Here is a 115,343-nt window from a genome sequence, read left to right on the forward strand (position 1 = left end):
CCTGTTAATCCCTTACGAATTAGAACTTTCTCAATTTCTTTTTCGTTTTTAATCGCTTCCATTGTTGCTCTAATACCGAACAACATTTCTTGTTTCTGTTTAGCCATTGATCAATTACTTACTGATATTTACATTTAATGATAGTTGTGGTTTTTCTTTATAGGTAAGATATCTCCACAACCATTCCAAAGGTCCCATTCTGTAATACTTCAACCACATATATGATGAAGTCATTTGGAAAATCCAGATGCCAAGCATCCAATAGAGCAATTCAAACCTTGTGAACTCTCCGAACAATCCAAAACCGTAACTGTAGAAAATGAGGGAACAAATTACGGACTGGCAAAGGTAGTTTGTAAAAGCCAATCGACCAACTGCTTCGAGCCCTTTCATTAAAAATTGAAGAATATTTAATTGATAAACTAATATAATTAGACCAATATAACCCAGCGAAGTAAATATACTTGAGAAGTAATTGTACTGATATCCAAATTTGAAATAATGAATAACCTCCCATCTATTCTGTGTCATTTCTTGCACACCATAATTTGAAATGAACGCTCCAATTCCAATTCCTACAAGAGCCATAACTCCATAAAATATTTTCGATTTAGTAGCTGATAAAATACCTTTATTTAGCAAAACCATTCCTAATAACATCAATCCCGTAGTTCGCCATAAGGAAAGCATAAAGAAAGATCCAATTTGGTAATTCATATTTAATTGCGCTCTTTTTACAAAAATATCCAACCAGGAACCATTCTGATATAGGTCGGTTTCTGCTTTTAATGTCTCCGCTGATGGTAAAAACTCTGCCATCGATTCTTCGAGCATTTTTTCAGGCATACTTTCAAACAAACTACCCACACCGTAAAAAAACAGCATTGGAAGCATATAGAGAATCACAACTAATACTATCTTCCAGCTATCTTTCATCTTGCGAAACAAGACAGCAATTAAACCTATTAAGGAGTAAGCCACTAAAATATCTCCAAACCATATAAAATAGGCGTGAATCATTCCAAAAAGAAGAAGCCACAACATTCTACGAATGTGAATGCTTGCTCCATCAATTCCTTTTTCCGTCAAGCGATTTATGAATAACAACATACCTGCTCCAAATAGAATAGAGAAAATGCTCATGAATTTTAATTCTGCAAAAACATGAACCAACCAGTAGGCAAAATCATCCAATCCACTCATCTCACCCATAACCAAAGGGTTAGCAAATGAGGCATTGGGTAAGGCAAACATTTGTATGTTGATAAACAAGATGCCGAGCAAGGCAAATCCTCGTAGAATATCTAATGATCTAATTCTCTCTTTTGGGGTAGTTGGGCTAGCGTGTAGGTTTGACATTTTTTCCTTTCAAGATAAGAAGTTTCAAGCAAAGGGCGCAAAATGTTTTCAAGTAAAAAAATATCTAATCTCCTTAAAGTAAAAATGGAGAGCGCAATAAATCACACATCTCCATTCTATTCATACATTATAGTATTCTTCTATTGCTGTTAAAATGACAAGCATCTCGAAAATGCTAGACAGATTATCAATACATTAATACCTACTCTCCTCTCTCAATAATCAATTCCTCTAATTGCTCATTAAACTCTTCCCAAGCCAACATTTCGTTTTCTAAATCCTTTTTAGCTTCCTCGTATTTGGTAAAAAGAGACTGGTCTTGCATCTTTTCAGGATTTGCTAACAAGTCCTCCATTTCTGCAATTTGTTCTTCGAATTTGGCGATATTTTCCTCTGCAGATGTAACATTTCTCTCCATTTTTGAGATCTTCTTACTCATCTCTTTACGCTCTAAATAGTTGAGCTTATTTTCAGAAGGAGCCTCCACAATCTTATCCTGAACTATAGCTTTTTTCACTTCCAGTTCTTTCAAAGATTCCATCTTTTTGGCTCTTAAGAATTCATAAATTCCACCTAGATGCTCTTTGATTTTTTTGTTGGCAAACTCATATACTTTCGATGCCAATCCGTCCAAAAATTCACGATCGTGAGAAACAACAATTACGGTTCCATCGAATTGAGACAATGCCTCTTTCAATACATCTTTAGATTTCATGTCCAGGTGATTGGTAGGCTCATCGAGAACCAACAAATTCACAGGTTCAAGAAGTAAGCGAATCATTGCCAATCGAGATTTTTCTCCTCCCGACAATACCTTAACTTTTTTATCAACATCCTCGCCTCTAAACATGAAAGCACCTAAAATATCACGAATTTTAGTTCTTACATCACCAACAGCAACATCATCAATAGTATCAAATACAGTTTTGTTATCATCTAGAAGTTGAGCCTGATTCTGGGCAAAGTATCCAATTTTTACATTGTGACCAATCTTACAAACACCTGTGTGTTCCAGCTCTCCCATCAAAACTTTTACAAGCGTAGATTTTCCTTCTCCATTCTTTCCTACAAAGGCAAGTTTTTCGCCTCTTTCAATTACAAAATCAAGTTCACTTAGCACCAAATGATCGCCATAAGCTTTACTCAATTCTTTTGCTTCACAAACCAAATCTCCCGAACGAGGTGCAGGTGGAAATTTTAAATTCAGCTTTCCTAAATCCTCCTCATCAATCTCAATTCTATCAATCTTCTCCAATTGCTTAACGCGTGATTGAACCTGAACCGATTTGGTTGCTTTATATCTAAATCGTTCGATAAACTCTTCCGTATCCTTAATCTGCTTTTGCTGATTAATGTACGCTTTCATTTGTTGCTCACGACGCTCGGCATGCAAAACAACATATTCAGAATAAGGAACTTTATAATCGTATATTTTCCCAACAGATATTTCAACAGTTCTATTAGTAATCGTATCTAAAAATGCACGATCGTGAGAAACCAGAACTACAGCTCCCGGATATACTTTCAGAAAATCCTCTAACCACTGAATTGATTCGATATCCAAATGGTTGGTAGGCTCATCCAAAAGAAACACATCCGGACGACGCAAAAGAATTTTCGCCAGTTCAATTCGCATTCTCCAACCACCACTAAATTCATTGGTTTGTCGAGTAAAATCGGAACGTAAAAATCCTAAGCCCATAAGAGTTCGTTCCGCCTCAGCATCGATATTCTCACCGCCCATCATATGGTAGCGATCATTCTTATCCGTCAATCGATCAATAAGCTTCATATATTCTTCCGATTCGTAATCGGTACGCTCAGCAATCTCCGTATTAATTTTAGCAATCTCTCTTTCTAATGCAATTACCTCCTCAAATGCTGTTAGTGTTTCTTCCATTACAGTCTTACCATCAACATGGTTCATTTGCTGTGGAAGATAACCGATTTTCACCTCACTAGGTATCGAAACCGTACCTTTTGTAGATCCTTGAATTCCTGCAAAGATTTTCAGTAATGTTGATTTTCCTGCTCCATTCTTTCCCACCAAACCAATTCGGTCGCGAGTATTTACGATGAAACTAACATCTTTAAAAAGAGTAAAACCACCAAATTCAACTGTGAGATTATTTATAGAGATCATGCTGTGTCAATTTTCATTAGAGCGACAAAAATAGTGAACTATTACCAATTATGAACCATTGCCTAAAGCCAAATAGCGATTGAAAAACTACTAACTGTTTGTTACCTGCTCTTTGTTTATCTTATCTTGTTCACTGATTACGGCTTTTTTCAATAGTTCTGAGTTAATAATATTCTCTTTAACCTCAGTCATCACAATGTTTTCTGCTTCTGCAAAAGAGATATCGTATACTCTATTCACCTTCCCATATTCTTCAGGAAATCGAGCAATCAGCTTGTCATACAATCTATCCAAATCTACTTTATTAGGATTTTGGAATTCCATTTTCAATTCAAATCGACGAACCAATGCCTCATCAATCAAATCAATTTGGTTGGTTGCAGCAATAATAATAGAGTTCTTTGGCAAATGATCCATCATCTGAATCATTCCGTTCACAACCCTTTTCATTTCACTACTATCTGTATTGTCGTAATTTCTCTCTTTTCCTAAAGAATCAAATTCATCGAAAAACAGAACAGCTTCTTGCGTTTCCACCATTTTAAAAGCCGAAGCAATATTTCTGGATGTTTCACCTAATTTAGAAGATATGATATTTCCCAAATTAATAGTCTTTAGCTTTTTATTTAGTTTATGAGCAATAGCCTTAGCAGTCATGGTTTTACCACATCCTGATTTTCCAAAAAGTAACAGCTTATTAATAACAGGTAAACCATACTTCGATAAAATTTCCACATGTTCATATTCTCTAAGGAATTGATTTATCTGTGAAAAAAGTCGTTCGTCAAAAACTATGTCATCAAAATTGACTCTGCCCTGATTAGGGATAAATAAATGATTCATGCGTATTTATTGTGTTTGCTGTATTGTTATGTGGTACTAAAATATTCTGCAAACTTAGCATTTTATCCTAAAAACAGTATCATCTCGTTTTGCCAATTTGTAAAAAGAATTACATTTGCAGACCAATTTAAAAACACACTATCTCTGTAAAAAACAATAAATTAAAGAGAATTAATAAAGAATGAAATTTATAAAGTACTCCTACTTGAAGGATCACAAACTGTTAATAAAAGTTTGTAAAGGGGAAGTTGTGCGTCGTGAGTTAATTAGTGAGTTTCAACAAGCATTTGCAAATATAAACTCAGATCAACCTATTTGTATCTTATTAGATGCTAGAAAAGTAAAAATTAAAGCGTCAGTAGATGAAAGTAAACTATACACCAATTTCTTTCTAAACAAAAATATTTATAAAACAGTCGATCAGGTTGCTGTAGTTACTGATACTCCAGATCAGGTGGTGCAAACCATGATGTTCATTGAAGGAGTCAAACATCTTAACAAATCAATAAAGATATTCAGTTCTACTGATTCTGCGATTAATTGGCTAAACACAAAAGCGAGTAAAGAAACTATTAAAAAGACTCTCGACAGTTTAAATCAAATAAATCAACACAAAAAAGCTTCATAAAAAATGAGAACTCCAAAAAGGAATTCTCATTTAATTGGTCCATCTCACTAGAGGTGGATTATTTTTTCAAATATTCTTTATGAATGGCTTTTTCAAATTCAACCCAGTGCTCATCTGTCATTCTTCCTGGAGTAAACAAGCAAATACCTGTAGCACCATTTTCCATTGATTCACGAATAGCATCTCCCAACTCTTCAGGTAATAAACCATGATTTTCAGGATCAGCTTCTTTCGCTTTCGAATCTGGCTTAGGACAAATGAACAAACCACTGTAAACAGGTTTTTCTCCGTTCAAACTATGTGTTGATTCCTTACACATTTTACCAACCCATTCAGTTCCTTCCAGATAGAAATCATTATAGTTCATTGGTAAAAAAGCATCTAAATTCCACTTATCCCATTCCTGACGAACCATTTTAACTGCATGAGAATGAGGTCCAGGAAATACAGCAGCAGTAATATCTTTTCCTTGACGGTGCACATCCTCTACCAATCTGTTTACCATTTTAGTAATTAAATCCTGACGAAATTGCTTCCATTCTTGTGATTCACGAGCTTCTGCCTGATCTGTAATTTCGATTCCCGTTTTTACCTTGAAATCAGCCTTACACTTATCGCAATAGCAATAATCAAATTCAGGATATTCTTTATCCATCACCAAATCGTACTTTTCCCACAAACCTTTAGCTAAAATTACATCCGGGAAACGAATGTAATCCAAATGTACGCCGTCAACTTCAGGCAATTTAGCTATGCTCACATATAAATTTGATAAGTATTGATATACTTCATCTTTGTTTGGACACAAAAATGTATAATGATCGACAAATGCAGGTTTATCGTAGGCCGATTCACCATTACCATTTACAGCATACAATTCGGCAGGAATATTTTTATCTCTACCTTGTACCATTGTAGGTATCCAGGTATGAAATTCGAGACCTGCTGCTTTAGCAATTTTTCCTACTCTTTGATAAACAGCGGGATCATGTCCTCCATTGTACATTAATCCATCAATTCCCTTTTCTTTTAAATCCTTAAAATTCTCCGATAATTCAGTATCGGTAGCTTCTCCGGGTCCACCAATCCAGGCAAAACATGGAACTTTTGTTGACTGTTTGGTACTGCAAGACATCAACAAGAACAAACTGCAAACAGCAAGTAACTTATACATAGTACGTTTATAAAAAATTGAAATGTGGCTTTTGGAATACCCGATAAAGATATAAAATATAATGAATGTAGAATCATAAATTCATTCGTGCGCTACAATCGCAATTTCATTTTTTTTATCGAACTGTTTGACTTTTCAACTCTTGGACTTTTAGACTGATGGACTTTTTATATCTTTGTGCCCAAATTAAAAATTACGACAAGTGGGCAGAAAAAGAAACAGGAAACCGCTTCTGGAAAGCGTTAAAATTGAGAAGTTAGCCGCCGAAGGTAAGGCCATTGCTAAAATTGAGGATAAAGTATTGTTTGTTACAAACGCTATTCCTGGCGATGTTGTTGATGTACAGGTTACAAAAAAACGCAAAAATTATATGGAAGGACATCCGGTTTTCTTTCATGAGCATTCTCCACTTAAAAAAGATGCTTTTTGCGAACATTTTGGTGTTTGTGGAGGCTGTAAGTGGCAAAATCTACCTTACGAGGAACAACTTAAATTCAAGCAACAGGAAGTTGTTGATAACTTAGAAAGAATCGGAAAAGTTGAATTATCAAATGTTTGTGATATTTTCCCTTCCGAAAAAACTGAATTTTATCGTAATAAACTTGAATATACTTTTTCGAATAAGAGATATTTAACCAACGAAGAAATAGCTAGTGCTGAAGAAATAGAAAGAACACCTGCTGTAGGATTTCATGTTCCAAAATTATTCGATAAGGTTGTTGATATCAATAAATGTCATCTTCAACCAGAACCATCGAATGCTGTTCGTTTAGCAATTAAAGAATTTGCCTTTGCAAATGATTTAAGCTTTTTTGATATCAGAAATCAAAATGGATTTCTTAGAACTTTGGTAATCAGAACTTCATCTACTGGTGAGAATATGATAATCGTTGTTTTTTATCACGAAGATGTTGAAAAGCGCGAAGCTCTACTTAATCACCTTGCTGATAAATTCCCTGAGATTACTTCATTAATGTATATCATTAATGAGAAAGCAAATGATTCGATAACCGATCAGGATGTAATTCTATTCAAAGGTAAAGATCATATTTTTGAACAAATGGAAGATTTAAAGTTCAAGATTGGACCTAAATCTTTCTACCAAACCAACTCGGAACAAGCTTATAATTTGTATTGCAAAACTCGTGATTTTGCAGAATTAACAGGTAATGAGGTTGTTTACGACTTATATACAGGAACTGGTACTATCGCTAATTTTGTTGCAAAACAAGCCAAGAAAGTAATTGGTATTGAATATGTTCCTGAAGCTATTGAAGATGCTAAGGAGAATTCTAAAATCAATGGCATTGACAATACAGAATTCTTTGCTGGTGATATGAAAAATGTGCTAACTCGTGAATTTATCGAATTACACGGAGAACCAGATACAATAATTGTTGATCCTCCTCGTGCAGGAATGCATGCTGATGTTGTAGAAACCATTTTGCACGCAGCTCCAAAACGAATTGTTTACGTTAGTTGTAATTCTGCAACTCAGGCTCGCGATTTGGCTTTAATGGACGAAGCCTACAAAGTAACCAAAGTACAAGCTGTTGACATGTTTCCACATACACATCATGTGGAAAATATTGTGCAGTTAGAGAAGAGATAAAGTAAAATACTATAGAAAGAAGCTTCATACCAACAGGTCTGGAGCTTTTCTTTTTTACAATAGTTTATTATTATAGTTCAAAAACAAACTTGTTTTTCTCTAGCCTATTGGTTATCTTAGTTTTAACCAACACATAATAAAACCACGTACCCAAAACTCTAGATAATCTGTATCGACTTAAATTTACTAAAGCCCTATTTAATTATGAAGAGATTTAAATTCCAAACCAGATTAATTATTGGATTTTCGATTATCCTAATATTTAGTTTTATTATTGGGGCTATCTCTTTTATCGAATTAAGAAATATTAGAAGTCATACCGAAGCCATTTATCAACACCCATTAGCTGTAAGCAACTCTGTTCGTGATATAAACATCAGTATAAATGCCATTCATCGATCGATGAAAGATATTGTTTTGGCAAAAAATGACGAACAACTATACGAATCTATTTTAATTATAGATAAGTATGATCATCAGATTTATGAATCCTTTAAAATTGTCGAAAATCGTTTTTTAGGAGATCAGGAAATTGTTAACGATACTTATCAAGCATATAAAGATTGGGAAAAAATACGAAATGAGGTTATTCTATTAAAAAAAGGTGGACACGACGATCGTGCTGCAGATATTACAACAGGTCGTGGAGCATTTCATGTAAATCAACTCTTCGAAAAAACTAAACTACTTACCGATTTTGCTCAGAACAAAGCCGATGAGTTTTATCAAAATACTCTTTCGGCAGAGCACAAAGGCATCATCATGCTGACCATTAGTATTTCTCTATTACTGCTACTGAGTGCAATTACAGCCTTTTTTATCTCTCGAAGCATATCTAAACCTATTCATAAATTTATTAAAGAAATTGCGTCCATTCTAAGAAAGAATAATGATATCGATGAAAATATTTTAGGTAAAAGCGAACAAGAAATACTTGCTGCGAGTTCAAAAAAATTACAATTAGCGTATCAAAATCTCGATGAATTTAATAAAGAACTAGATCGTAAAATTGAATTGAGAACTGCTGAATTAAAGGAAGCAAAGGAAAAAGCCGAGGAAAGTGAACAACTAAAAACTGCCTTTCTCGCAAACATGTCACACGAAATTAGAACTCCCTTAAATTCGGTTTTAGGGTTTTCTGAATTCCTAAGATCTGATAGTTTACCCAAGAAAAAAAAGGAAATATATCTGGACATGATTAATGCAGGAGGACAACGGTTATTGACTATTATATCTGACATAGTTGACATTTCAAAGATTGAAGCAGGTCAATTCTCCTTAAACTATGAAATTTGTAATTTAAATAAGCTAATCGAAGATTTAAAAAATCAGTTTTCTATAGCGAACTCAAATAAAGAAATTGAAATTATTTCAGATAATGCCCTGGAAAACACCTCAAGTTACATTTCTACAGATACAACAAGATTAACTCAAGTCATTTCCAACCTAATCGAAAATGCATTAAAATTCACCGATTTTGGAAAAATTACAATTGGTTACAAAATCAAAAATAACCAGATTGAGTTTTTTGTTAGCGATACAGGTATAGGTATTCCTAAAAAATATCATCAGATTATTTTTGAGCGTTTCAGACAAACCGATCTTCAAAATTCAAATCTTCCAACGGGTACTGGATTAGGTCTTGCCATTGCAAAGGGAATCATAGATCTTTTTGGTGGAAATATTAGGGTCGAATCCGAAGAAGAAAAAGGTTCAAAATTTTATTTCACTATACCCTATCTTCCGGCATTATCAAATGAGAAATTTAGCCCTAAGAATGATAATGAACTCATTCTAATAGCCAGTGGTAAAACCATTCTTATTGTAGAAGATGAGTTGTCGAATTACATCTATTTAAGAGATTTACTCAACATGCATCACTTTAAAGTATTGCATTCTAAAAATGGAAAAGATGCTGTAGAGTTGATTCAAAGAGGAGTTCTAATTGATTTAATTTTAATGGACATAAGAATGCCAGTTATGAATGGATTTCAGGCAACCAAAGAAATTCGTAAAACCAATAAAACGGTTCCAGTTATAGCGCAAACAGCTTATGCCATGAGCGAGGATAAAAGGAAAGCTATTGAAGCAGGATGTAATGATTATATTGCCAAACCAATAACAACACGAGTATTCACTCAAATTGTTCAAAAACATCTGAATTAAAACCAATAGTAAATAAACAGTTGTATTTTTATGATTCTTTTAAGCAACCTTTACAATAAGTTTGCATCTACTCCTTGAACCTAAAAGTTAAATCCCATGAAAACAACAAACCTTATCCTTTGTCTATTAGTATTTTTATATGCTTGTGATAAGAATGACTGTGATGGTATTTTATGCAATACGCCTCCTAATCCAACAATTCTGAAACTTATTGATACGGAAACAAATGAAAACTTATTTACCAATGGAACTTTTCAACCTGAAGATATCAATATTAAAAATGAAAACAATCAATCGGTTAATTTTACATTTATAACAGAAAATGCTGTCAATCTCATTGATTTATCTGAAATTGGTTGGAATACTGGATTACATACTTATCGCATTCTAGTTGGTGACGATCTTGAAATTGACTTAAAATTACACAACGAAGAACAATATGAAGATTGTTGCAGCTTTTACTTGACTTTAGAGTTTGATATAAGCAGTCATGAATATGGGATTTCAAATACCTCTGGATTTTATACCGTCAAAATAGATACTAGTATTTTATAATCAGCTTGAACTCTTCAATTAGGAATATTATTTTCGCATAAACCCAATTCTACTATCATGCGAAGAAAAGAAAGAGAAATAACGGATCAAAAACTTCTTGAAGAAATTCTAATTAAATCAACCGTTTGCCGAATTGCCATTAATGACAATGAATACCCTTATATTGTTGCGTTAAACTACGGCTATTCGAACAATGCATTATATATACATTGTGCCAAAGCAGGTAAAAAAATTGACTTGCTCAAAGCCAATAACAAGGTAAGTTTTCAAATTGAATATGGTAGTGAAATTATCAAACATGAAGAATCCTGCAAATGGACTACCAAATATCGTTCGGTTGTTGGTGTAGGCGAAATTGAAATTCTCACCGAATTCTCTGACAAAATTCACGGGTTAAATATATTAATGGAACATTCAGGGAAATTAAACAATGAATACAATTCTAAAGCTGTTGATCATATTTTAATCCTGAAACTAAATATCAAACAACTAACTGGCAAACAAGCTGGCGATTGGGAATAATGAAATCTCAAGGATCAAATTCCAAACTTCAATGTCCATACTTTTTAAGATTTTCATAAAAAGCTCCATCAGAAGCCAAAACTTACTGATGAAGCCTATATTATAATTCCTAATTTGAGATTTTGGAATTTGTTTTTTGGATTTTGTAATTTATTACACCTTCTTCAACTTCCATTTACCCTGTTTAAACCATGCAAAGGCTATTAAGGTTAAGCACATTTCTGCTATAATTATGGAATAGAATACTCCTTTTTGATCCCATCCAAACTGAATAGCTAAAAGATAAGCTACAGGTATTTCAATAAGCCAAAAACTAATAAAATTCAGTAAGGTAGGAGTTTTAGTATCTCCGGCTCCATTTATCGAGTTGAGCAATACCATGCCCAATCCGTAAAAAATAAAACCAAGGCTGATAATTTTTAAAGCTTGAATTCCATTGCTAACAATTGCTTGTTCTTTGGTAAACAATTCGATAAAGAATCCTGGAAACAGGAAAAATACGACTCCAATTAGTCCTAAAAAAATCACATTTATTTTTCCAGCTTTCCAAACTGATTGTTCCGCACGATCTGGTTGTTCTGCCCCTAAATTCTGACCGACTAAAGTTGCAGCTGCATTACTCAATCCCCATGAAGGTAGAAGGATAAAAATCAGAATTCGAATTGCAATGGTGTAACCTGCAATAGCGGCACTCCCAAATTCAGCCATTATCCTCATCAATCCTATCCAACTTGAAGTAGCAATAATATTTTGCCCTATTCCTCCAATTGACAAATTAATTAATTGCTTAATCGTATCAAGCTTAATGCGAATATGTTCTCTTCTTAAATGAATCTTTCCGCTACCTTTTGCCAACATCACAAACTGATATACAACAGCAAGACCTCGTCCAATTGATGTAGCAATGGCGGCACCTTCCACTCCCATAGCTGGAATTGGTCCCAAACCAAAAATCAACATTGGATCTAAAATTATATTTAAACAGTTGGCTACAATCAAAACCCTCATCGAAAGAGCAGCATCTCCTGCCGATCGGAATATTGCATTGTTGATGAACAGCAACATGATAATGATATTACTACCCAAAATAATAGTAGTATACCCCGACATCCCGTTAATGATATTTTCATTAGCTCCCATTAAAGCCAATAAATCACGAGAATAAAATATTCCAATTATTGCAATGAATATGGATGCGAAAGCTCCTGTTGCAATTGCCTGAAAAGATATTTTTGCAGCTTCCTCAGGTTTCTTTTCACCAATTCTTCTAGCAACTAAAGCAGTTGTTGCCATCGATAATCCAAAACCAATTGCGTACACTATTGTTGTAATCGATTCAGTGATACCAACTGTTGCAACAGCATCATCGCCTAATTTGGAAACGAAAAATATATCGGCAACTGCAAACACCGATTCAAAAATCATTTCCAGCACCATTGGAATAGCCAGCATAAACAATGCTTTTCCTATTTTTCCATTGGTGTAATCCTTCTCTTCTCCCGATAAAGCTTCTTGTATTAATCTCCAAAGCCATACTAAGCGGTTAAAACCTTTATTATTTTCTCTTTCTTCTATATTGATATTATGGCGCATTACGTTTTCGCTTAAAATGTTGTACTAACTCGTTTAATCTCTCTCTTTTTCTTAAATTATTTTCTGTTGCTACCGGCACATATACCGATGTTTGCACATAACAATCAAATGATCTGTTCATAATTTTCCCTCCAAAAATTTAGGTGTATAGAAATAGTGTATCGGGTGGCTTACGCCTCCGTTACAAATAAAAAATAAGTAAATGTGAATACGGAAAGCTTAAGCTGGATTAGCTTTTATAAGTATAAGGTGAACATGTGACAATTGTATTCATAGCTTTCCTCCGTTTTTGAGTACAACAAATATAAGCTAATTTATTCAAATGTCAACAATTAGGTAATTTCTTCGTGAAAATTAATATGATTATCGAAAAGGTATCTACTTGCTAACAAATATCCTTTTTTATGCTTGGAAAAATCCGTAGTATTGAATTCTATCAACAAACCTGAAAATTTTAACAGATGAATAAGCTTATAGTATCTGCACTAACATTATTAATTAGTGTAAACCTTTGCTTTGCTTCTTCAAAGGAAGAGAATCAGCAAAAGACAATCAAAAACTGGCTTCAGACCGAAGCTATAGAAATACACTTACCTGCGTTTAATACGATCGAAGATTTTAATGGCAGTACTTTCGAATTGAAAAACCTTCTTCAGGAAAATCAATTGGATCTGTGCAAAATTACCCCGAAAGCAAATGATCAGTTCAGCTGGAATGGCAAGATTTTAACATGGAAAGAAAAACGTGCAAATTCTAAAGGCTTTGTCTCTCTTCCAAACAAAGCCAATCAGTTGTATTATTTTGTTTCCTACTTCAACACCAATCAATGGAGCAAATTTGATTTAAAACTGAATAGCTTTCCAATGGTTGAAATATATGTTGATGGTGTAAAAAAGCTATCGCATTACAAACATGAAGATGAAGAAGCAAAAGAATTAAGCGAAAGCTTACAGCTAGAACAAGGACATCATAAAATTGTAGTTAAAATCCTATCAGGAGCGAAAAATAATAAATTCAAACTAAATCTAATAGCCAAAAAAGACTGGAATTCAGAATTGTTTGATCTATCCTTATCTCCAAAACAATTCATAGATATCAATAAAGTGTTAGATGGTACTAAAGTAAAAAGCACTGCTCTTTCCTTTGATGGAAAATATGCTTTAATTTCCTACTCTCGCACCTTGCCTCCTTCTGATAAAACTGAAAACTGGAAAGAAATTCAAGAAATAGCAACAGGAAATATCATTCGCAGCTTTAGAGGTAGTCAATTGTCAAGTATTAAATGGTTGCCAATCGGTTCTAAAATCTCTTACACAAAATCATACAATGGTAAAACATCCATTTTTGCATTTGATTTTCAGAAACAGGAAGAGCAGCAAATAAGCGCTAACATCTCAGATTTTTCTGGATACAACTGGGCTCCAAATGGACAATTCATCATTTACAGCACCAATAAAGATCATTCGAAAGAATGGAAACTAAGAAAATTCCAGGGCATGGAAGATCGTTTGCCTTGGTATCGAAACAGAAGTTTTTTGTATAAACTTGATGTGGAAAGCGGTGTAAAGCAACGATTAACCTATGGTACGCTAAGTACCAATTTAGCGGATATCAGTTCTGATGGGAAGCACATTTTATTTACAACTTCTCGTCCTGATTACAGTGATTACCCTTATTTCAAACAGAATCTTTATCAGATGAATGTGCAAACATTTGCTGTTGATACCCTTTGGAAAGATAAATTGGTTGCTGGATACGCTCAATATTCTCCTGATGGAAAGCAATTATTAGTTCAAGGTGGTCCTTCTTGTTTCGGGAAAATTGGTGAAAATATTGGCAATCATCCTATAGCGAACAACTACGACGGACAGTTGTACATTTATGATTTAGCAAGTAAAAATGTTGAGCCCTTGACTTATAACTTCGATCCGGCAATATCGAATGCTGTTTGGAACAAAAAAGACCAAAAAATATACATTAAAGCTCAGGATAAAGATTACGAATGCCTGTTCGCATACAATCTTGCTTCAAAAGAATTCAGTAAACTGAATACAAAATCTGATGTGGTTCGTAATTTCGATTTATCGGATAATGGTGAAACAATTAGCTATGTAGCTTGCAGTATTTCATCTCCAAACAAAGCTTTTGTTTATGAGTTGAATTCGAAAAAAGTAAACATTATTTCCAATCCTGAAAAAGAACATTTGGTAAATGTACAGTTTGGCAAAACTGAAGATTGGAACTTCACAAAAGAGGATGGCACAACAATTATTGGTAGAGCCTATTATCCACCTAATTTCGATGCAAACAAAAAATACCCGATGATTGTGAACTACTATGGCGGAACTTCACCTGTTGAGAGAAGTTTTGGCGGAAGATACCCATTAAATATGTATGCTGCCATGGGCTATGTGGTGTACCTATTGCAACCAAGTGGAGCAACAGGGTTCGGTCAGGAATTCTCTGCTCGTCATCAAAACAACTGGGGAATCACTACTGCCGATGAAATTATCGAAGGAACCAAGAAATTTATGAAAGCTCATCCATTTGTAGATGCAGATAAAGTAGGATGTATTGGTGCTTCGTATGGCGGATTTACGACTCAATTGCTTCAAACCAGAACAGATATTTTTGCTGCTGCTATTTCTCATGCAGGTATTAGTGATATTACCAGTTATTGGGGAGAAGGTTACTGGGGATATTCATACAGTATGAATGCCACTGGGAAATCATTCCCTTGGAACAGAAAAGATATTTATGTGGATCAAAGTCCGCTGTTTAATGCCGATAAAATTACAACACCAATGCTTTTGTTACACGGAAGTGTAGATACCAATGTTCCTCTTGGCGAGAGTATTCAAATGTACCAGGCCTTAAAACTATTGGGTAAAGATGTTGATTTTGTTCAGGTAAACGGACAGAACCACTTGATTCAAAACTACACCAAACGAATTCTTTGGAACAACACCATATTTGCCTATTTCGCAAAATACTTAAAAGATCAACCACAATGGTGGAACAATCTGTATCCTGATAAAAATTTATAATTACTGATTTTAAAAGAGGTTGTCCAATAGTCAGCCTCTTTTTTTTGAAATTACTATTAGTGGTTTTTCTGTTTTGGGGAAGCCATTTTTTTTCAGAATTGCCTTCCCCAAACTGGGGAGACCCTCTTTTTTAAAAATAAAGCTTCCCCAAGTTGGGAAACAGTCCTTTTATTTCAATTCACCTTTCCCCAAGCTGGGAATGCCTCTCTAAATTCAATTTTGCATTTTCCCAAGCTGGGGAAGCCCTCTTTTTTCATGAAACACGCTTTCCCAAGTTGGGGAAGGTATTTCTATTTTCATTTCAGCTTTCCCCAAGCTGGGGAAGCCATTTTTTCAGTCTCTTGTTATAGATAAAAACTAAGCTATCATCAATAATGATAAACTCTATTGATGGTTTTCTGAATAATAAGTAATTTTAAATTCCAATCAAAAACACAAAATATGCTAATAGTTATATCTCCTGCTAAAACATTGGATTTTGATACTCCAACAACAAGTAATATACACTCCGATGCAGAGTTCACAAAAGATTCCGCTCAATTAATTAAAGTACTTCGTAAACTTAAAGTGGATGACATTGCCGACTTAATGGGAATTAGTCCCAAACTTGCTCAGCTCAATTTTGAACGCTTTCACGAGTGGCATCTACCATTTAACGAGGACAATGCTAAACAAGCCTTGCTTGCCTTTAAAGGGGATGTTTATACCGGAATTGATGCAGCTACTTTTAGTGATAAAGATTTGGAACGTTCACAAACCAATCTTCGAATTTTATCTGGTTTATATGGTGTATTAAAACCTATGGATTTAATTCAGGCCTACCGATTGGAAATGGGTAAGAAATTAGAGAACAGACGAGGAGATAATTTGTATCAGTTCTGGGGTGAGAAAATCACAAAGTCAATTAATCAAACTTTAAAAGAGAATGATCACAAACATTTGATCAATTTAGCCTCAAATGAATATTTCAAATCCATAAAAAATAAGAAAGTAAAAGCCGAGATTATTACTCCTGGATTTAAAGATTTAAAAAATGGAGAGTATAAAATGATCAGCTTCTTTGCAAAAAAAGCAAGAGGATTAATGACTCGATTCATTATTCAGAATGAAATTACTGATCCGGAAGATTTAAAAGCATTTGATTTAGACGGATACATCTACAATCCAAATTTATCGAAAATAAACGCACCTATCTTTACCCGAGATCATTAAAGAAAATTTACATTATTAAAAAGAGTTTTAAGTCTTGTTTTTACATGCAAAATTTACTATGTTTAAGTATAAGACAATCGGAGTATTAACCCCTCAATCCTTCTACTATGGCTGCTGAAAACTATGTTGTAAAATTTGGAAGTCTTCTAAAAGAAGAAACACTTGAAGTAATCGATAATAAAATATTACCTAATACCATTGTACTGGAAGCTACAAATCCGTTTCCTGGCTACTATGAGTATTATGACGGTTTTCAGAAAGATGTTAAACCTCATTACATTTATTTGGTAATGGATAAGAAATACGATTTGGAAGTATTCACTCGTGCTACACAGAAAATCATGTCGTATTTTGAAGCTAACTTTCATGCTGCTGTAGGTAGTATAACTATCTTCAATGATGTTTATCATGTTATTCGTATCAGAAGATTAAGTACCTATGATCAGGTGAAGGAACTGCAGGCATCTTATAAAAAAGAAGGCATTCAGCTTAAGTCGAGTGGATCTATTCCACACAATTCAAAAGCGATGATTCAATTGGATAAGTTTTTTGCTTTGGATGTAATTGAAGATGGATTTTACAAAGATCATATTGAGCCCAATCATGGTTATTTTACCATACCTCAAAAACTATCGTGGGAGCAATTTGAGCTACTAACAAAACAAGTTAAATACAATATGGAGATGATGCATTTTGACGTCTCGTTGGGCTTTATTTACGACCATTTTAAGGCTGTAGATATGATTCGTGTATATGCTGAAGATTTAAGCCTGGATTTGATGAAAAAGATCAAAGCAAAGTATCTGGAAAGAATTAAATAACTATTGCCATAACTCATAAAAAGGAGACAATCTGTGAAGATTGTCTCCTTTTTTTATTTTCATAATTTCTTAAATATTTTAGAAAACCGGTGAACGTACGGCTTTAATTCTTTTTCTTCTTTTATTCATATCAGCCACCAAAGGAAAGGAAAATGAAATTTCGTGTGCTCCAGTATTGGTATGAATTAGCTTAGAAATGGCATAATCGTAACTGTAAGCCACTTTAAATCGTTCGGTAACGAAACCTACCATGGCAATAAACGAGTCGTAATTTGGCTCGAAATTCTGATTGAACCATAAACCAAACACCATAGAACTTTTACTTGCATACAATCCATAATTCATTTGAGAAAAATCGCCTTGCTTTTGATAAAGTAAGGCTGGAGCTAAAATCCAATTATCGGCATACCTTCTGCTTCTTCCTCCTAAAACAAACTCGGCTCCTGCATGAACTGTTATTTTTGTTTGTAATTTATCTTCTTGTTCATCATCAAAACTTAAATCTGGTTTTGCTAAATGATGAGCTGCAATACCGAAATAATAATCCTTGTAGTAAGCAATCGAGCCCAACGAAAAATCCCAGCCTCCTTTTTTTCTATTTGCTGGATCACCAGATGTATTGTGAGGAAAAATGCTACCATAAATTGGAGATACCTGATCGGGGAAAACCAAATTCGCCCAATCGACTTTCTTTTGCATATAGGCAGCCTGTATGGCCGGACGAACTATCAGATCGTCGTTAATTCTTAAATAAAAAGAATACATACCCGCAAAAGTCGTTGTTTTAAGAGCTCCATCTCCTTGATCATCCTGAATAACAGTTATTCCTATACCACCATTTAAGGCTTCGTAAAAATTATCAAATGAAACGCTATAAGTAACATATGGCAAATCAAGATTTGGCCATTGGTTCCTATAGTTTAAACTTACATTTGAATAATTAGTCGATCCTGCAAGAGCAGGATTTAAATACAATTTATTTGCATAAAATTGTGAGAATCGGATATCCTGTGCAAAAAGACAGGTTACCGAAGTAAAAAACAACATGCAAAAAGCAAGTAGAGCCCTCTTCATCAGTTTGTGGTTTAAAATCCTACAGTATGATTTTGAATATATGCGATCCGGGAATCACTACGATTCCCGAAATCACATGTAAATTAAATTTATTTTATTGATTAAATAAAAGTTTTATCGAATTATCTGATCAACATAAAGGTTCCTTTATTTGTCAGATCACCATTTATGAACAACATCCAAACATAAGCTCCTGTAGGACAAAGCTTTCCTTTATATTGTCCATCCCAACCACCATTATAACCTGGTTCGCTGCCGATAAATAATAATTCACCCCATCTGTCGTAAACGTACATTTCATATTTTTGAATATCGTAATTAATATCCTTCAAATAGAACCTGTCATTCTCATTATTCGAATTTGGAGTAAATGCACTTGGCTGTTCAATTCCAACAGGTTTTACTTCAACATCAACTGAATCTTTTGCCACACAACCCAAATTATCTACGACAGTCAATTTATACAATCCTGTTTCAGTAACATCATATCGCTGAAGAATACTACCTTCTTTACCATCTTCCCATGTAAAATTATATGGTGAATATTCCAATGGAAGATTTGAACCTAAAGTCAATGTTTGTCCTTCAAAAATAATTACAGGTTTGCCTTCAACAATTTCAACCTCATCTGGTCCATCTATAATCAAGTAATCCATTAATTTAGGATTTGGTGTAGGATTAATTACAAAGTTTTGTTTATCTCCACAACCATATTCATTTTCAACAGTTAATGTGTATTTACCTGGCGTTTCAACAGTTCTGGTGTCTCCAGCATATCCATCATCCCAAATTGGCTTGTCCATTCCTGTTAGATTCACTTCAAATTGATCGCCTTCACAACCAAATTTATCTTCATCTAACTCCGGATCTGCAACAATACTTACAGTTACCTCATCTCCAGCATCACAACCATAAAGGTCCACAACATTAATCTTATAAGTATATGTTCCTTCTGGAGCATTTACAATTCGTGGACTTCTTGTTGTCGGATCATCCAAATGATCTGGATTTGTCCAGGTAATTTCACCCGCATCACCAACAATATCAGTCAACAATTGCAATTCATTACACTGTCCTGCTGTTATATCTTCGATAGTTGTAACCTCTGGTAATGGTGCAACATTTAAATTGACCAAGTCGATGCCAACACAACCATGTTCATCCATAACACTGGCAACATACACCTGTGATTCTCCTGGAGTAAATATTGGTGTCATTGAATTTACATCATTCAAATTATCAGCTGGTGACCATTTAATGTTGTCCTCTTTGGTATCAGCTACTAATGTAAATGGTGAACAACTACCTATTGTAGTATCGTCTGTAATATCAACTGTTGGCAACTCATCAACTTTTAATGAAGTTGTTTCTGTTACATTAGAGCATCCAAATTTATCCGTGTAAGAATAGTGAATTGTATACTCACCTGGTCCCTTATCTGCTGGATCAAATGTTTCTTCAGAGATTCCATTCACCCAATAAATACCACCTGCTGGATATCCTCCTGAAAGTTCAAAACTTTCTTCACATACACCTTTTGAATCAAAGACTTCAAGATTAACCTCAGGTAATGCATTCAAGGTTACCAATGAATCAACCTTCGAAGAACATCCTGTCTCGTTATTGGTTATCATTATCGATAATTCGCCATTAGCAACTTCCTCCCAGGTAATTCTAGTTCGCAAACCTTCATCTGGTCCGGCAAAGATACCTCCATCAACACCCCATCCGTATACAATATTTTTTTGATCAATTGTTGTATATGTAACTCTATCCTCTTTAGCACAAAGTACCATTCTACCAATAATCTCAGAGTTTGGTAATTTATTCACCACCAATTCTGTTGGCTTGGTAGATCTGGAATCTGTACAAAAATCCGAAACAATACATGTATAATAACCATTATCAGCATCTTCCGTTTCTAAAATATCATAAACAGAATTTGTTGCTCCAGTAATATCTGTACCGTTTAATTTCCATTGATAATTTACATCATTACCCACAACTTCAGCAGTAAATGTTACTGGCTCACCTGCACAAACTTCCAAATCAACAGGTTCCGATAGAATTGATAATTGAGGTATCACACTTAGTTCCATACTAGCACTAATATCTTCTCCACAAGAATTATAAACTCTACAATCATAAGTTGCCTCATCATCCAACTGAATAGATGTTAAACTAAGAGTTGGAGAAGTTTTACCGGCAATATCAATAGTGTTTTTTCTCCACTGATATCTTAAGTTTTCACCCGTTGCTAGAACGCTAAACTCCACTAAAGAAGTGTTTTCACATACTTCATTGTTATCGCTAACGCCAATAACTTTTGGTAATTCAGTTACTTCAAGTGTACCTGAACTGGAAACATCACCACAAAATCCTTTTACTTGAACCTCGTATTCACCTTCTTGTGCTAATGTCAAATTATCGTAATGCAAATCTTTCTTCGTTGAAACTTCAGTTCCTCCAAAGAACCATTTATAAGTAAGATCAGCAGCACCAGAAATATTAGGACTCCAATTCAATTCATCATTTTCACAAATTGTTTGATTTCCAATAGGTGCATTCAAAGTCGTATTTGAATATACTCTCACTATTGTTGATTCTTCAATTCCTGATACAGGTAATCCTTCACCTTTTATTACACAAGTATATGTACCAGCATCTGCTATGCTCAATTCCGGAATAAAATGAGTAAACTCAGTGTTGCCTAATGGATTCCCATCTTTGAACCACTCTTTTGAGGTTATTTGACCACTCGCACTAAGCGTTAAATTTAAAGATTCACCTTCACATTTTTCTATAAAATTGGTTAGTCCATCAATTATCTTAACAGGTTCTTTAACTGTTAATTTACCCGATGCCAATCTGGTTCCACAAATACCAGTAATTACACAATTGTAATAACCCGCATCACTCATTTGAATGTTTGTAAAATCGATAAACGATCCTGTAATTCCTGTCAAATCAGTTTTTACACCATCCACAACATGTGACCAGGTATAAACCAAATCATCACCTGTAACATCCAAAGCCATTGTATAATCATCTCCAACGTATTTTACAACATTTTTAAGAGTTGTATTTAAAATTGTACTCGGATTAACAATTAACTGAGCTGTTTCATTTAAAATTTCACCACAGCCATTATCATTTGTGACAGTACATTCAATATTGTATGTTCTTGCATTGAATGGATCATCTGGTAACACCTCTGTTCCATCAATAATTAACTCTGCTGCATCAGTTGCCTGATCAACTCCATCAATTTTCCATTGATAATGTAAATCACGACCAGTTGTTTCAGCTCTGAAAACTACGCCTTCATTCTGACAAACAGTTTGATCATCAATTGAAGCAAGTGTTGGTGTTGGATTTACAATTTGTGTTCCAACAGAAACATCTTCACCACATACATTTGAAACTGCTACTTTATAGTTTCCTTCCATTTCAGTTATGGCAGCTCCCAGAATTAAATTAAGACCAGAAACATTATCTTCAGAATCATCACTTAATGTCCATTTAATAGCATCATAAGTTCCAACTATTTCAATAGGACCAAGCTCTAATACTTCGCCTTCACATATTTCTGGTAATATTTCTAGTCCCTTAGTAATTTCAGGTATAGATAAAATACTAATATCTATTATATAAGTTATTTCTATGCCACATTCGTCTTTAATTACGCATTTGTAAATTCCTGCATCTCCAATACCTACTTCTGCGATTAAATGTGTTGTATTCGCAACAAATGGAATATCATTCTTAGTCCATGTATAAGAAGTTGCATCACCAGAAACAATAGCTTCCAGATTCAACTCTTCACCAAGACAAAGTGTCTTTTCTGCAGGCCAAATACTTACAGGAGCAATAGATTGATATACATCCACATATCCTGACACAAATTCAGTAGAACAACCATCAAATACTTCAACTTTATATTGTCCGGCTTTACTCTTATCTGCTGCAGTTAAAATATAATCGACACTTGTTTCTCCAACTATTTCAGCTCCATCTTTATACCATTTGTATGATAATGTGAGTGCTGGATCAACATTATCAATACTTACTGATAATGTTTCAGGAGTACCAATACAAACATGATCTGCATTTTCCCAGGCATCTAAGCTTAATTTAGAATGATGAATTACTGTAAATTCGCTTGATTTATCAGGGCAAACTCCACCATTACTAGCAATTACTTTGTAGTTTCCATTATCAGCTCCACCAATATTTACAATTGCTGTTGCTGAAACTTCTGTTGCATCCTTAGTCCAAGAGTAAGTGTATGGCTCGGTTCCTGAAGTAACATCCAAAGTAATTTGTTTACTTTCATCGAAACACAATTCCTGATTATCAATTGGAGTAATTTCAATTGGTTCAAAAACTTCCATACTAACAACATTCGAAATATCATCGGTGCTAGAACCATCACTTACAATACATCTGAAAGTCCAAGATGCCATAGTTAAGCTAGCATTATCTATTTTTAGTTTAGATCCATTTACAGTTAGCACTTCAGACATGCCAGGAACAACTTCAGCATTTACAAAAATTCCGCTTCCATTTTCATATTCCCAAGCATAATCAAGTCCTGGTGTAGTTCCTACAATTTCGAAATAAACTTCATCATTCAAACAAGCTTGAATATTAGATGGAGGAGTTAAAATTTTATATAAAGCGTTAACGCTTAATATTACTGTAGCGCTTTCTACATCCGTTGAACAAGTATTACTAACCAGACAACGATATTGTTTTCCGTTAAATGAAAGATTTGCTTTCGTAATTTCTAAACTTGCTGTTTTACAGCCAGAATAGGTTACATCATCCGCTAAATTATCCCAAGATGCACCATTTAGAATTTGCCATTGATAAGTTATTGGTGTTCCAGGTATTTCATCACCTATAGCAGTTAATTCAAATGTAGCATTTTCACCATCTGAAATGGTAATATCACTTGGTTCAGAAGTAATAGTTACTCCCTGGTTTACGATCAGTTCTGCAACATCACTAGTTAAGCTTTTTCCACATCCATCAGTAATAACACAATAATAGGTGTTACCATCAACAGCTGTTGCTGGCGTAAATTTGTCACTATTCGAAGCAGGAACTTCCACTCCATTTTCGAACCAATGATAACTCAATGGTGCATAACCTGTAGCTGCAACATTAAATTCAGGTATAAGTTCTCCTTCACAAATAGTGTTTGTTGTTAGAGGAGTTGTAATAACCAATTCATCCCGAACTGTAAAAGTAAATGTTCTACTTTCAGTTACACAATCATTTGAAACTTCACACACATAAACAATGTCTGCATTAATTTCATCAACAAAATATGAATCAGTTGTAGACAGAACTGTAGCAGGAGTAGCTTGTTCATACCATTTATACTCCCTCTCATCTCCTGTTGCTATGACAGAAAGGTTTCTAGATTCTCCTTTACAAACTTCAATTGGTGTATCAAGATTAACTGGTGAAGTAATTGCCACTTCTTCCCATACTGTTAATTTCGCTTTATTTGTTGGATCAGGTGAACCTGTACCAATTGCGACTTCACAATAAAATTCCCAACCATCCATCTCTGGAGTTACTGGATCAATCGTTAACTCACCAGAAACAGAAACATCCCAAGTAGCTTTTGCAGCATAATCATTTGTTCCATCATTGTAAAACCAATTGTATGTATCAACTGTTGGCATTACTTCTACTATAAATGTAACTGGTAAATTTTCACAGAGTTTTTGATCTGATGGGTGTGATTTAATCAAAGATAAAGCATCAATTGATAATTCAGCAAAATTACTTTCTACAGAACGAATACATCCTTTCACTCCATCAGTTGTTACTACACAACGGTATTGCTTACCATCAAAACCATCAATAATGGTTGCATTTGAAACTGTCAATTCATTGGTTTTAACATCAGAATAGTTAACATCGTTCGCTAAATCACTCCAATCGTCAGCCGTTGGTCCAACCCAAACTTGCCATTGATAAGAATAATTTGGTTCTCCAGAAGCTGTTACATTAAAATGCGCTGTTCCATTATCCGCAATTAACTGATCTATAGGATCTATTACAACAAGCGGCTCTACAACTGTTAATAAAGCACTCTTGGAAATAATTGTGTTGCAATTGTTAAAAACTTCACAATAATACGATTGTCCATCTACTGGAGTATCAACAATCAATATTGCATCGTTAGTACCGACAGAATTATGATCTTTATCAAACCACTGATAAGTAAATGGTCCATCTCCATTTGCTTTCACCATAAATGTTGGGTCAGCATCACCTGTACACATTACAACATCTTCAGGATCATCAAGTGTTAATAATTCCAATACATCCACTCCAAATGTTCTTGTCTCATTGTTACAATTTTGGTCGTTATACACATCAACCTTATAAGTACCTTGATGGGAAAGATCCACTTTAGAAATACTAAAAGTTGCTTTATCAGATAGGGAAATTGACTCATCTCCTACCTTATACCATTTGTATTTTAAGATATCACCTGTAGCTTCAACTGTGATTGAAAAAGGAGCATCAACACAAGCAGTAAGACCAGAATCATCTGATGTAGACACTACTATGTTTTCCCACACATCAACCATAACCTCATTTGATAGTTGAGGAGTACTTAGCCCGTCACTTACCAAACATCTGAACCTCCAATTTTCCATATCTTGGGTTGCTCCGGAAATTGTATAAGTTGAAATATCACCTACGGTATTCACATCAGAAACATCAGCATTCTTGTATACATTATCACCTTCATGATACTGCCACTGGTAAGTCAAACCTGTTGTCTTTGTTCCTGTAATTGAGAATGTAATATTTTCTCCCTCACATACTACTTGATTTTCAGGCTGTCCGGCACTTACAATTTTATTTATAGAATTAATCGTAAGCGTTGCCTCACTACTTATTGCAGTGGCATTCAATGTACAAATTGCTCCATCACTTGTTACCACACATCTGTATTGATTTCCATCAAAATCAGCTTTTAATGCGTTTGTAATTTTAAGTTCTGCTGTATTTATTCCAGAATATTTTGCACCTGTAACTGGATTATAGTCATCAACACCCGGTCCAACCCAAATTTCCCATTGGTAAGAATACTCCTTCTCTCCCGAAGCTGTTACACTAAAGCTTGCATCGGCACCATCATTAATGGTTACCGGATTAGGATTAGTAACTGCAACTTTTGGTATAATGGTAAGTGTTGCTGTTTGGGTGGTTGCTTCTCCACAAGCATCTCCCCATATCTTACAATGATATGATTGTCCATCAACAGGCACTACAGTTAAGGTTGGATGATCAGTACCTACAGCTACATCATCTTTATCGTACCACTGATAATGTATGTCACCTTGAACATCACCTGCAACTGTGAAATCGACAGATACTTCCGTTTCACAAATTATTTGATCATCTGGATCTTTAGTAATCTTAGGATTTTTATTTACAACTACATTAAATGTTAAAGTTACATTTCCACAACCAAGATCGTTACTTAATTCGCAAGTATACTCACCAGCATCTTCATCAATCATTACATCTTTCAATTCTATACTTGGTGTATTGGGAAATATTTTTGTTGGCTTAGCTGTCTGAGTCCATTTGTAATGAATCTCATCTCCTCCAGCATCTGCAGTTACAGATAAAGAAATTGTTTTATTTTCACAAACTGTAGTTATCGCATCTGATTGATCTGTCACAACAATATTATTTGTAATATCAACACTAATAGAAACCTGATCGTCTCCACAAAAATTAGAATTTACTTTTGCAATATAGTTACCATCACTAGTAGGGCTAGTTGCCGGATCTATCACATAATTAGTTGGTTCAGTGTTTCCATCTGTAATTGGCAATTCATTTTTCCACCATGAAATACCATTGTGCTCTCCAGATTCAGTAATATTTAAGCTTACTACACCAGCACATTCCTCCACATTATTATCAAGGGTAGATAATATTGGCTTCTCATGAACTTTAACGATATAAGTTTTTGATAAATTATCACAGAATGAAGTAACTTTAGCCTTGTATGTATATGTACCTGGAGTATTGTGTGCATTCAACTGAACTTGATTCACATCTCCAAATCCAACCAATGGATTATCTGAATCATCCGTCCAGATAATTGTATAATCATCCGAATTAGCAACTGTTGCATCAGAAGTATACTTAACTTCAACATTAAGAAGAGGTTTTTCTCCTTGGCAAATATCAATAATTTCATGTGCTGAAGGATCTATTGAAACATGCTTATGAACTACCAAGTTTCTTTGTATGGTTACATCATCACCACAAATAAGATGCACAGTACAATAATAAATTCCCTCATCATCTTTTGAAACAGGATTTATTGTTAGGGAACCTGTTGATTCACTTAATGTCTTTATTACTCCGGATTTATTCTTAAAACTCCATTCAAATGTAGGAGTTCCTATATAATCGATATCAAAACTAAAGTTATCTCCTTCACAAACTTCAATATCAACAGCTGATGTTTTTGGAGTATTTACTTTTTGAATAGAAAGAGTTGCAGATTCTGTTTCAGTATTACACTGATCTGAAACAGTACATGTATATATTCCTAAATCACTTTCCTCAACATTATCAATTGTTAATACAGCCTCTGTACCAATTTCATCTTCTGCTTCATTTTTCCATAAGTACTTAAGATTTGATAAATCTGAAACATCTTCAACTACAGCATGAAAACTGACTTCTTCTCCCAAACAGGTTCCAACATCTTCTATTGTTACATCTCCAAAATCAGGAATAATATTCCAGGTAAATTTATAAGTAAAATTATCTCCCACACAATTTGGTTCAGCTATAAACTCCCAAGTCCCCTCCGTTGAATTATTAATCTCAAAACTATATGGATTCGTTATGGTAATTATTGAGTTATCAGGTTTTTTAGCTCTATATTCCGAAACTGCTCCATTATCAGTAAAAGTAACTGTTACATTTGTCGGAGAACAAAATGGACCCGCTGGATCAGCAGTTATGCTCGTCACCACCATTTTAGGTGTTACTGATAAAGTAGCTGTTGATTCTTTTGAATCACAACCATTAGAAACAGTTACTTTATAAGTTCCTGCATCAGAAAGTGCAATTGGCGATACAATCTTTTGAGCTCCTGCAGTGTCTTCATCCTCCTCACCATCTTTTTCCCAAACAAAATTATAATAAGAGTCAGCTTCTGTTACTCCAACTTCAAATGTATGCGTGGTAGCACCTTCACAAAGAGTTACATCATCAATTTCATCGTCAATGGTAACAATTGGAATAATATCTAAATTCTCAACTGACATTGTCAAATCATCAGGACAAACAAAATTAACTCCATCAATAGTATAAACACTACTAACACTAACTGAATAAATCGATGAACGATCATCCATACTAGCTGGGAAAGTTAATGTCGAACCTTTTTCAATTAAATCCGTTGTTCCTTCTTTCCAATTATAGTTTAATGTTCCAGAACCTGTTGCTTCAGCAGTTAATATTACATCTTTATTCTCACAAAGATTATCATTAACCGTTAAGTCAGTCAATTCTGGAGCTGATAAAACCCTTAAGCTGATTTCATCAAAGGCTTTACCACAGCCATTTTCTGCTTCACATCTTATTGTATAGGTTCCAGGAGCATAATCATCAGCAAATACAAATGGATTTTCCAGTGATACAGGAGTATCTCCTCCATTCACATACCATTTTACTTCTCCTGCATCTCCAGTTACCAGAGCGGTTAAAGTTGCCGTTTTTCCAAAACAAAAATTAGTATGATTGGCATCAATATTAATAGTTGCAGCTTCATCAACCAATACGGTTAGATCGGCATGTACATTATCTGTTGAAGTACCACAATCAGTATATTCCTCTTTAAATCCAATCGAGCATCTATATTCGCCTTCATTTATTTGTTGAGGATTTTCAAAGAACAATTGATGAGTTTTCACCCCTGAAAATTCATCATTATCCACTAAATCAATATAGTTTTCTGTTCCTTCTTCTTTCTTGGACCATGAGTAATCGTACCAGCTTACATCTCCGTTTGATACATCAAGAGAGTTTCTAACGCCTTCGCAAAAATGAAAAGTTTTATCATTATTACCATAGCTATAATTTGGTACAACACGCGCTACAAAAGTAGCAGTATCCTGCACAGCTTGTACAAAAGTTATACTATCAAGAGCAAAAGCAGATTGTATCCCCGATGCGTTATTATTTAATAATTTAATTACCGCATTTTCGGCACCTTTTGGTTTCCATAAAGCAGAAACAGATTGCCAATCATTGGTTTGTTCTATTTTAAAGTTATCAACAATAACTTCATCATTAACCATCACCTTAAGACTTTGTGCTGTTGTATATTCTTCGTTAACAACACTTCTTCCGTGTAGTTTAACGATGTAGTTAAAACCATCTACTACATCAACTTTTGTTCCTCGGTATATAGTGTCACCAAAATTCTTAGATATGGCCATGAACATGTAGTCATTATCCATATCACTAAATGTAGGATATTTGAATGATGGGTCAGCATTAGTTGTTTGTCTAACTAAAGAGTATTCGCCTGGATTTCTTAAGTTCCCAAAAACCTCATCATAATCAGAATCAACCGTTAATTCGAAAAATGAACCATTATACAACTGATCCATTAAAGGATCCCTATACGAACCAACTACATAATAAGTTGTTTCAACATCTGGTGCTGGAACATTTAGAGGTCCGTCAGGAAAATTTGGTTCTCCTTCAAAATCATTTACATACCACTCATAAAAATCAGGAGCAGGATCTTTAATAGATACAATTATATTATCATCATAACTTTCACAAATCAAATTTAAATCAACATCTGTATTGATATCTAAATCAGGAATGATTTTTGAAATTTCTTTAGTAAATCCAGAATAATAACCTGCAGCACCCACAACACCTGATTTTACCAACCAAGCCACATTAATTGCTTTATTACTATAAAAACGATAACTACCTTTCAAATTATCGTCAAGCTTATATATCTCCCACTGTGGAACCCCGGAAATTTTAACAGGTGAGCCAGTAATATTACTAATAGGATGTAAGGCTTCTTCACCATCTCTTGAGTAACTTATTACTGCTCCGGTCTGAGAAAGAATTGTTATCACTCCAGTAACACCTTGTTTTGATAGAACTTCAGCATACGGAACGGTTACCTCTCGTATTCCACTAGTTGATACCGGAGGAATAAAGTTCATACCAACAGTAGGTCCTATGCTGGAACTACTACCCGAAAGAGTTTGATAAACGTAAACATTCTTATCCGTTAAAACATAGGCATTCCCATTTCCATCATAAGGATCATTCAGATCCATATATCCACCTTTTTTGGCTATGGTTCCTTCATAAACACCATTTACCTCGACTCTTGTATTATCTTCCGTAGCAACAATTATAGGACGTTCTGTAGTATAATTCCCCTTCCCCCGCATGATAATATACTCATTTCGAACTTGATCGATAGGTACAATTTGGTCTACACCAATATCCTGACCCGATGGACCAGTAGTCCATGAACCACTATTAACAGCTATTGGTTTATTGGAAGTAATAGATGTACCATTTAAAGCGTTTTTATCAGCATTTGAGAATCCAGATAAATCGTGATCTACTCCAATAACATAACTATCACCTCTCATTAAAGTAGTAGTAGTAATCACATCTGTAGGTGAAATTACTTTTGAAACAAGAGAGTTTGTTGCAGAATTAAATTCAGTTAATCGAGAAACTTTAATATCAGTAAAATTAACAACCGTATTGTCCTCTGTTGCCATTACCGATATAAAGTGACTTCTTCTGCTAGTTGCACTATTTTGATGAGTATAGGTATGTCCTGATAAAAATTCTGTACCATATGCATAAGTTCCTTTTGTAGTTAAAGAACTACCCTGATCTCTTGTTGAATGTCGCATATTTACAAAAAATGGTCCATCCGGTGAATAAAATCTAAGACCATCATCAGAAAGTTTTTTATTCAACTCTTTAGCACCAACAACATTTTCAGGAAAATTATATTTATGCGGGTAAGTAACAACGTCACCCTTCTCAACTCCTACAGGAGTAAGAAATGGGTACGAATATGGACTTGTATTACTAATTGTAACAACATCAATTTCATCATCATATCCTCTATAAATATAAACCCGAATATCTTTTACAGAGTTTGTAGATAATATAGCACGATGATAACCTATATCATTATCAGTAGATGATCCATTATAAAATGGCGGAACATAGTGTTCATAGTCATATTGTGCAAAACCTTTATTTGGAATTGCAAACAAACAAAAGACTATTATTAACTTAAAAATTACTTGAAGCTGAGTAGACATTTTACCATTCCCCATATCATTAAGATTCATAGTTTCACCAAACAGTTTTAATAAAGAGCAGTTTATAACAAATAAAGTATTAGATCACATGCTCATTTCTCATTAAACATACAAAAGCCAATCATAGCTCTACCAATGAGTTAGCAGCAAAAATGCTTACACTTATTAAAAATCAAATTAGTGTAAGTTAATTTTTGTTCCACAAATATACCTTTTAAACTGATTAAAGGTTGTTTTTGTTACATATTCGTATAAATATTTAGTAAAGTTAAGGAAAATTAAACAAACAGCCCAAAATAAAAAAAGCGGTCATTCATCAGAATGCCGCTTTATATTATGTAATTACTGAGTTTTTTAACTCATTATAGCTTCTACTTCCTCAACACTAACCGGTATTCTTTTACCAATCAATCTGTTTCCATCTTTGGTAACCAATATATCATCTTCCAAACGAATCCCTCCAAAATCGCGATATTCATTAACTTTATCGTAATTAATAAACTCTGTATGTAAGTTCTCATTTTGGAATTTATCAATCAATGCAGGAATAAAATAGATACCCGGCTCATTTGTTAAAACGAAACCTGGTTTTAACTCTTTACCTAAACGAAGGTATGCAGTTCCAAATTGGTCTATTCTTTGAACTTTATCGTCGTATCCAACCAAATTCTCACCAAAATCTTCCATATCATGAACATCTAATCCCATCATATGACCAAGTCCGTGTGGCATAAATAATGCATGAGCTCCAGCTTTCACAGCAGCATCAACATCACCTTTCATCAATCCTAATTCCTTCAAACCAGTAGCTAAGACCTTACAAACCTCTATGTGAATGCTTTGATAGGTAACTCCAGGACGAATCAACTCATTTCCTTTATTGATTCCAGCCAATACAATTTCGTAAATCTCTCTTTGCTTTTGAGAGAATTTTCCTCCAACCGGAATTGTTCTTGTATTGTCAGAAGCATAATGAGTGTCTGTTTCTGCGCCACAATCGACAAGTAATAAGTCACCTGCTTTTAGTAAATTTCCATGTTCATGATTGTGAAGCGTCTCTCCTCTCTTTGAAACAATCGCTGGAAATGACAACATACCACCTGCTCTTAGTGTAATTGCTTCAACTTCTCCGGCCACTTCTCTTTCATATACACCATCTTTAGCCATTTTCATAGCAGTTGTATGCATTTCATATCCAATGGCAGCTGCTCTTTCTAATTCTTTAATTTCGTACTCATCTTTTATTTCACGCAAAGCAACAACTGCCTTAATGAATTCTACAGAAGCATTCTCTTTAATAGCATTAAGAGGAGTACCTAACATTTCGTGAATTAGAATCTTATTCTCTGCTCTATATACAGGTAGGAAATGAATCTTTCGTCCAGCTTTTACAGCATCCGCAACAAATATTTTTAGATCACCAAACGGAGCACAATTCTCCAAACCAAATTCAGCTGCCTGATCTTTTACACTTGGCTGAGGTCCCATCCAAATGATATCATCTATATCAACATCATTACCAAAAACGTAATCTTTGTTGTTATCGATATCAAAAACACCTGCAAAACCAGGATGATCTATACCAAAGAAATAAAGGAAAGTACTATCCTGGCGGTAGTGATAAATATTGCCTGCATAATTCATTGGTGCATCAGGATTACCAAGAACAATTGCAATACCGTCCTTCATCGATTCGCGTAGCTTTTCGCGTCTGTTTATATAAACTTCTTTTGGAATCATGTTATTGTGTTTTTAAGTATTTAAATTTAAAGATTCGGAAAGATACAAAATTAGGTAGTAAATGATTTTGAAATTTTTGCATTTGTATCGTCAAAAACAAAAAAAGCTTCCTAAAATTAGGAAGCTCTTATGCTAAAATCATTTTTTATATCTACAATTTAATTTCTCGATCTACTGTTTGATCCAAAGAAATAAAGGTCTCAGTTTTCGATATACCCGGAATATTTTGAAGAGTATTGATTAAAACATCCATTAAATGCTGATTGTCTCTACAAAGCATTTTCACAAGAAAGGTATAATTACCCGTTGTAAAATGACACTCAACAATTTCCTGGATTGCATCAATTTTATCAACTACAGTTTTATATTGTTGCGCATGATCTAAAGTAATTCCCACAAAAGCACAAACTTCATAACCTAACGCTCTTGGTTTTACTATAAATCGAGATCCATCAATAATTCCTGCATCCTCAAGTTTTTTCACCCTTTGATGAATTGCAGCTCCTGAAATTCCACATTCTCTTGCAATTTCAAGAAAAGGTATTCGTGCATTTTTAATCAGATATGATAATATTTTCTGATCTACTTCATCAATTTGAATCTTCATGTATTAATATTTAGAGTCCATCTTTAATTTTTAACAAGAAATCTGCCCGAATGAAGTAAATATCTTTTATCGAAAGGAAAACCTGTTACAATTCATTACAATAAGGGCAAAAATACTAATAATTTATAACCACATAAAATATAAACTACTCCAAATACAAATTTAGAACGATTAAATTCAAGCACATATATACATTTCAATTGTTCTGTCATTTTATAAAAAATTAGTAAGCTAATGCTATACAACCGAGGAAACACATGAATAAAAAATTAAATTTGCATCCAGTTTCAGAATAACTATCAATTGTAGAATAAATTTAATAAGATGAAAAAACTAAAATCAGTAATGTTTGTTGGCACCGGTTCCGATGTTGGAAAAAGTATCGTAAATACTGGTTTTTGTCGTATTCTTAAACAAGATGGATATTCTCCTGCACCTTTTAAAGCTCAAAATATGTCACTAAATTCATATGCTACACCAGAGGGCTTTGAAATTGGAAGAGCCCAGGCTGTACAAGCTGAGGCATGCGGAATTGATTGTCATACGGATATGAATCCTGTTTTGTTAAAACCTACAAATGATAAAAGTTCGCAAGTTGTTTTGAACGGTAAGCCTGTTGGTACTCAAAGTGCTGTTGAATATTTTACAGGCAACAACAAAAAAGCCTTATTCGAAGAAGCTAAAAATGCATTTAATCGTTTAAATGAAAAATACAATCCAATTGTTCTAGAAGGAGCTGGCAGTATCTCTGAATTAAATCTTAAATCGAGAGATATTACAAACATGAGAATGGCTACCGAGGTTGATGCGGTAACCTATTTAATTGCGGATATTGATAAAGGAGGTGTTTTTGCAAGTACTTATGGGAGCATAGCTCTATTGGATGAAAAAGAAAAAGATCAGATCAAAGGTATTCTGATAAACAAATTCAGAGGAGATATTAAATTATTCGAAGAAGGAAAAAAAATAATTGAAGATTTAACTGGCAAACCTGTTATTGGCGTCCTTCCTTACTTTAGAGATATTCATATAGAAGAAGAAGATTCGGTTAGTCTTGAAAATAAGTCATCTTCATCTTTAGATGGCAATATTAATTGTGCAGTAATTCTATTACCACGCATGGCGAATTTTACAGATTTCAATGTACTTGAACATGATCCTAGAGTAAATTTATTTTATACTAACAATATAAAAGAGATTGAAAGTGCCGATATTGTAATAATTCCTGGTAGTAAAAACACAATATCTGATTTAAATGAAATCAAGAAAAATGGTGTTGCTCAGGCTATAATTCGTGCACATAAAATTGGTAAAAAAGTAATCGGCATTTGTGGTGGCTATCAAATGATGGGTCAGTCAATTAGTGATCCTGATGGAATTGAAGGAAATATTTCTGAAATTTCAGGCTTAGGTTTATTACCTGTTAAAACAACCATTACCGATGAGAAACTAACTGAACAATGCACCTTCAAATTTAAAAACCATAAGGATGAATGCTCCGGATATGAGATCCACATGGGGCAAACTGTGGCAAATGAAAATTCTTTAAATTCATTATCAAACGGAAAACAGGATGGTTACCTGCTTAATGAAAATTGCTGGGGAAGTTACATTCATGGTATTTTAGACAATTCTGTAGTAATAAACGATCTACTATCTGGCTTTGATATTGATGCTGATAGAAATTTTAATTACTCCGAATTTAAAGAAGAACAATACGATAAATTGGCTAACGTAATTCGAAATAGTGTAGATATGGAATTATTCTACAAACATTTATCCAGAGAGTAGATTGATGAGCAAGGAGAATAGGTATATTATAACAGGCGGCCCCGGGTCCGGAAAATCAAGCCTTCTTAATAAGTTAATATTAGAAGGCTATAATGGTTTTGAAGAAATTTCACGAGTTATAATCAGAGAACAACATGAAATAAATGGTGACAAATTACCATGGAAAAACCTTAAAGATTTTGCTGAAATCTGTTTTGAAAGAATGAGCTTTCAGTTAAATGAATGCAATTCATCTACACCATGTTTTTATGATCGGGGTTTACCCGATATCATTGCCTACATGCGAAGAGGAGGTTTGCATGTTCCTGAAAAATTCTTTTCGAAATGCAAAGAGTACAATACAATTGTATTTATTGCTCCTCCCTGGAAAGATATTTATATCAATGATAATGAAAGACCTGAATCATTCAAGGATTCGATGGAAATTTATCAATTCCTAAAAGAGACTTATACCAAACTTGAATTTGAGCTTATTGAACTACCCTTTGTCTCAATATCTGAAAGAGTAAAATTTATTCAATCTTATATTTAGGCGTTTAAAGATTGAGAAATTGCCTGAATGACAGATTGAGCCAACATCTCACCAAAAAGAACATGTTTCCCGCAATAATTTACTTTTGGACCATTTCCGCATGCAATAGCTGTAGAATCGGTTCCTGTACCTGTAGCCATTCCTTCACTAGCTCGGCTTTTAACATTCAAATTTTGCATACAAGCCGCTTTAGCCTCGGCTACCATCATCACACTTTCCACCATTGCGGCATCTGTCAATTCCGCATTTGTTAAAATTAATATGTTTATAGTACCTACTTTTTCACACTCCTCATTCATGAACTGATAATCAGCAACATCTCCTGCTCTTCTGGCATTCGATACACCTGCCGTAACCAAAGCTTCAATCCAGACACCTTGCTTTTCAAGCTTAACACGACGAAACGATTTCATGTCGGCTGCAGTCATCATTCCTACTGTATTTCCAGTCCATTTTAACCTTTCAGCCATATTAGCCAAAGTTATTTCTGGACTTTCAAAATCGGTTCTTTCTCCTAAAAAGTTAGCATCAACCTTAGTATTAAAGAAATGATCTGCCAGCCGAATACCACCGTTAAGAATTGCGGAACTCAAGATTTTTGTTGGCTGTTCAAATTCTACATGAAAATAATCATCAACATGCGCTAGCTTATACTCCATTATTAATCCTCTTTTAAATTTTGACTAAAAGCAAAGCTTACTGCTTGTTCATATTTTTTTAATCCAGATGCTTTTTTTATTGCCTTATACACTTTTCTCTCTGTTTCGAAATGACACGAGAAATACTCCCAAAATGGCTTCACCTTCTGCAAAACTTGATTGTCACCGCTTAAATACGAAGAATATGTTTCATAAATCTCATCATGAACTTTTTTCAAAATGATTTTCCGTTCACTATCTGTGGGTAATTCCAATCCTTTAATTTTATGAGGCAGCCAAAAATCTTTCAAAATACCACGTCCAATCATTAAGTGATTTAAACAAGGTATTTCTTTCGATAAAACTTCAAAATCCTGACAACTGTTAATGTCACCATTGTAAGCAAACTTTTTTCCGTATTCGTTATACAATTGGGCGAATTTTCCCCTGTTTGCAGTTCCTTTGTATAGTTGCTTTCCTATACGCGGATGAATTATTATTTCCTTAATATTAAACTGATCTAAAGCCTTTAATACTTCATGAATTTCATTTCCATCAGTTAACCCAAGTCTCATTTTAATACTTAATTCAATCTTATCCTTAAATCCTTCCGTAATAATATTACCTATCTTTTCAGGATATGGAAGCAAACCAGATCCTTTTCCTCGTTTCGTTACCATTGGATAAGGACAGCCCAAATTCCAATTCATTTTAGAATATCCTAAATCGGAAAAATAGCTTTCGAAAAAGCTCATTTCCTCAACTGATCCACATAAAAATTGAGGAATTAAATTATCCGATTTTTCAGAAAATGGTTCAACTTCTCTTTTATGAGCAGTTTTAAGATCTCCACCATTTTGCAAAACAAGAAAAGGAGTATAGAATTCATCTACACCCCCTATATATTTTTGATAGGCTCTTTTGAATACCCAATCAGTGTATCCCTGAAGAGGAGCCAAAGAAATTTTCATTTTTTTTATTTTTGTAATCTAACGACCGAAACTTAAAACACCCAACAATTGTTTTCTTTGGCGATAATAGCTTAATCCATCCTTTGTAGCAATACTTTTAACAAATTCATCAATCATTGTATCGTAAATCGTCCCAAATTTAAACCTTTCAGGTGGATACAGTTCAGGATTGTGCATATCTTCCAAACGCGACAAATACATTCTACCTACCATTTCTCCACTCAAATCATCACGATACATTCCTTGTGCAATTCCTTTTTGAATGTTGATTTGAATTTTGTCGAATATAAATTCCATCCTCAATTCCATGTGCTTCGAATAAACTTCTGGGAAATATTTCTCGAATTCCATTGTTATTGATGGAGTTACATGCTCAAACTTATCATTAATCTCTTGACTGACAATAAATAAAATATCAATTGCATTTTGTCCTTCGAAATTGTATTCTAGAAATATAGTTTCAAAACTCTTTCGTTCATATTCAAGAATTTTCTCCACCAACTCCTCTTTCGTCTCAACAAAACCTGAGATATCCTTTTGTGTAACACCAAAATCTTTTATCTTTTCAAATGAAAAATTACTCAATCCATTTTTTAAAAGATAGGCACGCACCTTCTCTATGATCTGCACAAATTCCTTATCCATATGTTTTTAAAGCTATATATTAACTATCAACCGGTCTTTCCAATTCTCTTCTTGAATATAGGCATAAAAATAAGGATTTTTCAATGGTTAATTCTATAAGATTTCATCAAATTAAACACATCAATCATAAATCGAGGAAATAATTTAAAATATAGGCTAAAATCAAATTCTTTATTCTTAACTATCTGCACCAATCTCATTTTCCTAATCCAAATAATTCTGTATCCCTTTACAATCGATGCCTAATTTTGATTATACTGATAATTATTAAGAGAGAATAGTACTGTTTACACAAAATTCTATTAAGAAAAAAAATACTTATTCACCAATAATTGTCAATTCATTTATTATTTTCGGTTGTTCATAAAAATTAAACAAACTAAAGTATGAGAATTAAAAACATATATTAACTTTATTGCTGAATGGATACTTTTAATACATAGGGTGATTGAAAGTTCTTTTTCATAAGTAAATTTAAGTAGTAGTTTTTGGGCGGCTAGTCACCGCCCATTTTTTATACCTCATATTGACTTTTCATTTGAATTGTTCTAATTTAATTGGACTTAATAAATTAAAACAAATTACTATGGAAAATATTATGCATGCCTTCACCTGGGTAGAAATACCAGTTACTGATTTTGAGCGAGCCAAAAAATTCTATTCAAAAATTTTCGATTTTGAAATGCCACAAGAACAAATGGGAAAAGATTTAATGGGTTTCTTCCAATATGACTTTGAAAATGGAGGTGTTGGTGGAGCCATTGTAAAGGGTGAAATGTACAAGCCTGGCAACACAGGCACAATGGCTTATCTTGATGGAGGAGCAGATCTTAATATCGTACTAAACCGCATTGAAGATGCTGGAGGAAAGGTTCAAGTTCCGAAAACACAAATAACTCCTGAAATTGGATTTTTCGCAATATTTAGCGATACCGAAGGCAATCGGGTAGCCTTACATTCCAGAAAATAATAAAAACATTAAGCTGCAATTGATCTATTAATTGCAGCTTAAATATTTTACTTTTTTAATAACTCTAATTCAATAACTTTTTTCATAGCTTCGAATTCTTCTTTATTGAATAGACGAGTAAGAAAAATTATTTTTCCGTCTCTATCAATAATTACATTTCGAGTTACTCCACTCTCTTTATCGGCAAACTTTGTGAAAATTTTAGCTTCATCATCCAATGCAATAGGATAGGTAATACCAGTTTTCTTAATCAGCGTTTCTGCTTTTTCAATTGGCTCATCTCGATCTAAACCAAACAAAGCAAAATCTTTATTCTTATGAACTTGCCATATTTCCTTTTCAATATGCGGCATTTCTTTACGACAAACTCCACACCAGCTGGCAGTAAACTGCAACATTACAACTTTTCCTCTCAAATCGGAAAGTTTCACCCTACTACCATCAGTTAATTTCATCTCAAAATCTGGCGCCATATCCCCTACTTTCACAATATATCCTCTTGAGTCTGGTGTATTGGCGACTCCCATAAAAACAAATCCCATTAGCAATACAAATGTTAACAATATCTTATTCATACAATTATAATTTATCTTTCTATTTTTATTTAAAGAATTTCAAACCTAAATAAAATGAAAGTAATTTCAAATTTAATATTATCAATAGACTTAAATGGCATAATTTATGTCCTATTTAATTCATTAATTTTTAATCAAATAACACATCATGAAAAATATAAATAAGCTTCTTATCATCTTCTTCGTACTATCTTTCAATTATTCATTTGCTCAAATGACAAAAAAAGAAGTGCGTCAACAGAAAAAAGAAATAAAAGCTATTAAAATAAACCAATTGATCAACCAGAAGCAATTTATTTTTAAAGCCAATTCCTTAACAAGCAATTCTGGTTATAACAAAACTCTAAGTTCTAATTATGACTTAATTCTAAAAAAAGATTCCGTTATGGCATATCTACCATTTTGGGGAAAGGCATATACATCTTCGTTTAATGATGAAGGTGGTATCAAATTCAACGAAAAAATGAAAGAATTTCAATATGATGATTTGGAAAAGAAAGGACATAACATCAACTTTTCAGTAAAAACAAAAGATGATACCTTCCACTTTAACCTAAATATATCAACACAAGGATATGCTAATGTAATTGTTACATCAAATAATAAGAGTAGAATATCTTATTATGGGCAAATAGAGGCTATTGAGGACAAATAAATTATGATTCTTTTCATTTAAAATAAGCAACCAAGTTATATTTATAATCCTGTTTCTTTTTTTTCAAATATGATGAAACAGCTAATGCCATTTTTTTATCATTAATTAAGAACTTTTTAAGCAAATATGCTGATCCTGCATAAGGCAAAACTGAAATTAAAATATCAACTATCTTAATTCTATCATTAAGCGATAATGAAATGTAAATTAGCTTAGCGATAATATTACCCAATAAAAATACAGCAGGTGGTGTTAGAACCTTATAATCTACAACACCATGAAAAATTGCATAAACAATAATTCCCGGAAACAGAACAGCATCAATTATACCCGCCATTAAGCTCCATATTGCTAATACACCGCTCACATATAAGATTCGTGAAAATCCATCGGTCACAATTATTTGAGTTAATCGTTTTTTATCTGCATCAGAAAAATAATCAGATTCACTTACAAAACTGCAAAATTGATTGGATTCACATTTGCATTTTTTCGTATACGAAAGCTCATTCATTTCTAACTATTTTTGCATAATATTCCGATACAATTCAGGCAAATTTGCTCTGTACATTAATATTAAACTAAAAATCAATGCAACTAAAGCCATTATAAACAACTGCCCATTATCTGATTTAGAACCGTACTCAACTACAACACCCAGTGGAGTTAATAAATGAAAACCAATAGCTCCAACCATTAATCCAGCGGTCATTACAGCTGCAAATTTCCAATAATTTGGCAGGAAGAATAAAATTCCAGCAATCAACTCAATTACTCCAATCCCAAATCTTCCCCACGGCTCCATTCCAATTGTAGAAAAAATATGTATTGCCTCAGGATGACCAGTAAACTTAAAATGCAATGTCTGTATTAAAATTATTGCTGTTACAATTCTTAACAACATCTCTACCGTTCTGTATTTTCTTTTTTCTTTCATAATTTTGAATTCTTGCAATTCCACTTCTAAACTAATAAAAGTATTTTATACCTCATATTAGTATTAACAATTGCAATTTACGATGAAGATTAAAAATATATTGTGATCTGCCTTACATTTAACTTTAACTCATTAAATCTACTTACATTTAAACAAATTTGAAAAACATATGAAATATACAATTACACCTTTACTTATTGTGATTGTTCTCATTTATACTTCGTGTAATATGAAAACAGAGAATCACAATAAAACTAAAACTGATATTTCGATTCCTAGAATGATCAGTTATATTAAAGAACTAGGTTCTGATGAATACCAGGGAAGAAAACCTTTTTCTGCCGGAGAAACCAAAACAATTAATTATATCGCCAATCTTTATAAAGAAATAGGCTTACAACCAGGAAATGGCAAAAGTTATTTCCAGGAAGTTCCTTTGGTTGAAGTGAGTTTAACTCCTCCTGAAGTATTAAAGTTAAAGAGTGCTAAAACTACAACAAACTTAAAATATGGAAGTGATTTTGTAATTTTTTCAAGAAGATTACAAGATGAAATTGAATTAACTAATTCTGAGCTTGTTTTTGCTGGATATGGTATTGTTGCACCAGAATATGGGTGGAATGATTATAAAAATATCGATGTAAAAGGAAAAACGGTAGTTGTAATGGTAAACGATCCTGGATTTGGATCAACCGATAAAAGTTTTTTCAAAGGCAATGAAATGACTTACTATGGAAGATGGACTTATAAATATGAAGAAGCTGCTCGCCAGGGTGCGGCTGGATTATTAATTATCCACCAAACTAAACCTGCTGGTTACCCTTGGTCAGTAGTTTTAAATTCCGCCTCTGTTCCTAAGTTATATCAACAACCATCAGACAATTACCTGTCACGATGCGCAGTGGAAGGCTGGCTAACTTGGGAATCAGCAAAAACTTTATTTACCAGCGTTGGAAAAGACTTACAACAAGAACTCCAGAAAGCTGCAAAAAAAGAATACAAACCTTTTTCTTTTAACACAAAAGTAAGCGTAGAATTTAAAAACACTGCCAGGTTTGACAAAACAAACAATGTACTTGGTATCTTACCAGGAACCGACTTGGCTGATGAGTACATCTTTTACTCTGCACATTGGGACCATTTAGGAATTGGACCAAAAATGAAAGGTGATTCAATTTACAATGGAGCTGTAGACAATGGTACATCATTGGCATGGATGTTTGAAATTGCTCGTGCCTTTAAAGCAATGTCAACACAACCAAGAAGATCAATTGTGTTCTTTGCTCCTTCAGCTGAAGAATCAGGATTGAATGGTTCTGGATATTACGCAGACCATCCTATTTTTCCCCTAAATAAAACAGTAGCCAACATCAACAATGATTTAATGTTGCCTTATGGCAAAATGAAAGATGTGATGATAACAGGTTTTGGACAATCAGAACTCGAAGATTACGTAAAAGAGGCTGCAGAAAATCAAGGAAGATATATTCTTCCCGATCCAAATCCTCAATCCGGTATGTATTTCAGATCCGATCATTTTAGTTTTGCTAGAGTTGGTATTCCTGCATTATTTGCCAGAGGAAATAACGACCATGTAGAAAAAGGCAAAGAATACATGTCAAAAAAAGAACAAGAATGGCTAGCAAATCATTATCATAAACCATTTGACGAGTATGAAGAATGGTGGAACCTTGATGGAGTTGCAGAAGATGCCAGATTACTTTTCGATGTTGGTTGGAAATTAGCGAATGAAGATACCTTTCCGAACTGGAAAGAAGGATCGGAATTTAAAGCCAAGCGCGACTCTTATATGAAATAAATACAAAAAAAAAGACTATCAGAAATGATAGTCTTTTTTTTATCCTATTATTCGATTTTGTTAACATCTTTAAAATCATTAAATTTAATTGTAACACAAACTATTTTATCATACAGAATACCACTATATTATGACTAAGCATTCTGCAAAAGAAACGGCTTCTCTTTTGAATGAAATTAAGAATTTGAAATCTGAGATCTCTGAATTAAAGAAATCAAAGAATCAATATAATGTTGAAGGCTTTAGTTATATTTTTAAAACTGCAAAATTGGTAAGCCTTGAATGGCTGTTTAAACCCAATAAATTAATTTGGTCGGATAATGCAGAAGAAATTCTTGGTTTCAAACCTGATTCATTTAGCAATACGAAAGAAAAATTTATTCAAAAAATTCATCCAGAAGACACCTCTCATTTTTTAAAAAAATTAGAAGAAAGTTTGCACAATTGTTTACGCGATTGTCAATCGGAATTTAGAATGATACTCGATAATGGAGAGATTATTTGGATCAATGCAACTAGTCAAATAACCTATGACAAAGATAATAATCCTGATCGGCTATTAGCGATACTATTAAACATTAGCACGCATAAAAAAACAGAAGAAAAATTACGTGAAAGAACTGAGAGATATGAACTAATTACAAAAGGAGCCTCAGACGGTATTTGGGATTGGAATATTCAAAATAAAAAAATTTATTTCTCCCCACGATGGAAAGCACTTAGAGGGTATGCCGAACATGAAATTTCAGACGATGAAAAAGAATGGAGCAATGGAATTCATCCAGATGATATAAAAAGAGTATTTGCTGCGTTACAAGATCATTTCGATGGGAAAACAGATATTTTTGAAGAAGATTATAGAGTTCTATGTAAAAATGGATCTTACAAATGGATTACCGATAGAGGCGTTTTACAAAGGGATACAAAGGGTAATATTACAAGAATGGCAGGATCTGAAACTGACATTACTAAAAAAAAGAAATTCGAAAAAGAACATGTATTAAATCAATTACGTTACCATTCCATGTTTAATGATTCTCCTGTTCCGTTATGGGAAGAAGATTTCGGCGAATTATTCGAATATCTTACATCGCTAAAAGAAAAGGGAGTTAAAGATTTCAGAAAATATTTTGACAACAACCCTAACTCCCTCCTACTCTGCTCTCAAAAGGTTAAGGTAACGGATGTAAACAAGGCAACTCTCGAACTTCATAAAGCAAAAAGCAAAGAGGAACTTCTTGGTAATTTAGATAAAATATTTACATCAAAATCTTTTGAAGTATTTAAGGAAGAAGTTATTGCCATTGCTAATGGAGAATCTGAATTTACCATTGAAGGTGAGATAAAAACCCTTGAAGGAGACCCCAGAACCATACTCTTAAAATTGTTTATCAATAAAGCACATAATAATACTACAAAAGCAATTCTTGCAACAATAGATATAACAGAAAAAAAAATAGCTGAAGAAGCCTTAATTGAAAGTGAAAATAAATTTAGGCTATCTTTCGAAGCTTCAGCTGTAGGGATGGTTATCGTTGACAAAAACAAAAAATTCATCGCAGTAAATCAAACCTTTTGTAAAATAATTGAATCAACAGAAAATGAACTTTTGCAAAAATCATTTATGGATATAACTCATCCTAATGATATTATAATAAGCAGAAGGCAATTTAAGAAAGGCATTGATTCAAAAACACCATTTACACTCGAAAAAAGGTATATAACTTCAAAAGGTAATACTCGTTGGGGACTTACTACTGTGAGCCCAATTTTTGATAATAAAAATCAACTATTATATGTAATTGCTCATATCCAGGATATTACGGAAAGCAAAGAAATTGAACAGAAATTAATAGAAAGCAAAAATAATTATGAAGCACTAGCTGAAGAATATAAAAATCAGAATGAAGAATTATTAGATGCCATCGAAATTGCAGAAAAAAGTGACAAGTTAAAATCGGAGTTTTTACAAAATTTATCTCATGAAATAAGAACTCCAATGAACGCTATTATTGGATTTTCGGATTTTCTCGATTTAAATTCAATCACACCAGATAAACGAAAACAATATATCAATATTATAAAAAGCAGTGGTAATCAACTGCTAAGAATTATAGATGATATTCTTGAGATATCTGCTCTAGAAACAAATCACGTTCAATTAATAAATACTGAATTCAATCTAAACTCCTTACTCACTGAACTATTTACAATTTTTCAACCTCAAGCTAAAAAGCAGAATCTTGCCTTATATTTACACAAAGGACTACATGATGATGATAGCATTATTGTATCCGATGAAAGTAAATTAAGAAAAATCACATCTAATTTAATTGAGAATTCACTAAAATTTACAAAAGAAGGATCCATTGAAATTGGATATCATAGAAATGAAAAAGATATTGAATTGTATGTGAAAGACACTGGCATAGGGATTTCAATCAATAGACATGATAAAATTTTTGAACGTTTTTCTCAAGCTGAAGGTGAAATTAGCAAGAAAACAGGAGGGCTTGGGCTCGGATTATCAATAGTAAGAGAAAATGTAAAATTACTAGGGGGAACAATTAAACTAAGCTCCAATCCCGGGGAAGGAAGCAAATTTTCCATTAACATTCCAGACTGCATTGTATCGGTTAATTCTTCTTATAGTTCCATTACCAATGAAAAAAAAGAATACAACATATTAATTGCTGAAGACGAAGAACTGAACTATTTCTATTTTGAATCGTTGATGGAAGAAATAGCTCCATACTGTAATTTAATTCATGCAAAAAATGGTTTAGAAGCAATTGAATTGTGCATAAATAATGATTTTGATTTGGTATTAATGGATATAAAAATGCCAGAAATGAATGGATATGAAGCCACTGTTGAAATCAAAAAACACAAACCCCACCTTAATGTTATTGCACAAACTGCTTATTCAACAGCAGAAGATAAAGCGAAAGCGAAATTAGCTGGATGTGTCGATTTTCTATCCAAACCAATAAGCATGGTAACTGTCCAAAAAATTCTAGATAAATTTCTAGATTAGGTAAACAAGAGAAAAATCCACAAGCTTAACCAAAAGTTGTGGATTTATATTTTTTATCGATACGTAAATCCTTTCAATGAAGCCAATCCTCCTAACGACGTTTCTTTATAGGAATAAGATAAATCTAAACCTGTTTTCATCATTGTCTCAGTAACCTGATCGAAACTAATCCTGTGTCTACCATCAGATAACAAAGCATAGGTATTGTGGTTTAACGCACGTGCTGCAGCAAAAACATTACGCTCTATACAAGGAATTTGAACCAAACCTAAAACCGGATCACAGGTTAAACCTAAATGATGCTCCAAGCCCATTTCTGCTGAATATTCAATTTGATAAATTGTTCCTCCATGCAATTGGGTTGCTGCTCCTGATGCCATTGCACAAGCAACACCAACCTCTCCTTGGCAACCAACTTCTGCTCCAGAAATTGAGGCATTAAATTTTACCAAATTTCCAATCAATCCAGCAGTAGCAAGAGCTTTTAATATGTCGTTCTTTTTAAACTTATAGAATTTTTTGTGATAGAATAAAATTGCAGGCAAAACTCCGCAAGCACCGCATGTAGGAGCGGTTACAATAGTTCCTCCTCCTGCATTTTCCTCAGATACTGCAAGCGCATATGAATACAACATCGAACGCTTTCGCATAGGTCCGCTGTAGGTTTTAGCTTTCAGGTGATACAAATGGGATTTTCGAGGTAATTTCAATCCTCCTGGCAATTCTCCTTCATTGTTCATTCCTCTTTTTATGGCGCTTTTCATCGCTTGCCAAATTTCTTCAAGAAAACTCCAAATCTCCTTCCCTTCTTTAAACTCTACATATTCCCAAAGTTGCTTATCATTGTTTTTACACCAATCCAGAATTGTATCCATGGTGGTTAAATCATATACTGCCTTAGATACTGTCCCTGATTCATCATCGATAATAGCTCCTCCACCTACACTGTATGCAGTCCATTCCTCTAGAACTGAACCATCCGCATTAATTGCTTTAAATCTTACTGCATTAGGATGCTTTTCAAGAAATTCTTTCGGCTTCCAAACCAATTCCATTTCTTTTCCTGCAAAAACATTCTCTATAGCTACTCCCGTTAAGTGACCTTTGCCTGTTGCTGCAAGGCTACCAAATAAAGTAACTTCATACTTATTGGCATTTGGATGTTTAGCTAAAAATTGATCTGCAGCTTTTCTCGGTCCCATTGTGTGGCTACTGGAAGGTCCCAGCCCAATGCGATACAGTTCTCTTATTGATTCCATTTTAGTTTGTTGTTTAGTTAAGTAGCCACAAATTTAAGAAACTAGAGAGATTCAATCAGATATTTGGAAAGTAATTGCATAAAAAAAGAGAATCTTAAAAAGATTCTCTTTTTTGTCGGGGTGGCAGGATTCGAACCTGCGACCTCCTCGTCCCAAACGAGGCGCGATAACCGGGCTACGCTACACCCCGAAATGTTAATTCCGGTATTTTTTAATAAAAATAATTATCAAATTTTCTAAGTATTGTCGGGGTGGCAGGATTCGAACCTGCGACCTCCTCGTCCCAAACGAGGCGCGATAACCGGGCTACGCTACACCCCGAAAAATTAATTCCGGCACTCTACTTAGATAAAAAAAGAGAAGTCTTTAAACTCCTCTGAAAAATTTTCGTCGGGGTGGCAGGATTCGAACCTGCGACCTCCTCGTCCCAAACGAGGCGCGATAACCGGGCTACGCTACACCCCGAAAATTTTGCGGAGAGAGGGGGATTCGAACCCCCGGTACCGATTGCTCAGTACGCCAGTTTAGCAAACTGGTGGTTTCAGCCACTCACCCACCTCTCCGTATTGCGGTAGCAAAAGTATGTAAAAATTTCAGATGTGCAAAATATTTTTTCAGCATTGCCTAAAGATTTCGCCTCATCTCATTATAGTAAATTATAAATCAATGAGATTCTGCCTTTATTTTTTTTTGAATTATTTTCAAAAAAAAAGCCAGAGAGGTAATTTACTCCTCTCTGGCTCTACTTTTAGTCTATTTTTTTTATTTCTTTTTCCCTTTATCTTTCGGGTTTGCGATGTTTTCTCTCATACTTGTGTCAGCTTCTATGTTCTTCATTCGATAATAATCCATAATTCCCAACTGACCATTTCTGAATGCTTCAGCCATCGCTCTTGGAACTTCAGCTTCCGCTTCGATCACCTTAGCGCTCATTTCTTGAGCCAATGCTTTATTTTCCTGCTCCAATGCTACAGCCATCGCTCTTCTCTCTTCAGCTTTTGCCTGTGCAATCTTTAAATCTGCATCCGCTTGATCCGTTTGAAGAACTGCACCAATATTCTTTCCTATGTCGATATCAGCAATATCAATTGATAAAATTTCAAAGGCAGTACCAGCATCCAATCCCTTTTCCAAAACGACTCTCGAAATGTAATCTGGATTCTCCAGTACAGTTTTATGCGATTCATTAGAACCAATAGAAGAAACAATACCCTCACCAACTCTGGCCAATACTGTTTCTTCACCAGCACCACCAACTAACTGACGAATATTAGCACGAACCGTTACTCTGGCTCTAGCAATTAACTGAATACCATCTTTTGATACTGCAGTTACTGGCGGAGTATTAATTACCTTAGGAATTACACTCATTTGAACAGCCTCATAAACATCACGTCCAGCTAAATCAATTGCGGTAGCCATCTTAAAACCTAATTCAATATTCGCTTTAGATGCTGACACCAATGCATGTGTCACCTGAGCAACATGACCTCCAGCTAAATAGTGAGCTTCTAATTCATCTCTATTCAAGATCAAACCAGCTTTAGTACCTTCTATTAATGCATTAACAATCACCTTAGGCGGAACCTTACGCCAGCGCATTAAAACCAATTGAAGCAATGAAATTCGAACTTTTGAAAGTTGTGCAGAAAACCACAATCCCAGAGGTACGAAATATAAAAAGATCGCCAATAATACGGCAATTCCTGCTACCAAGAGCAATAACATTCCTATTTCCATTTTTTAAATATTATATGGGTTTTACAATAACTACTTTATCAACAACACCAACCACTTCAACTTTCGATTTTTCATCAATATACATTCCTATTGATTTGGCTTCCATGATGTTTTTATTCACCTTTATTTTGCCCATAGGAGCAAGTCTTGATACACAAATACCTATATCTCCCACGTGAACATTACTTTCATCCAGTTTTTCAACTTTAGAATCTATCTCTGCATTCAATTTAATTTTATTCCATGTATTTGTCTTCAGCACCAAAACCACAGAAAGTATACTAAGAACTATTGTTCCAAAAACAGTAATATGACCAACTGTCGCTCCATACTGATGGTAAGATAAATAAATTCCTCCTCCTAGCATTGCAATGCCGCCCAATGCCGCTAAAGTAACTCCTGGAATAACGAAAAATTCCAACAGCAATAAAATTATACCTAATACAATAAGCAGAACAATAATTAATACAGTCATTTATAAAATTCAATTAATAATTTATACAATAGTAACCTTTAATCCCTTTTCCACCAATCTATCTCGCATAGGTCTAATCTTACTCATCTTTCCTTTTTTAACATCACATTTGCCTTTATAATGTGTAATGTAAGCACACTGCTCTGCCTGATCAGAATCATGATCGCATACTTCTATTAATGCATCTACAACAAAATCGAACGTATGCAAATCATCATTATGCAATAAAAGTGTATTTCGATTAATCATGATGCTAAGTACATCACTCTCTTCATCCGAATATCTCTCGTTGTGATTAGCCATGATATTATTTTTTACTGGCGCAAGATTTCCAGAGCTTGCTGAATTGTAACTTTATCATTACCCGAAAAGGCAACGGTAAAAGCATCGCTTAAGCCTGCTTCTCGCAGTTCCATTTTCAATTTACTCACTTTACTGTAGGAATCAAAACTACCAACAGTACAAATAGTATATCCTCTATAATCTTTAGTATAATCGATAGAATACTTCGAAAACGCTCTCAGCTTATCCTTCACATCCTGAGGAACCGCTTCAGAGTATGCTCCAACTTGCACCTTAAAACTTACTGAACCAGAATTCATACTTTCTGATTTTTTCATCACCGTTTTTCTTGCCGCAACAACAGGTGTTGGCTGATAATTTTGATCGGTAATTTTTATCGCAGCACTTAAATTTGTCTTTATTCCATCTTTATAGGCTACAACAAATGCATTTGGAAACAATTGTCTAATCTCAGGAATTGCATCTTTAGCCATTGCAAAAGTTGGATAATTCCCAACCATATACTTATACAACTTACCATTCCCAACAATTTCTTCCTTTACAGGGGTTAATCCCGAAAAGAATTTTTGTTCTCTTCTGTTGGAAAAAACTCCAACTTGCAAATGGTATATATATCGTGAGATATCGGCTACTTTAGCCACAGTTTTCTTTGGCAATTCTTCTGAAGTCATTACCAATTTTTGAGATTTTTTCGTAGCTACAATATCTGTTTCAACCGTTCCAACAATATGCTTGTTCAAATAATCAGATTCAACAGTTCTTGCCTGAAGCAATTTAGCCTTTGCCTGATTTCCGAGATGAAATGAACTTTGTTCTAAAGTAGCAATTTGATCACTTAAAATGGTTCTTGAATCTCCAATTGCATCACTCAAATTAGTTCTCAAACTTTCCGTAACAACATGCAAACTATCCGAATTAAACTTATCGTTCTTTGCCTGCATAAATATATCTCGAGCTTCGTTCGATTTAAACTCTCTTAAGTTATGGTAAATCAATTCATCTGTTACTGGAAAGTTGAAATAAGGGAAATTCACCTCTTTAAATTTCAAACTATATTTCACTTCCATTTTTTGAACAGGACGTTTTTCGAATACAGGAGCTTGAGTACCTTTCTTTAAAACAGCCAAATCTGCCAGTTGTTCCGAATTCATCACAACTTTTTGTTCTGGATATTCAGAAAGTTTAATCTTATATATTGTCACCTCATTTTTTCCATTTTCACGACTTGAAGCAAAAGATGCAAATTCATCATTTACATCAGTAGCAAAAAACAAATCGTTAGATGTAGAATTTATCGGAAAACCTAAACTTTGTGGTTCTGTCCATGTATCGGTAATATCATTATAAACCGATTTAAAAATATCGAAGCCTCCCATACTGGCATGTCCCTGCGAACAAAAATAAAGGGTTCTACCATCACCTGCCATATAAGGAAAAACCTCATCGAATCCAGTATTTAACGGAGTTAATGGTTCCCATTCTCCCCATCCTCCACTCTTCAAGCGTTTGGCACGATACAAATCTCTACCATTCTTCTTATTTTTTCCATAACTCGAAAAATAGATGTATTGTCCTTTGTTTGCCAAACAGGCAACATCTCTGTCACCAGTTCCATCGAATCGAGATTTTATACTTTTTGTCTTTTTTGATAATTTATCATCAAATCCATCTAACTTATAGTAACGAAAAAACTCATTTTTATCAACTATCTTCTTCTCTTTTACATCAACAACATAATATGAATTCACAAGAGGTATTCCATTTTGACACATTACAATAAGTTGATCTATACCAGCGGATTTCCTCTTATAAGATTCTCTGAACTTTCGATAATAACGTATTGCTGAATTGAATTGATAATTCATATGAAATGCTCGCCCCAGATAATATGGAACCGAAGCGTTAACACCTTTTGTAGATGCAATTTTCAAATGTTGAATTGCTTCCTTGATATTTTCATTTAATTCAACCTGACAAACACCCAGATAGTAATTGTATTCAGGATCTTGTGGATATACATTAATTAACTCGCCATACAATGGCAAAGCACTCTTATAGTTTTCAGCATCGAAAAAGGTAAACGCTTCTTCTTCAATTTGCTGTTCAGTTTTTCCTCCGCTAAAGCTTTGGGCAAATGATATTTGGGCAATAAACAGAGCGATTAATAGCAGATAGCCGTGTAACCTCATAGTTTTATTCATAGATTATAATTCTTGCAAGCGGACTCCTAGTTGAAAGTCCTTATCAACAACAGTTTATTTTTTCATCCAAACTCTATTATAAGATGTTCTAAAATCAACATTTTTTACAGCACAGATGATATCAAAAAGTTAATATAGTAATTATTTATAACAAAGATAATATATAATGTGTAAGTACAAATAACCCAGGCTCCTTTAAAATTAACAAAATATAAGTCTCTTTTCTCGAAAAAAAGAAAGTTACCAAGCTGTTTTGGATTCATTTTTTTTTAACTTCATGAGTTGATAACTTTAGTAGATATTATTCGCTCAGGTATCAGGATAAAAGTATATTTGTAATTCAATTTTTGAACGAATGACACATTTAAAAGCAGGGGATAAAGCCCCGGAATTCAAAGGAATAAATCAAGATGAAAAGGAATTATCTCTTTCCGATTTTAAAGGAAAGAAATTAATCCTATACTTCTACCCAAAAGATAACACACCAGGCTGCACCGCTGAATCATGCAATTTAAATGAGAACTACGATGCACTTACTCAAGCCGGATTTGAAGTTCTTGGAGTAAGCCCTGATAAAATTGCTTCACACAATAAATTTATTGCAAAACACAATCTTTCTTTCAATTTAATTGCCGACACCGAAAAAGAAATATTGGAAGCATACGGGGCATGGGGCATGAAAAAATTATATGGAAGAGAATATATGGGCGTACTAAGAACTACTTTCGTTATTTCAGAGGATGGTATTATTGAAAAAATCTTTCCTAAAGTAAAAACAAAAGATCATACCAATCAGATTCTATCTGAAATGGGATTAGAACTATAAATAAAAATAATTCAATATAAATTATGGCTGCAAAAGATATTGCTGAAATTAACAAAGAGAAGCTGAAAGCACTTCAGCTTACAATGGATAAAATTGATAAAACCTACGGTAAAGGTGCCATCATGAAAATGGGTGACGAAGCCGTAGAAGATTTACCTGCTATTTCTTCTGGTTCAATTTCTTTAAACATGGCATTAGGAATTGGTGGATTTCCAAAAGGTAGAATCGTGGAAATCTACGGACCTGAATCATCAGGTAAAACCACTCTGGCAATTCACGCAATTGCAGAAGCTCAAAAAGCTGGTGGTATTTGTGCTATTATTGATGCTGAGCACGCTTTCGATCGTTTTTATGCTGAAAAGTTAGGTGTAGATACCGAAAACCTATTGATTTCTCAACCAGACAATGGTGAACAAGCACTTGAAATTGCTGATCAATTGATCCGTTCATCGGCTATCGATTTGGTAGTGATTGACTCAGTAGCAGCATTAACACCCAAAGCTGAAATTGAAGGTGAAATGGGAGAATCAAAAATGGGTCTTCAGGCTCGTTTGATGTCTCAGGCACTACGTAAATTAACTGCTAACATTAACAAAACCAATACAACTTGTATCTTTATTAACCAGTTGCGTGAAAAAATTGGTGTAATGTTCGGTAATCCTGAAACAACAACCGGTGGTAATGCATTGAAATTCTACGCTTCGGTTCGTTTGGATATCAGAAGAATTGGGCAGATTAAAGATGGTGATGAAATCAAAGGTAATCACACTCGTGTAAAAGTTGTAAAAAACAAAGTTGCACCTCCATTCCGTAAGGCTGAATTCGATATCATGTACGGAGAAGGTATCTCAAAAACTGGTGAAATCATCGACTTGGGTGTTGAGTATAACATCATTAAAAAGTCTGGTTCATGGTTCTCTTATGGCGAAACCAAATTAGGACAAGGTCGCGAGGCTGTTAAAAACCTAATAAACGACAATCCTGAGCTAGCTGAAGAATTGGAAAACAAAATTATTGAGGCAATTAATGCTCCTGCTGAATAATTTTTTAGATAAATATTTATTACAAAAAGATTCTCGCATTGCGAGGGTCTTTTTTGATTTTACCAAAATATCTCCCTTAATTCTCAAAAAAAGGGAATTCGGGCAGTGAAAGATTGCAGGCTACAGCTCCCCCTTTTGACAGGGGAATTAAAGGAGAGTGTTCTTAAAATAATCTTCTTCCTTCTTGTAATTCTTAATTGATAATTGTTCACTACATTTACAGAGCTGAAAATAATTTATACAACAAACACATACAATCATGAAAAACAAACACCTTTTGTTGGGATTGGCAATTGTTGCTGGCATGGCTTCATGCCAAACACAGGCTAAAGAATCCAATGATGATTCATCCTACAAAACACCGGAAAACAAATTAGCTTCGGATGTTATGACTCCTGAAGTTCTGTGGTCGTTCGGGCGATTAGGTGGAGAGAGTATCTCGCCTGACGATAAAACAGTTCTTTACGGAGTAACTTATTTCAATAAAGAAGAAAACAAATCGTACCGCGATTTATACACAGTGCCTGTAGCTGGTGGTGAGGCAACTCAAATTACCAACACTGCTGCCAAAGAGTGGGGCGAGCGATGGACCAAAGATGGTAAAATTGCTTTCCTATCTGCTGAAAGCGGATCGGTTCAGGCATGGGAAATGAATGCCGATGGTTCTGCACGCAAACAATTAACTGATGTTGAAGGCGGAATCAACGACTTTAAATTCTCACCAGACGAGTCGAAGCTTGTTTTCTCAAAAGAGGTTAAGCTAAGAAAAGATGTACACGACAAGCACCCTGATTTGAAAAAAACAAACGGTAGAGTAATTACCGATGAGTTTTATCGCCATTGGGATCATTGGGTAGAAACTTACACTCACCTTTTTGTTGCCAATTTTAATCGCGCAAACATGCTAAAAGGTGGTATAGATATTATGAAAGGTGAACAATGGGAAGCTCCTGTGCGCCCTTGGGGTGGAATGGAACAGGTAGGCTGGACTGTTGATGGAAAAACCATTGCTTACTCTTCTCGCAAAAAATTTGGTGTTGAATATTCTCTTTCAACAAACACCGATATCTACTTCTACAATGTAGAGTCGGGCGAAACCAAAAACATGACCAAAGGCATGATGGGATACGATCAGAACATCGCATTCTCGCCTGACGGAAAATACATGGCTTGGGAAAGCATGGAGCGTGATGGATACGAAGCAGATCAAATTCGTTTATTCCTATTGGATCTTGCTACTGGCGAGAAAAAATACATGACCAAAGGATTCGATCAAAACGTGGGTCACTTAACATGGACCAAGGACGGCAAATCGATCTATTTCATTTCAGACTGGCACGCTACCGATGAAATCTACCGCATGGACATTGCCGATGGTAATATCAACAAAATTACCGAAGGTGTTCACAACTACCAGTCGGTTCACCCTGTTGGTGACAAGTTGATCGCTAAAAGAGTATCAATGAGTAAGCCTGCTGAGATTTACAATGTTGATGCTAAAACTGGTGAGGCGAAAGAAATATCATTCGTTAACAAGCATATTTTAGATCAGCTAACTCTTGCTACCGTTGAGAAAAGATGGGTTAAAACTACCGATAACAAGCAAATGTTGGTATGGGTAATTAAGCCTCCACACTTCGATGAGAACAAGAAATACCCTGCAATTCTATACTGCCAGGGTGGTCCTCAAGGAACTGTTTCTCAATTCTGGAGCTATCGTTGGAACTTCCAGATGATGTCGGCTAATGGTTATGTAGTTGTTGCTCCTAACCGTAGAGGTTTACCTGGCTTTGGTCAGGAATGGAATGAGCAGATTTCCGGTGATTACGGTGGACAAAACATGAAAGATTACCTATCGGCAATCGACAATGTAAAAGCTGAAAAGTATGTAGATGAAAACCGTTTGGGTTGCGTTGGTGCTTCATACGGTGGATTCTCAACTTTCTGGATGGCTGGTCACCACGACAAGCGTTTCAAAGCATTTATTGCTCACGACGGAATGTTTAACCTGGAAGCTCAGTACTTAGAAACCGAAGAAATGTGGTTTGTAAACTGGGATCTTGGTGGTGCATACTGGGACAAAAAGAACAAGATTGCTCAGCGTTCATACGCTAATTCTCCTCACAAATTTGTTGACAAATGGGATACACCAATCATGGTGATTCATGGTGAGAAAGACTACCGTATTGTAGCTTCTCAAGGTATGCAGGCATTTAATGCTGCTCGCCTAAGAGGTATTCCTGCTAAATACCTTTACTTCCCAGAAGAAAATCACTGGGTGTTAGAATGTCAAAACGGAATTTTGTGGCAACGCGAATTTGCAAGTTGGTTAGACAAATGGTTGAAGGAATAACTAAAAACCTAAAACAAGATAAATTTAAAATCCCTGCCAATATTTTGGTGGGGATTTTTTGTGATTACTTATCAGAAATCAGAATAGCTAATTTAATTTCCCTAAGTTTGCAAAATATTTTTTGATCCCCATGAAGAAATTCCTACTATCAACCACCGTATTAGCCATATTTGCTTGTTTACTTTGGGCAACGCCTTTTACAGCAATTAAAATTGGATTACGATATTCTACCCCATTACAATTTGCAGGTGTTCGTTTCTGCCTTTCAGGTTTAATCATTCTTCCTTTCATAAAAGATTTAAAATTTAAGATCCTTGAATCGAAAAGCAGATGGAGGTTTATACTTTGGGTAGCCTTATTACAAACTACTTTTTTATATGGATTATTTTATACTGGAATTAGTTATTTGCCCGGTGCTTTAGGTGCCATGTTAATTGGTGCCCAACCATTATTTGCCGCTATCATGGCTCATATCATGTTAAAGAATGACAAAATGAGCTGGCAAAAAATTCTGGCAATTCTTTTAGGGATGACTGGGGTTTGCATTATCAGTTTAGGAAGGGCGGATTTTGTACTAAGTACAACCATTCCACTAGGTGTTGGTATCCTGATTTTGAACAATATTGTAGGAAGCACTGGAAATGTAATCGTATCTCGCGATGCGAAGGATATGCCGCCACGTGTATTAGCATCTTTTTCGATGATAATTGGTGGAGCTGCATTAATGCTGATTTCTATACCAATGGAAAATCCTTCATGGGACTTCAGATTACCCTCAGAATATTGGTTTTCTTTAGCTTGGCTTGCCATGGTATCGGCATTTGCCATTACCATTTGGTTTGGCTTACTTCAACGCCCTGGTGTTAAAGTTTCCAATCTAAACACTTGGAAATTCATTATCCCAATATTTGGAGCATTCTTAAGCTGGATGATACTTCCAGGAGAAAATCCAGATGCAATATCAATTATAGGAATGATTGTAATTGCCTTCAGTTTATTGCTGGTGAATTACCTGAACAGAAGAACAGTCAAATAACAAAAAAGACGCAGCGATGCTGTGTCTTTACTGTATATTTATTTTCTTCGCTTCTCTCTTCTAACCAATTTAATACTCTCAAAGTAGTTCATCATTTTTCGGAGAATATCTGCCCAAAGCGTAAAGAATAAGAAAATTGTCCCCAACCAAACAACAGCCAGATTAAACCAATAGGTATCTACATAAAAAGGACCTACTCGTTTTACGTGTGAGTAAAAATGCGATCGCCCAAATTTGGAATCTGGCGACATAAAAATCGGATCTTTCTTTTGAATCAACTTATAGTCAATTTCTATCATTTTATTCACTTCGGTTCGATTCAAAACCAAATCGGCTAATGCCTGATTGTGATACTTCTGTTTGAATTCATAAACTCCATCACGTCCTAAAGAATCCACCAAACGAGAATACTCAAAATCCTTTTTATAACCCGATTCACTACTCATTCCCATATAATACAGCTCAACCTGATCCAGAAAACTCTTGGTTTGCTCTGCCACATTCAAACTAAAATCATTCATATTCAGCTGTTCTAATTCTGGGAAAATATCCATCCCGGCATCCTCAGCCAATTTTGTAATTTCGTTTCTTAGCATTTCAAAATGAGATCCCGTTTTTTCCACATCTTTCTCAAATTCAACACTACGTTCACAATTCAACAATATGGATTCTATTTTAGGTATCAGAAATGAAGTCTTAAAAGATGCATCACTAATGCCTTTCTCATTTTCAAAAAAGTGTTTTTCGAATTCGTTATTCTTAAACTGCGCCACAGCCAATGCTTCATAAGTCCATCGGGTCGTCATAAAATCGCCTACAATAGGCACATACACCTTGTCGGTAACCCCATAATGCAAATCATCAAATTTTATCATGGCACCTCCTAACAACAATTGAGGAACCAATATCAAAGGAATTAAAATGTAAATGGTAATTACAGAATTTAAGCCTGCTGAAATATTTAATCCTACCAAATTGGAGAAACATGCCGTTGTAAATAGTACAAGCCAATAGGTTAAAGTCATACCCTCAATATCGAGAATAAAATTACCCAAAATCACAAAAGTTATGGATTGTATGGCTGACAAAACAAACAAAAACATGATTTTAGATGTGAGGTAACTGATCCTGCACAAATTCAAAAACTTCTCTCTTTGTAGGAGTTTTTTATCACGTATTATTTCCTCGGCACTTACGGTTAAACCCAGAAACATGGATACTACAACAGCCATAAACAGGAAGACCGGAAAGTTTTTATTCTCGCCAAACACATAAGCTCCATTGGTAGTATACTTGGTGAAGTAACCCAGTATTATTGCCAAAAGTGGTGCCTCAAACAAGTTGATAATGAGATACTGTTTATTGGTCAATTTAGAAAGCACATTTCGAATCCAAAAAATGGAGAATTGCTTAATTCTTCCCGGAATTTTAAAGTCACTTTGCGGCAATTTTTTATCTGCTCTTAATGGTAAATGATTTGACTCAATATTATCTTGATATTTCTCGTACCATTCCGATGGAAGCACTCGTCGATCTCTTGTTGGCTTCCCCTGATCATCAATCAATTTTGTTTCTACAATTTGTAAAATTTGATCAGGATTCACATTTCCACAAGTCACACATTCACTCTCTGAAGCATTTACCTGGGAATTTTGTGTCTTAAAATAAACAATGGCATCAATTGGATTTCCATTGTAAATAGGATATCCACCTCTATCAAGTATCCAAAGTTTATCGAACATTTTAAAGATATCGGATGATGGCTGATGAATATTAGCAACCACCAATTTTCCTTTTAAAGTTTGCTGCTTTAAAAGATTCATCACCATTTCCGAATCAGTTGATGACAATCCGGAAGTTGGCTCATCAACCAAAAGAATTGCTGGTTCTCGCATTAACTCCAAGCCAATATTCAATCTTTTTCGCTGACCTCCACTAATGAATTTATTCAGAGGATTTCCAACTTTTAAATCTCGAGCTTCATACAAACCGAGATCCTGAAGCATTTTCAGAACCGTTTTTAAAATCTGAATTTCCGAAAAATCTTTAAAACAAAGCTTCGCATTGTAGTATAGATTCTGAAACACCGACAGCTCTTCTATCAATAAATCATCCTGAGGAACAAAACCAATTAAGCCCTGAACAGCAACCCGATTACGATGAATATCAAAATCATTAATTCTAATTTCACCATTATTAAGAGTCAAATTTCCATTCAGCACATTTAGCAAAGTAGATTTTCCAACTCCACTACCTCCCATAATTCCAATCAGCTGACCACTTTCCTCTGAAATATTGAATTTGTGAATTCCATTATTGGAATTCCGAAACTTAAACTCAATATCCTTAGCCGTAAAAATGATTTTCTCTTGTGATTCTTCTTTTAAAAATTGCCCGGCAATATCTGAGTAATAAATTGAGCGAATATTGGGTCCTTTAATTATAGAACCATTACTCAATTGATATGTTTTTTCTGAAATAATTTTATTCCCTTCGAGGTAAAGATTCAATTCTCCCTCGTATTTAAATACCAAAAGATTAACACTTTGGGCGTACATTACTATTATTCGACCATATAAGTTCTCGCAATATAAATGCTTGTAATCCGAATCTACTTTTTTAGGTTCTTTTTTCATGAACCAGGAAAGATTATCCGACCACTCTGTAACCTTATTATCTATTATCAGAAATTTACTTTTATCAAATTCATCCAATGTATCTCCCCAAACAAAAGCCAAACAGTTGATAAATTCAGAACGTGGAATCTTAAAGTTTTCTGCAACAATACTAATAAATTCGAACTCGCTTTCACTTACAACTTTATCCTCATAAACAAACTCCAAAAGGCGCATAAGAACAATTAATCTCTCCTCCTGCACCAATTCAGCCTTAATTTTAGTACAAACTTTAGATGCCTCAGTCAGTGATAAAATATCGGTCTGTCGGGAATGCGCCATGGTTTGATATTCCATTTCACGTTTGTAAAATTCGGAGTAATTCTCAAACAGGTGCAAGTATTCATCCTGAATCTCAGCTTTCACATATCGACTCAAGAAACTTTCTACAATTCTTTTTCCTTTTCCAGAAATACCTTCTTCCTTAGCATTCGCAACTATGGCAAAAAGGTGCATAAGAGCATTTAGTATCGATTCCCCCATTTACAATTAAGGATTTTATTGTTCTTTATTGAGACTGTTCTTAAAATTACAATTTATTTCCAAACAAACAGAAGCATAACAAGCTTGTTGGCATAAAAAAACTGCCACTCAAAAAGAGAGGCAGTTCCAATATCTTAATAGTTATACAAATTACTGTACAATGCCATTTCTTAATTTAGCAACGCTAGCAATAATTTCGTTTAACTGATCTTCAGTCATTTTACCTTCTACAATCTTATCATAGCTCGCTTTTAATCCAGATAATTCTGTAATTAATGCAGCCACATTAGGATCTTTCTTTTCTGGTTCAAGAACTTGTAATAATTTTTCTAGAGATTCTTTCTGATCAAAAATTACTTTTACAATTTCAGGATTTGAATATGTATTCTCAGAAATGTGAGTAGAAATATACAATCCTTCGATAAAACTACCACTTACAACCAAAAGGGAAAGATTAGCTTTTCCATTCTTATTTAAAAACTCATAAGTATCGTAGAAAGAGTTGGTAATGATTTTCACCAATTGATCTTTATCATCAAGATTCTGCTCAACATCTTCAACAAGAGTTTCATTGTAAGAACCAGTAATTTCCAAATTATCAATTAAAGTTTTTGATGCTTTTAGAAACAACATGGTTTCTTGCTTACGATTATAAGTACTTGCGTAACTTAAATCAGCACTATATACACCTAAATTTAAAGCTCTTGCTTTTTCAGTGAAATATTTATCTGCATTTTCTGTAGAGTTCGATAATCCAAGGATATAATCAGCTCCAATTCTATTCAACATCGATGTTAATTCGAAAGCAGTAGGAAGTGGGTAAACCACATCTTTAATTTCGCTTTCAATAGCTTTTTTAAGTAAAGGCTTAACTGTTTGCCCGTCCTTCTTTTTATCTACAGGCTTACATGCTACAAAGCCAATCGCAAGTGCGAAAAGAACAAGGGTATAACGAGAAATGGTACGTCTGTTCATAGTTTTAAAATTTAATATTGATCGGATTCAAATTATTAAAGCCTAAATTTAACAAAAAGGGAGTAAAATCAAGCATGATTTTTACAATATCTTCTTCCTGCTCCTTCCTTATACAGTCTATTCTGAACATAGATCAATTTATTATATTTAAAAACAAACTAAATCTTTAAGTGTGAAAGTTCAAATTCATCTTAATAATCAACAGCATACTGTATTACAAAATCCTTTCTCCAGTTTATTTAAACAAAAAAAAAGAACCGACGCTGAACTCGGTTCTTTTTAAAACAGACTTGATTATAAAAACTACACAGGATGAATTCTTTGAAAGAATCCCTGTTTGTAATTATTTCCTATAGGTATGGTACCTTTCTCCATGTGCACCATATTTCCTTCTATCGATTTTATTTTTGATAACGATACAATGTATGATTTATGAATTCTATAAAACTTTAAAGAGGGCAACAAGCGTTCAATTCCCTTTAAAGATTGATAGGTTACAACATGTCCTTCATTGGTGTAAATTTTCACATAATCGCCCAATGCTTCAACATATTGAATCGAATCCAGTTTAATATTGATCGTTTTTTTATTTGCCTTTACAAAAATATACTCACGTTCGTCTTTTACAGTTTCTGTTGCTTCTGCAGGAGCTTTCATTTTTTCTTCAGCCTTTTGCACAGCTTGTAAAAATCGTTCAAATGAGAATGGCTTTTTTAAATAATCCAATACATTTAGCTCATAACTCTCTAGCGCATATTCGGTATAGGCCGTAGTTATAATAACCATTGGTGGATTTTTATATGATTTCAGGAAATTAATTCCGCTCAAACGAGGCATGTTAATATCCAAAAAAATCAGATCCATCGGCTCATCTTGAAGCACTTCCATGGCTTCAATAGCATCGCTACATTTACCCTTAAGTTCTAAATTCGACAATTCAGAGATATACTTTTCCAATACTCTTTGCGCCAGAGGCTCATCGTCTATAATTAAGCACTTCAACTTCATATATTTTTATTTTATCTTCTTAAGTTAAACTTAAGATAAATCAATTTTTAAAACAACCGTAAATAGATTTTCCTCTTTAGAAATATCTAAGCTGTGCTTTTCCGGATACAATAACTCCAGTCTTCGCTTTACATTTTTTAACCCAATTCCTTTGTTTTTTCCATCCTCTGCCTGCCAATTCTCATCATATCGATTTTGAATCGACAATTCCATACGATCTCTTTCTTCGAAATTAAAAAGAATATCTATAAAGCCATTGTTATTTCTCCCATAAGCTCCATGCTTAAATGCATTCTCAATTAATGGTTCAAACAGCAAGGGAGCAATTTTATTTTGAGATGTATTACCTTTTACATCAATTTTCACAGGAGTGGCTTCATCCAATCTTATCTTCTGAAGATCCAGATAATTCCTTACAAAATCCAATTCTTTTTCGAGCAATACATACTTATCGTTACATTCGTATAAAATATACCTCATCATATCAGATAATTTCAACACTAAATTGGGTGCCTTATCCGATTTATCTAACGTAAGCGAGTACAAATTATTTAATGTATTGAATAAAAAATGAGGGTTAATCTGAGATTTTAAAACCTTCAGCTCCGCCTCCAATTTCTCCTTTTCAATCTTGTGAACCTTATCCAAAATTTTTTGAAGTACAAACCATTCTCTCATCATCGAAAAAAAGGTGGTAACACTAACATAAATCAATGTGAAAATGGTGAAATTTATCCAAACAACAAATGTCATTTCTTCAAAAATCTTTTCATTATGCACAAAACTATTGAACGGATAAACCAGTAAGAAATCAATTACAAAAGCTGTTAATGAAACAAGCCCAAGTACAGAGATAATATAGAGAAAGTACCTTTGCTTTTTAAATAAATATGGAAATAGAACTAATAAATTTATATAAACTGCCGAAGCAAAACACAAGTTAAAAACCAATGTCATTAATACAGGTTCTGGCTTTAATACATTCTTAAAATTACTTGCCACAAACATGGTAAATAAAAATAGAACAATAGCCACAACCCAAAACAGTATATGGGAAATCACCCTACTACTAGATATAGATTTTATGTTATTCATTAATTGGTGTTTTCTTTATTTCAAAATTTAAGGTAAAAAAGAATAAGGTGGACAGGAAACTTATTCGTTATCGATTGCAAATACCATGATAAAAAGGTATAATTTTCCGATATAAATATTGAATACACAACTGCAAATTTTGATTTAATTTTACTCCGTTGTATTTTTACAGAAACAAAATCACATTAATATGTTTACAAAAGACATCTTATTTTGGAATGTTGATACTCAAGTCGATTTCATGAGTAAAGATGGTAAGTTATATGCTCCTGGAGCTGAAGAAATACAGGCAACTCTCCACAAAATTACAAGCTTGGCGAGCAAGCTCAACATTCAAGTTGTAAACACAGCAGATCATCATTACACTAATTCGAAAGAGTTAGCAGATAAGCCTGATTTTGTGAATACATTTCCAGAACACTGCATGGCAGGAACTGAAGGCGCAGAATACATTACAGAAACCAAACCTTCCGAATCTTTCTCTGAAGTTTTATGGAATAAATCCTACGATCTTTCAAAAGTTAAGAAAATCGTCACTAAACGTAACATCATAATTCGCAAAGATGCTTTTAATGTTTTCGAAGGAAATCCTAATACCGAAAATATCCTACAGCAACTTTCTCCAAAAAAGATTTTTGTATATGGCGTAACCACCAATGTTTGTGTTGATCAGGCAGCTATTGGATTGGCTCAACGAAACTATGAAGTTTATGTTATTGAAGATGCAATTAAGGAGCTTCCAAATATTCCTTTACCATTCTCCAATTGGGACAAGTTAGGAATTAAGCGTGTTCAGTTTAAAGATTTGGAAAATCATCTATTTTAAACAGAAAACCACTCTTTAACCTGATCAATTTTTTCATCAAGAGGCATATATCCATCCAACCATTTAATATCACTACCACTTCGTTCCATTTTTCGAAACCAAGTCATTTGTCGTTTGGCAAATTGATGAATGGCAACCTCTAAACCCGAGAACATTTCATCGTAAGAAATCTGCCCTATTGCATATTGAGTTAAAAACTTATATTCAAGTCCATAATAAATTAGATCATCCGCCGAAACACCCGATTTTAGAAGCGATTGAACCTCTTCAATCATTCCTTCTTTTAGTCTTTGTTTTAGTCTAAAACTAATCCTATCTCTTCTACTTTCTCTATCAAATTTAATTCCAACTAATAAAGGGTTCATTTGAGGGTAGGACATATCAATTTGAGGATTGGAAGCATAATAACGTTCAATTTCAATAGCTCTGATGGCACGTTTCTTCGTTTCTATGTCGCTATTATTATGTAACTCTTTATACGAACGCAGAATCACCTCTAATTCTTCTATTGTTTTCCCTTTCATTTCCTCCCTGAAAACCTCATCATTGGGCACGGCAATCAACTTATAACCTTTTAAAACAGCCTCAAGATACATTCCAGTTCCCCCACAGACAACAGGCAATTTTTTTCGTTGCGTAATATCTTCAAATGCACTAACAAAATCTCTCTGAAATTCAAACACATTGTACTTGTAACCTGCATCCACAATATCAATCAAGTGATAAGGAATTGGCGTGCCATCAATTACATACTCTTCAATATCTTTACCAGTTCCCAAGTCCATTCCGCGATAAATTTGGCGCGAATCTGCACTTATAATCTCCCCACTAAACTCTTTCGCCAAATTAACTGCCAAACTCGTTTTTCCGGTAGCTGTAGCTCCTAAAACAACCAATAAATTGTATTGCATTTCAAATATTTTTTCGGCTTGTCGTAACCTACTGACAATTACCGGTTTTTCTTTATCAAGATAATGTTTATCTTACAATTAGTCTGAATGTAAGATTCAGCCACAAAATTACTTTAAGTTTTTTGAAATCACTAACTACATCTGAACATATGACACTGCTACAAGCCTATAAGCATGCCTTTCGCCTATTCATAACTCCTGAGCAAGAATGGAATTTAATTTTAGCTGAAGAAAACATCAGTTACAAAAAATTACTATATCAATTATTAATTCCATTAATTTTCTTGATGTCGGCATCGAACTATATTGGTCTGCTTTTGTTCGAAAAAAATCCCTCAGAGCATTTACAAATGTTTCTTTACTCAGCTATTGCAACATTTATTTTCTCAATTGTTTCCATATTTCTTTCATCATGGTTAGTAAAACAGTTTACTGTATTACCGGATAATAAGGAGCGTTTCAACCATGCATTTATACTCATTGGTTTTTCCTATACTCCAGGAATTATTTTTAATTCAATTGCTTTCTTATTTCCCACCATTAATTATTTAACCATTTTTGGATTATACAGTTTCTTTATTCTCTACAAAGGAATAACTCCTATTCTAAATGTTCCTGACCACAGAAAATCGGGTTATTTTACCTTTATTTTAATAGGATTACTTTCCATATATGCTTTACTGGGAGCATTCTTTATAGGTTTTGCCAACCTTATGGGGTTTTGATTCCATATATAATTACTGGAAAATTCAATTTTAATCTTTCAATTTTAAAAAGCTTGTTTAATTTTGATAGACAAAAACAAGACTAATTTAAAATGTCATATAAATCAAAAAGCATTCTAAATTCAATTTTCAGGCTTCGAAATTTATTCTTAACTCCTAAGCAAGAATGGGAAAGAATAACTCCTGAAGAATATAAAACAAGTGAATTATTTTTAAAATTCGCTTTTCCTATAATTGCCATTTCTTCATTAATTTCAGGAATAGGAATTTTCATACATTCAAAAAATTTACTTACTGCCATTTCTTACTTTTTTGTTGATTTCCTATCTCTTAATTTAGGACTTTACTGCGCAGCTAAAATTATAATTTTACTTACTCCAAATTTTCAATTAAAAATTAAACCTGATGTAATATTTAAATTGGTGATTTTTAGCGCTTCGGTTCTCTGTATCTTTCATGGCTCAGCTAATTTATTTACAGCAAAATCCTTCTTAAATCAACTTTGTTTGATTTTCGAATTGTATTTTATTCGCATATTATGGCTCGGAACCGCTCCTCTTTTACCGATAGCAGAAAACAAAAGACCAGGATTCACGATTATGGCAAGTTTATTAATTCTTGTGCTACCACTTATCTTTGAAAGGATGTTTTCCATTCTATTCAAGCTTCCGGTAACAATTTAAATATTAAATTTGCAGAGAAATTAAGATTACACGATGCAAAAAATCAATATAAAAAATAAACGAGCAAGTTTCGAATACGAATTTATCGAGAAATTTGTAGCTGGTATTCAACTTTTTGGAACCGAAATTAAAGCAATTCGTGCTGGCAAAGCTAGTCTCGTAGATTCCTTTTGCACTTTTACCAGAAACGAACTCTATGTAGTTGGCATGCATATCTCAGAATACAAATTTGGATCCTACTACAATCACGAAGAAAAAAGAGAACGAAAACTTTTATTAAATCGAAAAGAATTAAATAAACTTGATCGCAAAACAAAAGAATCAGGTTTAACCATTATACCTACAAAACTTTTTCTAAATGATAAGGGCTTTGCAAAAATGGAAATTGCTCTTTGCAGAGGTAAAAAACACTACGATAAAAGAGAAAGTTTAAAACAAAAAGATAGCAAGAGAGAGATAGATCGTATGATGAAGAGGTAGTTAGATATTCATCTGATTTTTTCTTCAAAAAAACTCGCATTTACGCTTTCAAATCATCAATATTTTATTCTATATTTGCAGCCCGTTTCTGAAAAGACGGGCATTCCTATCAATATGTGTTTTCAACAGAATATTAACAAGTTATCAACACTGTTGACTATTTGTTAATAAACTTGTCACACCCTATACTCAAAGACATACAGCTGTTGACAACTAAAAAATCCCATCCTCCATTATCAAGTAATTAACAATGAGGACAGGATGTAATATTAACAAGTTAAAAGTTATTAACAAATTTAATAGTCGAAAGTACTACCTCCGAGGAACTCCCGCATTAATGACGTTGGTGGAATTTCATCATCACAAATTGGCAAAAAGTAACTAAAAAACTTTAGCAAACGATTCACCTCCGAATATTCTGGTTGATTTGGCTGTACTTCTTTTAAAATTGGTTCTGCATATCTTTTCAAGACTCCAAGCTCATAAGGTAATGCCGAATTAAACATGACGTCAGCTTCTTCCTGAAAAGGAAATATATTCTTCATTTCTCCACGACGAACACTTGGCCACCTCTTAATTGTATCAGCAGCGCTATAATTTCTATACTTATAATCCCGAACTATTCTTCGAATCAATCTATTATCAGTAGATGGAATTCTATTGTGTCCATCGATAGATATAGAAGTTAGTGCCGAAATGTAAATTCTAAATTTTGCTTCATCGGCAATCAGTGGTGTTAATTCCGGATTTAAGGCGTGTATTCCTTCTACAACCAAAACTTGCTTTTCACTAATTTTCAGTTTTTCACCATCGTAATACCGAGCTCCTGTCTCAAATGAAAATTTTGGCAATTCAATCTCTTCACCAGCTAACAATGAAACCAAGTTTTTATTAAACAGATCTACATCCAATGCATTTAATGCTTCAAAATCATAATCACCATTCTCATCTAAAGGAGTGTGCTCACGATTCACAAAATAATTATCTAAGGAAAGATTAACAGGCTTTAATCCAGCTACTTTTAATTGAATAGCCAGTCGCTTGCCAAAAGTTGTTTTTCCTGATGATGAAGGACCAGAAATTAAAATCAGCTTGGTACGTTTTCTTTTTTTACGAATCTTATCCGCTATCTGAGATATCTTTTTCTCGTGCAGAGCTTCTGAAATTTTAATCATCTCAGAAATGTTGTTGCCTGCAACATAGTTGTTCAAATCTCCAATATTCGAAATATTTAATACTTTTCCCCAGCGTTTGTATTCACTAAATACTTTAAGCATTTTCTCCTGCTTAACCTGAGATTCCACAACAGAAGGTTCTTCTCGTTTTGGACTCATTAATAACATTCCACGATAAAAGTGTACCAAATCAAATACACGCAAAACCCCAGTTGAAGGCACTAAAAATCCGTAAAAATAATCAGCATTCTCACCCAATCGATAAACTGATGTATACAAGTTTCCACGAGTTTTAAACACATCCGTTTTTTCCTTCAATCCCTGGCTTTCGAAAATTTCAATTGCTTTTTCGGTTTCAATCTCCTCACGAACAAAAGGCATATCGGCAGCAATAATTTCCTGCATTCTATTTTTTATATTCGCAATATCTTCTTCGCTTAAAACAATATTTTTATCTGTTAAACGACAATATAAGCCATTCGATATGGAGTGCTCTAAACGAAATCCAGCACCTGGATACAAATCGTTTACTGCCTTATACAAAACAAAGCAAAGTGATCGAATATACATTCTTCTACCAGCAGGGTGAATAAGATCTATAAAACGAACATTTTTGGGTTTATAAATTTCATAGGTAAGTTCTTTTAGCTTATTGTTTACCATTGCTCCAAGCACATCACCTTTTAATTTTGGATTTACATCTTTAAGAATTGTTTGAAGATCAGTGCCTACGGCATAAGATCTTTTTTGGTCCAGATCTTCAAAATAAATATCAATTAATTTACCCATAGAATTGCAATTTTAGTAGGTCTCATTTCTTCGAGACTGCATTCTAAAGATAATAATTATGCTTTCTACTTTTCGCTTTTGGATGTTAAAAATTATTAAGCTAGAATAAAATTTAGAGCATAAAAAATCCCCTTTCGGGGATTCCTATATTTTATAATTTTAAACCAGTTCTTCTTTGAGAAATTTGGCTGTAAAAGACTCTTTACAATCGACAAGTTCTTCCGGAGTTCCTGTAAAGAGAACTTCTCCTCCGTTTCTACCACCTTCTTTTCCAATATCAATTACGTGATCGGCAACCTTAATCACATCCATATTGTGCTCAATTACAATCACAGTATTTCCTTTGTCAACCAATCGGTTTAAAACCTCAAGTAATACTCTGATATCTTCAAAATGCAAACCTGTTGTTGGCTCGTCAAGAATATACATTGTTTTTCCTGTATCTCTTTTTGCCAGTTCTGTAGCTAATTTAACACGCTGTGATTCACCTCCTGATAAAGTTGTTGAGGGCTGCCCTAAGGTAATATAACCCAAACCAACATCTTGAAGAACTTTTAATTTCACCAATATCGATGGAATATTTTCAAAAAAACCAACAGCCTGATTAATGGTCATATTCAACACATCACCAATTGATTTTCCTTTGTAACGAACCTCCAGAGTTTCGCGATTGTAACGTTTCCCATTACATTCGTCGCAATGCACATAAACATCAGGTAAAAAGTTCATTTCGATGGAACGAATTCCAGCTCCCTGGCAAGTTTCACAACGTCCGCCTTTTACATTAAACGAAAAACGACCAGCTTTATAGCCTCGAATTTGAGATTCAGGCAATTTCTCGTAAAGTTTTCGAATATCGCCAAAAACATTAGTATAAGTTGCAGGATTAGATCTTGGTGTTTTTCCCAAAGGTGCCTGATTAACCTCAACAACTTTATCAATATTCTTTATTCCTTTTAAATCTTTATAAGGTAAGGGATCTTTAACAGATCGATAGAAATACTGCGATAAAATTGGTTGTAAAGTTCCATTAATCAAACTTGATTTTCCACTTCCCGAAACACCCGAAACACATATAAATTTTCCCAACGGAAATGTAACATCTACATTTTTAAGGTTATTTCCCGTGCATCCAAGCAGTTTAATATCTATTCCTTTGCCTTTTCTTCGCTCTGATGGAACCTCAATTTTACGATCTCCATTTAAATACTGAGCAGTTAAACTTTCACCTTTCTCAATATCTTCTGGACTTCCGGCAACAACAATTTCCCCACCATGCTTACCGGCAAAAGGTCCCATATCTACGACATAATCTGCCGATTTTATCATATCCTTATCATGCTCAACAACGATTACCGAGTTGCCTGAATCGCGCAATTGTTGCAAAGAATAAATTAATCGTTCGTTATCGCGTTGATGCAATCCTATACTTGGCTCATCAAGAATATAAAGAACATTTACCAACTGTGAGCCTATCTGAGTTGCCAAACGAATTCGCTGTGATTCACCTCCTGAAAGAGTTACTGAACTTCTGTTAAGTGATAAATATTCTAGTCCAACATCTAACAAAAAACCCAAACGAGAACGAATCTCTTTTAAGATTTCGGTTGCTATCGTTTTTTGTCTTTCGCTTAAATGTTGTTCTACATTTAAAAACCATTCCCCTAACAAACTCAGATCCATTGCAGCCAATTCAGCAATGTTTTTATCATGAATTCGAAAGTGCAAAGCTTCTCTCTTGAGTCTCTGACCTTCACAAGATGCACAGTCCATCGTTTTCACAAATTGCTCAGCCCATTTTTTAGCTTTCTTCGATGTCGTATTACTTTCCTGATTAGAGATATATTTTATAACACCATCGAAACTTAAAAAATAGTTCGAAGAAGAACCCAATGGTGTATTTTCCAACTTGAAAGTTTCACTTGATCCATCTAAAATAATACTTAAAGCTTCTTCTGGAATATCTTGTATTGGAGTCTCCATATCGAAATTGTACTTTCGACCAATCGCTTCCAATTGCCAAAAAATAAGACTATTCTTGTATTTTCCCAAAGGAACAATTCCACCCTCTTTAATGCTCAATTTCTGATCTGGAATAATCTTTTCCATATCAATGGCATTAATTCTACCAAGGCCTTTGCATTTAGGACAAGCGCCATGTGGTGAATTAAATGAAAAGCTATGCGGAGCTGGTGTGTTATATGAAATTCCGGTACTCGGACACATTAACAAACGACTATAATATTTCACCTCATCGGTATCTTTATCCAAAATCATGGTAATTCCCTTACCATGTTTCATAGCTGTCTGAACCGATTCTTTCAATCGTTTGTCTCCAACTTCTTCAACAACTAATTTATCAATCAGAATTTCAATATCATGATTTTTATATCTGTCGACCTTAAAACCGTGCAACAATTCCACAATTTCCCCATCAACACGAGCATATAAAAAACCTTTTCTTCTGATTTGCTCAAATAATTCTTTGTAATGCCCTTTACGACCTTTAACAACTGGAGCCAAAATCAATATTCTCTTTTCACAAAACTTTTCGTGAATCAGACTAATGATCTGTTCATCGGTGTATTTCACCATTTTCTCACCTGTTTCATATGAATAAGCAACACCTGCTCTTGCATATAAAAGTCTCAAGAAATCGTAAAGTTCAGTAATTGTTCCAACTGTTGATCGTGGATTTTTATTGGTAGTTTTCTGCTCGATTGAAATTACCGGACTTAAACCTGTAATTTTATCCACGTCAGGTCGTTCCATGCCACCAAGGAACTGTCTGGCATAAGCTGAAAACGTTTCAATATATCTTCGCTGACCTTCCGCATAAATGGTATCGAAAGCCAAGGATGATTTTCCACTACCACTTAATCCAGTTATCACCGAAAGTTGGTTTCGTGGAATGCTAATATCTATATTTTTTAGGTTGTGAACGCGGGCACCAAAAACATCAATGCTTCCGGTTTCCAATTGCTCTGCACCTTCTGTATTTTTCTTATCAATCGAACTCAAACTACAATCTCCTTTTAGCAAATCTGACAATTATTTCACTGGAAGTGATTTATCAGGGGTTTTATAATCAGAAAATGCAAAATTAATATATCCTTTGGCAGGAAGTGTAATTTCGTATTCTTTTTTATATTTATTTGTCAGATAAGCTTTTCTTAACCAAGGATTAAAATTCTTCAGAACTTTGTAATTAACCCCATTCTGCTTGGCAAAAACAGCAAAATTCTTAACCTGAGATTTTATTTTAATTTTTCGTGTAGGAATTTCCGGATACAAATCAGAAGCTCTGTACTTAAATCCAAAACCAGCCGGATCCTCCATTATCATTTTAATAGCTAAAATTCTATACACATATCTACCCGTTTCTTCCCCCAATAATAAATCGTAATATTCTCCTGCATCTTGCAATTTTAACTGTTTATCAACAAATCTTCTTCCGGCATTATAGGAAGCTGCAACCAGAGTCCAGGTACCATATTTTTGATAAGACTGTTTTAAATACTTACATGCTGCAATAGTCGATTTTTCAATATTGTATCTTTCATCAACTTCAGTAGATACTTCCAAACCATAATCTTTAGCTGTTCCGCTCATAAATTGCCAAACACCCACGGCTCCAGCAGGAGATTTTATTGTTGGTACAAATCCACTTTCTATTAAGGCTAAATACTTAAAATCATCGGGTACTCCTTGCTCTTTTAAAATGGGTTCGATAATAGGAAAATATCGATTCGCTCGCTTTAAAAACAAAAGTGTTTGAGATTGCCAATAGGTATTTACCAACAACTCTCTATCTAAGGATTCTTTCACATCCCACCTTTGCACAGGAACAGTCTCGCCCCCAAACGTTACTTTATCAGGAGTTTTAAGTGCATACACATTATAGCGACTCATGTATTCGCTATTCTCTGGTTCTTTATCTCTGTCCGATACTTTCGAGTAATTAAACAATTGAGCTACAAGGTAAACAGTTCCTAAAGCAACAATTAAAACAATTGCTTTTTTAAATGATTGATATATGGTCACGGTTGATTTTTTTTAAACAGGTTATCAAAAGTAAAAGATTCTACTCTATTTCGTATACAAAAGTTTTCTTTTAACATCTCTTTACACCATTAAAAATCTATCTTTCATCAAGATTCTATTAAGTAATAGAAATACTATTCTCTATTTTACCTTTAATTCTTAAACAAATCGTTGTAACTTACTACAACAAAACTTGTCTTTTTACGTTATAAAAACTAATCGAAAAAGATAAAATTCACGGACCTGACCAGTCTCTAACTTTAATCTATGAAATACCGCAACCTGCTTATTCTTATAATCGGGGCATGTCTACTATATACATGTGACAGTGAAACAACTGCGGATTTTCCAACGCAAATAATTCAAGATTCAAGAGTTTCCGATTCCATTTTTGAGATACTTTTAGATGATGCCAAGTTAATCTGTATCAACTACTACACTAATGAAGAAATGGAAGAGTTGGATATTATTGATATCCAGGAAATTCATATTGCCCCAATAGTAGCAGCACTACAAATGGTTTACATTGATTCCATTTCTGTTCCTGCTTTAGAAATCAAAAAGTATGATGTTCATTCGCTTTGCAGGGATCATTTGTACAATTCCTATATCTGGATTGATACACTTAGCATGTATCCAGTAAATTGGCATCAATATGGTTTTTCTAATTATCTGGAATTGGATCAGATTATCGACAGGTACGATTTAAAATTAGATTCTATTGAAAAAGGAAGTTATTTGGTTCATTCTCTTGATGGAATTAACCAATTGGCTCTAGCGAATCAACTTGAAAAATTCCCATTTATTCTTGGATCCGAAGCCTTAAACTGTGCTGGAGATGGTTCACAAATTGAAATCTCCTCTCTCTCTTCAGATTATATTCATCTTATTTACAGTTACGGATGGGGAGATTGCTATTCAGGTTGTATTAATCGTCATTATTGGGAACTAGGAATACATGGTTCAGGTTTAATCGAAATTCTTGCTGAATCGGGTAAAGATCTTCCATAAAAAAAGCACCACTTAATGTGATGCTCAAAAATATTTAAAACTGACCGAAATACTTTTTGAATTTTTCATGTGGAACCGATACACATATTCTTGCATAATTTGAGGAATATTCTTTCTTATCCCGGGTAAAGTAACTTAGGGAAACACTCCCTATTCCAGCATCAAATAATTCTTCTTCCGATTTATTTACGATTACAAAAATCCCTATTGGTTTTGAGTTTACATAAAACTCACCTGCCAAAAGTTTCCTTTCCTTTAGGTATTCAATATTTTTACGAATTCCTTCTGTAGTTTCCGTCTTAAAATCATTCATTACTCTCCTCCCTTTTTCAGAATCAAGTAATTTGGCAACCAATAGTTGAGAGAAAGCATTTATTCCATTCGTTGCATACATCAATCGAATGCCTATTTCATTCATAAATTCAGAATTGCCACTATGAATAAAACCAAGTCGCTGCCCACTTAAACCAATAGATTTGCTAAAACTTTCTATAATTATTACATTTTCAATTGCACTCAGTTTTTGAAAAAACTCATCTTCTTCTCCACAAAAAATTCTTCTGTAAGGACAATCAACAATAACGATTGCTCCCTTTGCACTTAATGATCTGGCTGTACGAATTATGGTCTCATCTTCCTGTTTATTTCCAATTGGATTATTCGGATCGCAAATCACAACAGCTGAATTACTATACAACCCACTATTCTCTTGCAATACTTCCAAATTCTCATAAGTCTCCGATTCAATATTTCTAATGGTCATCACCTGAACATATGATCCCCAATAATATTCAGGCAGACAAATCTTTTCAACTTTAATGGTCTGAAAAACCAGATCGAGAGCAGACATTCCACCGCCACAAACAGCAATATTCTCATTGACAGATTTATTTGCAAAATAGTGTTGATTAATTGCAATTCTTAACTCTTTTCTCCCTTGAGCAGGAGGATAAACTTGCATTTCATTTGTATTGAAATCAATATCCTTAGCAAGTGCATTTAAATCGATATTACAAACCGAATTCACGCCTCGATTCAACAAAAGAAATTCTTTCCCAGTTTCCTGACTAGTTTTTCTAATTCGTTCACCAATTCCTACAATTGCCGAATATTTTGCACCGCTTTTATTGATTTTCATGTTTCTATAAGTTTTTTGCTAATTAAATCAGCTTAAGCCTGAATCACAAATTTTTCTTACTGCTTTAGAGAATCTACATTTTTTTATAAATTCACTTTGTCTCTAAAACAATAAAAATGAAATACAATTTCGACGAAATTATAAACCGCAAGAAAACCAATTCAGTAAAATATGACAAGCTTAAACAATATTTTGGAAAGGATGATTTGCTTCCTTTTTGGGTAGCCGATACCGATTTTAAAGTGCCCACTTGCATTTCTGATGCCATTGTAAAACGTGCCAATCATGAAATATATGGTTATTCTTTTCGTGGTGATGACTGCATTAGTAGTGTACAATCCTGGCTTAAAAAAAGACACGAATGGAATGTCCCTTTAATTTGGATTTCCTCAAGCCCAGGCGTTGTTACTGCTCTTTCTCTTTTACTAATGAGCTTAACCGAAAAAGGAGATAAAATTGCAGTTCAACCTCCGGTTTATCATCCATTTTTTCATGTTGTAAATGATACTGAAAGATGTTTGGTTTATAATCCATTAATCAGAACAAAAAATTCTTATGAAATGGATTTTAAAAACTTAGAACTCTTGGCAAAAAATGGTTTGAAAGCCATACTTCTTAGTAATCCACACAATCCGGTTGGAAGAGTTTGGAATAAAAATGAACTTCTTCGCTTAGGAGAAATAGCTAGAAAATATGATTTCTTAATCATTTCAGATGAAATTCATCAAGATTTAATTTACTCGGATTACAAACACATTCCTCTTGCCTCATTATCCGAAGATTTAGCTCAACGTACAATTACCTGCATTGCTCCTTCAAAAACATTTAATGTAGCTGGTTTAGCCAGTTCCGTTATTATTATTCCAAATCAGAAATTAAAAAAACAGTATGAAAAACTATTATCTGCAATGCATCTCGATTCGGGAAATTTATTTGGACACATTGCTATGCAAGCTGGATATGAAAATGGTAAAGAATGGTTAGAGCAATTAATGGATTACCTGGAATCTAATGTCAATTTTGTAAAAAAATACCTAAAAAATAATATTCCAGAAATAAAATTGGTTGAACCTGAAGCAACGTATCTGCTTTGGCTTGATTGCAGAGAACTTGAAATTAGTACCGAAAAATTGAATAAAATCTTGATTGATTCTGCTAAAGTTGCTTTAAATAAGGGCACTACATTCGGCAAAGAAGGTGAAGGCTATATGAGATTAAACATTGGATGCCCAAAATCAGTTTTACTAGAGGGATTAAGTAAAATTAAACAAGTAATAAAAAAGTAAAAAAAATAGAATTGTAGGGTTACCTTTTGTCTTATTCCGGTATTAAGTAGTAGAAGATTACACTGAATTGGAAATCACCCTATAATTTATCAATCAAAGTTGATTTTCTGCAAAAAACAACAGTCCGTTTTTCACACACAAAAACCCCGGTTCTACTACACCGGGGTTTTGTTATTTAAATTTTCAAACCAATTTCTTAAATTCACTATCGCATTGATCCATAAACGAGTCGAATAAGTCACTTTGTTCTCAAATATATTTCAAGTACATTCGAGCACTCAAAATCACTCACTATGAATTGGAAAAAACCTTGGTTTCAGTTTTCTATATTATTGCTACTCGCCTTTGTTTGGGGAAGTTCATTCATATTAATGAAAATAGGATTAAAAAGTTTTAGCAGCGAGCAAGCAGCAGGAATCAGAATGCTATTAGCATCTGTTGTTTTACTTCCTTATTCCATAAAAAATCTAAAATTACTTAAGCGAAAAGATTTAAAAAGCTTATTGATTGCAGGATTCATCGGAAGTTTTATTCCTGCCTTTTTATTTACCGAAGCTCAAACACAAATTGATAGCGCATTAGCTGGAATGTTGAATTCATTAACTCCAATATTTACATTGGTTGTTGGAATGCTATTTCATAAAACCAAATTCAAATGGCTACAAGTAGCTGGTTTGGTAATCGGTTTAATTGGCGCACTAGGTTTAATTACTTCGGGAGAAGATTTATCATTTCAGAATATAAATAGCTATGCATTATTAATTGTATTGGCAACAATATTTTACGGAATAAATATCAATGAAATAAAAGCCAGATTATCTCATTTAACAGGAGTACAAATCACATCTTTGGCATTTTTCTTTACCGGACCTGCCGCATTAATCTATCTACTTACAACTGATTTTGAACCCGTTTTTGCTTCCCAAGGATGGGCAATTCACTTTCTTGCATTAGCGGCATTAGGAATTATTGGCACTGCCTTAGCTATGCTATTAATGAACAGTTTAATTCGTCATATTTCAGCGGTTTATGCCTCATCTGTAACTTATATTATTCCAATTTTCGCTATTTTTTGGGGAGTTATTGATGGCGAAAAAATTACATCTTTACACGTAATTTGTATGACTTGTATTTTATTAGGAGTTTACCTGATAAACAAGAAAATGTAGATTTATTCCGAATCAATTCTAAGTGTAAATCTCACGGTTGATTCTACAAAATTGCCATTGGATTTAGCTGCAGTCCAATTTTCTCCTTGCTCTATTAATAGCTTAACTCTATTTATAAGACCTTTATCTGTAGTACCTTTTACTTTAATTTTTTCAATTCTACCACTTGAACTCATATGGAATGAAATTTTCAGCTTCACTCTCTTATTGATGATTTCGGTATTCTTTATTTCAGCAATTAATAATTTCTTATACTCTTTTAAGTTTTTGGAAACAGAAGGCTTGGCTTTGTTCCAGGATCTTCCCGACTCTTCCATTTTCACTTCGGTAGCCGAACCTGTTACAAATTTTTCTTTTTTAGTTCCATAAGCTGTCACCACAACCTCATTCATAGACACATTGTCCTGTTCCAAAACAACCAAAAGAGAATCTGCTATATCCATTTCTTTAGGCTTTAAACCGATAAAGGATGCAGTCAATTTATAGTTTGGATTTGTATCCGTTAAACTCATCTCAAATTTTCCATCAATATCAGTAAGAACTCCCTGATTTGTTCCTTTTACAACAATACTTGCACCTGGTAATGGCATATTTTCTTCATCAAGTACTATTCCCTTAATTTGACGAATTCCAGAACTTTTAGACAAACTCGCAATTCCTCTTATTTGAATAGAATCATCTCTTTTATTCACTACAAGTCCCGCTACCTTACCAGACAATTCCTTTTCAACTGGCTCAGCTTTTAAGTTCGAATCACTCACCGTCTCCGATTCTCGTTGCACTTTAGCAATTAAGAATTTCGCCTTCGTAATACTTTCAACTTTTACCAATTCAACATCTTCCTGTCTATCTTCCTCTAACATTACAGGCATCTCCTCAGAGATATCCGAATCATCTCTAACATATTCTGATTCCGGTATTTCCTCGATATTATCATCAGATCCTTGCTTTTTTATAATCTGCTTTTCTAAAGTATCCGAATAAACTTTAGTTTTTAGAACAAGATTTTCTTCCTCCTTTATTTCCTGACTTACAAGCTCATCCAATGGAGAATTTTGATTGATATAGAGTAGAACTACGCTTAATCCAAGTAATACAATTATACTCGCAGCATAAGGAAGCCAGATTGCAATCCGTCTCTTTTTTGATTTTATTCTAGATTGTAATCCCAAATTTAGTTCCTGTAAATCTATTTCAAGTTGATGTTCTTCCAATTTCGATAATCCATCATAAGCCTCGCTTTCAAAATCATCCTGCATCATCGATTTCTCAAAATCATGAGCTTCCTTATTCGGCATTTTATTACCGAAATAGTCTAAAAATCGATGATATGTAGTATTTTTCTTAAGCTTCATTTTGTTTTTCAAATTGTTCCAAACAAATTTTCAAATTTCTTTTTCCGTTTTGTATATAGCTTTTTACTTTGTTTATCGGCAAATTTAATGTTTCCGAAATCTCCTTGTAACACTTCTCTTCGTAATAAAAAGATAGGATACATTTCTGTTGTTGTTCTTTTAGTCGATCAATACATTTTTTTAAACTTTCTTCCAGTTTTAAATCGGGACTTTCATCAATAGGATGCAAAACTTCCTCCGATTCCATATCTTGAATAAGTAAAAATTTGTCTGATTGAGTTTTACGACTCTTTTGTTTGCGAATTTCCATCAAACAAAAATTCTTACAAACCACAAATAACCAACTCTTAAAATTCTTAATCTCAAATTTAGGTATTTCAGTAATAAGATGTTCAAAAATCACATTCACAGCATCTTTTGCTCTTTCTCTATCCTTCAGATATTTTAAGCATACACCATAAACCAGGTGCATATAACGAGAATAAAGCACACCCAAATTTTCCAAATCACCGGAAGTAATAAAACTATCCAGCAACTCATGATCTTTATATTTTTTTTGATTTTTTTGGGACCAGAACATGTACTCTTTGAGCGTAATTATCAAATTAAATCTTAATGCTAGTTAACCATTTCTAAAAAAAGATGAAAATATTTTATGGAATTAATTCTTCCCTCGCATCCTAGTGATAAAAGCAAAACAATTTTATCATTAAAATAAAAGCTATGAGAACAAAAGCATTATTAATCAGTCTTATTGGAATATTTATTTCATTTTCCTTATCAGCAAAAAGCATTAAAGGTACGGTAACAGGCGAAGATAAACTTGCAATACCAGGAGTAAGCATTGTTATTAAAGGAACATCAATAGGGGCATCAACAAATTTTGATGGTGAGTATTTAATAGAAGCCTCGAAAGGAGATATTCTAGTGTATTCATTTGTTGGCATGGTCACAGTAGAAATTAAAGTGGAAGATCAAACTGTAATAGATGTAGTCCTAAAATCAGACGCTGTTAGTGTTGATGAAGTCATAGTTTGTGGATATTCTTCACAATCTTTAAGCGGACGGGTTGCTGGAATATTTAAACGAAAAAATAAAGGAAGGCATGTTAAATATGACATGATGGAATGTGAAGAATCCAATATATATTTTAATCTGGATCATAACACTGAAGGCTACTCTACAATAAGAGAAAATAGATACAGAGATGCAATAAAAAGTCCTGTTTCCACATTTTCAATTGATGTTGATGCGGCTTCGTACAGCAATGTTCGCCGTTTTTTAACCGATGGTCGCACTCCACCTCTTGACGCCGTTCGAATTGAAGAAATGATCAACTATTTTAATTACGAATACGATCAACCTACTGGCAAACACCCATTTGCTATTCACAACGAAATATCGGAATGTCCATGGAACAATGATAATTTACTATTGCATATTGGCTTACAAGGCAAAAAAATTGAGACAGAAGAACTACCGGCTTCTAACCTAGTATTTCTGCTAGATGTTTCGGGTTCCATGGATTCTCCAAATAAACTCCCATTGCTAAAAAAAGCATTTAAACTTTTGGTAAATCAGCTTCGTCCTGAAGATAAAGTTGCCATTGTAGTTTATGCTGGAAATTCCGGTTTGATTCTTCCATCAACAAAAGGAAGTAATAAGGAAAAAATTCTTAACTCCTTAAATAGATTGAATGCTGGAGGTTCAACTGCTGGAGCAGCAGGACTAAAGCAAGCCTATAAAGTTGCTCGTGAGAATTTTATAGATGGCGGCAACAACAGAATCATTTTGGCTACCGATGGTGATTTTAATGTTGGTATATCGAGCAATGCCGAAATGGAACGATTAATTGAGAAGGAGAGAAATAATGGTGTTTTTATTTCTGTTTTAGGTTTTGGAATGGGAAATTACAAAGATGATAAAATGGAAATTATTGCAGATAAAGGAAATGGCAATTACTCCTACATCGATAATATTCTGGAAGCGAAAAAAGTTTTGGTCAACGAATTTGGAGGAACACTTTTTACCATTGCCAAGGATGTAAAAATCCAAATTGAATTCAATCCTGCACTTGTAGCCAAATATCGATTAATCGGATACGAGAACAGAATGCTTAATAAGGAAGATTTTGATGATGACAAAAAAGATGCAGGAGAATTGGGCTCTGGTCATACGGTTACAGCCTTATATGAAATTAAACTAAACCAAAGAAAAAATAAAAAAGTTCAGGATTTAAAATATCAGAACACTACATTAAATTCCAATGCTTTAAACAAGAATGAAATTGCTACGGTAAAATTCAGATACAAAAAACCTGATGAGAATAAAAGCCAATTATTAATTAAAGAAATACCGATGCAAGTAATCGATTCTGATTATTTATCAAACAATTATAAGTTCTCAGCCGCTGTTGCCGGATTTGGGATGCTCTTAAGAGAATCGGAGCACAAAGGAAAATGCAACTATAAAATGCTAATTAATTTGGCTCAAAATTCAAAAGGTGAAGATACTGAGGGATACAGAAGTGAATTTATACGATTGATGAAACTTGCCAAACACCTTTAAAGATATAGCCAGGCATATATAAAATGTGTCTGGCTTCTATTTTTATGAATTTAGTTAATTGCACAATTATTTTTTAAATTTGCGCAATCAAACTAAATTCAATTCATTACAATGTTCTTAAAAAAATTAGATCCGCATTTATTGGAAGCACTTGAAGAAGCTGGCTTCGAATCTCCTAAAAAAGTTCAGAAATCGAGTATCTCTAAAATAAAAAGTGGAGCCGATTTAATTGTAAGAGCTGATGATAAAAGTGGTAGATCAAGTACAATTGTAATTAGTGTAATTCAACAACTTAAATCTGAATTTGAAGATGTTCCAAGAGCTATTATTGTTGTTGCTACCAGAGAAAAAGCCATTGAAATGAAAGAGCAATTTCTCCTACTAGGCAAAAATACCGACTTACGTGTTTTTAGCGAAGGGGATGCTGGTAATTTACTTGATCTTCGTGATAAGGTTTACGCTGGTTCGGATGTGGTTATCGCCACAGCTAAAAAATTTAATGAACTTTATTGTAACAGTGGAATCAACCTTAACAGCTTAAAAATGTTTATTGTTGATGATGCAGAACAAATTATGAGAGATCAAATTTTATCGGAAATCAACCGACTGGCTCCATACATTCCAAAATCTCAGAGAATTGTCTTTTGTAATAGAATAACGAAGCAAATGGAAGATTTTAGTGAAGAATACATGAATTTCCCACCAATACTTGATATTGAAGAGTAAGTAAAAACATAAAAGCCTCCGAATACTCGGAGGCTTATCATTCCCAAATTTATTATTACTTCAAGTAAGCTTTAAACATCCAATTCATTTTCTCTAAATAAGAAACATAGGCTGGCAGTATATCTAGTGTTCCTTCATCATCATTCTCATTAGCACTTGCTATAACATCTTTAACTTTTAGCACAATTGTATTGTGAGCTTCAATTACCTGCTCTACCATCTCATTTCCAGAACAATTTGAATTGGCTTCCGCAATACTTGAAATTGCAACATAGTCAGAAAAATTACCCAGTGGATGCCCATCTAATGTTAAGATTCTCTCAGCAATTTCATCTACTTTATCGCTGGCATCATTATACAACTCCTCAAATTTAGTGTGCAATTCGAAGAAGGAATTTCCACGTACATTCCAATGAAAATTTCTCAAGTTCTGATAATACAATTGATAATTTGCTAATAAGATCTGTAATTGTTCAATTTCTCTCTCTTTTGCTGTTAACTCTAAAGTTTCCTGATTGCTTTTAACGTTCTTCATGATATTTGTTTTTTATAAATGATTTGTTTCTTATTTCTGTTACAAATATCCATAGGTTCACATTATCTTTTCTTATGCACTTATAACATTTACTTATAATGATTTTTTGGCACTATAGTTGATTACGCAAAAACACAAAAATGAAATGGAAAACTTAATACAAAAGAATAAAGTTGAAATTCTATTGTATTAATAATTTTTATAGTTTAGAGTTGAAATAATTATCTACTATTTTATTAATAATCAAATCACAAAAAAAATGAAAAAGTTTGTTTTATTACTAATTATTGCCTGCGGTTTAATCATTGAAGTTAATGCACAATCTGTTGAGTACAAAGTAATCACAACTGTAGAATCAATTGTTCCAATGGGAATTGGTCGTTCAAGAATTATTGAGGAAAAATCTCCTATTGATGCAGCTGCCTTTACTACTGACAGAACAGATGGTAAAAAAAGTAAGCAAAAAGATGTTAAAAGAAAAGATGCTAAGGTTAGCTTATTTGCTGAAACTAAGTTGTTAAACTTTTACAGTATTGCAGGTATCAACTTCCAAAACATTGCTTCGAACGATGCTTTAATTTCTTCAAAAATTAACAAATTAACAGAACAAGGTTACGAACTTGCTTTTATTACCAGTGGTGTAGAAAGTGATAGCGGTAAAGGTGACGGTAAAGGAATCTTTATTACTCGTTTTGTATTTAAACGTTTAAAATAATACGAAAAAATAATTCATCAAATTAGCCTCGAACTTTGTTCGGGGCTTTTTTTACATCTAATTATCAGTAAATTAAAAAGGTAGGGTAAGTATGATCAGTATTCGGTTTATTAACAAAAGCATTTTGTTTCACTAAATTTTAAACCGATGATTCACAACAAGCTCGACAAACTATTCGGACAAGCAGGCTCCGTGTTAGGATGGCTACTATTGCTTGTCGGATTGTTTATTAATAAAACTGAAATTGCCATATTATTCTTCCTTTTTGGTTCATTTATGGCTTTATCCTATTCCGCTATACAAATCGATTCAAACAATAATCGATATAAGTTTTACTATTCCTTATTTGGGCTTATTTCCTTAGGAAAATGGAAAAGTTTGAATGGTATTGATGGTATTGCAGGCATCTCTCCTATTATTAATCGTTCATCGTATTTATCTGAAAATAAAAATCATCAAATCGAATCGGATGATTGTTTTGTAGTACTATTCAAAAATAATCCAAAGAAAAAGATTCCATTAAAAAGATGTAAAGATTTAATTGAAGCAAAGTTGGAAGCTAGAAAAGCGAGCCATTTGCTCAAGCTTAAAATAATTCATTAAAATAATGTCTATAAGAAGACGATACTCCTAAAACAAAAAAAGAACCCCACAAGTGAGGTTCTTTTTTATTTCTTTTAATTCAAAACTTAGAACATATAATCCCAAACTGGTAATTGAACCGGTTTGGTTTCAAATGCTTTCTTAGCTTTTTCATTCAAATATTTCTTGTTGATCACTACACGAAACATGTAAGCATCAAACCACTCATCAGTAAAAGTTAAATATCCTCCGTTACCTGCACTTTTTCCCCATGAATTTTCAAACTCCCATTTTACTGGCTTTTCATTTTCATCAACATCTACTCCAATAAGAGTCATAGCATGTGAAGAACCTGACTGACGAGTTAATACTCGTGCTTTCTTATCCATATCGAATTCAACACCTAATAAAGAAGCATAGTCGTATGTATTCACATCCATTATACCAGCTTTACGATTGTGTTGTTTACCCACATCGCAAGAAGCATACATAGCCTCATTGTTCTTGATAGAAGCAATGGCAAATTTCTTAATCTCCTCGTTCGGTAAGTTCAAGTAGGTCCAGTTGATTCCTTCAGAAACATTTCTGTAGTTCTTAATTTCATATACTTTGTAAAACTCTCTGGTAGGATCATTCATGATCATTACCATCTCTACACTAGCATATCCAGGAGCAACTTCTTCTAAAAATTGAAGTGGAGTATATGTTTTGCTTTCGCTAATATTTCCATCTGAATCCTTAAATCTCCAAGAAAACTCCACTGGTGGTTCTCCTAAACTTAAAGCCAACATTCTATAAATAGCTTTCAAAGACTCAACTTTTGCAGCTTTAATTTTCTTTGCAGAAGCTTTCTCTGCCACCAACTGACGAAGCTTATATCCTTCACCTCTCAATTTCTTATTCAATAAGCTTCCGATTTCACGAGTCTTATTACTCACCTTAGTTTCAGGCATAATTTCAGCAGGAACAACACCGTATTTTTTAGCAACGTTATAGAATGAATTCCATACACCCCCATCGTTTACAGGAGCTTTAAAATAAGTTACCACTTCACGATCATCCATCTTACGATCAGCAGTAGCTATAATATTTTCAAGAAAATGGTTCGATTTTTCGAACATATCCCAGAAATAATTGTAATTGTGTGAAAAATCAAATGCGTTCAAATTGAACTGCTTTATTACATTTGGACGTATGGTATTCATTGATGTAAACATCCAACATCTTCCTGAACTTTCCTGATCAGTAATTCCCTTTACATCAACTCGATATTTAAAATAATGATCAACCTGACCTACTTTTTCTCTATTAAGAGATAATTCTCTGATACTTCCAGAGTTTGTAATTGCATTCTGAATTGCTTTTGTAGATGCATCTAAGGTAAAGCTAGAACGAATTTCGTCTAGAGTTTTAGCATCAACAGATCCTGATTTTTGAGCATTTGCTGTTCCTAAAAACGCCAATGCCAAAGCAGGTACTAATAGTAACTTCTTCATCTGTTTTGTTTAAATTTTAGTGGTTGTCAATTGTCGACACAAACTTAAAAATTATTGAAAGAAACAAGGTATAAAATACAAGAAAAGCCATCCTATACAGAATGGCTTTGAGATAAAGAATATCTATTTCTTAAATATGTATCACCTCATCGTATGCAGCTGCAGCAGCTTCCATAACCGCTTCGGACATGGTTGGGTGAGGATGAATTGCTTTGATCAATTCGTGACCTGTAGTTTCAAGTTTGCGAGCTGTAATCAATTCTGCAATCATTTCGGTTACGTTAGCCCCAATCATATGAGCACCTAATAACTCTCCATATTTTGCATCAAAAATCAATTTCACGAAACCTTCGTTTGCTCCGGCAGCACTAGCTTTACCTGATGCCGAGAATGGGAATTTACCAATCTTAACTTCGTAACCAGCTTCTTTAGCCGCTTTTTCAGTCATACCCATCGATGCAACTTCAGGAACTGTATAAGTACAACCTGGAATTGTAGTATAATCGATTGGTTCAACATTCATTCCAGCAATTTTCTCTACACAACAAATACCTTCAGCAGAAGCAACGTGAGCCAAAGCCGGACCTTTAACGATATCACCAATAGCGTAAACGCCTTCAACATTAGTTTGGTAGTAATCGTCAACAACTACTCTTCCATTATCTGTGGTAACACCTTGTTCTTCAAGTCCAATTCCTTCGGTATTAGGAGCAATACCTACGGCAGAAAGTACAATCTCACATTCGTGAACTTCCATTTCGCCTTTCTTGTTCTTGATATTCACCTTAAGGTTACCTTCTTCACCTTCTACCGATTCTACAGTAGAGTGAGTCATCACCTTAATTTTATTTTTCTTAAATGAGCGTCCCATTTGCTTAGAAACTTCCTCATCTTCTACAGGAAGAATAGTAGGCATAAACTCAACCAAAGTTACCTTAGTTCCCATAGTTGAATAGAAGTAAGCAAACTCAGATCCAATAGCACCTGAACCAACAACGATCATTGATTTTGGCAACTTCTCTAAAGTTAATGCCTTACGATAACCAATAATTCTTTTACCATCTTGTGGAAGATTTGGCAATTCGCGAGAACGAGCTCCTGTAGCCAAAATTATATGCTTGGCTTCGTGAGTCGACTTGCTTCCATCTTCAGCAGTAACTTCTACCGATTTATTTCCAACAAGCTTACCAAAGCCATTAATTACTTCAATTTTATTCTTTTTTAAAAGGTATTGAATACCACTGCTCATTTTATCTGCAACACCTCTACTTCGTGCTACAACTTTTTCGAAGTCAGCTTTAACTCCGTCTACGCTTAAACCGTAATCATCAGCATGTTTCATGTATTCAAACACTTGTGCCGATTTCAATAACGATTTAGTTGGAATACATCCCCAGTTCAGACAAATACCACCTAGTTCTGCGCGTTCAACAACCGCAACATTCATTCCTAATTGTGAAGCACGAATGGCAGCAACGTAACCGCCCGGACCGCTTCCCACTACTATTAAATCGTAAGCCATTTTTATTTTGTTGTTTATGTTAGTACAAATTTCGCTTTGCTAATTTATATAAATCAATGATTTAAGAAATCATTATTTTAAATTTGATATTGATTTTCGTTTTCTTTTGATCGCAACCATACTGATTTGAACCAATTTAGCTACAATAAATAGCATCACAAAAGAAAATATAATGGTTGCTCCTGATGGAGCATTTATTTTATAGGCAACCAATAAGCCTAAAAATGAACCAAGAACTCCAAATCCAATCGATCCATAAATCAATTTTTTAAAGTCTTGTGTAAACATGTTAGCAATGGTCTGTGGTATCGTTAAAAACGATATAACCAATATAATTCCCACAACTCGGATGTTTAAAACAATTGCCAAGGCAACCAGGGCTATCATTAAATAATTTAAAAACTGTACCGGAGTTTTCTGCGTTCTTGCATATTCCTCATCGAAAGCCATAAATAAAATGGGTCTCAACATAAGTGAGAAAATCAAGCCTGTTAACAAACAGAGCCCCAATAAAAGGTACAAATCCAAGGCTCCAACGGTTAATATATTTCCAAACAGATAACTCATTAAATTTGGTGCATAACCAGGAGTCATGTATATGAAAATAATTCCTACAGCCATTCCAAATGCCCAAAGTATTCCAATTACAGAATCCTGACGCACATCTGTTTTTTTTGTCAGCCATTCGATTCCCAAGGCTGAAAGCACACCAAATACGGCAGCTCCCAAAACAGGATTTAAACCCAAAAACCAGGCGATCCCAATTCCTCCAAACGAGGCGTGAGTTATTCCTCCACTAATAAATACAATCCGTTTGGCGACAATATATGATCCAATAATTCCACAAGAAATACTTGCCAGTAAAGCGGCGCCAACTCCATTTAGGAAAAATTGATACTTAAATAATTCGAGTAATTCGTTCATAATTAATTGTGGTGCTTCAAAACTCGGTGAGGAACTTCGCCATGAGTAATCAAATCTAATGGACAATTATATGCTTTCAATTGTTCTTCTGAAATTACATTCGAATCGTGATAACACAGTGTCTTGTTTACACAAGCTATGGTTTTTACATGGGAACAAATGGTTCCTACATCGTGTGATACAACAACAATTGCCATTTTTTCATTCAATCCATCTAAAATATCGTAAAGTTCACCTTCAAAACTACTATCTACATAGGTTTCCGGCTCATCTAATATCAACAGTTGAGGATCAGAAATTATTGCTCTACACAAAAATACTCGTTGCAATTGTCCTCCCGATAATTCTCCAATATTCTTTCCTTTTAAATGAAGAATACCCATTTGTTTCATTAAAGAATTAGCTCGTTTTTTATTTTCAGAACTATAACGACCAAATATTCCTTTCTGAGACATTAATCCTGAAAGTACAACTTCACGAACAGATATTGGAAATTTCTTATCGATGCGATTTACTTGAGGCAAATAGCCAATTGAACAGTTCTCACTTCCATTTGAATTAATTTGTCCACTAACAGGTTTTAGTGTTCCCAAAATCACCTTTAACAATGTTGTTTTTCCTCCTCCGTTCGGACCAATTATGCCAAGAAAATCTTTTTCCTTAACAAGTAGATCGACGTCTTGCAATACAACATTATCATCGTAGGCAGCCGTGACGGATTTTAATTCCAAAAGAGTATTCATTCCTTATCTATGTTAGGAAAACCAAATGTTAGTTTGTTCTTAATAATTCAATTATTCGATTCATTTCAGCCGACCAATTTTCACTCAACGGATCAATCTGCTCAACTCTTGCTCCTATTTCCTTAGCAATAGCTTCCGCATTATCCATATTAAATTGCTTCTGAATAAATACAACTTTAATGTGATGCTCTTTTGCCTTTAGTACTAAATTTTTCATTTGTGCAGGGGATGGATCTTTTCCATCCACCTCAATGGCAATTTGCTCTAAACCATAATCTCTTGCCAGATATGATAAGGCAGGGTGAAATATCATAAAAGCTTTATGTCCTGAACTATCTATTACACTTTTTCCAACTTGATTCAAGTTTTCCAATTCGGCTAAAAACCGATTGTAATTCGCTTGATATTTCATCTTTTCCTTCGGATTCATCTGAATCAATTCTTTGTAGATATTTTCTGCTACAATTTTCATTGATTTCGGAGAAGACCAAATATGAGGATCAATTCCTCCTTTATGAAAATGATCTCCATGACGAACTTCAGGACCGCGAATCAATTCAATTCCTTCTGATAGGTCTATAACTTTTATTTCTCCAGCACCTTCAATTAAATTATTTAACCAAGCATATTCAAATGGAATATGACCAATTTTAAAATAAGCTATCGATTTCGCAACTCCTTTCATTTGTGAAGGAGTAGGCTCATAAGTAGCTGGACTGGCTCCGGGAGGAATCAATACATTAATATTAAAATCATCACCAGCTATTTTCTCTATAAAATATTTCTGAGGTAATATACTAACCGATATTTGATTCTCATTTTTATCAACTTTGCCTGATTGACAAGAGACAATAGAAAGCATCAGAAAGAGAGTAATAATGTTTATTAATCGCATTTGTTTTATGATTATTTTATTTAGATCTATTTTAAATAACAAAAGTATATAATTTTTTCATTCAACAATGAAAATCCACTTGAAATGTACACTAAAATTCAATAACTCTACAACATACTTTCAACTATTGAATTTAGACAAAATCAACCTACAAACAAAAAGCCCGACAGATATTAATCCATCGGGCTTCCTTAATATTTTAATTTACCGCTATTACAACAATTTTTCAATCTCTGCTTTTAGTTCAGCACCAAAAACTCTTTTTGCAGCAATATTTCCACTTTTATCTAAAACAATAGTAAAAGGTATAGACTCAACTCCATACTTATTTGCAGCTTTTCCCTCTACATCAAATACCTGAGACCAAATTAGTCCATCAGCATCAATAGCCTCTAACCACTTATCTTTATTTCTATCTAAAGATACACCTAAAAACTCAACACCATTTTCATGTACTTCATTGTACATTTCAACCATATGAGGATTTTCTCTTCTACAAGGACCACACCATGAAGCCCAAAAATCAATAACCACAACTTTTCCTTTTAATGAAGATAAGCTGAATGGAGTTCCTTCAGGAGTATTTAAAGTAAAATCTGGAGCTGGTTGTCCAACTACTACACTTTTTAATACATCAATTTTCTCCTTAATCATTGCACCATAAATAGAAGTTTTAACATTTTCTCCAAGAGCATTATAAGTTTCTTCCATTTCTGGAATTTCCATACCTGAAATTAATCTGTATGCTAAATATCCCGCTACAACAGAATTAGAGTTACTTGCTACAAACTCTTTTGTTATAGCAGTTTTTTCCTCTTCCATTTTCATAGCTACATTGCGAATTGAATCAACAGCAGTTTGATTTCCCGCTTTTGCTGCAGCTTGATAATCTTTATAAAGTGTCTCATTTTTCTCTTGAAATACTTTTTGAGTATCATTATAAGCTACAAAAACATCATTATTCGCAGAACCTGTAACTACAGCTTCCTGAAGTTTCTCAATGTCAGCAGCAATACTAATATCCGAATTTTCTACAAAAAATTTGATAGCAGCTCTTTGTCCTTCTAGTTGAATAAAGTATAACTCTGGAGCGTCAACAGATCCAATAAATTCAAAACCACCTTCAGTTAAAACAGTAGAATCTATTTTTACCAATTTATTATCAGCTACTTTTGAAAGATAAACTTTACCTTCAAATTGACCTTCCACTTTTCCGTTTAGCTTAAATTGATCTCCAGAAGTACATGAAGCAAAAAACAAGCCCATCGCAGCAACTGCGATTAATAATTTTCTCATGAGTACAGTATTTTATGTGTATTTTGATTGATTAATTGCTAAATCTACTAAATAATAAACTGTGAACGAAAATTTTTCGATGAAGCTTATGATTTACTCCTTGTTCTTAATTTCGCCAAAATAAGCATCTAATAATTTATAAGCTGCAACAAAAGAACTCATTTCATCATTTAAAACTTTTTCTTCAAACTCTGGAATCTGTTCTTTTACCAAATGTTGCTGATAAAAACCATCTTTCAATTGCTCATTAATGGTTTCATACATCCAATATTTGGCTTGTTCGCTTCTTCTCTGCTCAAAGTAACCATTTTGCTGTGTATGGCTGCAATACTCTAAAATATTATCCCAAATGGTATCAATTCCTGTTTTCTCTAATGAAGAACAAGTTAAAACCTTAGGTGTCCAACCTGATGGCGATTGTGGAAACAAGTGCAAAGCATTCTCGAATTGAACACGAGCCAACTGAGCTTTGTGTACATTATTTCCATCTGCCTTATTAATCGAAATCGCATCAGCCATTTCCATAATACCGCGTTTTATTCCCTGCAATTCATCTCCTGCACCTGCAATCTTAATTAGCAAGAAAAAATCCACCATAGAATGCACTGCAGTTTCAGATTGACCTACACCAACTGTTTCAATTAAAATGGTATCGAATCCTGCAGCTTCACAAAGAATTAAACTTTCTCTAGTTTTTCGAGCAACACCACCAAGCGATCCTGCTGAAGGAGAAGGTCGAATATATGCATTTGCATCAACCGATAATTCCTCCATTCTTGTTTTATCTCCCAAAATACTTCCCTTACTTCGCTCACTACTTGGATCGATAGCAAGTACCGCAAGTTTATTTCCCTGACCAGTAACATGCTTTCCAAAAGCTTCTATAAAAGTACTTTTACCTGCACCAGGAACACCGGTTATTCCAATTCTTACTGATTTACCTGAATATGGAAGGCAACGCTCAATAATTTCCTGTGCTATTTTCTGATGCTCGTATTTAGAGCTTTCGATTAATGTAATTGCCTGACTCAAGATACCTCTATCTCCAGCCAAAATACCCTTCACATAATCCTCTATCGAATACTTACGTCTCTTATTCTTTTTCAATCGCTCCGCAATTCTCGGATTAATTGATGGTGGTTGGCTAATTCCTGAATTTACCTTTAATCCTTTATAGGAAGGATTATTTTCTATATGACCGTTATTTTTCTTTTTATTATCTGACATGACTCAATTTTTCAAATAAGTTCTGAATGCGAAGTTATAAATTTAGAAAGTAAGGTTAGCTAAACATCTTGAAAAGTATATATGTTTGTGAACAACAATATTCTAATCTACAAAAAAAGCTCTCCTAATAGGAGAGCTTTTTATTATCGATAAATAATTCGTTTTTTAATTCAAAGTAGGCATAACCACGTTACCACGAACTCTCAATTTAATTTCTGAGTGAATAGGATCGTTTGTAATTACTGTAATCAGCTTATTTTGTCTACCACGCTTACCTCTTGAGTTGAAAACAACTTTGATTTCAGTCTCTTCACCTGATTTTACAATTTTAGCTTGAGGAGCAATAGCCGTACATCCGCATGATGCTTTTGTCTTTCTGATAATTAAATCAGATTGACCTTTATTTCTCATAGTAAAAACATATTCAGCTTTTTCTCCTTGAGTCAATTCTCCAAAATCAAAAACATTCTGAACAAATTCTACTTGAGGAGCTTTAGCTTTTTCTGCATCTGACAGTCGTGCAAAATCCTCCGTGATATTAGCACTTACAGTTAACCTTTGTCCTGGTTTATGCTGTTGATTCACTAACATATCCAAATAATCTACTACAAATCCCCAATCGTTCTTTTTAGATGCATCGTAAAAGGCAACAATTTTACCTTTCTGTTTTGGCTGCAAAGTTTCAGGAACCATTTTAATTTTAAGATGAGCTGGCATTCTCTTGAAAGCAATATTGATTGGTCCGTCACTATCATTAACAACTTCAACACTTGCTTCTTTAACTTCTGTATTTTTAACTTTAGTGAACATTAAATGATTGTTCCTCATTCTTAAACCAGATAAATTCCTAGGATACAAGTCTGCAATTGTCTTTTCACGTTCAATCACCTTTCCTCTAATTCTCAAAATAGTAATTGCCGGATTTGTATTTGCTGTTACAGTTACAGATTTATTAAATGGTCCCGGACGATTTTTAGGATCAAATGTAGCCTTGATAAAACCTTTTTTTCCAGGTGCCACCGGTTGTTTAGACCAATCAGGGGAAGTACATCCACATGATGAACGAACCTGATTAATGATTATTGGCTGCTTACCAGTATTTACAAATTCAAATGAATGAACAATCTTTCCATCCTCTTCCTTAAAAGTTCCAAAATCATGATCCTTTGAATCGAATTTCATTACTGGTTTAGTATTTTGTGCATTCGCGAATAAAGCGTTTCCACAAATAAAAGCCACCAACAAAAAAATCATTTTTTTACTCATAACTATCTAATATTTTAAAATCAGTTTTTGATTATTACGGTAAAGTAACAAAAGAGTTTAATTTTTCTCCCAAAAAATTACAAACCATACAAAACTAAGCATTTTTACCGAAAATAATCTCGTACTATCGTTAAATACTTGTTAATGCTTTCCAATACAGTTCTGTGAAGTTATTATCCACATTCGTACAATAATTAAACCAATAATGTCAAAAAATAATATCCATAAAATCTCCAAACAATTCTTAGATTTGTAATAACCAACTTAAAAAGATATTTGATATTAAATAAACCACATCTTTAAGCAAGTATGATTGAATTGAAAAGTGCCTTAAGTAAATATGCAAAAACTATAGTTTCAGAAATAACCGAAATACGGACTCATTTACACAAAAATCCTGAACTATCGTTTCAAGAATTTGAAACTTCTAAATTTATCCAATCTAAACTTGACGATTTTGGTATTTCCTATACAAATGGCTTTGTAAAAACAGGTATTGTTGGTAAAATAAAAGGTAAAAATCCAAATAAAAAAGTAATTGCATTACGTGCAGATATGGATGCATTGCCAATAAAAGAAAATCCAAACAACAAACACTGTTCCATCAATGATGGAGTAATGCATGCTTGTGGTCATGATATGCACATGGCAAGTTTATTGGGTACCGCTAAAATATTAAATGAATTTAAAGCCAATTGGGAAGGCACAATACTACTCCTATTCCAACCCGGTGAAGAATTGTTACCAGGCGGAGCCAGATTAATGATGGAGGAAGGAGCTCTTACACCCGAACCAGAATGGATCTTAGGTCAACATGTTTTACCAGATATGCCAACAGGAACGGTAGGATTCCGTTCGGGAATGTATATGGCATCGGGTGATGAAATTTATCTTACAGTTAAAGGAAAAGGAGGTCATGCCGCCATGCCACACCGATGCACGGATAATGTTCTTATCGCTTCGCATATTATAGTTGCACTTCAACAAATCGTAAGCAGACATTGCGATGCTCGTATCCCAACGGTATTGTCATTTGGAAAAATTGAAGCCAAAGGAGCGACCAATATCATTCCTGATGAAGTTAAAATTGCCGGAACCTTCAGAACCATGAACGAAGAATGGAGAGCTAAAGCAAAGCAATTGATTACAGATATTGCACAATCAACAGCTAAAGGAATGGGTGCAGAATGTGATGTTGATATCAAACACGGTTACCCATTTTTGGTAAACGATGATAAATTGACTGATGAAGCCAAACAAAATGCCATTGATTTAATTGGAGCAAAACGTGTAACAAACATGGATATTAGAATGACTACTGAAGATTTTGGGTTCTATTCTCAAAAGTATCCTGTTACATTTTATCGTTTCGGAGTAAAATCTGATATAGATGGATCACTACACACATCTAATTTCGAAGCAAATGAAAATGCTTTGGAAACATCAATGAGTGTAATGGCATGGCTGGCTATCTCATTTCTAAAGAAGTAACACAATTTGGCATCTTCAGATTACAAATAAAAGAGTCAATTCTCTTTATTTCTGCAATTTATAACCCATCTTATTGCTAAGTATTGTTATTGTTTATTATTTAATCTGTTTCAAAATAGAGTATTTACTACGAAATTTGTTTCACCATTAAAAATATGATATTACATTTGTACAAGTATTAACACTAAAATTAAAATAAAATGGCTTACGTTATTAACGACGACTGTATTTCTTGCGGTTCTTGTGAAGGAGAATGTCCTGTTGAAGCTATCTCTATGGGTGATGAGCGCTATGTAATCGACGCAGATCTTTGTACTGATTGTGGTACTTGTGTTGACGCTTGCCCGGTAGAAGCTATTCACGCTGAATAATCGCAACTAACCGATATTAAAAAGCCAGTGATCAGATCACTGGCTTTTTTATTGGGGTAAACTAAAAAAAATCCAGCAGGAATAAACCTTACTGGATTTTATTATTAATTCAAAACCTAATTAAATTACGGAGTTACCATACCATTCGATTGAGAAACAATCGCTGTATTTCCGTTACCAAATTGTTCCACTACAGACTCATGTCCAAGACCTGACTGGTAAACATTTACATCATTGTAACTACCAACTTGTAGAGTATATGAAGAATTATCTTCACCCAACTGAACTGTTTTAGCGATATTTCCTTCGCCAAATGCCTGAATAGAAAGAGCTGAATTGTCATCACCTTCCTGAAGAATTAAAGCTGAACTATTTGCAACGAAATATTGTCCAATTCCCGCTTCGTTACCTACACCTTCTTGTCCTATTCCTGCATAAGAATAAGCAGTATAAACTTGCTCAACAAGTGCTAAATTATCAGTTCCAATCTGTACAATTTCAGCTGTGCTACCATAGTTTTCAACTTGCGCAATTTCCGCTACATTATCAACACCATCTTGTCCGATATAAGCAGTAGTATACTTGTTATCTTCCTGATAAATATAAGCTTCATTTGAAGCATTGTATTGCTCAACAAAAGCTCTATTGAATTCACCACCTATTTGCTTAATTTCAGCAACTTGTCCATTTCCATATTGCTTAGCAATAGCAGTATTGTAGAATCCATCTTCCTGATTAATTTTTGCGTCGTGATTTTCACCTACTTGCAATACTCCAGCATAATTTAATTCACCTCTTTCCTGGAATACATTTGCATCATTGTTATCACCAATTTGTAAAACTTGAGTTACATTATCATTTCCGAAATATTGCTTAGTTGAAGCATAATTAGAGTTACCTAATTGCTGAGTCTCACTATAATTATAAGATCCATAATATTGTGAAGCTGAAGCATAATTGTTATCCCCATTTTGCTTAATTAAAATCTCATTATTTTCAGTTGTACTTTGAGAACCGTAAGCATAATTATTGTTACCACTTTGCTTAATCAATAAATCATTGTCAGTACCATACCACTGATATACATCAGCATCATTTTCATCTCCATTTTGGAAAACTTCAGCATTGTTATCACCACCTAATTTCTGATCAATCATTGCATCATTCGATGCACCAATCTGAGATACAAGTGCATAATCATTTGTAGTGATGTATTGCTTGATATTAGACAAGTTAGATTCACCAAATTGACTTACAATAGCTCTATCTTCACGTCCTTCTTGAGTAATGTATGACTGATTTAATCCACCAAATTGCAATACGAAAGCAGACTCATTAGTCGCGTGCAGTTGATCTACCTTAGACATATTAAGCATACCCGTTTGAAGAACAGTTGCTGAATTTTCGGCTCCTCCAATTTGATTAACCAATGAAATATTCAACAATCCAAATTGATTCACATAAGCTGAATGTTCTTTACCTCTTTGAGCTAGTAAAGAAATATTTGAAGTACGATTCTGAACTAATGTATAATCATTTGATTTTCCTCTTTGATTTGAAATAGAGATATTACCAAAACCGTTTTGTTTTACGTCTAATTCGTTTCCATTTCCTTTTTGGTTATTATCATTGAAATTTAACATGCCAACTTGATTAACTTTGGCAGTGTGGTTTTTTCCTTTTTGATTTACATCTGATTTATTGATTTGTGCTACTAGCATTCCACTAAAGCATAAACTTGCCATTGCGGTAAATAATAATTTTTTCATGGTTATGATTTTAAGTTTAAAATGAATAGTCAGGTTTCCCCGCTTTTTATTATGTATTTATTTTCAGTTTGTTTGTCAATTGTAAAATTAAATAGATCATATTAACTGAAAACTCTTTTTACATTAAACTTAAAATTAGATTGATAGAAAATAGATTTTTATTTACGAATCTTCAAACCCCTCATTACCACACTACAATTAGTTAAATAAAATTAAACAAGAACTAAAATACTATTATATTTAGGATTAGTCTAGTGAATATAAAACTCAAAAACCTTTATCATACCAATTGGTATTTTAATGATAATTACATATCATTTAGGCAGTTTTTTCATATCGTTAATGGAAATAGAAGAAGAGTGTTGTATGAAATAATAGATTCTAAAAAGAAGATTCACACTCTTAAAACATATCGATAATCCTATTGTATTGAGCAAGAAGTGCACTTTAAATGAGCTCCTCAGTAACTATCTTGTATTTTAAATAAAAATGCAAAAATAAAGTGCGAAGCCATCTAGCCACACACTTACATTAATTACATATTGATAATTTTACTTAGACAGTCAGAAAATCAATATATTATTTTGTTCATTTTTATATCATGCTCATCAACTGGCACTTTATCTAACACCTGAAAATCGAAACAAATGCCAACTTTAAAGGCGCTTAAAGAAAGTAATAATCGATCGTAATAAGCTTTTCCTCTCCCCATCCTATTGTTTTCCTTATCAAAGGCAACACCTGGAATCAAAATTAAATCAATTTCATCCTCAGCCATAAAAATGGGACCATCGGGTTCCGGAATACCATAATTCTCACCTTCAACCAACGATTCTTTTCCCTCAAAAACCTTTAGATCTAAAGTAGAACCTTTAACACATGGAAGAATTACTCTTTTCTGATTCGCCCATTTACATACAAATTCATGTGAAAACACCTCATCCTTCATCGACCAATACAGCATAACAGTACGAGCCTCAACAAACTCAGGCATCTCTTCCAATTTCTTCAAAATAGGTTCAGATAAATCCATTTTCTGTTGATCGGAATATCCTTGCTTCAACAATCTTATTTCTTTACGAATTTTTCTTTTCTCTTCGTCAATATTAATATTTGATGTATTCATAGGTCTATTCATATATGTCTGTTCGTCTGTCTTTAAAGGCATCATTAAGTGGCGTAATCATTTTATTTCTTGACAATTCAGGATCGATGTCAAGCATAATTATTTCCTCACCCTTGCCTGCTCTTGCTAAAACTTCCCCTTTAGGATTGGCAATTATAGATTGACCGGTAAATGTTAGTTCCTTTTCTGTTCCTATTCTATTTGATGTAACAATGTAAGTTCTATTTACTAATGCATAAGAAGGAATCACCGATTGTGCATATGGCAATACCAGATTAGATGGATGTAAAATGATATCCGCCCCTTTCAAAGCCAACTTTCGCCATACTTCCGGAAACATCCAATCGAAGCAAATCAACATTCCAATTTTTACATTATCCACTTCAAAAATTGGCAGAGCAAGATTTCCAGGATTAAAAAACTTCTTTTCATTCATAAATAAATGAAGTTTTCTGTATTTTCCTATTACTCCCTTTTTATCGATTAACAATGACGAATTGTACAATTGATTTCCTTCTAATTCAGAAAATCCAGTAGCGATTTTAAATTGATATAATTCACATTGCGCTCTCAAAAATTCAACAAATACACTATTATTCGTATTTTCAGACAAACTCTTTGCCTCTTCAAGAGATCCAAAATTATAACCGGAATTTGCCAATTCTGGTAATACCACAATATCCGCCTCTTCCGATTTTTTCAAAAGAGGTTTTAATTTTTCGATAGTAAAACTTAAATTTCCAAAAACTGGAGCAAATTGTATTGTGGCAATTTTCATTATAAGTAAATATTATTCTGGCTGAAAAGATGATTTTCTTAAGATCATACCATAATCATTTTCTTTCATCAACTTCTCTAAGGTATAATCCTTATTCTTTTTCATGAATTCCTTTACAATTTGTAAACCTATCCAAATTCCAGTTCTCGAAGGAGATTCCTGAGGCATTCCTGATGTATTTGGTCCATCATTTATGTACTTGATAATAGTTCTATGCTGTGTATTGAACAAATGTTTTTGCTCTATAATATATCCCCAAATCAAATCTTCACTCTCCTGACACCAAGCCAAATCTTCTTTTGAATATTTCATGATATCCGCTTCAGATTTATCCGGCATAACTTGTTGAAGAAAGTATCTTATTTTTCCTTGATATATCATATTACTAATCAAGTCATCCTTTTTTGGCAGGAAAGGAAACTCGGTTAATCCATAAGCCAAAATCACATCCTGAGCCACTCGTTTGGGAATCATATTTTTCCTGGCATACATTGGTGTTCTTAAAAGAGAATAGTATTCACATTCTTCACCCAAATATTTATCCAAACTAATGCCAACAATATCCTTTGCTACCACAATAGATTGATTGAACCCAGAAACTTGGGCATAAAATTTAGGCAATCGGTGATCAGGAAAATAATATTTTAAATATTTAAAAGCTTCCGTCAGTTCCGTTTCTTCTTTTTCGAGAGTAGGGAAAACTTCAAGAACCGTTGCACTAACTTGCGTCATGGTGGTATCAAACAAGAATTTATTCAAATATTCCATATAGTTAGGAATATCCGTATTTCCCAAGCCAATTACTTTGTTACTATACATGGAAAGATATTCACCATACTTCACTATAAATTTTTCAAGATTAGGATCCTCTTTTAAGGCAAAAAGATCTTTATCGAAACGATTGATTTTCACCTCAAGTTCAATATCCGAAACATCTGGACGATTATTATTTGTATTGCAAGAGAATGGTGTGATTACACACAAAACTAGAATTTGAATCCTAATGCTTTTCTTCAAAAATGTCATCAACTTTTATTTTAATTGCAGTTTTAACTCGTGAAACTCAAAAATAAACAAAGCATAATTCTTAGAAAACATTTTCTGTACTTATAATGCCAGCTTTTTCGCTTCAGGCACAATTCATTTCCTTTTTATAACTAAATTTGCCTATCGCCGAAAAGGCTTCAATTTAGATTATTCGAGACAATATAATAGAAGATGAAAATAGCATTAGCCCAATTGAATTACCATATTGGCAATTTCGAAAGCAATACTGAGAAGATTATTTCAACAATAGAAAAATCGCGAAACGAGAAAGTAGATCTTGTTGTTTTTTCTGAACTAGCCATTTGTGGGTATCCTCCAAAAGATTTATTGGAAAGAAAAGACTTTATCGAACGTGCACAATCTGCATTGCAAAAAGTTGCTGATTCTTGTATAGATATAGCCGCAGTGGTTGGCGGACCTTCAATCAATCCACATGCAAAGGGGAAAAATTTATACAATTCGGCTTATTTTATCTCTAATGGTAAAGTGGAAAGCATACACAACAAAACCTTGCTTCCCAATTACGATATTTTCGATGAATACAGATATTTTGAACCCAACACCGAATTCTCATTGGTTGAGTTTAAAGGAAAGAAGATTGCCTTAACAGTTTGTGAAGATTTATGGGAGAAACAGCCTGTAGATAATAATTTTTCGAAATCGGAATTGTACAACATTTCTCCAATGGAGGAGTTGAGCAAGTTGAATCCTGATTTTGTAGTTAATATTGCAGCCTCACCTTTTTCATACAATCAGCAGGATCACAGAACCAATATTTTGAAGTCGTGTACTCAAAAGTACCAATTACCAGTTTTCTACGTGAATCAAATTGGTGCTCATACCGAATTGATTTTCGATGGAGATTCAATGGCTTTGAATTCGAAAGGAGAAGTGGCTTGTCGCTTAAAATATTTTGAAGAAGATTATCAGGTTGTTGATTTGAATGAAATTGAAAACACCAAAATAGAGAGTGAAGAGGTTGATTATATCGAAAAAATTCATGATGCTTTGGTTCTTGGACTAAAAGATTACTTCGGTAAAATGGGTTTCAAGCAAGCAACCTTGGGTTTATCGGGAGGAATTGATTCCGCTGTAACTGTTGTTTTAGCTGAACGAGCGTTGGGAAAAGAAAATGTAAGAGTTTTATTATTGCCATCTGAATTTTCATCGGATCATTCGGTAAATGATGCGGTTGCTTTAGCCGAGAATCTGGGTATTCAGTACGAAATAGTAGCAATTCAGGATATCTTTAATGAATTTCAAAAATCATTGGCTCCGATATTTGGCGATTTGCCTTTTAACGTAGCTGAAGAAAACATACAAGCACGAGTTCGTGGAACTTTAATGATGGGCTTATCGAATAAGTTCGGACACATTCTTTTAAATACATCAAACAAGAGTGAAGCTGCCGTTGGATACGGAACTCTTTATGGAGATATGAATGGTGGCTTATCGGTATTGGGCGATGTTTACAAAACAGATGTCTTTAAAATGGCTTGGTTTATGAACAAGGATGCCGAAGTGATTCCAGAAAATACCATCGTGAAACCACCATCAGCTGAGTTGCGTCCAGATCAGAAAGATTCTGATTCATTACCCGATTATGACATTTTAGATGGTATTTTGTACCGATATATAGAAAAAAATATGTCTTCTGAAGAAATTATTGCAGAAGGTTTCGAGAAAGAAACGGTAAATAAAGCAATTCGTTTGGTAAACATGAATGAGTACAAAAGATTCCAGACTCCGCCTATATTGCGCGTTTCATCTAAGGCTTTCGGCTTCGGTCGTAAAATTCCATTGGTAGCAAAACACTAGATGTTGGGTATAAACACCTACAAAATAGCATGTTGTCGAACATTGACGAAATAATGAATTTTTTCTCTATTCATTTTCTCGTTTAATATCATTTATATACTTTTGAACTGTTTTAAAACATGCAAGTATATTTTTTAAACCATATTCCGCTTTAGGTATGATTGAGAATGAAAGAAAGTCAAGGGAGACTATTTGTGGAGAAGTGATAAACAATCCAAACTCTGTTTTTAATGTTCTTACTCCTGTAGAGAAGGAAGAATTAAAGTCGAATATGACTTGTTCTTTTTTTAAGAAGGGAGAATACATTTACAAAGAAGGGGAAAGACCAATTGGTCTAATTTGTTTGTCAGAAGGAAAAGTTAAGATTTTTAAAGAAGGTGTTGGCGGACGAGAGCAGATTGTTCGTATGGCAAAGCCAATTGGATTTATTGGATATCGTGCTCTATTTGCCGAAGAAAATAATATCGCCTCGGCAGTAGCTATCGAAGATTCGATCACCTGTACTGTAAGTTACGATTTGATTCTTAAGTTGCTTCGTTCGAATCCTGAATTGGCACTTTGTATCATTCGATCTCTTTCTACAGAGCTAGGCTTCTCGAACAACAGAACCATTACGCTTACGCAGAAGCACATTCGTGGTCGTTTGGCTGAATCCTTACTATTCCTTCGCGATACTTATGGATTTGAAGATGACGAGGCAACCATTAAGGTTTACCTGTCGAGAGAAGATATTGCAAACTTATCGAATATGACAACTTCGAACGCAATTCGAACATTATCTACTTTTGCAAGTGAAGGTGTAATTGCGATTGATGGAAGAAAAATTAAAATACTAGACAAGGTTCGCCTTGATCGAATTAGTAAATTAGGATAACTTTTAAGAACAATATTGAAGAGAGAGACATTGCTTGCAGTGTCTCTTTTTTTATTCATTCAAATTACTTCTTTTCTTCTCGCAATGATTTGTTGGTAAATATCAAAAATACAGAAACAAAACCACCTATAACAATAGCATCTATAATCTCCTTTCTAATACTTTCTCTAGCTGACGAAAGTATATAGTCTAACAACCATTCACCAATAAACATACCCAAACTAAATACACAGAATAGAATGAGAAAATTTTTAAATATTAATTTCATAAATTTCTAAATTACATTTTTCTCTGGTTGAAAATTAAGTCATAACACTTTAACATACAAATGATATTAGTTCTAATTATACTTAATTAAAGTAAAGAGAATCAATTTACTACTAATAAGAACATATATTGAGGGTATTACGGCTTGAAAACTAAAATATAACGGTACGCCGCACCTAATTTAAATTCCTGAATAATCGGCTACAAATATTACGCAACTCTGTTGCTCGATTTAGAAAATAAATTAATGTAAAAACAGAATGACGACTTTTGGTGCGGAGCACCTATAGATTGGTAGACCAGAAAATGTGGAAAAGAAACAGGTGCAGAGCACCGTAATCTTTTCTAAATCGAACGATTGCTATGCATATCAAAAATACCAATCTATATTCTTATTACAGCTTTTGTGTTAGGGATAGAAACGGAAAGCCCGACCCGTAGGAGAACACCCAAATGATTTAATCACTCTTGAAGATAAACACGTTTTACGCGACGCGATACGGTGGTAAGAATTTCGTAGGGAATAGTGTCGAGTTGTTGCGCCAGCTCGCTTACCGGATGTTCATTGCCAAAAATAACAACCGTATCACCTTCGGAGGCTGCAACATTAGTAAGGTCGATCATGCTCATATCCATGCAAACATTGCCAACAACAGGACACAATGTACCGTTTACCAGCAGCTTTCCTACTCCGTTGCTCAATTTTCGACTAAAACCATCGGCATAACCAATTGGGATAATTCCAATGCGAGTATCCTCGCTTAACACACCCATGCGACCATAACCAACAGTATTTTCCTTAGAAACTTCCTTAATTTGCGATATGGTAGTTTTAAGAGTGCTCACATTCATCAATTTGTCCTGATGAACCGGACTTACGCCATACAAGCCAATGCCCAGGCGGACCATTTCGAATTGTGCGTGCGAGAATCGTTCTATACCAGCAGAATTCAGCACATGGCGATCGATTTTGTAATCGAAATGAGACCTTATTTTATCACTCCACTTGCTAAACAATTCAATTTGCTGAATGGTATAATCGTCGTGTTGTTCTTCATCGGCACCAGCCAAATGTGAAAATATCGATCGTAGATAAAAGAACTCATTATCATGAGTGGCTTCAATTAATTCGTCCAAATCATCCTGCATAAAACCCATTCGATGCATTCCTGTATCCAGCTTAATGTGAATAGGATAATTCTTTACCAAATTCTGTCGCAATGCTTTTTGGAATTCTTTAAGGATTTTGATGTTGTAGATTTCAGGTTCGAGCCTGTACTCTATCATGGTTTCGAAAGAGTGCGGTTCTGGATTCATCACAATGATAGGAATGTTGATTCCAGCATTTCGCAACTCTACACCCTCATCGGCAATGGCAACAGCCAGGTAATCTACCCTGTGATATTGCAGTAAATTGGCTATTTCTGTTGATCCACTTCCATAAGAGAATGCCTTTACCATTACGGTAAGCTTTGTCTCAGGTTTAAGCAAGGATCTAAAATAATTCAAATTGTGCACCATGGCGGTTAAATCGACCTCTAAAACCGTTCGATGCGCCTTAAATTGCAATGCTTTTGATATTCTTTCGAAGTGAAAATCACGAGCTCCTTTAATCAGAATTAATTCATCGTTAAACTGATTTCGATTTAGATCGGATAGAAAAATATCGGTTGATGGGTAAAAAGAAGCCTCGCCCTCAAATAATTCAGCTAGCGATGATATTCTTTCTCCAATTCCAATAAATCGATCCAACTTCTTCTTGTCGATTAACTTCGCAACTTGCTTGTATAATTTTCGATCTGTAAGCCCAGCCTGATAGATATCTGATAAAATGAGTGTCTTTTTTTTATCTCTTTGCTGGCGATTCATAAAATCAAGAGCAATTTCGAGAGAGCCCAAATCGGAATTGTAATAATCGTTTATTAAAGTACAATTGCCAAAGCCTTCCTTTATCTCCAATCGCATGGCAATTGGCTCCAATTTTAGCAAAGCCTTTTTAAGCACTTCCTCATCAACGTCCATTATCAATGCCGTTACATAAGCGGTAATGGCATTGTCAACAGAAGCATGATCAGTAAACGGAATCACAATTTCGTTTTCGATACAATTGACTTTATAAGTGATTCGGGTAAAGTTCCCTTCAACTTTTTCCTTAAGGATCATAAAATAAGCATACTTATTTCTTGACCAGTTGATGTGTTCCTGCTTACGCTCCAATCCCTGTACAAAGGAACGTTCAACAATTGAATCGTCGGAACAGTAAACCACTTTTTCACAACTTGAGAACAAATTGATCTTCTCGTAAATAAGATGCAGTTTTCCTGTAAAATTTTCGCGATGTGCTTCTCCCAGGTGAGTAAATACACCAATGTTTGGCTGTATGATCTCTGCAAGTCGCGACATTTCATTCGGCTGAGAAATTCCGGCTTCTATAATTGCCATTTCAGCCTCCGTATTCATGTTCCATAAAGATAAAGGAACACCAACCTGCGAATTGTAACTCTTTGGGCTTCGAACAATAGTAAATGATTCATTCAATAACTGATACAACCACTCTTTTACGATGGTTTTTCCATTACTTCCTGTTATTCCAACTACCGGATAAGAAAATTGTTCCCTATGGTATTTACTTAGTTGCTGAAGTGCATCCAGCGTATTTTCTACCAGTACAAATCCCGCTTCCGGGTAATTTTGAATTTCTACCTCAATATTGCTGATCACGAAAGCTCTTACGCCTTTTTTATACAAATCAGCTATATAAGTATGTCCATTGTGGCGTTCACCAACAAGGGCAAAAAATAGCGTTTGCTCTGCAATTAATAAAGATCTGCTATCGATAGACAATGATCGTACACAAATAGAAGAATCACCCAAAAGTCTCCCTTCAGCAATTCTGGCAATCGATTCAATTGAATAGCTATTATCAGATCTCATATAAATATTTTACTGGGCTGAATCAGAGTATATTTTTGTGTAACATGAACGACAAAGTGGTTCATATTCCTGTTTTTCACCTAAAAGAACCAATTTATCACCTTCTGATAAACGGTGAGAATAATTCGCCAGATTTCCACAACGCATGCAAACCGCATGCACCTTAGTCACATACTCAGCAGTTGCCATTAAACTTGGAATTGGTCCGAAAGGATTGCCTTTAAAATCCATATCTAAGCCAGCAACGATAACACGTACACCTTGATTTGCTAATTCGTTGCAAACCTCCGATAAACCATTATCAAAAAACTGAGCCTCATCAATCCCAACAACATCAACATTACTTGCTAACAGAAGAATATTTGCAGAAGTTTCTACAGGTGTAGAGCGAATAGAGTTTGCATTGTGTGATACCACCTCATCTTCGGAATAACGAACATCAATATGAGGTTTAAAAATTTCAACCTTTTGCTTTGCTATTTTTGCTCGATTTAATCTACGAATTAATTCTTCCGTTTTACCCGAAAACATTGATCCCACAATAACTTCTACCCAACCTTGACGTCCGGCTCTGCTTATATCATTCTCAAGAAACATTTATATCAGTTTAAGTGATTTTACATAGATATACAAAAATAGGAAAACTGATTAATTTATGGCAATCCTATTTCGAATTGTGAATAATCTTCGACAAACAGATTCGATCTCCTCGTCAGCAACATATTTCTTCTTGTAAAGTGGAAGAGTGAAGAGCAATCAAATCAAAAATTTCTCGTTTCTTTGTATAGATTATTATTTGTAGAAAAATAAGACAAGGAAAGTCATTCTTTCAAACAGGAAAAAAGCTCGAAAATGGATAAAAAATTAATGCTTCAGCTACTCCAAAATAAAACAGGAGAAATTCAAAGTCTGTTAGAACATTTCAAAAATACACCTAACGAATTAGAGGAAGGAATTTCACTCTTATCGGATAGGATAGAAAGTTTAAGTAAGGAGTTTGAAATTCTGAATGCAAATTTTTCATCTATTAATAAAGTTATAAAGGAAGAGAAAAAAATTTCTACAGAACCTGTAATTACAAAACCTGAATTAAAAATAGAAGAAGCAAAAATTGAGATTCCTGAAGAAATCAAAATAAAAATCTCCGAAGAAGTTAAGGAAACTGTTTCAATTCAAAATGAAAAAGTTGAAGAAAGTTCGACCTTAAATGATCAGTTACATTCCCCGGGAAATGAAGTTCTTGGCGAGAAATTTTATTCAAATTCCATTACTGATATTCGATCAGCCATTGGAATTAACGATCGTTTCCTATTTATTCGAGAGCTTTTCAATAATGATAATGACAAATACAATTCAACTATAGAATTCATCAATAATACCAATGAATTTAGTACTGTAGAAGAACATTTTAAATTGAAGCAAAATTGGGATTTTGAGAATCCAACAGTTGTTCAATTTTTAGAAATTACAAAGAGAAAATTTTAAGCATGTCAAAATTATACTTAGTTCCGACTCCAATCGGAAATCTAGAAGATATTACCCTAAGAGCAATTAATGTATTAAAGAGCGTTGATCTCATTTTAGCTGAAGATACAAGAACCTCAGGCTTTCTCTTAAAACATTATGAGATAAGCAAACCACTGATGTCTCATCATAAGTTTAACGAGCACAAAACCTCCGAAAATATCGTAAAACGTATTTTAGCGGGAGAAACCATTGCTCTTATTTCGGATGCGGGAACTCCCGGTATTTCTGATCCTGGATTCTTTTTGGTGAAACATTGCGCAGAACAGGGAATTGAAGTTGAATGTTTGCCTGGAGCAACTGCTTTTGTGCCAGCTTTGGTAAATTCAGGCTTGCCTTGTGATCGATTTTGCTTTGAAGGATTTCTTCCCCAAAAGAAAGGTCGTCAAACAAAATTGAATGAATTGGCAGAAGAAACACGCACCATGATTTTCTATGAATCACCTCATCGATTGGTGAAAACTTTACAGCAATTGGCAGAAGTTATGGGTGAAAATAGAAAAGCTTCTGTATCGAGAGAATTGACAAAATTGCATGAGGAAAATGCAAGAGGCACACTTAATGAATTGGCAAATCACTTCAATTCAAAAACAGTTAAAGGCGAAATTGTACTTATTGTAGAAGGTAAAGTATTTGAGAAAAAGAAGAAAGAGTACATTAAGAAAGACAGACAGTAGCAGTTAGCAGTTAGCAGTTAGCAGTTAGCAGTTAGCAGTTAGCAGTTAGCAGTTAGCAGTTAGCAGTTAGCAGTTAGTGCAAAGTTCGGAGTATGGGTTTATGAATACAATATTATGCTACCCTTTATACTTGTAATTTTTAATCCTCGTGTGAGAATTTCGGACATGAGATCGCTTTATCGCCAAGTTTCTTAACTTTTTGTCGACGTTTAAGCTTTCGAATTTCTCGTGGGTTGGAGTAATTGTAATTGTAAGTTAAAGAGATCTCTAAACCTCCACGATTAGATGATGCTGTTTGCAAATCGGATACATTTATATCATAAGAAATCAATACTTTCAAACGCTTTTTCTCGTATCCAAAAACCGGAATAATATCCTGTGAAAAACGATACCACATACCGTAATGTAGAATTGTTCCTTTTTCGCCAAATAACATCATTGCATTAGCTCCAGCAATCCATTCGTTTGCATCATTTTCAGTGGTATGCATAATTTCAGGCTTAATATACATTCTAGAGTTAATACGACTTTCGAAACCTCCATGCCAGGCAAATTTACGCTTTAAGTTATTGGTAATTTCGTAAAATGATTCGTTTGGTTGATTGATATGACTCACCGCAGTTCCCATAAAATATTTGGTTTTACCACGAAAATAAGTCATCATCATACCTGCAGAAAAATCGGCATAAAATAACGATTGAGTCCCTAACGGTTCTCCAGACTGATAATTAGGATCGAATATGGTTCCATCCCATTGATCATCGAAAACCAGCTTGTTATAGTCTACCGATTTATTTACCATTTCAACACCAATTCCTGCGTGCAAAAATAAAGTGTTTCCAGCATTTAGACTTTTGTTTAAAGAACCGGCAAACATTACCTGAGTGGTTTTTAAACTACCCTCACCCGCTTTATCATTAAATACCATTCCTCCAACTCCAATCCAGGAAGAACTCAACAATTGTGTTGATAATTTACCATCGATAAAAACAGCTTGAGATACAAAAGGTGTGGTAACACTATTCCACTGATTACGATAATTCATTCCTCCTCGGAGGTTATAATCTGAATTTCCGGTAAGTGCTGGATTTAACAATAATGGGATAGAATAGAACTGAGAAGAGTGTACACGCTGAGCTGAGAGCTTAAAAACTCCCAATAAAACAATCGACAATAAAATCAGAATATACTTTCTCATAAACACTTCCTAAGGGTTTTCCGATTTTCAACTTCAACGATCAACAAGAAAGATAAACCCCCAAACAAAAATATGAAAATGGGTAATATTATTGTATTACCCAAACATAAAATATCAATTTGATATAAAATATAGTCGCCTTTTTTGGCAGTTTAAATATAATTAATCGTATCTAATTTAAATATTAAAATATCCTTAATTCATCAAATATATTAATTCAGTAACGTAACGTTACCTTTTTTCTGTATCGTTCTACCATCAAGCAAAGTAACTTCCAAGAAATAAACATATACATCCATATCCTGTTTCTTACCTCTATAAGTTCCATCCCAACCTACATCTTGTCTGTTCGATTGGAAAATTTTAATGGTTAATCTGTTGTAAATAATCAAACTCATTGAAGCAATATTATTTCCTCTTACATACAGAACATCGTTCTTACCATCTCCATTTGGAGAGAATCCTGTTGGTAATCCCACAAATTGGTCACCTTCCGGATAAGATACATTTACAGTATCTCTTCCCATACAACTTTTTTGATTGGTAACCTCTACCCAATATTCACCCGCCTGATCAACAACAATTTTCTGAGAAATCTCATCATTTGACCAACGATAGAATGAACCATCATTCGCAGCATCCAACTCTGCAGTTTCTCCTGCTGTTAATACTAAATCATCGCCTAAGTCAACAATTGGAGAAGCATTTACAATTAATTCGATACAATCTCCTTCGGTATTACCAAATGGATCAGTTACTTCAACACAATATTTACCAGTCTGATCTACAAAAATACCTTTATCAGTTGATTCCGAAGGAATCCAGCTATAAGTAGGTTCGGCACTAAACGTTCTATCAATAGTCGGTTCAAGATATACTCTATCACCTTCACAAATTTGAATATCACCACCTAAATCAACCGAGAATTTATGACCATCTTTTCGAATTACACTTACTTCATCACTATTGGTACATCCAAACTCTGATGTTACAAGAACTGAATACACATTCTCATCGCTAACTGTGATAGTTTGTGTTGCGTCTCCAGTATTCCATTCATAAGATCCTGTTAAACCTTCTGGTCCGGCATCTAATGTTGCTGTTTCACCGTCATATAAAACAATATCTTCTCCCAAATCAACAATTGGTAAAGGATGAACATTAACAAGTATTTCATCGGTCTTTTCAACTCCGGTAGCATCCATTACAATTACCGAATAATTTCCAGACTCTGTAACTGTTAAGGTTGATGTATTTGCTCCATTCGACCATAAATATGTATAATCCTGGGTTATTGTAGGGTTTGGATTCAAAACGATCTCATCACCTTCACAAATATCTTTATCATCACCAAGATTAATCGCAAATACATCACTAACACTAGATATTACAATTTCATCGCTGGCTGAACATCCATTTAAATTTGTAACAGTAACACTATAGGTATTACTTGTACTTACCTGAATGGTTTGAGTAGTTTCACCTGTAGACCATTCATAATCGTTACCCGCATTCTGTGCATCGAGTGTAAGTATTTCTCCTTCTGCTAACTGATAGTCATCTCCTAAATCGACAACAGGAGCCGACCAAACCGTTACATTAACAACAGCTGATGATTGTTTTCCCGTATTTTTATCTGTAGCAGTTACAGAATAAATTCCGGTTTCACTAACTGTTAAAGTTGATCCTAATGATCCGTCAGACCACAAGTAAGAATAATCACCATCAAAATCAATAACAGGAGTTAGAACTCTTGTATCTCCAGAACAGAAAGCGATATCATCACCTAAACTTACAACAAATGATTCAACCACTTTGATATCAGCATAAATTGTATCTCCGGCACAATCAAATGCACTGCGTTCTATCAATTTAATTTGATAATCTCCTGGCGTATTTCCCCATTGAACATCAAAACTTAATTCGCTATGGAAATTATCACTCATTCTTGTGGTACTTTCATTCAACACTGTTGCATCTGCAGGAACAAAAATTTCATAATTTTCATTCTTCTCAATGGTTGCAGTATATGCCTGAATTGTACCTGCCTGAATAACCGGATTGTAATCGCCAAATACCGTATTTGGTAATGCCATCACATCCACCTCTAAGGTTTGATTGGCTAAATCCTCTTCAACCGGAACTCCAGATAATGTTTTGGCTTCAACCAATAATATTTCCGCTCTGTGAGTCTTACCTGAAGTATTAGGTATCTCCAATTCAAACTCAAACTGATTGGTATAGATTTCATTCGCACCAGTAGGCATTTCTGCAGGTGCTCTATCAACAGAGTATTTAAATGTCCAAGGTTTTGGTCCGGTATAATTTACCCTTACATTAACCATTCCATTGGCATCTCCACCATTGTTTTGAGCACAAACATAAGGCACTTCTAAATCTTCAAATACAGCTGTTGGCGCTGATTCATCAACTATAACTAGCATAGTTAACCCTTCACCAAAACAGTGCGTTCCTAAATCCTCAGGATACACTTTTACTTCATAAGTTCCAGCGTTTACAAACTGATAATCTCCAGATTCGAATGTTTTAGAAGCCAAATAAGCTACGGCACCCGTTGATGTATTGGTAACAGACCAATGATACTTGTAAGCTGCATTCTCATCCACTTTAAAATTAAGCGTTGTTCCCTTAACTACATACTGCTGCGACACAGCCGCCAATCCTCCTAAAAGGATCAGCAGTGCGCTTAGCAGTGTTTTATGTAGTAAGGTTCTTATCATTTATTTAAACGTTTAATTTAAAGTAAGATTTGTAATTACTGGTTTAGGATATACTACGATATTTTTATCGTCATCAGTAGCATTTACAACAACATCATCAGCCGATTTTGCTGAGTTAATTACAACTTTCCAGTTCTGAACTGTTGATTCATTATTAACAAATGTATGAGCTACATCAATAGTATGATCCCCATTTATATCTGCAACTTCGATATTATCAAAACCTGGAACTACAACATCGTTGTTATCCATAATTGAGTAAGTCAAAGTCCATGGTTGTGCACCGGTATAAGTTACGATAACTGGTGTGCTTCCATTATCAGCAATGGTTGTAGCGGCTGAACAAACCCCAAGTACATCACCTGCATCAGCAAATTCAACAGTTGGTGTACCCAACACTTTCACTCTTTGCTCAAACGGTTCACTCTTACAACCATTTACATCAGTTGTAACTACACTTATTGTGTACATATCAGCAACCGTTGGCCAAGTAAACGTAATTGCGCTTGTTGTTTCTGCAATAGCTACAGTTGTTCCACCATCGCCTACAACTGTCCATGCAAACGTACTTCCGTGCGTATGAACCGCTGTTAAATTTTGACTTGTTCCACCTGTTACTTCTGTTTGAGCATTTGCAAGCCCAATAAAAGTAAAGGCAAAAATGAGTAATGATAGTATTTTTTTCATAGTACTATAATTTAGTTTCTACTAAAACTGAATATCGTCAACAGTTGGAAGTGCGTGTGAAGTTCTTGTATGAATATGTGTTGTCTCATCCAAATCCTTTTCGACACCAGTACCATTCTTCATTTTAAAAAGACGTATCACATAATCTTGCTCAACTTCAGGATTAAGGTCAATCAATTTAGCATTAGGAATAGTTATAGAGTAATTTCCATCCACATCTTGAGTTAAACTCACCGCTAATTCAACAGCTTCTGCCTCAACAGTACTATTTACAGTATACCAAACACTCGCAACTTCTCCAGTTCTATGAACTAAACCAGAACCTGATAAAGTAACTGGAATTTCAACATTATCACCAGTTAAATTAACCGAACAGTCGTCAGATACATTAGTAGCAAACACAACATCCATATCATTAGTAGCTTTAAGAATTACATGCAAAATTTTAAAGTTAGGACAATTATCATCCTTACTGGTTTTTGTTAGCTTTAGATAGTAATCCTTATCTGCTAAAGGTGATGGACCATCCCATGTGATACTAACAGAAGCTGTGTTCTTAACTCCATTGAATGTAACCTCACCCGTAGCTTCATTTCCAGGTGTGCAGTCTGCATCTGTATATACTTCCCATTCAAAATCAAAATTTGCATCAGGTGTAACATCGTAAACATTTGTTGATCCTGCATAAACTGTTTGTGTTGTAGCCATCGTAACTCCAACTTCCTGTGCCATTGTACTGCTCAAGAAACCAAAACAGATTGTAAGTAATAGTATAAGTTTTTTCATGTCGTATAATTATTTATTGTTTTTTTAATAGTTTATATCATCAACGATAGGAATACCATACAGTGTTCTTGTATGAATATTTACTCCTCCTGTTAGTGTCACTTTTATATCTCCTCCGTACTTGTCCTTAGCAGAAAGGATGGTAATTATTTGGTTTTTATCTGTATGTTCTGGTATAATGGCAAGATCATTAAAAACTAAACTCTTGCTCTCTGTTACAGTTATTGGAGTTGCCACAGGCGCACCATCAATACTGTAGTAGACTTGTATTGGATAAAATTTACTATCATCTATCCCACTCGTCCCAATTGTTAATTCTGTCTCGAACGTATTTCCTACATTCGAACAATCATTTGATACCAATTCTTTAAATTCAATCGTGGCACTTTCGATCACTTCTATTGCAAATGCTCTTCTTGTTGAACATCCACCCAATCCATCATTGAATTCCTCAACGATTAAATAATACTTACCAGGTTTCTTCCAAGTAATATCAACATTTGCCGCATTGTCAATTCCATCCTTAAATGTGAATTCGTCAGCTGCAGCAGGATTTGCATCTTTCTGATCTGCAAAATCCAACACCTTGTAAATCTTCCATTCACATGCATTACCTGCATGCAAGGCTAAAGTTGCCTTATGAGTACTCCCATGCAAAAACACAGCATCCTGTGCACTCGCTGTTGCAAGCACAAACACGCCTAATATGAGCGTAAGCAGAATTCTATGGATGAGAGATTTTTTCAATTAATTGTATTTAAATTCTAAAATTCTTGTTTGACTTTTATAACCTTCCCGACAATGTCGGGAAGGTATTTTTTTAGCCTTATAATTTATTCTTTAAGAATTAATCAACAGATATTATCATTTGAGTATCTGGCGAAGCCTTTATTACAAAATCTGTTGCCTCTTTGTTACCTGTAACATTATTGAATGTTTCAAACTGATCAGCAGAAGCAGTTGTTATGTAGGCTGTAGTATTGCCAGTTGTTACACCTGAATTTTTCTCACTAAGATTAAACGTGATATCAGCATCAGTACCTGTTCCTAATACATTTTGGAAAGTAACTTTCAAATAAGCTACAGGATTACCTGCATTCACAGTAATTTTACCAGTTCCAGTATCCGAAGTTCCAGCTGAACCTCCACCTATTGCATCAAGTACTTCTATTGCTAAATCTGTTCCATTCGCATTGGTCAAATTATAATCAAATCCCCAAGCTCCATTCCATGGTTGAGTTCCAGTCTTCATACTAATTTGATAGTAAACGGATGTTGTTCCAAGCGCTGCTTTCTTCGCTGTAGCATCTAAACCATTAGCAAGAATATTACCTGAGAAAGAATTACATGTTGCTAAACTTTGATCTGCAGCACCAGTATAAACTACATTATCCTCAGGATTAATCGCAGCAAGAATAAAGTCAACACCTCCTGAAGTTACTGAAACAAAGTACCTTCTTCTTGCAGAACAAAAGGTTGCGTCAGCTCCATTATATTCTTCCACTTCAACCGCATAAACACCAGCATCAGGAGTATCCAACCATTGTACACCAATAGAATGAGCACTCTGTGCAGAATATTCTCCAGCCGCACCTAAATTCCCACCAGGGAATTTAGTTGCAAAATCAGCTC

88 protein-coding genes and 4 tRNA genes (2 of these 92 only partly in view) are annotated in these 115,343 nt (G+C 34.2%); 34 read left to right on the forward strand and 58 right to left on the reverse strand.

The annotated features are described in order from the left end of the window. From rlmB to GCQ56_RS10905, 4 genes are all read right to left on the reverse strand, one after another. Positions 1–107, reverse strand: partial view of a 23S rRNA (guanosine(2251)-2'-O)-methyltransferase RlmB gene (rlmB, locus tag GCQ56_RS10890; protein WP_152734488.1) — the start only. 634 nt of this gene lie to the left of the window's left edge; only the first 107 of its 741 coding nucleotides appear in the window; the start codon lies at positions 105–107; its stop codon lies off the left edge, out of view. 7 nt (positions 108–114) lie between these two features. Beyond that, on the reverse strand, positions 115–1,359 hold the full coding sequence (locus GCQ56_RS10895) for a DUF418 domain-containing protein (RefSeq protein ID WP_152734489.1): 1,245 nt from the start codon (positions 1,357–1,359) through the stop codon (positions 115–117). Between the two features lie 202 nt (positions 1,360–1,561). Continuing rightward, positions 1,562–3,502 (reverse strand): ABC-F family ATP-binding cassette domain-containing protein, encoded by a 1,941-nt coding sequence (locus GCQ56_RS10900; RefSeq protein ID WP_152734490.1) that lies wholly within the window; start codon positions 3,500–3,502, stop codon positions 1,562–1,564. Between the two features lie 90 nt (positions 3,503–3,592). After that, positions 3,593–4,345 (reverse strand): AAA family ATPase, encoded by a 753-nt coding sequence (locus GCQ56_RS10905; protein ID WP_152734491.1) that lies wholly within the window; start codon positions 4,343–4,345, stop codon positions 3,593–3,595. 181 nt (positions 4,346–4,526) lie between these two features. On the opposite strand from GCQ56_RS10905, the gene GCQ56_RS10910 reads away from it, so the two are divergent. Further along, positions 4,527–4,973 (forward strand): STAS/SEC14 domain-containing protein, encoded by a 447-nt coding sequence (locus tag GCQ56_RS10910; protein WP_152734492.1) that lies wholly within the window; start codon positions 4,527–4,529, stop codon positions 4,971–4,973. Positions 4,974–5,031: 58 nt separating this feature from the next. On the opposite strand, the gene GCQ56_RS10915 is transcribed toward GCQ56_RS10910, so the two are convergent. Beyond that, positions 5,032–6,147: a hypothetical protein gene (locus GCQ56_RS10915; RefSeq protein WP_152734493.1), complete on the reverse strand. Its 1,116-nt coding sequence runs from the start codon at positions 6,145–6,147 to the stop codon at positions 5,032–5,034. Positions 6,148–6,349: 202 nt separating this feature from the next. Between GCQ56_RS10915 and rlmD the strand changes: the two genes are divergently transcribed. The 4 genes from rlmD to GCQ56_RS10935 all read left to right on the forward strand — a co-directional run bounded on the left by rlmD (position 6,350) and on the right by GCQ56_RS10935 (position 11,002). Beyond that, entirely contained in the window at positions 6,350–7,759 is a 1,410-nt protein-coding gene (gene rlmD / locus GCQ56_RS10920; protein WP_299993496.1) for a 23S rRNA (uracil(1939)-C(5))-methyltransferase RlmD, read from the forward strand. Between the two features lie 204 nt (positions 7,760–7,963). After that, positions 7,964–9,925 carry an ATP-binding protein gene (locus GCQ56_RS10925; protein WP_152734494.1) on the forward strand — a complete coding sequence of 654 codons (1,962 nt, stop codon included), beginning with the start codon at positions 7,964–7,966 and terminating at the stop codon, positions 9,923–9,925. A gap of 96 nt (positions 9,926–10,021) precedes the next feature. Beyond that, positions 10,022–10,480, forward strand: a complete 459-nt coding sequence (locus GCQ56_RS10930; protein ID WP_152734495.1) for a hypothetical protein — start codon at positions 10,022–10,024, stop codon at positions 10,478–10,480. 57 nt (positions 10,481–10,537) lie between these two features. Further along, complete coding sequence (locus tag GCQ56_RS10935; protein ID WP_152734496.1) at positions 10,538–11,002, forward strand: pyridoxamine 5'-phosphate oxidase family protein; 465 nt, start codon at positions 10,538–10,540, stop codon at positions 11,000–11,002. Positions 11,003–11,155: 153 nt separating this feature from the next. Here the strand turns inward: GCQ56_RS10935 and GCQ56_RS10940 are convergent, their stop codons facing one another. Next, a complete protein-coding gene (locus GCQ56_RS10940; protein ID WP_152734497.1) occupies positions 11,156–12,595 on the reverse strand; it encodes an MATE family efflux transporter in 1,440 nt (479 codons plus the stop codon). A 461-nt stretch (positions 12,596–13,056) separates the two neighbouring features. Between GCQ56_RS10940 and GCQ56_RS10945 the strand changes: the two genes are divergently transcribed. The 3 genes from GCQ56_RS10945 to GCQ56_RS10955 all read left to right on the forward strand — a co-directional run bounded on the left by GCQ56_RS10945 (position 13,057) and on the right by GCQ56_RS10955 (position 17,675). Beyond that, on the forward strand, positions 13,057–15,642 hold the full coding sequence (locus GCQ56_RS10945; protein ID WP_152734498.1) for a prolyl oligopeptidase family serine peptidase: 2,586 nt from the start codon (positions 13,057–13,059) through the stop codon (positions 15,640–15,642). A 441-nt stretch (positions 15,643–16,083) separates the two neighbouring features. Then, positions 16,084–16,854 carry a peroxide stress protein YaaA gene (yaaA, locus tag GCQ56_RS10950; protein ID WP_152734499.1) on the forward strand — a complete coding sequence of 257 codons (771 nt, stop codon included), beginning with the start codon at positions 16,084–16,086 and terminating at the stop codon, positions 16,852–16,854. Positions 16,855–16,961: 107 nt separating this feature from the next. Further along, a complete protein-coding gene (locus GCQ56_RS10955; protein ID WP_152734500.1) occupies positions 16,962–17,675 on the forward strand; it encodes a hypothetical protein in 714 nt (237 codons plus the stop codon). A gap of 78 nt (positions 17,676–17,753) precedes the next feature. Here GCQ56_RS10955 and GCQ56_RS10960 read toward each other — a convergent pair whose 3' ends face one another. From GCQ56_RS10960 to GCQ56_RS10975, 4 genes are all read right to left on the reverse strand, one after another. After that, positions 17,754–18,749 carry a type IX secretion system membrane protein PorP/SprF gene (locus GCQ56_RS10960; protein WP_152734501.1) on the reverse strand — a complete coding sequence of 332 codons (996 nt, stop codon included), beginning with the start codon at positions 18,747–18,749 and terminating at the stop codon, positions 17,754–17,756. A gap of 122 nt (positions 18,750–18,871) precedes the next feature. Continuing rightward, positions 18,872–31,177, reverse strand: a complete 12,306-nt coding sequence (locus GCQ56_RS10965) for a T9SS type B sorting domain-containing protein (protein WP_152734502.1) — start codon at positions 31,175–31,177, stop codon at positions 18,872–18,874. 324 nt (positions 31,178–31,501) lie between these two features. Next, the gene (locus GCQ56_RS10970; RefSeq protein WP_152734503.1) at positions 31,502–32,887 is read right to left on the reverse strand and encodes an aminopeptidase P family protein; all 1,386 of its coding nucleotides are present in this window, start codon (positions 32,885–32,887) and stop codon (positions 31,502–31,504) included. A gap of 151 nt (positions 32,888–33,038) precedes the next feature. Continuing rightward, on the reverse strand, positions 33,039–33,494 hold the full coding sequence (locus tag GCQ56_RS10975; RefSeq protein ID WP_152734504.1) for an Lrp/AsnC ligand binding domain-containing protein: 456 nt from the start codon (positions 33,492–33,494) through the stop codon (positions 33,039–33,041). Between the two features lie 324 nt (positions 33,495–33,818). Between GCQ56_RS10975 and GCQ56_RS10980 the strand changes: the two genes are divergently transcribed. Both GCQ56_RS10980 and GCQ56_RS10985 read left to right on the forward strand, forming a co-directional pair. Then, positions 33,819–35,285, forward strand: a complete 1,467-nt coding sequence (locus GCQ56_RS10980) for a cobyric acid synthase (RefSeq protein ID WP_152734505.1) — start codon at positions 33,819–33,821, stop codon at positions 35,283–35,285. Between the two features lie 4 nt (positions 35,286–35,289). Beyond that, complete coding sequence (locus GCQ56_RS10985; RefSeq protein ID WP_152734506.1) at positions 35,290–35,817, forward strand: AAA family ATPase; 528 nt, start codon at positions 35,290–35,292, stop codon at positions 35,815–35,817. On the opposite strand, the gene GCQ56_RS10990 is transcribed toward GCQ56_RS10985, so the two are convergent. Genes GCQ56_RS10990 through GCQ56_RS11000 form a run of 3 tightly spaced genes read right to left on the reverse strand, consistent with a single transcriptional unit; the run spans position 35,814 to position 38,071 of the window. Further along, on the reverse strand, positions 35,814–36,476 hold the full coding sequence (locus tag GCQ56_RS10990) for an adenosylcobinamide amidohydrolase (protein ID WP_152734507.1): 663 nt from the start codon (positions 36,474–36,476) through the stop codon (positions 35,814–35,816). The two genes, GCQ56_RS10985 and GCQ56_RS10990, sit on opposite strands and share 4 nt — an antisense overlap. 2 nt (positions 36,477–36,478) lie before the next feature. After that, positions 36,479–37,426, reverse strand: coding sequence for a tRNA-dihydrouridine synthase family protein (locus GCQ56_RS10995; protein WP_152734508.1), 948 nt, complete (start codon positions 37,424–37,426; stop codon positions 36,479–36,481). A gap of 18 nt (positions 37,427–37,444) precedes the next feature. Further along, positions 37,445–38,071, reverse strand: coding sequence for a hypothetical protein (locus tag GCQ56_RS11000; RefSeq protein WP_152734509.1), 627 nt, complete (start codon positions 38,069–38,071; stop codon positions 37,445–37,447). Positions 38,072–38,657: 586 nt separating this feature from the next. Between GCQ56_RS11000 and GCQ56_RS11005 the strand changes: the two genes are divergently transcribed. Further along, complete coding sequence (locus GCQ56_RS11005) at positions 38,658–39,041, forward strand: VOC family protein (protein ID WP_152734510.1); 384 nt, start codon at positions 38,658–38,660, stop codon at positions 39,039–39,041. 47 nt (positions 39,042–39,088) lie between these two features. Here the strand turns inward: GCQ56_RS11005 and GCQ56_RS11010 are convergent, their stop codons facing one another. Beyond that, entirely contained in the window at positions 39,089–39,616 is a 528-nt protein-coding gene (locus GCQ56_RS11010; RefSeq protein ID WP_152734511.1) for a TlpA disulfide reductase family protein, read from the reverse strand. Positions 39,617–39,764: 148 nt separating this feature from the next. Here GCQ56_RS11010 and GCQ56_RS11015 point away from each other — a divergent pair, with 148 nt between their 5' ends. Further along, positions 39,765–40,271 (forward strand): DUF4251 domain-containing protein, encoded by a 507-nt coding sequence (locus GCQ56_RS11015; RefSeq protein ID WP_152734512.1) that lies wholly within the window; start codon positions 39,765–39,767, stop codon positions 40,269–40,271. A 13-nt stretch (positions 40,272–40,284) separates the two neighbouring features. Here GCQ56_RS11015 and GCQ56_RS11020 read toward each other — a convergent pair whose 3' ends face one another. Next, on the reverse strand, positions 40,285–40,785 hold the full coding sequence (locus GCQ56_RS11020; protein ID WP_152734513.1) for a hypothetical protein: 501 nt from the start codon (positions 40,783–40,785) through the stop codon (positions 40,285–40,287). 6 nt (positions 40,786–40,791) lie between these two features. After that, a complete protein-coding gene (locus tag GCQ56_RS11025; RefSeq protein ID WP_152734514.1) occupies positions 40,792–41,208 on the reverse strand; it encodes a DoxX family protein in 417 nt (138 codons plus the stop codon). Between the two features lie 169 nt (positions 41,209–41,377). Here GCQ56_RS11025 and GCQ56_RS11030 point away from each other — a divergent pair, with 169 nt between their 5' ends. Together GCQ56_RS11030 and GCQ56_RS11035 are read left to right on the forward strand one after the other, a co-directional pair. Further along, positions 41,378–43,027, forward strand: a complete 1,650-nt coding sequence (locus GCQ56_RS11030) for a M28 family metallopeptidase (protein WP_152734515.1) — start codon at positions 41,378–41,380, stop codon at positions 43,025–43,027. 130 nt (positions 43,028–43,157) lie between these two features. Beyond that, positions 43,158–46,064 carry a PAS domain S-box protein gene (locus GCQ56_RS11035; protein ID WP_152734516.1) on the forward strand — a complete coding sequence of 969 codons (2,907 nt, stop codon included), beginning with the start codon at positions 43,158–43,160 and terminating at the stop codon, positions 46,062–46,064. Between the two features lie 53 nt (positions 46,065–46,117). Here the strand turns inward: GCQ56_RS11035 and GCQ56_RS11040 are convergent, their stop codons facing one another. The 9 genes from GCQ56_RS11040 to GCQ56_RS11080 all read right to left on the reverse strand — a co-directional run bounded on the left by GCQ56_RS11040 (position 46,118) and on the right by GCQ56_RS11080 (position 52,042). Further along, the gene (locus GCQ56_RS11040) at positions 46,118–47,323 is read right to left on the reverse strand and encodes an L-serine ammonia-lyase (RefSeq protein WP_152734517.1); all 1,206 of its coding nucleotides are present in this window, start codon (positions 47,321–47,323) and stop codon (positions 46,118–46,120) included. Positions 47,324–47,438: 115 nt separating this feature from the next. Further along, positions 47,439–47,513, reverse strand: a tRNA-Pro gene (locus tag GCQ56_RS11045). A 56-nt stretch (positions 47,514–47,569) separates the two neighbouring features. Beyond that, positions 47,570–47,644 (reverse strand) — tRNA-Pro (locus GCQ56_RS11050). A gap of 69 nt (positions 47,645–47,713) precedes the next feature. Continuing rightward, positions 47,714–47,788 (reverse strand) — tRNA-Pro (locus GCQ56_RS11055). 9 nt (positions 47,789–47,797) lie between these two features. Further along, positions 47,798–47,886: transfer RNA gene (locus GCQ56_RS11060), tRNA-Ser, on the reverse strand. A 199-nt stretch (positions 47,887–48,085) separates the two neighbouring features. After that, the gene (gene floA, locus GCQ56_RS11065) at positions 48,086–49,063 is read right to left on the reverse strand and encodes a flotillin-like protein FloA (RefSeq protein WP_193323769.1); all 978 of its coding nucleotides are present in this window, start codon (positions 49,061–49,063) and stop codon (positions 48,086–48,088) included. Between the two features lie 10 nt (positions 49,064–49,073). Then, positions 49,074–49,538 (reverse strand): NfeD family protein, encoded by a 465-nt coding sequence (locus GCQ56_RS11070; protein WP_152734518.1) that lies wholly within the window; start codon positions 49,536–49,538, stop codon positions 49,074–49,076. Positions 49,539–49,559: 21 nt separating this feature from the next. Then, the gene (locus GCQ56_RS11075; protein ID WP_152734519.1) at positions 49,560–49,841 is read right to left on the reverse strand and encodes an ATP-dependent Clp protease adaptor ClpS; all 282 of its coding nucleotides are present in this window, start codon (positions 49,839–49,841) and stop codon (positions 49,560–49,562) included. 11 nt (positions 49,842–49,852) lie between these two features. Beyond that, positions 49,853–52,042 carry an SPOR domain-containing protein gene (locus GCQ56_RS11080; RefSeq protein ID WP_152734520.1) on the reverse strand — a complete coding sequence of 730 codons (2,190 nt, stop codon included), beginning with the start codon at positions 52,040–52,042 and terminating at the stop codon, positions 49,853–49,855. Between the two features lie 355 nt (positions 52,043–52,397). On the opposite strand from GCQ56_RS11080, the gene bcp reads away from it, so the two are divergent. The 4 genes from bcp to GCQ56_RS11100 all read left to right on the forward strand — a co-directional run bounded on the left by bcp (position 52,398) and on the right by GCQ56_RS11100 (position 57,300). Next, entirely contained in the window at positions 52,398–52,868 is a 471-nt protein-coding gene (bcp, locus tag GCQ56_RS11085; RefSeq protein WP_152734521.1) for a thioredoxin-dependent thiol peroxidase, read from the forward strand. 23 nt (positions 52,869–52,891) lie between these two features. After that, positions 52,892–53,911 carry a recombinase RecA gene (gene recA / locus GCQ56_RS11090; protein ID WP_152734522.1) on the forward strand — a complete coding sequence of 340 codons (1,020 nt, stop codon included), beginning with the start codon at positions 52,892–52,894 and terminating at the stop codon, positions 53,909–53,911. Positions 53,912–54,170: 259 nt separating this feature from the next. Beyond that, positions 54,171–56,264 carry a S9 family peptidase gene (locus GCQ56_RS11095; RefSeq protein ID WP_152734523.1) on the forward strand — a complete coding sequence of 698 codons (2,094 nt, stop codon included), beginning with the start codon at positions 54,171–54,173 and terminating at the stop codon, positions 56,262–56,264. 130 nt (positions 56,265–56,394) lie between these two features. Then, positions 56,395–57,300, forward strand: coding sequence for a DMT family transporter (locus GCQ56_RS11100; RefSeq protein WP_152734524.1), 906 nt, complete (start codon positions 56,395–56,397; stop codon positions 57,298–57,300). Positions 57,301–57,338: 38 nt separating this feature from the next. Here the strand turns inward: GCQ56_RS11100 and GCQ56_RS11105 are convergent, their stop codons facing one another. The 4 genes from GCQ56_RS11105 to GCQ56_RS11120 form a co-directional block, all read right to left on the reverse strand. Further along, positions 57,339–60,458, reverse strand: coding sequence for an ATP-binding cassette domain-containing protein (locus tag GCQ56_RS11105; protein ID WP_152734525.1), 3,120 nt, complete (start codon positions 60,456–60,458; stop codon positions 57,339–57,341). A 150-nt stretch (positions 60,459–60,608) separates the two neighbouring features. Continuing rightward, positions 60,609–61,433, reverse strand: coding sequence for a hypothetical protein (locus GCQ56_RS11110; protein ID WP_152734526.1), 825 nt, complete (start codon positions 61,431–61,433; stop codon positions 60,609–60,611). A 303-nt stretch (positions 61,434–61,736) separates the two neighbouring features. After that, positions 61,737–62,441: a LytTR family DNA-binding domain-containing protein gene (locus GCQ56_RS11115; protein WP_227006052.1), complete on the reverse strand. Its 705-nt coding sequence runs from the start codon at positions 62,439–62,441 to the stop codon at positions 61,737–61,739. 30 nt (positions 62,442–62,471) lie between these two features. Beyond that, a complete protein-coding gene (locus tag GCQ56_RS11120) occupies positions 62,472–63,536 on the reverse strand; it encodes a sensor histidine kinase (protein ID WP_152734527.1) in 1,065 nt (354 codons plus the stop codon). Between the two features lie 190 nt (positions 63,537–63,726). Here GCQ56_RS11120 and GCQ56_RS11125 point away from each other — a divergent pair, with 190 nt between their 5' ends. After that, a complete protein-coding gene (locus GCQ56_RS11125) occupies positions 63,727–64,362 on the forward strand; it encodes a cysteine hydrolase family protein (protein ID WP_152734528.1) in 636 nt (211 codons plus the stop codon). Here GCQ56_RS11125 and miaA read toward each other — a convergent pair. Then, complete coding sequence (gene miaA / locus GCQ56_RS11130; RefSeq protein WP_152734529.1) at positions 64,359–65,273, reverse strand: tRNA (adenosine(37)-N6)-dimethylallyltransferase MiaA; 915 nt, start codon at positions 65,271–65,273, stop codon at positions 64,359–64,361. The two genes, GCQ56_RS11125 and miaA, sit on opposite strands and share 4 nt — an antisense overlap. 149 nt (positions 65,274–65,422) lie before the next feature. Between miaA and GCQ56_RS11135 the strand changes: the two genes are divergently transcribed. Continuing rightward, on the forward strand, positions 65,423–65,998 hold the full coding sequence (locus GCQ56_RS11135) for a Yip1 family protein (RefSeq protein ID WP_152734530.1): 576 nt from the start codon (positions 65,423–65,425) through the stop codon (positions 65,996–65,998). 82 nt (positions 65,999–66,080) lie between these two features. On the opposite strand, the gene GCQ56_RS11140 is transcribed toward GCQ56_RS11135, so the two are convergent. Then, a complete protein-coding gene (locus GCQ56_RS11140; protein ID WP_152734531.1) occupies positions 66,081–66,299 on the reverse strand; it encodes a hypothetical protein in 219 nt (72 codons plus the stop codon). 415 nt (positions 66,300–66,714) lie between these two features. On the opposite strand from GCQ56_RS11140, the gene smpB reads away from it, so the two are divergent. Continuing rightward, positions 66,715–67,161 carry an SsrA-binding protein gene (gene smpB / locus GCQ56_RS11145; RefSeq protein WP_152734532.1) on the forward strand — a complete coding sequence of 149 codons (447 nt, stop codon included), beginning with the start codon at positions 66,715–66,717 and terminating at the stop codon, positions 67,159–67,161. Between the two features lie 296 nt (positions 67,162–67,457). On the opposite strand, the gene GCQ56_RS11150 is transcribed toward smpB, so the two are convergent. The 3 genes from GCQ56_RS11150 to GCQ56_RS11160 form a co-directional block, all read right to left on the reverse strand. Continuing rightward, positions 67,458–69,125, reverse strand: a complete 1,668-nt coding sequence (locus GCQ56_RS11150; protein ID WP_152734533.1) for a nucleoside kinase — start codon at positions 69,123–69,125, stop codon at positions 67,458–67,460. Between the two features lie 159 nt (positions 69,126–69,284). Further along, on the reverse strand, positions 69,285–72,146 hold the full coding sequence (uvrA, locus tag GCQ56_RS11155; RefSeq protein WP_227006053.1) for an excinuclease ABC subunit UvrA: 2,862 nt from the start codon (positions 72,144–72,146) through the stop codon (positions 69,285–69,287). 30 nt (positions 72,147–72,176) lie between these two features. Further along, positions 72,177–73,169 (reverse strand): lytic transglycosylase domain-containing protein, encoded by a 993-nt coding sequence (locus GCQ56_RS11160; RefSeq protein ID WP_299994400.1) that lies wholly within the window; start codon positions 73,167–73,169, stop codon positions 72,177–72,179. A gap of 267 nt (positions 73,170–73,436) precedes the next feature. On the opposite strand from GCQ56_RS11160, the gene GCQ56_RS11165 reads away from it, so the two are divergent. Next, on the forward strand, positions 73,437–74,180 hold the full coding sequence (locus tag GCQ56_RS11165; RefSeq protein ID WP_152734534.1) for a hypothetical protein: 744 nt from the start codon (positions 73,437–73,439) through the stop codon (positions 74,178–74,180). Between the two features lie 34 nt (positions 74,181–74,214). On the opposite strand, the gene GCQ56_RS11170 is transcribed toward GCQ56_RS11165, so the two are convergent. After that, a complete protein-coding gene (locus GCQ56_RS11170; protein WP_152734535.1) occupies positions 74,215–75,318 on the reverse strand; it encodes a pyridoxal phosphate-dependent aminotransferase in 1,104 nt (367 codons plus the stop codon). Positions 75,319–75,434: 116 nt separating this feature from the next. On the opposite strand from GCQ56_RS11170, the gene GCQ56_RS11175 reads away from it, so the two are divergent. After that, positions 75,435–76,604 (forward strand): MalY/PatB family protein, encoded by a 1,170-nt coding sequence (locus tag GCQ56_RS11175; RefSeq protein WP_152734536.1) that lies wholly within the window; start codon positions 75,435–75,437, stop codon positions 76,602–76,604. Positions 76,605–76,897: 293 nt separating this feature from the next. Continuing rightward, on the forward strand, positions 76,898–77,773 hold the full coding sequence (locus GCQ56_RS11180) for a DMT family transporter (RefSeq protein WP_152734537.1): 876 nt from the start codon (positions 76,898–76,900) through the stop codon (positions 77,771–77,773). A gap of 2 nt (positions 77,774–77,775) precedes the next feature. Here the strand turns inward: GCQ56_RS11180 and GCQ56_RS11185 are convergent, their stop codons facing one another. After that, the gene (locus tag GCQ56_RS11185) at positions 77,776–79,128 is read right to left on the reverse strand and encodes a carboxypeptidase-like regulatory domain-containing protein (RefSeq protein WP_152734538.1); all 1,353 of its coding nucleotides are present in this window, start codon (positions 79,126–79,128) and stop codon (positions 77,776–77,778) included. Next, on the reverse strand, positions 79,118–79,708 hold the full coding sequence (locus GCQ56_RS11190) for an RNA polymerase sigma factor (protein ID WP_152734539.1): 591 nt from the start codon (positions 79,706–79,708) through the stop codon (positions 79,118–79,120). Before GCQ56_RS11190 ends, GCQ56_RS11185 begins: the two co-directional genes overlap by 11 nt. Positions 79,709–79,851: 143 nt before the next feature. Here GCQ56_RS11190 and GCQ56_RS11195 point away from each other — a divergent pair, with 143 nt between their 5' ends. Together GCQ56_RS11195 and GCQ56_RS11200 are read left to right on the forward strand one after the other, a co-directional pair. After that, positions 79,852–81,696, forward strand: a complete 1,845-nt coding sequence (locus tag GCQ56_RS11195; protein WP_152734540.1) for a von Willebrand factor type A domain-containing protein — start codon at positions 79,852–79,854, stop codon at positions 81,694–81,696. A gap of 111 nt (positions 81,697–81,807) precedes the next feature. Then, complete coding sequence (locus GCQ56_RS11200) at positions 81,808–82,422, forward strand: DEAD/DEAH box helicase (RefSeq protein ID WP_152734541.1); 615 nt, start codon at positions 81,808–81,810, stop codon at positions 82,420–82,422. A 55-nt stretch (positions 82,423–82,477) separates the two neighbouring features. On the opposite strand, the gene GCQ56_RS11205 is transcribed toward GCQ56_RS11200, so the two are convergent. After that, on the reverse strand, positions 82,478–82,957 hold the full coding sequence (locus tag GCQ56_RS11205) for a Dps family protein (RefSeq protein WP_152734542.1): 480 nt from the start codon (positions 82,955–82,957) through the stop codon (positions 82,478–82,480). Between the two features lie 259 nt (positions 82,958–83,216). Between GCQ56_RS11205 and GCQ56_RS11210 the strand changes: the two genes are divergently transcribed. After that, positions 83,217–83,672, forward strand: a complete 456-nt coding sequence (locus tag GCQ56_RS11210) for a hypothetical protein (RefSeq protein ID WP_152734543.1) — start codon at positions 83,217–83,219, stop codon at positions 83,670–83,672. A gap of 147 nt (positions 83,673–83,819) precedes the next feature. After that, positions 83,820–84,275: a hypothetical protein gene (locus tag GCQ56_RS11215; protein ID WP_152734544.1), complete on the forward strand. Its 456-nt coding sequence runs from the start codon at positions 83,820–83,822 to the stop codon at positions 84,273–84,275. 86 nt (positions 84,276–84,361) lie between these two features. Here the strand turns inward: GCQ56_RS11215 and GCQ56_RS11220 are convergent, their stop codons facing one another. From GCQ56_RS11220 to GCQ56_RS11255, 8 genes are all read right to left on the reverse strand, one after another. Continuing rightward, positions 84,362–85,750 carry an aminopeptidase C gene (locus tag GCQ56_RS11220; RefSeq protein WP_152734545.1) on the reverse strand — a complete coding sequence of 463 codons (1,389 nt, stop codon included), beginning with the start codon at positions 85,748–85,750 and terminating at the stop codon, positions 84,362–84,364. 130 nt (positions 85,751–85,880) lie between these two features. Next, positions 85,881–87,272: a dihydrolipoyl dehydrogenase gene (gene lpdA, locus GCQ56_RS11225; RefSeq protein WP_152734546.1), complete on the reverse strand. Its 1,392-nt coding sequence runs from the start codon at positions 87,270–87,272 to the stop codon at positions 85,881–85,883. 72 nt (positions 87,273–87,344) lie between these two features. After that, positions 87,345–88,196 carry a metal ABC transporter permease gene (locus GCQ56_RS11230; RefSeq protein WP_152734547.1) on the reverse strand — a complete coding sequence of 284 codons (852 nt, stop codon included), beginning with the start codon at positions 88,194–88,196 and terminating at the stop codon, positions 87,345–87,347. Positions 88,197–88,198: 2 nt separating this feature from the next. After that, entirely contained in the window at positions 88,199–88,939 is a 741-nt protein-coding gene (locus GCQ56_RS11235; protein WP_152734548.1) for a metal ABC transporter ATP-binding protein, read from the reverse strand. A gap of 28 nt (positions 88,940–88,967) precedes the next feature. Then, a complete protein-coding gene (locus GCQ56_RS11240) occupies positions 88,968–89,834 on the reverse strand; it encodes a metal ABC transporter solute-binding protein, Zn/Mn family (RefSeq protein WP_152734549.1) in 867 nt (288 codons plus the stop codon). 213 nt (positions 89,835–90,047) lie between these two features. Further along, complete coding sequence (locus tag GCQ56_RS11245) at positions 90,048–91,130, reverse strand: TlpA disulfide reductase family protein (RefSeq protein WP_152734550.1); 1,083 nt, start codon at positions 91,128–91,130, stop codon at positions 90,048–90,050. 93 nt (positions 91,131–91,223) lie between these two features. After that, the gene (gene meaB, locus GCQ56_RS11250) at positions 91,224–92,357 is read right to left on the reverse strand and encodes a methylmalonyl Co-A mutase-associated GTPase MeaB (RefSeq protein WP_152734551.1); all 1,134 of its coding nucleotides are present in this window, start codon (positions 92,355–92,357) and stop codon (positions 91,224–91,226) included. Between the two features lie 165 nt (positions 92,358–92,522). After that, positions 92,523–93,623 (reverse strand): DUF1573 domain-containing protein, encoded by a 1,101-nt coding sequence (locus GCQ56_RS11255; RefSeq protein WP_152734552.1) that lies wholly within the window; start codon positions 93,621–93,623, stop codon positions 92,523–92,525. Between the two features lie 309 nt (positions 93,624–93,932). Between GCQ56_RS11255 and GCQ56_RS11260 the strand changes: the two genes are divergently transcribed. Both GCQ56_RS11260 and GCQ56_RS11265 read left to right on the forward strand, forming a co-directional pair. Continuing rightward, positions 93,933–95,114 carry a M20 family metallopeptidase gene (locus tag GCQ56_RS11260; protein ID WP_152734553.1) on the forward strand — a complete coding sequence of 394 codons (1,182 nt, stop codon included), beginning with the start codon at positions 93,933–93,935 and terminating at the stop codon, positions 95,112–95,114. Positions 95,115–95,314: 200 nt separating this feature from the next. Then, positions 95,315–95,485 (forward strand): DUF362 domain-containing protein, encoded by a 171-nt coding sequence (locus GCQ56_RS11265; RefSeq protein ID WP_083464674.1) that lies wholly within the window; start codon positions 95,315–95,317, stop codon positions 95,483–95,485. A 125-nt stretch (positions 95,486–95,610) separates the two neighbouring features. On the opposite strand, the gene GCQ56_RS11270 is transcribed toward GCQ56_RS11265, so the two are convergent. From GCQ56_RS11270 to GCQ56_RS11285, 4 genes are all read right to left on the reverse strand, one after another. Then, positions 95,611–97,254, reverse strand: a complete 1,644-nt coding sequence (locus GCQ56_RS11270) for a hypothetical protein (protein ID WP_152734554.1) — start codon at positions 97,252–97,254, stop codon at positions 95,611–95,613. Between the two features lie 571 nt (positions 97,255–97,825). Beyond that, positions 97,826–98,380: a 5-formyltetrahydrofolate cyclo-ligase gene (locus GCQ56_RS11275; protein WP_152734555.1), complete on the reverse strand. Its 555-nt coding sequence runs from the start codon at positions 98,378–98,380 to the stop codon at positions 97,826–97,828. Between the two features lie 4 nt (positions 98,381–98,384). After that, positions 98,385–99,158: a nitrilase-related carbon-nitrogen hydrolase gene (locus GCQ56_RS11280; RefSeq protein WP_152734556.1), complete on the reverse strand. Its 774-nt coding sequence runs from the start codon at positions 99,156–99,158 to the stop codon at positions 98,385–98,387. Between the two features lie 12 nt (positions 99,159–99,170). Beyond that, positions 99,171–100,184, reverse strand: a complete 1,014-nt coding sequence (locus GCQ56_RS11285) for a hypothetical protein (RefSeq protein WP_152734557.1) — start codon at positions 100,182–100,184, stop codon at positions 99,171–99,173. Between the two features lie 192 nt (positions 100,185–100,376). Between GCQ56_RS11285 and GCQ56_RS11290 the strand changes: the two genes are divergently transcribed. Both GCQ56_RS11290 and GCQ56_RS11295 read left to right on the forward strand, forming a co-directional pair. Beyond that, complete coding sequence (locus GCQ56_RS11290) at positions 100,377–102,023, forward strand: NAD+ synthase (RefSeq protein ID WP_152734558.1); 1,647 nt, start codon at positions 100,377–100,379, stop codon at positions 102,021–102,023. Positions 102,024–102,180: 157 nt separating this feature from the next. Next, positions 102,181–102,897, forward strand: a complete 717-nt coding sequence (locus tag GCQ56_RS11295; protein ID WP_152734559.1) for a Crp/Fnr family transcriptional regulator — start codon at positions 102,181–102,183, stop codon at positions 102,895–102,897. A gap of 729 nt (positions 102,898–103,626) precedes the next feature. Here the strand turns inward: GCQ56_RS11295 and GCQ56_RS11300 are convergent. Then, positions 103,627–106,098, reverse strand: a complete 2,472-nt coding sequence (locus GCQ56_RS11300; protein WP_152734560.1) for a bifunctional UDP-N-acetylmuramoyl-tripeptide:D-alanyl-D-alanine ligase/alanine racemase — start codon at positions 106,096–106,098, stop codon at positions 103,627–103,629. A gap of 9 nt (positions 106,099–106,107) precedes the next feature. Then, positions 106,108–106,695 carry a thymidine kinase gene (locus GCQ56_RS11305; protein ID WP_152734561.1) on the reverse strand — a complete coding sequence of 196 codons (588 nt, stop codon included), beginning with the start codon at positions 106,693–106,695 and terminating at the stop codon, positions 106,108–106,110. A 255-nt stretch (positions 106,696–106,950) separates the two neighbouring features. Between GCQ56_RS11305 and GCQ56_RS11310 the strand changes: the two genes are divergently transcribed. Together GCQ56_RS11310 and rsmI are read left to right on the forward strand one after the other, a co-directional pair. Then, on the forward strand, positions 106,951–107,583 hold the full coding sequence (locus GCQ56_RS11310; protein WP_152734562.1) for a hypothetical protein: 633 nt from the start codon (positions 106,951–106,953) through the stop codon (positions 107,581–107,583). A 2-nt stretch (positions 107,584–107,585) separates the two neighbouring features. Next, positions 107,586–108,299, forward strand: coding sequence for a 16S rRNA (cytidine(1402)-2'-O)-methyltransferase (gene rsmI / locus GCQ56_RS11315; protein WP_152734563.1), 714 nt, complete (start codon positions 107,586–107,588; stop codon positions 108,297–108,299). 139 nt (positions 108,300–108,438) lie between these two features. Here the strand turns inward: rsmI and GCQ56_RS11320 are convergent, their stop codons facing one another. From GCQ56_RS11320 to GCQ56_RS11345, 6 genes are all read right to left on the reverse strand, one after another. Beyond that, positions 108,439–109,497 (reverse strand): PorP/SprF family type IX secretion system membrane protein, encoded by a 1,059-nt coding sequence (locus GCQ56_RS11320; RefSeq protein ID WP_152734564.1) that lies wholly within the window; start codon positions 109,495–109,497, stop codon positions 108,439–108,441. 212 nt (positions 109,498–109,709) lie between these two features. Beyond that, positions 109,710–112,238, reverse strand: coding sequence for a gliding motility-associated C-terminal domain-containing protein (locus GCQ56_RS11325; RefSeq protein WP_152734565.1), 2,529 nt, complete (start codon positions 112,236–112,238; stop codon positions 109,710–109,712). A 12-nt stretch (positions 112,239–112,250) separates the two neighbouring features. Beyond that, positions 112,251–112,925, reverse strand: a complete 675-nt coding sequence (locus tag GCQ56_RS11330; protein ID WP_152734566.1) for a hypothetical protein — start codon at positions 112,923–112,925, stop codon at positions 112,251–112,253. A 21-nt stretch (positions 112,926–112,946) separates the two neighbouring features. Continuing rightward, positions 112,947–113,711, reverse strand: coding sequence for a hypothetical protein (locus tag GCQ56_RS11335; RefSeq protein WP_152734567.1), 765 nt, complete (start codon positions 113,709–113,711; stop codon positions 112,947–112,949). A 24-nt stretch (positions 113,712–113,735) separates the two neighbouring features. Next, positions 113,736–114,458, reverse strand: a complete 723-nt coding sequence (locus tag GCQ56_RS11340) for a hypothetical protein (protein WP_152734568.1) — start codon at positions 114,456–114,458, stop codon at positions 113,736–113,738. Between the two features lie 100 nt (positions 114,459–114,558). Then, positions 114,559–115,343, reverse strand: the 3' portion of a protein-coding gene (locus tag GCQ56_RS11345; protein WP_152734569.1) for a hypothetical protein. Its footprint extends 283 nt past the window's final position; the window shows 785 of its 1,068 coding nt (coding positions 284–1,068); its start codon lies off the right edge, out of view — the gene reads right to left on this strand; its stop codon occupies positions 114,559–114,561.

The sequence above is a fragment of the Marinifilum sp. N1E240 genome (assembly GCF_009295825.1).
Classification (GTDB): domain Bacteria; phylum Bacteroidota; class Bacteroidia; order Bacteroidales; family Marinifilaceae; genus Marinifilum_A; species Marinifilum_A sediminis.

Coding starts and splice junctions, on each gene's coding strand:
- GCQ56_RS10970 (WP_152734503.1), bottom strand. CDS start 32,887: ATGATTCCAAAAGAAGTTTATATAAACAGACGCGAAAAGCTACGCGAA.
- GCQ56_RS11140 (WP_152734531.1), bottom strand. CDS start 66,299: ATGGCAGTAAGTAAATTTTTTGAATGTATGAAAATTCCTATTCCTGAA.
- GCQ56_RS11120 (WP_152734527.1), bottom strand. CDS start 63,536: ATGAATAACATAAAATCTATATCTAGTAGTAGGGTGATTTCCCATATA.
- GCQ56_RS11270 (WP_152734554.1), bottom strand. CDS start 97,254: ATGAAAAAATTATTATTTACCGCAATGGCAAGTTTATGCTTTAGTGGA.
- GCQ56_RS11075 (WP_152734519.1), bottom strand. CDS start 49,841: ATGGCTAATCACAACGAGAGATATTCGGATGAAGAGAGTGATGTACTT.
- GCQ56_RS10935 (WP_152734496.1), top strand. CDS start 10,538: ATGCGAAGAAAAGAAAGAGAAATAACGGATCAAAAACTTCTTGAAGAA.
- floA (WP_193323769.1), bottom strand. CDS start 49,063: ATGGAAATAGGAATGTTATTGCTCTTGGTAGCAGGAATTGCCGTATTA.
- GCQ56_RS11110 (WP_152734526.1), bottom strand. CDS start 61,433: ATGAACAGACGTACCATTTCTCGTTATACCCTTGTTCTTTTCGCACTT.
- GCQ56_RS10955 (WP_152734500.1), top strand. CDS start 16,962: ATGGCTGCTGAAAACTATGTTGTAAAATTTGGAAGTCTTCTAAAAGAA.
- GCQ56_RS11165 (WP_152734534.1), top strand. CDS start 73,437: ATGAAATACCGCAACCTGCTTATTCTTATAATCGGGGCATGTCTACTA.
- GCQ56_RS10905 (WP_152734491.1), bottom strand. CDS start 4,345: ATGAATCATTTATTTATCCCTAATCAGGGCAGAGTCAATTTTGATGAC.
- GCQ56_RS10925 (WP_152734494.1), top strand. CDS start 7,964: ATGAAGAGATTTAAATTCCAAACCAGATTAATTATTGGATTTTCGATT.
- GCQ56_RS11095 (WP_152734523.1), top strand. CDS start 54,171: ATGAAAAACAAACACCTTTTGTTGGGATTGGCAATTGTTGCTGGCATG.
- GCQ56_RS11100 (WP_152734524.1), top strand. CDS start 56,395: ATGAAGAAATTCCTACTATCAACCACCGTATTAGCCATATTTGCTTGT.
- GCQ56_RS11105 (WP_152734525.1), bottom strand. CDS start 60,458: ATGGGGGAATCGATACTAAATGCTCTTATGCACCTTTTTGCCATAGTT.
- GCQ56_RS11230 (WP_152734547.1), bottom strand. CDS start 88,196: ATGAACGAATTACTCGAATTATTTAAGTATCAATTTTTCCTAAATGGA.
- GCQ56_RS11020 (WP_152734513.1), bottom strand. CDS start 40,785: ATGAATGAGCTTTCGTATACGAAAAAATGCAAATGTGAATCCAATCAA.
- GCQ56_RS11325 (WP_152734565.1), bottom strand. CDS start 112,238: ATGATAAGAACCTTACTACATAAAACACTGCTAAGCGCACTGCTGATC.
- GCQ56_RS11220 (WP_152734545.1), bottom strand. CDS start 85,750: ATGAAGAAGTTACTATTAGTACCTGCTTTGGCATTGGCGTTTTTAGGA.
- GCQ56_RS11275 (WP_152734555.1), bottom strand. CDS start 98,380: ATGAATACATCAAATATTAATATTGACGAAGAGAAAAGAAAAATTCGT.
- rsmI (WP_152734563.1), top strand. CDS start 107,586: ATGTCAAAATTATACTTAGTTCCGACTCCAATCGGAAATCTAGAAGAT.
- GCQ56_RS10965 (WP_152734502.1), bottom strand. CDS start 31,177: ATGAATCTTAATGATATGGGGAATGGTAAAATGTCTACTCAGCTTCAA.
- GCQ56_RS11205 (WP_152734542.1), bottom strand. CDS start 82,957: ATGAAGAACGTTAAAAGCAATCAGGAAACTTTAGAGTTAACAGCAAAA.
- GCQ56_RS10960 (WP_152734501.1), bottom strand. CDS start 18,749: ATGAAGAGGGCTCTACTTGCTTTTTGCATGTTGTTTTTTACTTCGGTA.
- GCQ56_RS10910 (WP_152734492.1), top strand. CDS start 4,527: ATGAAATTTATAAAGTACTCCTACTTGAAGGATCACAAACTGTTAATA.
- bcp (WP_152734521.1), top strand. CDS start 52,398: ATGACACATTTAAAAGCAGGGGATAAAGCCCCGGAATTCAAAGGAATA.
- GCQ56_RS11240 (WP_152734549.1), bottom strand. CDS start 89,834: ATGCGATTAATAAACATTATTACTCTCTTTCTGATGCTTTCTATTGTC.
- GCQ56_RS11300 (WP_152734560.1), bottom strand. CDS start 106,098: ATGAGATCTGATAATAGCTATTCAATTGAATCGATTGCCAGAATTGCT.
- GCQ56_RS11245 (WP_152734550.1), bottom strand. CDS start 91,130: ATGAGAAAATTATTAATCGCAGTTGCTGCGATGGGCTTGTTTTTTGCT.
- GCQ56_RS10940 (WP_152734497.1), bottom strand. CDS start 12,595: ATGCGCCATAATATCAATATAGAAGAAAGAGAAAATAATAAAGGTTTT.
- GCQ56_RS11255 (WP_152734552.1), bottom strand. CDS start 93,623: ATGAGTAAAAAAATGATTTTTTTGTTGGTGGCTTTTATTTGTGGAAAC.
- GCQ56_RS11285 (WP_152734557.1), bottom strand. CDS start 100,184: ATGACATTTTTGAAGAAAAGCATTAGGATTCAAATTCTAGTTTTGTGT.
- GCQ56_RS11330 (WP_152734566.1), bottom strand. CDS start 112,925: ATGAAAAAAATACTATCATTACTCATTTTTGCCTTTACTTTTATTGGG.
- GCQ56_RS10915 (WP_152734493.1), bottom strand. CDS start 6,147: ATGTATAAGTTACTTGCTGTTTGCAGTTTGTTCTTGTTGATGTCTTGC.
- GCQ56_RS11290 (WP_152734558.1), top strand. CDS start 100,377: ATGAAAATAGCATTAGCCCAATTGAATTACCATATTGGCAATTTCGAA.
- GCQ56_RS10995 (WP_152734508.1), bottom strand. CDS start 37,426: ATGAAAATTTCTTTGGCTCCTCTTCAGGGATACACTGATTGGGTATTC.
- GCQ56_RS11310 (WP_152734562.1), top strand. CDS start 106,951: ATGGATAAAAAATTAATGCTTCAGCTACTCCAAAATAAAACAGGAGAA.
- GCQ56_RS10900 (WP_152734490.1), bottom strand. CDS start 3,502: ATGATCTCTATAAATAATCTCACAGTTGAATTTGGTGGTTTTACTCTT.
- GCQ56_RS10990 (WP_152734507.1), bottom strand. CDS start 36,476: ATGGAGTATAAGCTAGCGCATGTTGATGATTATTTTCATGTAGAATTT.
- meaB (WP_152734551.1), bottom strand. CDS start 92,357: ATGTCAGATAATAAAAAGAAAAATAACGGTCATATAGAAAATAATCCT.
- GCQ56_RS11215 (WP_152734544.1), top strand. CDS start 83,820: ATGATTCACAACAAGCTCGACAAACTATTCGGACAAGCAGGCTCCGTG.
- GCQ56_RS11125 (WP_152734528.1), top strand. CDS start 63,727: ATGTTTACAAAAGACATCTTATTTTGGAATGTTGATACTCAAGTCGAT.
- GCQ56_RS11185 (WP_152734538.1), bottom strand. CDS start 79,128: ATGAAGCTTAAGAAAAATACTACATATCATCGATTTTTAGACTATTTC.
- GCQ56_RS11170 (WP_152734535.1), bottom strand. CDS start 75,318: ATGAAAATCAATAAAAGCGGTGCAAAATATTCGGCAATTGTAGGAATT.
- GCQ56_RS11305 (WP_152734561.1), bottom strand. CDS start 106,695: ATGTTTCTTGAGAATGATATAAGCAGAGCCGGACGTCAAGGTTGGGTA.
- GCQ56_RS11080 (WP_152734520.1), bottom strand. CDS start 52,042: ATGAATAAAACTATGAGGTTACACGGCTATCTGCTATTAATCGCTCTG.
- GCQ56_RS11175 (WP_152734536.1), top strand. CDS start 75,435: ATGAAATACAATTTCGACGAAATTATAAACCGCAAGAAAACCAATTCA.
- GCQ56_RS10985 (WP_152734506.1), top strand. CDS start 35,290: ATGAGCAAGGAGAATAGGTATATTATAACAGGCGGCCCCGGGTCCGGA.
- GCQ56_RS11280 (WP_152734556.1), bottom strand. CDS start 99,158: ATGAAAATTGCCACAATACAATTTGCTCCAGTTTTTGGAAATTTAAGT.
- GCQ56_RS11070 (WP_152734518.1), bottom strand. CDS start 49,538: ATGACTGTATTAATTATTGTTCTGCTTATTGTATTAGGTATAATTTTA.
- miaA (WP_152734529.1), bottom strand. CDS start 65,273: ATGCAATACAATTTATTGGTTGTTTTAGGAGCTACAGCTACCGGAAAA.
- GCQ56_RS11150 (WP_152734533.1), bottom strand. CDS start 69,125: ATGGGTAAATTAATTGATATTTATTTTGAAGATCTGGACCAAAAAAGA.
- GCQ56_RS11190 (WP_152734539.1), bottom strand. CDS start 79,708: ATGTTCTGGTCCCAAAAAAATCAAAAAAAATATAAAGATCATGAGTTG.
- GCQ56_RS10895 (WP_152734489.1), bottom strand. CDS start 1,359: ATGTCAAACCTACACGCTAGCCCAACTACCCCAAAAGAGAGAATTAGA.
- GCQ56_RS11000 (WP_152734509.1), bottom strand. CDS start 38,071: ATGGATAAGGAATTTGTGCAGATCATAGAGAAGGTGCGTGCCTATCTT.
- GCQ56_RS11200 (WP_152734541.1), top strand. CDS start 81,808: ATGTTCTTAAAAAAATTAGATCCGCATTTATTGGAAGCACTTGAAGAA.
- GCQ56_RS11210 (WP_152734543.1), top strand. CDS start 83,217: ATGAAAAAGTTTGTTTTATTACTAATTATTGCCTGCGGTTTAATCATT.
- GCQ56_RS11025 (WP_152734514.1), bottom strand. CDS start 41,208: ATGAAAGAAAAAAGAAAATACAGAACGGTAGAGATGTTGTTAAGAATT.
- yaaA (WP_152734499.1), top strand. CDS start 16,084: ATGCTAATAGTTATATCTCCTGCTAAAACATTGGATTTTGATACTCCA.
- lpdA (WP_152734546.1), bottom strand. CDS start 87,272: ATGGCTTACGATTTAATAGTAGTGGGAAGCGGTCCGGGCGGTTACGTT.
- smpB (WP_152734532.1), top strand. CDS start 66,715: ATGCAAAAAATCAATATAAAAAATAAACGAGCAAGTTTCGAATACGAA.
- GCQ56_RS11295 (WP_152734559.1), top strand. CDS start 102,181: ATGATTGAGAATGAAAGAAAGTCAAGGGAGACTATTTGTGGAGAAGTG.
- GCQ56_RS11010 (WP_152734511.1), bottom strand. CDS start 39,616: ATGAATAAGATATTGTTAACATTTGTATTGCTAATGGGATTTGTTTTT.
- GCQ56_RS11035 (WP_152734516.1), top strand. CDS start 43,158: ATGACTAAGCATTCTGCAAAAGAAACGGCTTCTCTTTTGAATGAAATT.
- GCQ56_RS10945 (WP_152734498.1), top strand. CDS start 13,057: ATGAATAAGCTTATAGTATCTGCACTAACATTATTAATTAGTGTAAAC.
- GCQ56_RS10930 (WP_152734495.1), top strand. CDS start 10,022: ATGAAAACAACAAACCTTATCCTTTGTCTATTAGTATTTTTATATGCT.
- GCQ56_RS11115 (WP_227006052.1), bottom strand. CDS start 62,441: ATGAAGTTGAAGTGCTTAATTATAGACGATGAGCCTCTGGCGCAAAGA.
- GCQ56_RS11030 (WP_152734515.1), top strand. CDS start 41,378: ATGAAATATACAATTACACCTTTACTTATTGTGATTGTTCTCATTTAT.
- GCQ56_RS11235 (WP_152734548.1), bottom strand. CDS start 88,939: ATGAATACTCTTTTGGAATTAAAATCCGTCACGGCTGCCTACGATGAT.
- GCQ56_RS11180 (WP_152734537.1), top strand. CDS start 76,898: ATGAATTGGAAAAAACCTTGGTTTCAGTTTTCTATATTATTGCTACTC.
- GCQ56_RS11320 (WP_152734564.1), bottom strand. CDS start 109,497: ATGAGAAAGTATATTCTGATTTTATTGTCGATTGTTTTATTGGGAGTT.
- GCQ56_RS11335 (WP_152734567.1), bottom strand. CDS start 113,711: ATGAAAAAACTTATACTATTACTTACAATCTGTTTTGGTTTCTTGAGC.
- GCQ56_RS11015 (WP_152734512.1), top strand. CDS start 39,765: ATGAAAAATATAAATAAGCTTCTTATCATCTTCTTCGTACTATCTTTC.
- GCQ56_RS11260 (WP_152734553.1), top strand. CDS start 93,933: ATGATTGAATTGAAAAGTGCCTTAAGTAAATATGCAAAAACTATAGTT.
- GCQ56_RS11265 (WP_083464674.1), top strand. CDS start 95,315: ATGGCTTACGTTATTAACGACGACTGTATTTCTTGCGGTTCTTGTGAA.
- GCQ56_RS11040 (WP_152734517.1), bottom strand. CDS start 47,323: ATGGAATCAATAAGAGAACTGTATCGCATTGGGCTGGGACCTTCCAGT.
- GCQ56_RS11195 (WP_152734540.1), top strand. CDS start 79,852: ATGAGAACAAAAGCATTATTAATCAGTCTTATTGGAATATTTATTTCA.
- GCQ56_RS11005 (WP_152734510.1), top strand. CDS start 38,658: ATGGAAAATATTATGCATGCCTTCACCTGGGTAGAAATACCAGTTACT.
- GCQ56_RS10975 (WP_152734504.1), bottom strand. CDS start 33,494: ATGAAGATTCAAATTGATGAAGTAGATCAGAAAATATTATCATATCTG.
- recA (WP_152734522.1), top strand. CDS start 52,892: ATGGCTGCAAAAGATATTGCTGAAATTAACAAAGAGAAGCTGAAAGCA.
- GCQ56_RS10980 (WP_152734505.1), top strand. CDS start 33,819: ATGAAAAAACTAAAATCAGTAATGTTTGTTGGCACCGGTTCCGATGTT.
- GCQ56_RS11135 (WP_152734530.1), top strand. CDS start 65,423: ATGACACTGCTACAAGCCTATAAGCATGCCTTTCGCCTATTCATAACT.